This window comes from Rhizobium sp. Leaf384, from assembly GCF_001424065.1.
Classification (GTDB): Bacteria; Pseudomonadota; Alphaproteobacteria; order Rhizobiales; family Rhizobiaceae; genus Ferranicluibacter.
Window position 1 is genome coordinate 230365 of sequence record NZ_LMQE01000008.1, and the last position, 113451, is coordinate 343815.

At 62.8% G+C, this 113451-nt stretch carries 107 protein-coding genes, 1 tRNA gene and 2 riboswitches (1 of these 110 only partly in view); of the genes, 54 read left to right on the forward strand and 54 right to left on the reverse strand.

What is annotated here, in order from left to right:
• From ASG25_RS18835 to ASG25_RS18845, 3 genes are all read left to right on the forward strand, one after another.
• Positions 1 to 430, forward strand: partial view of an ABC transporter permease gene (locus ASG25_RS18835; protein WP_162242207.1) — the 3' portion only. It extends 2108 nt beyond the left edge of the window; the window shows 430 of its 2538 coding nt (coding positions 2109-2538); the start codon falls outside the window, past its left edge; the stop codon is at positions 428 to 430.
• Between the two features lie 178 nt (positions 431 to 608).
• Entirely contained in the window at positions 609 to 1346 is a 738-nt protein-coding gene (locus ASG25_RS18840) for a Bax inhibitor-1/YccA family protein (protein ID WP_062477699.1), read from the forward strand.
• Positions 1347 to 1525: 179 nt separating this feature from the next.
• Positions 1526 to 2083: a GNAT family N-acetyltransferase gene (locus ASG25_RS18845; protein ID WP_062477702.1), complete on the forward strand. Its 558-nt coding sequence runs from the start codon at positions 1526 to 1528 to the stop codon at positions 2081 to 2083.
• Positions 2084 to 2220: 137 nt separating this feature from the next.
• Here the strand turns inward: ASG25_RS18845 and ASG25_RS18850 are convergent, their stop codons facing one another.
• From ASG25_RS18850 to acnA, 3 genes are all read right to left on the reverse strand, one after another.
• Positions 2221 to 2616: a DUF2794 domain-containing protein gene (locus tag ASG25_RS18850; RefSeq protein WP_062478103.1), complete on the reverse strand. Its 396-nt coding sequence runs from the start codon at positions 2614 to 2616 to the stop codon at positions 2221 to 2223.
• Between the two features lie 425 nt (positions 2617 to 3041).
• A complete protein-coding gene (locus ASG25_RS18855; protein WP_062478106.1) occupies positions 3042 to 3755 on the reverse strand; it encodes a thioredoxin family protein in 714 nt (237 codons plus the stop codon).
• 289 nt (positions 3756 to 4044) lie between these two features.
• Complete coding sequence (gene acnA / locus ASG25_RS18860; RefSeq protein WP_062478109.1) at positions 4045 to 6735, reverse strand: aconitate hydratase AcnA; 2691 nt, start codon at positions 6733 to 6735, stop codon at positions 4045 to 4047.
• 261 nt (positions 6736 to 6996) lie between these two features.
• Here acnA and ccmA point away from each other — a divergent pair, with 261 nt between their 5' ends.
• The 5 genes from ccmA (at position 6997) to ASG25_RS18880 (ending at position 9942) form a co-directional block, all read left to right on the forward strand.
• A complete protein-coding gene (gene ccmA / locus ASG25_RS18865) occupies positions 6997 to 7647 on the forward strand; it encodes a heme ABC exporter ATP-binding protein CcmA (protein WP_062477705.1) in 651 nt (216 codons plus the stop codon).
• 49 nt (positions 7648 to 7696) lie between these two features.
• Positions 7697 to 8356: a heme exporter protein CcmB gene (gene ccmB, locus ASG25_RS18870; RefSeq protein WP_062477708.1), complete on the forward strand. Its 660-nt coding sequence runs from the start codon at positions 7697 to 7699 to the stop codon at positions 8354 to 8356.
• 70 nt (positions 8357 to 8426) lie between these two features.
• Positions 8427 to 9185 (forward strand): heme ABC transporter permease, encoded by a 759-nt coding sequence (locus ASG25_RS18875; protein ID WP_062477711.1) that lies wholly within the window; start codon positions 8427 to 8429, stop codon positions 9183 to 9185.
• Complete coding sequence (gene ccmD / locus ASG25_RS22360; RefSeq protein ID WP_082475469.1) at positions 9182 to 9349, forward strand: heme exporter protein CcmD; 168 nt, start codon at positions 9182 to 9184, stop codon at positions 9347 to 9349. Before ASG25_RS18875 ends, ccmD begins: the two co-directional genes overlap by 4 nt.
• Positions 9346 to 9942 (forward strand): DsbE family thiol:disulfide interchange protein, encoded by a 597-nt coding sequence (locus ASG25_RS18880; protein WP_062477714.1) that lies wholly within the window; start codon positions 9346 to 9348, stop codon positions 9940 to 9942. The genes ccmD and ASG25_RS18880 overlap by 4 nt, the downstream gene beginning before the upstream one ends.
• Positions 9943 to 10024: 82 nt before the next feature.
• On the opposite strand, the gene ASG25_RS18885 is transcribed toward ASG25_RS18880, so the two are convergent.
• The 6 genes from ASG25_RS18885 to ASG25_RS18910 all read right to left on the reverse strand — a co-directional run bounded on the left by ASG25_RS18885 (position 10025) and on the right by ASG25_RS18910 (position 16260).
• Positions 10025 to 10618 carry a DUF2585 domain-containing protein gene (locus ASG25_RS18885; RefSeq protein WP_062477717.1) on the reverse strand — a complete coding sequence of 198 codons (594 nt, stop codon included), beginning with the start codon at positions 10616 to 10618 and terminating at the stop codon, positions 10025 to 10027.
• On the reverse strand, positions 10615 to 11298 hold the full coding sequence (locus tag ASG25_RS18890) for a septation protein A (RefSeq protein WP_062477720.1): 684 nt from the start codon (positions 11296 to 11298) through the stop codon (positions 10615 to 10617). The genes ASG25_RS18885 and ASG25_RS18890 overlap by 4 nt, the downstream gene beginning before the upstream one ends.
• An 80-nt stretch (positions 11299 to 11378) precedes the next feature.
• Complete coding sequence (gene ftsY / locus ASG25_RS18895; RefSeq protein WP_062477723.1) at positions 11379 to 12758, reverse strand: signal recognition particle-docking protein FtsY; 1380 nt, start codon at positions 12756 to 12758, stop codon at positions 11379 to 11381.
• A gap of 32 nt (positions 12759 to 12790) precedes the next feature.
• Entirely contained in the window at positions 12791 to 14065 is a 1275-nt protein-coding gene (mtaB, locus tag ASG25_RS18900) for a tRNA (N(6)-L-threonylcarbamoyladenosine(37)-C(2))-methylthiotransferase MtaB (RefSeq protein ID WP_062477726.1), read from the reverse strand.
• Positions 14062 to 14973: a diaminopimelate epimerase gene (gene dapF, locus ASG25_RS18905; RefSeq protein ID WP_062477730.1), complete on the reverse strand. Its 912-nt coding sequence runs from the start codon at positions 14971 to 14973 to the stop codon at positions 14062 to 14064. The genes mtaB and dapF overlap by 4 nt, the downstream gene beginning before the upstream one ends.
• A gap of 198 nt (positions 14974 to 15171) precedes the next feature.
• Positions 15172 to 16260: an MBL fold metallo-hydrolase gene (locus ASG25_RS18910; RefSeq protein WP_082480361.1), complete on the reverse strand. Its 1089-nt coding sequence runs from the start codon at positions 16258 to 16260 to the stop codon at positions 15172 to 15174.
• A gap of 387 nt (positions 16261 to 16647) precedes the next feature.
• On the opposite strand from ASG25_RS18910, the gene ffh reads away from it, so the two are divergent.
• The 5 genes from ffh (at position 16648) to trmD (ending at position 20347) form a co-directional block, all read left to right on the forward strand.
• Positions 16648 to 18201: a signal recognition particle protein gene (gene ffh / locus ASG25_RS18915; protein WP_062478115.1), complete on the forward strand. Its 1554-nt coding sequence runs from the start codon at positions 16648 to 16650 to the stop codon at positions 18199 to 18201.
• Between the two features lie 13 nt (positions 18202 to 18214).
• Positions 18215 to 18514 (forward strand): chorismate mutase, encoded by a 300-nt coding sequence (locus ASG25_RS18920; protein ID WP_062478118.1) that lies wholly within the window; start codon positions 18215 to 18217, stop codon positions 18512 to 18514.
• Between the two features lie 63 nt (positions 18515 to 18577).
• Complete coding sequence (gene rpsP, locus ASG25_RS18925) at positions 18578 to 18940, forward strand: 30S ribosomal protein S16 (RefSeq protein WP_062477733.1); 363 nt, start codon at positions 18578 to 18580, stop codon at positions 18938 to 18940.
• Positions 18941 to 19052: 112 nt separating this feature from the next.
• Positions 19053 to 19619 carry a ribosome maturation factor RimM gene (gene rimM / locus ASG25_RS18930; RefSeq protein ID WP_062477736.1) on the forward strand — a complete coding sequence of 189 codons (567 nt, stop codon included), beginning with the start codon at positions 19053 to 19055 and terminating at the stop codon, positions 19617 to 19619.
• Positions 19620 to 19627: 8 nt separating this feature from the next.
• Complete coding sequence (trmD, locus tag ASG25_RS18935) at positions 19628 to 20347, forward strand: tRNA (guanosine(37)-N1)-methyltransferase TrmD (protein ID WP_062477738.1); 720 nt, start codon at positions 19628 to 19630, stop codon at positions 20345 to 20347.
• Here the strand turns inward: trmD and ASG25_RS18940 are convergent.
• Entirely contained in the window at positions 20329 to 21075 is a 747-nt protein-coding gene (locus tag ASG25_RS18940) for a sulfite exporter TauE/SafE family protein (RefSeq protein WP_062477741.1), read from the reverse strand. The two genes, trmD and ASG25_RS18940, sit on opposite strands and share 19 nt — an antisense overlap.
• A 172-nt stretch (positions 21076 to 21247) precedes the next feature.
• On the opposite strand from ASG25_RS18940, the gene ASG25_RS18945 reads away from it, so the two are divergent.
• From ASG25_RS18945 to ASG25_RS18960, 4 genes are all read left to right on the forward strand, one after another.
• Entirely contained in the window at positions 21248 to 21679 is a 432-nt protein-coding gene (locus ASG25_RS18945; protein WP_156466911.1) for an acetyltransferase, read from the forward strand.
• A 170-nt stretch (positions 21680 to 21849) separates the two neighbouring features.
• The gene (gene rplS / locus ASG25_RS18950) at positions 21850 to 22386 is read left to right on the forward strand and encodes a 50S ribosomal protein L19 (RefSeq protein WP_062477747.1); all 537 of its coding nucleotides are present in this window, start codon (positions 21850 to 21852) and stop codon (positions 22384 to 22386) included.
• A 395-nt stretch (positions 22387 to 22781) separates the two neighbouring features.
• The gene (locus ASG25_RS18955; protein WP_062477751.1) at positions 22782 to 23579 is read left to right on the forward strand and encodes a transporter substrate-binding domain-containing protein; all 798 of its coding nucleotides are present in this window, start codon (positions 22782 to 22784) and stop codon (positions 23577 to 23579) included.
• Positions 23580 to 23609: 30 nt separating this feature from the next.
• Positions 23610 to 24503: an amino acid ABC transporter permease gene (locus ASG25_RS18960; RefSeq protein WP_082480363.1), complete on the forward strand. Its 894-nt coding sequence runs from the start codon at positions 23610 to 23612 to the stop codon at positions 24501 to 24503.
• Between the two features lie 21 nt (positions 24504 to 24524).
• Here ASG25_RS18960 and ASG25_RS18965 read toward each other — a convergent pair whose 3' ends face one another.
• On the reverse strand, positions 24525 to 26426 hold the full coding sequence (locus ASG25_RS18965; RefSeq protein ID WP_062478124.1) for a hypothetical protein: 1902 nt from the start codon (positions 26424 to 26426) through the stop codon (positions 24525 to 24527).
• Positions 26427 to 26815: 389 nt separating this feature from the next.
• Here ASG25_RS18965 and leuC point away from each other — a divergent pair, with 389 nt between their 5' ends.
• On the forward strand, positions 26816 to 28225 hold the full coding sequence (gene leuC, locus ASG25_RS18970; protein ID WP_062477754.1) for a 3-isopropylmalate dehydratase large subunit: 1410 nt from the start codon (positions 26816 to 26818) through the stop codon (positions 28223 to 28225).
• 96 nt (positions 28226 to 28321) lie between these two features.
• Here leuC and ASG25_RS18975 read toward each other — a convergent pair whose 3' ends face one another.
• Both ASG25_RS18975 and ASG25_RS18980 read right to left on the reverse strand, forming a co-directional pair.
• Complete coding sequence (locus tag ASG25_RS18975; RefSeq protein WP_062477757.1) at positions 28322 to 29410, reverse strand: TraB/GumN family protein; 1089 nt, start codon at positions 29408 to 29410, stop codon at positions 28322 to 28324.
• A 205-nt stretch (positions 29411 to 29615) separates the two neighbouring features.
• Positions 29616 to 30551, reverse strand: a complete 936-nt coding sequence (locus ASG25_RS18980; protein WP_062477760.1) for a tyrosine recombinase XerC — start codon at positions 30549 to 30551, stop codon at positions 29616 to 29618.
• Positions 30552 to 30690: 139 nt separating this feature from the next.
• On the opposite strand from ASG25_RS18980, the gene ASG25_RS18985 reads away from it, so the two are divergent.
• The 9 genes from ASG25_RS18985 (at position 30691) to ASG25_RS19025 (ending at position 41372) form a co-directional block, all read left to right on the forward strand.
• The gene (locus ASG25_RS18985; protein WP_062477763.1) at positions 30691 to 31659 is read left to right on the forward strand and encodes a 1-acyl-sn-glycerol-3-phosphate acyltransferase; all 969 of its coding nucleotides are present in this window, start codon (positions 30691 to 30693) and stop codon (positions 31657 to 31659) included.
• 60 nt (positions 31660 to 31719) lie between these two features.
• A complete protein-coding gene (locus tag ASG25_RS18990; protein WP_062478128.1) occupies positions 31720 to 33936 on the forward strand; it encodes a primosomal protein N' in 2217 nt (738 codons plus the stop codon).
• A gap of 94 nt (positions 33937 to 34030) precedes the next feature.
• Positions 34031 to 34417 (forward strand): hypothetical protein, encoded by a 387-nt coding sequence (locus ASG25_RS18995; protein ID WP_062477766.1) that lies wholly within the window; start codon positions 34031 to 34033, stop codon positions 34415 to 34417.
• Positions 34418 to 34673: 256 nt separating this feature from the next.
• Positions 34674 to 35234, forward strand: a complete 561-nt coding sequence (locus ASG25_RS19000) for a F0F1 ATP synthase subunit delta (RefSeq protein WP_062477769.1) — start codon at positions 34674 to 34676, stop codon at positions 35232 to 35234.
• Positions 35234 to 36763 (forward strand): F0F1 ATP synthase subunit alpha, encoded by a 1530-nt coding sequence (gene atpA, locus ASG25_RS19005; RefSeq protein WP_062477774.1) that lies wholly within the window; start codon positions 35234 to 35236, stop codon positions 36761 to 36763. Before ASG25_RS19000 ends, atpA begins: the two co-directional genes overlap by 1 nt.
• A 48-nt stretch (positions 36764 to 36811) precedes the next feature.
• Positions 36812 to 37699: a F0F1 ATP synthase subunit gamma gene (locus ASG25_RS19010; protein WP_062477776.1), complete on the forward strand. Its 888-nt coding sequence runs from the start codon at positions 36812 to 36814 to the stop codon at positions 37697 to 37699.
• 23 nt (positions 37700 to 37722) lie between these two features.
• Positions 37723 to 39183, forward strand: a complete 1461-nt coding sequence (gene atpD / locus ASG25_RS19015; RefSeq protein WP_062477778.1) for a F0F1 ATP synthase subunit beta — start codon at positions 37723 to 37725, stop codon at positions 39181 to 39183.
• Positions 39184 to 39296: 113 nt separating this feature from the next.
• Positions 39297 to 39701, forward strand: a complete 405-nt coding sequence (locus ASG25_RS19020) for a F0F1 ATP synthase subunit epsilon (RefSeq protein ID WP_062478131.1) — start codon at positions 39297 to 39299, stop codon at positions 39699 to 39701.
• Positions 39702 to 39944: 243 nt separating this feature from the next.
• Positions 39945 to 41372: a mannose-1-phosphate guanylyltransferase/mannose-6-phosphate isomerase gene (locus tag ASG25_RS19025; protein WP_062477781.1), complete on the forward strand. Its 1428-nt coding sequence runs from the start codon at positions 39945 to 39947 to the stop codon at positions 41370 to 41372.
• Between the two features lie 15 nt (positions 41373 to 41387).
• On the opposite strand, the gene ASG25_RS19030 is transcribed toward ASG25_RS19025, so the two are convergent.
• Entirely contained in the window at positions 41388 to 42491 is a 1104-nt protein-coding gene (locus ASG25_RS19030) for a saccharopine dehydrogenase family protein (protein ID WP_062478134.1), read from the reverse strand.
• Positions 42492 to 42605: 114 nt separating this feature from the next.
• Between ASG25_RS19030 and ASG25_RS19035 the strand changes: the two genes are divergently transcribed.
• Positions 42606 to 43037 (forward strand): Lrp/AsnC family transcriptional regulator, encoded by a 432-nt coding sequence (locus tag ASG25_RS19035; protein WP_062477784.1) that lies wholly within the window; start codon positions 42606 to 42608, stop codon positions 43035 to 43037.
• A gap of 127 nt (positions 43038 to 43164) precedes the next feature.
• Here the strand turns inward: ASG25_RS19035 and ppa are convergent, their stop codons facing one another.
• Positions 43165 to 43698 (reverse strand): inorganic diphosphatase, encoded by a 534-nt coding sequence (gene ppa / locus ASG25_RS19040; RefSeq protein WP_062477787.1) that lies wholly within the window; start codon positions 43696 to 43698, stop codon positions 43165 to 43167.
• 151 nt (positions 43699 to 43849) lie between these two features.
• Positions 43850 to 44356, reverse strand: coding sequence for a GNAT family N-acetyltransferase (locus tag ASG25_RS19045; protein ID WP_062478137.1), 507 nt, complete (start codon positions 44354 to 44356; stop codon positions 43850 to 43852).
• Between the two features lie 449 nt (positions 44357 to 44805).
• Between ASG25_RS19045 and ASG25_RS19055 the strand changes: the two genes are divergently transcribed.
• The gene (locus tag ASG25_RS19055; protein WP_062477793.1) at positions 44806 to 45672 is read left to right on the forward strand and encodes an RNA polymerase factor sigma-32; all 867 of its coding nucleotides are present in this window, start codon (positions 44806 to 44808) and stop codon (positions 45670 to 45672) included.
• Positions 45673 to 45753: 81 nt separating this feature from the next.
• Here ASG25_RS19055 and ASG25_RS19060 read toward each other — a convergent pair whose 3' ends face one another.
• The 4 genes from ASG25_RS19060 to thiB all read right to left on the reverse strand — a co-directional run bounded on the left by ASG25_RS19060 (position 45754) and on the right by thiB (position 51049).
• Positions 45754 to 47274, reverse strand: a complete 1521-nt coding sequence (locus tag ASG25_RS19060; RefSeq protein ID WP_082475466.1) for a M48 family metalloprotease — start codon at positions 47272 to 47274, stop codon at positions 45754 to 45756.
• 281 nt (positions 47275 to 47555) lie between these two features.
• Complete coding sequence (locus ASG25_RS19065) at positions 47556 to 48260, reverse strand: ATP-binding cassette domain-containing protein (RefSeq protein ID WP_062477796.1); 705 nt, start codon at positions 48258 to 48260, stop codon at positions 47556 to 47558.
• Between the two features lie 46 nt (positions 48261 to 48306).
• Positions 48307 to 50004 (reverse strand): thiamine/thiamine pyrophosphate ABC transporter permease ThiP, encoded by a 1698-nt coding sequence (gene thiP / locus ASG25_RS19070; protein ID WP_082480386.1) that lies wholly within the window; start codon positions 50002 to 50004, stop codon positions 48307 to 48309.
• A 37-nt stretch (positions 50005 to 50041) separates the two neighbouring features.
• A complete protein-coding gene (gene thiB, locus ASG25_RS19075; protein WP_062478147.1) occupies positions 50042 to 51049 on the reverse strand; it encodes a thiamine ABC transporter substrate binding subunit in 1008 nt (335 codons plus the stop codon).
• Positions 51050 to 51108: 59 nt separating this feature from the next.
• A riboswitch (TPP riboswitch) is annotated at positions 51109 to 51237 on the reverse strand.
• Between the two features lie 141 nt (positions 51238 to 51378).
• Here thiB and ASG25_RS19080 point away from each other — a divergent pair.
• From ASG25_RS19080 to ASG25_RS19095, 4 genes are all read left to right on the forward strand, one after another.
• On the forward strand, positions 51379 to 52029 hold the full coding sequence (locus ASG25_RS19080; protein WP_062478150.1) for a thiamine diphosphokinase: 651 nt from the start codon (positions 51379 to 51381) through the stop codon (positions 52027 to 52029).
• A 2-nt stretch (positions 52030 to 52031) separates the two neighbouring features.
• Positions 52032 to 53885, forward strand: coding sequence for an ABC-F family ATP-binding cassette domain-containing protein (locus ASG25_RS19085; protein ID WP_062477799.1), 1854 nt, complete (start codon positions 52032 to 52034; stop codon positions 53883 to 53885).
• A gap of 101 nt (positions 53886 to 53986) precedes the next feature.
• A riboswitch (SAM riboswitch) is annotated at positions 53987 to 54064 on the forward strand.
• Positions 54065 to 54113: 49 nt separating this feature from the next.
• Positions 54114 to 55037, forward strand: coding sequence for a homoserine O-succinyltransferase (gene metA / locus ASG25_RS19090; protein ID WP_062477802.1), 924 nt, complete (start codon positions 54114 to 54116; stop codon positions 55035 to 55037).
• Positions 55038 to 55171: 134 nt separating this feature from the next.
• Positions 55172 to 56176, forward strand: coding sequence for an aldose epimerase family protein (locus tag ASG25_RS19095; RefSeq protein WP_156379822.1), 1005 nt, complete (start codon positions 55172 to 55174; stop codon positions 56174 to 56176).
• Between the two features lie 201 nt (positions 56177 to 56377).
• On the opposite strand, the gene ASG25_RS19100 is transcribed toward ASG25_RS19095, so the two are convergent.
• Positions 56378 to 56452, reverse strand: a tRNA-Gly gene (locus tag ASG25_RS19100).
• Positions 56453 to 56799: 347 nt separating this feature from the next.
• On the opposite strand from ASG25_RS19100, the gene ASG25_RS19105 reads away from it, so the two are divergent.
• From ASG25_RS19105 to ASG25_RS19120, 4 genes are all read left to right on the forward strand, one after another.
• Positions 56800 to 57309 (forward strand): prolyl-tRNA synthetase associated domain-containing protein, encoded by a 510-nt coding sequence (locus ASG25_RS19105; RefSeq protein WP_082480370.1) that lies wholly within the window; start codon positions 56800 to 56802, stop codon positions 57307 to 57309.
• Positions 57310 to 57391: 82 nt separating this feature from the next.
• The gene (gene trxA / locus ASG25_RS19110; RefSeq protein WP_062477805.1) at positions 57392 to 58399 is read left to right on the forward strand and encodes a thioredoxin; all 1008 of its coding nucleotides are present in this window, start codon (positions 57392 to 57394) and stop codon (positions 58397 to 58399) included.
• A gap of 163 nt (positions 58400 to 58562) precedes the next feature.
• Positions 58563 to 59228, forward strand: a complete 666-nt coding sequence (locus ASG25_RS19115; protein ID WP_062477808.1) for an LON peptidase substrate-binding domain-containing protein — start codon at positions 58563 to 58565, stop codon at positions 59226 to 59228.
• A gap of 8 nt (positions 59229 to 59236) precedes the next feature.
• On the forward strand, positions 59237 to 59425 hold the full coding sequence (locus ASG25_RS19120; RefSeq protein WP_062477811.1) for a Trm112 family protein: 189 nt from the start codon (positions 59237 to 59239) through the stop codon (positions 59423 to 59425).
• 58 nt (positions 59426 to 59483) lie between these two features.
• Here ASG25_RS19120 and ASG25_RS19125 read toward each other — a convergent pair whose 3' ends face one another.
• Entirely contained in the window at positions 59484 to 60782 is a 1299-nt protein-coding gene (locus ASG25_RS19125) for a ubiquinone biosynthesis hydroxylase (RefSeq protein ID WP_277996170.1), read from the reverse strand.
• Here ASG25_RS19125 and tesB point away from each other — a divergent pair.
• From tesB to ASG25_RS19160, 7 genes are all read left to right on the forward strand, one after another.
• Positions 60774 to 61679 (forward strand): acyl-CoA thioesterase II, encoded by a 906-nt coding sequence (tesB, locus tag ASG25_RS19130; protein ID WP_062477818.1) that lies wholly within the window; start codon positions 60774 to 60776, stop codon positions 61677 to 61679. The genes ASG25_RS19125 and tesB overlap by 9 nt on opposite strands.
• Positions 61680 to 61905: 226 nt before the next feature.
• A complete protein-coding gene (locus tag ASG25_RS19135) occupies positions 61906 to 62256 on the forward strand; it encodes a P-II family nitrogen regulator (protein ID WP_062477822.1) in 351 nt (116 codons plus the stop codon).
• A gap of 30 nt (positions 62257 to 62286) precedes the next feature.
• A complete protein-coding gene (locus ASG25_RS19140; RefSeq protein ID WP_062477825.1) occupies positions 62287 to 63723 on the forward strand; it encodes an ammonium transporter in 1437 nt (478 codons plus the stop codon).
• Positions 63724 to 63952: 229 nt separating this feature from the next.
• A complete protein-coding gene (locus ASG25_RS19145; protein ID WP_062477829.1) occupies positions 63953 to 64285 on the forward strand; it encodes a hypothetical protein in 333 nt (110 codons plus the stop codon).
• 156 nt (positions 64286 to 64441) lie between these two features.
• Complete coding sequence (locus tag ASG25_RS19150; protein ID WP_062477833.1) at positions 64442 to 67084, forward strand: DNA translocase FtsK; 2643 nt, start codon at positions 64442 to 64444, stop codon at positions 67082 to 67084.
• A gap of 176 nt (positions 67085 to 67260) precedes the next feature.
• Positions 67261 to 67923 carry an outer membrane lipoprotein carrier protein LolA gene (locus ASG25_RS19155; protein WP_062477836.1) on the forward strand — a complete coding sequence of 221 codons (663 nt, stop codon included), beginning with the start codon at positions 67261 to 67263 and terminating at the stop codon, positions 67921 to 67923.
• 80 nt (positions 67924 to 68003) lie between these two features.
• On the forward strand, positions 68004 to 68810 hold the full coding sequence (locus ASG25_RS19160) for an exodeoxyribonuclease III (protein WP_062477839.1): 807 nt from the start codon (positions 68004 to 68006) through the stop codon (positions 68808 to 68810).
• 3 nt (positions 68811 to 68813) lie between these two features.
• Here the strand turns inward: ASG25_RS19160 and ASG25_RS19165 are convergent, their stop codons facing one another.
• Both ASG25_RS19165 and ASG25_RS19170 read right to left on the reverse strand, forming a co-directional pair.
• Positions 68814 to 69269 (reverse strand): cyclic nucleotide-binding domain-containing protein, encoded by a 456-nt coding sequence (locus ASG25_RS19165; RefSeq protein WP_062477842.1) that lies wholly within the window; start codon positions 69267 to 69269, stop codon positions 68814 to 68816.
• A 54-nt stretch (positions 69270 to 69323) separates the two neighbouring features.
• Positions 69324 to 70007 (reverse strand): response regulator transcription factor, encoded by a 684-nt coding sequence (locus tag ASG25_RS19170; RefSeq protein ID WP_062477844.1) that lies wholly within the window; start codon positions 70005 to 70007, stop codon positions 69324 to 69326.
• A 273-nt stretch (positions 70008 to 70280) separates the two neighbouring features.
• On the opposite strand from ASG25_RS19170, the gene ASG25_RS19175 reads away from it, so the two are divergent.
• On the forward strand, positions 70281 to 70832 hold the full coding sequence (locus ASG25_RS19175; RefSeq protein ID WP_062478160.1) for a L,D-transpeptidase family protein: 552 nt from the start codon (positions 70281 to 70283) through the stop codon (positions 70830 to 70832).
• Between the two features lie 24 nt (positions 70833 to 70856).
• Here ASG25_RS19175 and ASG25_RS19180 read toward each other — a convergent pair whose 3' ends face one another.
• Entirely contained in the window at positions 70857 to 71684 is an 828-nt protein-coding gene (locus ASG25_RS19180; RefSeq protein WP_062477847.1) for a MerR family transcriptional regulator, read from the reverse strand.
• 137 nt (positions 71685 to 71821) lie between these two features.
• Between ASG25_RS19180 and ASG25_RS19185 the strand changes: the two genes are divergently transcribed.
• Together ASG25_RS19185 and ASG25_RS19190 are read left to right on the forward strand one after the other, a co-directional pair.
• Positions 71822 to 73102 carry a 4-aminobutyrate--2-oxoglutarate transaminase gene (locus tag ASG25_RS19185; RefSeq protein ID WP_062477849.1) on the forward strand — a complete coding sequence of 427 codons (1281 nt, stop codon included), beginning with the start codon at positions 71822 to 71824 and terminating at the stop codon, positions 73100 to 73102.
• Between the two features lie 2 nt (positions 73103 to 73104).
• Positions 73105 to 74586, forward strand: a complete 1482-nt coding sequence (locus ASG25_RS19190; RefSeq protein WP_062477852.1) for an NAD-dependent succinate-semialdehyde dehydrogenase — start codon at positions 73105 to 73107, stop codon at positions 74584 to 74586.
• 95 nt (positions 74587 to 74681) lie between these two features.
• Here ASG25_RS19190 and lpdA read toward each other — a convergent pair whose 3' ends face one another.
• From lpdA to sdhC, 15 genes are all read right to left on the reverse strand, one after another.
• A complete protein-coding gene (gene lpdA, locus ASG25_RS19195; protein WP_062477855.1) occupies positions 74682 to 76085 on the reverse strand; it encodes a dihydrolipoyl dehydrogenase in 1404 nt (467 codons plus the stop codon).
• A gap of 111 nt (positions 76086 to 76196) precedes the next feature.
• Entirely contained in the window at positions 76197 to 76847 is a 651-nt protein-coding gene (locus tag ASG25_RS19200) for a LysE family transporter (protein WP_062478163.1), read from the reverse strand.
• A 95-nt stretch (positions 76848 to 76942) separates the two neighbouring features.
• Positions 76943 to 77356: an MAPEG family protein gene (locus tag ASG25_RS19205; RefSeq protein ID WP_062477858.1), complete on the reverse strand. Its 414-nt coding sequence runs from the start codon at positions 77354 to 77356 to the stop codon at positions 76943 to 76945.
• Between the two features lie 60 nt (positions 77357 to 77416).
• Positions 77417 to 78694 (reverse strand): 2-oxoglutarate dehydrogenase complex dihydrolipoyllysine-residue succinyltransferase, encoded by a 1278-nt coding sequence (odhB, locus tag ASG25_RS19210; RefSeq protein ID WP_062477861.1) that lies wholly within the window; start codon positions 78692 to 78694, stop codon positions 77417 to 77419.
• Positions 78695 to 78942: 248 nt separating this feature from the next.
• The gene (locus tag ASG25_RS19215; protein ID WP_062477865.1) at positions 78943 to 81939 is read right to left on the reverse strand and encodes a 2-oxoglutarate dehydrogenase E1 component; all 2997 of its coding nucleotides are present in this window, start codon (positions 81937 to 81939) and stop codon (positions 78943 to 78945) included.
• Positions 81940 to 82158: 219 nt separating this feature from the next.
• Positions 82159 to 83061 carry a succinate--CoA ligase subunit alpha gene (gene sucD / locus ASG25_RS19220; RefSeq protein ID WP_062477869.1) on the reverse strand — a complete coding sequence of 301 codons (903 nt, stop codon included), beginning with the start codon at positions 83059 to 83061 and terminating at the stop codon, positions 82159 to 82161.
• A gap of 3 nt (positions 83062 to 83064) precedes the next feature.
• Positions 83065 to 83442 carry a hypothetical protein gene (locus tag ASG25_RS19225; RefSeq protein ID WP_062477871.1) on the reverse strand — a complete coding sequence of 126 codons (378 nt, stop codon included), beginning with the start codon at positions 83440 to 83442 and terminating at the stop codon, positions 83065 to 83067.
• A 4-nt stretch (positions 83443 to 83446) separates the two neighbouring features.
• On the reverse strand, positions 83447 to 84643 hold the full coding sequence (gene sucC, locus ASG25_RS19230; RefSeq protein ID WP_062477874.1) for an ADP-forming succinate--CoA ligase subunit beta: 1197 nt from the start codon (positions 84641 to 84643) through the stop codon (positions 83447 to 83449).
• Positions 84644 to 84688: 45 nt separating this feature from the next.
• Entirely contained in the window at positions 84689 to 85651 is a 963-nt protein-coding gene (gene mdh / locus ASG25_RS19235; RefSeq protein WP_062477877.1) for a malate dehydrogenase, read from the reverse strand.
• Between the two features lie 189 nt (positions 85652 to 85840).
• Positions 85841 to 86995 carry a cell division protein ZapE gene (gene zapE / locus ASG25_RS19240; RefSeq protein ID WP_062477881.1) on the reverse strand — a complete coding sequence of 385 codons (1155 nt, stop codon included), beginning with the start codon at positions 86993 to 86995 and terminating at the stop codon, positions 85841 to 85843.
• Positions 86996 to 87072: 77 nt separating this feature from the next.
• Positions 87073 to 87618, reverse strand: coding sequence for a protease inhibitor Inh/omp19 family protein (locus tag ASG25_RS19245; RefSeq protein WP_062478166.1), 546 nt, complete (start codon positions 87616 to 87618; stop codon positions 87073 to 87075).
• Between the two features lie 160 nt (positions 87619 to 87778).
• A complete protein-coding gene (locus tag ASG25_RS19250) occupies positions 87779 to 88558 on the reverse strand; it encodes a succinate dehydrogenase iron-sulfur subunit (RefSeq protein ID WP_062477884.1) in 780 nt (259 codons plus the stop codon).
• A 26-nt stretch (positions 88559 to 88584) separates the two neighbouring features.
• Positions 88585 to 90429 (reverse strand): succinate dehydrogenase flavoprotein subunit, encoded by a 1845-nt coding sequence (sdhA, locus tag ASG25_RS19255; RefSeq protein WP_062477887.1) that lies wholly within the window; start codon positions 90427 to 90429, stop codon positions 88585 to 88587.
• A gap of 4 nt (positions 90430 to 90433) precedes the next feature.
• The gene (gene sdhD, locus ASG25_RS19260; protein WP_062477890.1) at positions 90434 to 90814 is read right to left on the reverse strand and encodes a succinate dehydrogenase, hydrophobic membrane anchor protein; all 381 of its coding nucleotides are present in this window, start codon (positions 90812 to 90814) and stop codon (positions 90434 to 90436) included.
• Positions 90815 to 90824: 10 nt separating this feature from the next.
• On the reverse strand, positions 90825 to 91217 hold the full coding sequence (gene sdhC / locus ASG25_RS19265) for a succinate dehydrogenase, cytochrome b556 subunit (protein WP_062477893.1): 393 nt from the start codon (positions 91215 to 91217) through the stop codon (positions 90825 to 90827).
• Between the two features lie 302 nt (positions 91218 to 91519).
• Between sdhC and ASG25_RS19270 the strand changes: the two genes are divergently transcribed.
• Complete coding sequence (locus ASG25_RS19270; RefSeq protein WP_062477896.1) at positions 91520 to 92065, forward strand: hypothetical protein; 546 nt, start codon at positions 91520 to 91522, stop codon at positions 92063 to 92065.
• 30 nt (positions 92066 to 92095) lie between these two features.
• Here ASG25_RS19270 and ASG25_RS19275 read toward each other — a convergent pair whose 3' ends face one another.
• Genes ASG25_RS19275 through tsaD form a run of 5 tightly spaced genes read right to left on the reverse strand, consistent with a single transcriptional unit; the run spans position 92096 to position 95590 of the window.
• Positions 92096 to 92740, reverse strand: coding sequence for a methyltransferase (locus ASG25_RS19275; protein WP_062477899.1), 645 nt, complete (start codon positions 92738 to 92740; stop codon positions 92096 to 92098).
• Complete coding sequence (locus ASG25_RS19280) at positions 92737 to 93180, reverse strand: EVE domain-containing protein (RefSeq protein WP_062477902.1); 444 nt, start codon at positions 93178 to 93180, stop codon at positions 92737 to 92739. The genes ASG25_RS19275 and ASG25_RS19280 overlap by 4 nt, the downstream gene beginning before the upstream one ends.
• A 5-nt stretch (positions 93181 to 93185) precedes the next feature.
• Positions 93186 to 93476 (reverse strand): YciI-like protein, encoded by a 291-nt coding sequence (locus ASG25_RS19285; protein WP_062477905.1) that lies wholly within the window; start codon positions 93474 to 93476, stop codon positions 93186 to 93188.
• 18 nt (positions 93477 to 93494) lie between these two features.
• Complete coding sequence (locus ASG25_RS19290) at positions 93495 to 94499, reverse strand: NAD(P)H-dependent glycerol-3-phosphate dehydrogenase (RefSeq protein ID WP_062477908.1); 1005 nt, start codon at positions 94497 to 94499, stop codon at positions 93495 to 93497.
• Entirely contained in the window at positions 94496 to 95590 is a 1095-nt protein-coding gene (gene tsaD, locus ASG25_RS19295) for a tRNA (adenosine(37)-N6)-threonylcarbamoyltransferase complex transferase subunit TsaD (protein WP_062477911.1), read from the reverse strand. The genes ASG25_RS19290 and tsaD overlap by 4 nt, the downstream gene beginning before the upstream one ends.
• A gap of 77 nt (positions 95591 to 95667) precedes the next feature.
• On the opposite strand from tsaD, the gene hemC reads away from it, so the two are divergent.
• From hemC to ASG25_RS19320, 5 genes are all read left to right on the forward strand, one after another.
• Positions 95668 to 96597, forward strand: a complete 930-nt coding sequence (hemC, locus tag ASG25_RS19300) for a hydroxymethylbilane synthase (protein WP_062477914.1) — start codon at positions 95668 to 95670, stop codon at positions 96595 to 96597.
• A 4-nt stretch (positions 96598 to 96601) separates the two neighbouring features.
• Complete coding sequence (locus tag ASG25_RS19305; protein ID WP_062477917.1) at positions 96602 to 97303, forward strand: uroporphyrinogen-III synthase; 702 nt, start codon at positions 96602 to 96604, stop codon at positions 97301 to 97303.
• A gap of 87 nt (positions 97304 to 97390) precedes the next feature.
• Positions 97391 to 98764: a COG4223 family protein gene (locus tag ASG25_RS19310; protein WP_062477920.1), complete on the forward strand. Its 1374-nt coding sequence runs from the start codon at positions 97391 to 97393 to the stop codon at positions 98762 to 98764.
• Positions 98765 to 98775: 11 nt separating this feature from the next.
• On the forward strand, positions 98776 to 100548 hold the full coding sequence (locus ASG25_RS19315) for a heme biosynthesis protein HemY (RefSeq protein ID WP_062477923.1): 1773 nt from the start codon (positions 98776 to 98778) through the stop codon (positions 100546 to 100548).
• A gap of 124 nt (positions 100549 to 100672) precedes the next feature.
• Positions 100673 to 101149 (forward strand): TerB family tellurite resistance protein, encoded by a 477-nt coding sequence (locus tag ASG25_RS19320; RefSeq protein ID WP_062478169.1) that lies wholly within the window; start codon positions 100673 to 100675, stop codon positions 101147 to 101149.
• 40 nt (positions 101150 to 101189) lie between these two features.
• Here ASG25_RS19320 and ASG25_RS19325 read toward each other — a convergent pair whose 3' ends face one another.
• Positions 101190 to 102431, reverse strand: a complete 1242-nt coding sequence (locus ASG25_RS19325) for an MFS transporter (RefSeq protein WP_062477926.1) — start codon at positions 102429 to 102431, stop codon at positions 101190 to 101192.
• A gap of 264 nt (positions 102432 to 102695) precedes the next feature.
• Between ASG25_RS19325 and ASG25_RS19330 the strand changes: the two genes are divergently transcribed.
• Positions 102696 to 102998, forward strand: a complete 303-nt coding sequence (locus ASG25_RS19330; protein WP_062477929.1) for a YggT family protein — start codon at positions 102696 to 102698, stop codon at positions 102996 to 102998.
• A gap of 82 nt (positions 102999 to 103080) precedes the next feature.
• Here ASG25_RS19330 and ASG25_RS19335 read toward each other — a convergent pair whose 3' ends face one another.
• From ASG25_RS19335 to ASG25_RS19370, 8 genes are all read right to left on the reverse strand, one after another.
• Positions 103081 to 104733, reverse strand: a complete 1653-nt coding sequence (locus ASG25_RS19335) for an OFA family MFS transporter (RefSeq protein ID WP_062477932.1) — start codon at positions 104731 to 104733, stop codon at positions 103081 to 103083.
• A 111-nt stretch (positions 104734 to 104844) separates the two neighbouring features.
• Positions 104845 to 105222, reverse strand: a complete 378-nt coding sequence (locus ASG25_RS19340) for a formate dehydrogenase subunit delta (RefSeq protein ID WP_062477934.1) — start codon at positions 105220 to 105222, stop codon at positions 104845 to 104847.
• Positions 105212 to 106081 carry a formate dehydrogenase accessory sulfurtransferase FdhD gene (fdhD, locus tag ASG25_RS19345; protein ID WP_062478172.1) on the reverse strand — a complete coding sequence of 290 codons (870 nt, stop codon included), beginning with the start codon at positions 106079 to 106081 and terminating at the stop codon, positions 105212 to 105214. Before fdhD ends, ASG25_RS19340 begins: the two co-directional genes overlap by 11 nt.
• 79 nt (positions 106082 to 106160) lie before the next feature.
• The gene (gene fdhF / locus ASG25_RS19350) at positions 106161 to 109040 is read right to left on the reverse strand and encodes a formate dehydrogenase subunit alpha (protein WP_062477949.1); all 2880 of its coding nucleotides are present in this window, start codon (positions 109038 to 109040) and stop codon (positions 106161 to 106163) included.
• A 225-nt stretch (positions 109041 to 109265) separates the two neighbouring features.
• Positions 109266 to 110834 (reverse strand): NADH-quinone oxidoreductase subunit NuoF, encoded by a 1569-nt coding sequence (locus ASG25_RS19355; protein WP_062477952.1) that lies wholly within the window; start codon positions 110832 to 110834, stop codon positions 109266 to 109268.
• Entirely contained in the window at positions 110831 to 111310 is a 480-nt protein-coding gene (locus ASG25_RS19360) for a formate dehydrogenase subunit gamma (RefSeq protein WP_062477955.1), read from the reverse strand. Before ASG25_RS19360 ends, ASG25_RS19355 begins: the two co-directional genes overlap by 4 nt.
• A 159-nt stretch (positions 111311 to 111469) precedes the next feature.
• Positions 111470 to 112363, reverse strand: coding sequence for a LysR family transcriptional regulator (locus ASG25_RS19365; RefSeq protein ID WP_062477958.1), 894 nt, complete (start codon positions 112361 to 112363; stop codon positions 111470 to 111472).
• A gap of 101 nt (positions 112364 to 112464) precedes the next feature.
• A complete protein-coding gene (locus ASG25_RS19370) occupies positions 112465 to 113235 on the reverse strand; it encodes a sugar transferase (protein WP_082480374.1) in 771 nt (256 codons plus the stop codon).
• Between the last annotated feature and the right edge of the window lie 216 nt (positions 113236 to 113451).

Consider the following 113451-nt stretch of genomic DNA (forward strand, 5'->3'; position numbering starts at 1 on the left):
GGTGAAAGACGCGCTCGACATCGTCAACGGCCTGCTGGGTCAATTGGCGACCGCCATCCGGGCGGCTGCCGGCGTCGCGCTCGTCGCCTCGGTTCTCGTGCTGTCAGGTGCGCTTGCGGCGGGCAACCGTGCCCGTATTCATGACGCGGTGGTGCTGAAGACGCTGGGAGCGACCCGCGCGACACTGATCCGGGCGTTCTGCTACGAATACGCAATCCTCGGCCTGTCCACCGCTGTCTTTGCGCTTCTGGCCGGAGGTGTCGCGGCATGGTTCGTGGTGGCACGCATCATGACGCTGCCATCATCGTTCCTTCCGGACGTGGCGGTTCTGACAATCGTTGTGGCCCTCGTCATGACGGTCGGCATTGGCCTTTTGGGAACATGGCGCGTGCTCGGGCAGAAAGCCGCGCCGATCCTGCGCGACCTGTAGAGTGCTCGTCGGGCCCGGTAACCGTCCGAGCATTACAATCCTGTCATCCCCGTGTGCCGCTCTTGAGATATCTGTGGTTCGGCATCATATTGTCATCAGGCTAGCTGAAGCTCCACAGCGGTGCCTGGTCTGTTGAAAAGCGACCTCTCCGTCATCTGGAGCTCATATGAGGATAAGAATGTCTGATCCCAGAAACTTTCGCATGCAAACCGCTGGCGCGCGCGCTGACGCTGCTGTCGACCAGGGCCTGCGCGCTTATATGCTGCGGGTCTACAATCTCATGGCACTCGGCGTGGCCATCACCGGCGTCGCCGCGTTTCTTGCCTTCCAGTTTGCCTTTGCCGACGGTCAGCTGACCGCATTCGGCCAGGCGATCTATCTCAGCCCTCTGAAATACGTCATCATGCTGGCGCCGTTCGGCATGGTCCTGTTCCTGAGCTTCCGGATCAACTCGATGAGTATCTCGGCCGCGCAGACGACATTCTGGGTCTACGCCGCGCTCATGGGCCTGTCTCTGTCGTCGATCATGCTGATCTACACGGGACAGAGCATCGTACGCACGTTCTTCGTGACCGCGGCCTCCTTCGGGGCATTGTCGCTCTACGGTTACACGACGAAACGTAGCCTGTCGGCCATGGGTTCGTTCCTGGTCATGGGCCTGTTCGGCCTGATCATCGCCTCGATCGTCAACATCTTCTTCGTGTCGTCTGCCCTGCAGTTTGCTATTTCGGTCATCGGCGTGCTGATCTTCGCTGGTCTGACCGCTTACGATACGCAGCGCATCAAGGAAATGTACTTCGAAAGCGACGGCTTCGAGGCTGCTGGCCGCAAGGCGATCATGGGCGCACTCACGCTCTATCTCGACTTCGTGAACCTGTTCCTCTTCATGCTGCGGTTCCTCGGCAACCGCAACTGAGGATAAGCAGTCTCTCATCCGGACTTCAGAAAGGCGGCTTCGGCCGCCTTTTTTGTCTTGCGGGCTTTGCTTGAAGCACAAGCTGCGAACATTCTGTCTGCTCCCTTGATCGGGCCGGGGGAATATGGAAGGACGGTGGAACGTATAAGAACCCCTTTGCCGTTTTCGAGATTGCTCCCATGCCCTTCACGCTGCGCGATGCCACCCTTGCCGATATCCCTGCAATTATGGACATCTACAGTGAATCGGTGCGCAACGGAGTCGCCACCTACGAGATCGCCATTCCGGATCAGGCGGAGATGACAACGCGCTTTTCCACGATCACAGGCAACAGCTATCCCTATATCGTTACGGAAGACACGGACGGAACCGTCATCGGCTATGCCTACGCTTCCGCGTTCCGCACGCGCAGTGCCTATCGGTTCCTGGTCGAGGACTCGATCTATCTTGCGCCGCAAGCCCGTGGGCAAGGCGTTGGAAAAGCTCTCCTCACCGAACTGATTGCGCGCTGCACCGACCTCGGATTTCGTCAGATGGTGGCCGTCATCGGCGGTGCGCATCCAGCTTCCATCGCGGTCCACCGGTCCACCGGCTTTGTCGATTGCGGCACGATGAAGGGGAGCGGCTTCAAGTTTGGTCGCTGGCTCGACACCACATTCATGCAACTGGCGCTCGGCGATGGCCTCGAAACGGTCCCTGCCGACGGCGTCTATCCGGATACCCTCTACGCCGGCTGACTGCATCTCTAAAGTGCGTTGCGTGAAGAGGATTCACGCAACGCACTTTAAGGTCTTGTTTTGATGCATGTCGTTTCCCGAAACCGCTGCACTTTCGGACGACATGCATGAGGAGCAAATGCAGATCTGCTGAGGGTTCAGCTCTTCACAACCTTCAGCAGCTTGTCGAAGACCTTGAGAACTTGCGGCAGCTCATGCCCGCGTTTCAGGATCATACCGTGGGTATTGACCACGGCATAAGCTCCCTGCTTGGCGGCAAGCTTCGGCACTTTCTCTACCCGATAAAGCGGCATTTCGCCGGATCTCTTGAAGACGGAGAAGACCGCCTTGTCGCGCATATGGTCCAGCGCGTAGTCCCGCCACTCGCCTTCTCCGACCATGCGGCCATAGACCCAGAGAATCTGGTCGAGCTCTCTGCGATGAAACGTTACGGGAAGCGGGTCTTTGACGTGGCGGTACTCATTGAGATCGACGACCACGTTTTCCGATGGCGCAAGAGCTTGGCGACCTTGCAAATCCGTCTGATCGGTCATGCACATCCGGCCTTTTGTTATGACAGAACGGTAACAGTTTGCCCGAGTGCGGCTGAAAATCAAGCCGGAATGGCAGCGCGGCTCGCGGAACCATCTCTATCGTAGCGACAGCTTTATTGTGCATTGCCGCATTGCGGCCAAAGAGGCGCCCGAATTACACGGTTAAACTCGTCGGCCGCTGCTGCTTCGGTTTGCGAAGCGCGGCGTGTGTCCCGACCGGTCGAACGCGTATCTTGTTTCCCCGGTCCGGTCTCTGTGCTGCCGCGCCGACCTCCGGCAAGGGTAGCCACAGATGGTCACGTCGGGATCGGCCTTGGGCCGGTGCCGCCTGACACGCCCGGTCCGGTGCTATCGAAACCCTCAGCCCCCAGCCCTCGATATGCCGGACCGGGTACTTCACTGGCCGACGCTGCGGTCTCTGAAGACTATTGCGAGGCCATCAGGGTGGCCGCACCGACGATAGCGCCAGGCGTTTCCGCGTCTTTCATCCGCTGCAGAAGGACGGCGCAGCCACTGTCCTTTTCCTGGTCGAGCACGGAGGCAGGCAGGACGAAACGCGCGGACTTGCCGTCCCACATGCCGATCGTCTGAATGTCGCGCACCGCGTGCCAGTAGGACATCATCTTGCCGCCGTTCTCGCCCTTTTCCACGTTCACCACCTTCTGGCGGTTGAAATAGACGATGACAACGTTGGCCTTGCCGTCGCCTTCCCCGATCGAGATGTCGATCTCGTCGTTCTTGCGTTCCGCCGAAATCGGCACCTTCATGCCTTCATTGGCCCCGCTCAGCGCCATCAGTCGCCCCTTGATGCCGGCGAGGTTGGCACCATTGACCTGGTCGCGACCATTCAGAACGGCTTGGGGCGTGTAGACGCCGTTGCGGCCGAACATCTTGGCATAGGCATACTGGCGCGCTGTGTTTTCCTTTGATGCAAGCGTGTCCGCCCAGCCGAGATAGTTCCAGTAATCCACATGATAGGAGAGGGCGACGATCGACCCGTCGTCGATCAGATGCTTCAGAGCCGCGTCTGCCGGAGGACAGGAAGCGCAGCCCTGACTCGTGAAGAGTTCAACCACGCCCTCAGGCTGCTTGACATCCAACCCGCCGGTTGCCTGTCTCGCCTGCGTCGTTTCTACCATCGCGTGTTGTTGTGCGTCCTGCGCTGCCGCTGGAAAAGCCGCCAGCACAAACAGGCTGCCAATCAGGCTTCGACGAAACATCTGGGAGATGGGCATGCAGGTTCCACTTCGGGCAGAGTCCAATTCGGGCAGGATTGCGGCAGCCGGAAACCGGTTCTTCATACGCCGCGACGTCCTCAACACAAAGTCACGTTGGAGTGAAATTTCGGCAACGACCGGGTTGGGAGGCCAAACATGCAGAAGGCCGGAACGAGGTTCCGGCCTTCGCGATTTTTCAGCTCTCGCTGCCTCAGGCTGCGAGGTCGCGCAGAACCGTCTGGAGAATGCCGCCATTGTTCATGTAGGTGACTTCGTCCAGCGTATCGATACGGCAGATCAGCGGGATGTTCTTCACCGTGCCATCGGCATAGGTGATCACGGCCGTTCTCTTTTCGCGCGGCTGGACATTCGTCAGGCCCTCGATGGTGACGATCTCGTCGCCCTTCAGGTTGAGCGAAGCCCAGGTGGTCCCCGCCTCGAAGACGAAGGGGACGACGCCCATTCCGACGAGGTTGGAGCGATGGATGCGCTCGAAGCTCTCGGCGATGACCGCCTTGACGCCGAGCAGGTTGGTACCCTTGGCCGCCCAGTCGCGTGAGGAGCCGTTGCCATATTCGCCACCGGCGAAGATGACGAGCGGGACACCCTCTTCCTTGTACTGCATGGCCGCGTCGTAGATCGACATCTCTTCCTTCGACGGATAGTGGAACGTGTAGCCACCTTCCTTGCCGTTCGGGCCGAGCATGTGGTTGCGGATCCGGATGTTGGCGAAGGTGCCGCGCATCATCACTTCATGGTTACCGCGGCGCGTGCCGTACTGGTTGAAGTCGGCAACGCCGACGCCATGGCCCGTGAGGTAAGCACCAGCCGGCGACGCTGCCTTGATCGAACCAGCCGGAGAGATGTGGTCGGTCGTGATCTTGTCGCCGAAGAGGCCGAGAATGCGTGCGCCTTTGATGTCAGAGATGCCGGAGCCCGATTTGCCCATGCCCACAAAGTAAGGCGGGTTCTGCACATAGGTCGAATCATCGTCCCAGGCATAGGTCTGGCCGGCAGGAACCTGAACGCCCTGCCAGTTGACGTCGCCCTTGAACACGTCGGCATACTTGCTCTCGTAAAGCTCGCGCGTCACGTATTTCAGGATGAATTCCTGGATCTCGTGCGAGGTCGGCCAGATATCCTTGAGGAAGACCGGCTGACCGTCTGAACCCGTGCCGAGCGGCTCGGTCGTCAGGTCCTTCTGGACCGAACCGGCGAGCGCGTAGGCGACGACCAGCGGCGGCGAGGCCAGGTAGTTCGCCTGAACGTCCGGCGAGATCCGGCCTTCGAAGTTGCGGTTGCCCGAGAGGACGCCGGCCGTGATCAGGCCCTTGTCGTTGATGGTCTTGGAGATCGGTGCCGGCAGCGGGCCGGAATTGCCGATGCAGGTCGTGCAGCCGAAGCCGACGAGGTTGAAGCCGAGAGCATCGAGGTCCTTCTGGAGGCCCGACTTCTCAAGATATTCGCCGACGACCTGTGATCCCGGAGCAAGCGAGGTCTTGACCCAAGGCGCGCTTTTCAGGCCCTTGGCGACCGCGTTGCGGGCAAGAAGGCCGGCAGCGATCAGAACGGAGGGATTCGACGTGTTGGTGCAGGAGGTGATGGCGGCGATCGCCACGTCACCGTGCCCGAGGTCGTAATCCGTACCTTCTACCGGGTAGCGGTTTTCCAGCTGGCCGGGCTTCTTGTAGTCCGCTTCGAGCGACGTGGCAAAGCCGGGCGCGATGCCTTCGAGCGGAATGCGGCCTTCGGGGCGCTTCGGGCCGGCCATGGAGGGCACGACATCGCCGAGGTCGAGTTCCAGCGTGTCGGTGAAGACGAGCTCCGCACCGTCGCCGTTGCGCCACATGCCCTGCGCCTTGGAATAGGCTTCCACCAGGGCAATCCGGTCCGTGGTGCGGCCGGACATGGTCAGGTAGTTGATGGTTTCGCCATCGACCGGGAAGAAGCCGCACGTCGCGCCATATTCCGGACCCATGTTGCCGATGGTGGCACGGTCGGCAAGCGACATCGAGTCGAGGCCGGGGCCGAAGAACTCGACGAACTTCGACACCACGCCCTTTTTGCGCAGCATCTGGACGACGGTCAGCACGAGGTCGGTGGCGGTCACGCCTTCCTTGACCTTGCCGGTGAGCCTAAAGCCGATGACTTCCGGCAGGAGCATGGAGACCGGCTGGCCGAGCATGGCCGCTTCCGCTTCGATGCCGCCGACGCCCCAGCCGAGAACGCCGAGGCCGTTGATCATCGTGGTGTGGCTGTCCGTGCCGACGCAGGTGTCGGGATAGGCGACCGTTTCGCCGTCCTCTTCCTTGGTCCAGACCGTCTGGCCGAGATATTCCAGATTGACCTGATGACAGATGCCGGTGCCGGGGGGGACGACACGGAAGTTCTTGAAAGCCTGCTGCCCCCACTTGAGGAAGCGATAGCGCTCACCGTTGCGCTCGTACTCGAGCTCGACGTTGCGGGCGAAGGCGTTCGGCGTGCCGAATTCGTCAACGATGACGGAGTGATCGATGACCAGATCGACGGGCACCAACGGGTTGATCTTTTCGGGATCACCACCGAGTGCCACCATGGCGTCGCGCATGGCTGCGAGATCGACCACGGCGGGAACACCGGTGAAATCCTGCATCAGCACGCGGGCAGGGCGGTAGGCAATTTCGTTTTCAGCTGTGCCCTTGTCGTTAAGCCAGGCTGCGATGTTCTGGATGTCCTGCTTGGTGACGGACCGGCCGTCTTCGTTGCGCAGCAGGTTTTCCAGCAGCACCTTCATCGAATACGGCAGCCGGGAGATGCCGGCGAGACCATTCTCTTCCGCCTTCGGCAGGCTGAAATAGACGTAGTCTGTGCCGTTGACCGACAGGGTCGAACGACAATTGAAGCTGTCTAGGGACTTGGACACTTGGATACCCCGTTCCGTCTGATCGCCATAAACTGACGTGCGAACGCCCGAGCGCCTGAAGGCGCAGATTGGGATGCGGGTACGGTCATTTCCGCTGTCCGCACGTGGAAAATCTTCCATGTTCGGCGCTAGGATGAAATTCACGCCGACCGCTGGCGTGTTGGGCGGGTTATAGATAATTTCGCCAAAACGTGCCAGATCGAACGCTGTCAATTCGAGACAATTTTTTTCAATGCGACCAACGTCGTAAAAGGACGATGAATGCCATTTCGCCTGCGTGTGGACGGGCTGGGCGCGAGCCGCGGCGAAGACCCGATCTTCCGGGACATCTCGCTGATTCTGGACGCTGGTGGTGCGTTGCTGGTTACCGGTCGGAACGGCACCGGAAAATCCACCTTCCTGCGAACGCTTGCAGGTCTTCACCCGGCTGACAGCGGCACGATTGTCATCGAGGACGGGGGCGACGCGACCGCACCCCCGCGCGAATCACTGCATTATCTCGGCCACCGTAACGCCATGAAACGCGACCTGACCGTCGAGGAAAATCTCTTGTTCTGGTCGCGACTGACCAAGACGGCTGGTGACACGGTGGGGCGCATCGACGCCACGGACGGAACCGTCGAAGCTCTCGAGTCGGTCGGTCTTGGTGGTCTCGGCCATCTCCCGTTCGGCTATCTCTCCGCCGGACAGCAGCGTCGCGCCGCTCTTGCCCGCCTGCTCGTCGCGCATCGCCCGGTCTGGCTCATGGACGAACCGACCGCGGCACTCGATACGGCGAGCGAGCGCATGGTGGAGGCTCTGATCGCCGGACATCGGTCCATCGGCGGCATCGTCATCGCTGCCACGCACCAGGCTCTCGATCTGCCCGGCGCGCAAACATTGACCATGGCGGGTTTCGCGGTGACGGCATGAGGATCGCGCGTCGCCATCCAGGGACCACAGCTTTACCCGGATGCCACCGATGATGGCTCTCTACTTTCGCGATCTCAAGCTTGCGACGCGGGCTGGCGGTGGCGCGCTGACCGGCATTCTGTTCTTCATGGCCGTGGTTGCGGTCGTGCCGTTCGGACTGGGGCCGGATCTGAAGCTTCTGGCGCGGGTGGGCCCGGCGATGTTGTGGATCGGCGCGCTGCTGGCCTCGCTGCTCGGGCTCGAGCGCCTCTTTCAGGCCGAGCGTGAGGATGGGTCGCTCGATGTGATGCTGATGCAGGACACGCCGCTGGTGTTCACCGTCTTCATCAAGTGCCTGGCCCATTGGACTGCGTCCGGCCTACCCCTGGTTCTCGTCACGCCGCTGCTCGGCCTTTTCCTTAACATGGAACCGAGAGCGATCGGCGCGACGATGCTGACGCTGCTTGCGGGGACGCCGGCGATCACGCTGATTGGCGCGATGGGCGCCGCCGTTGCTGTCGCCCTGCCGCGTGGAGGACTTCTCGTGTCCATCCTGGTTCTGCCGCTCGTCGTCCCCGTGCTGATCTTCGGTGTCAGCGCTGCCTATGCCGCAGTCGAGGATCCTGCACCCTTCCTGCCGCCGTTTCTCATCCTCACCGCCATCACCCTGTTCTTCGCCGTCATCGGTCCAACGGCGGCCGCCGTCGCCCTGCGAGCCGCTTCGGAATGACGCAAAGATGACCAGTCCCGGCGCTGCGAGGTTCATTGAAGAGGCTTTGCGAACTTGGTAGAGAGAACGAATGCGTGACCGAAGCCTTGCTATTCGCAGCTTTACCGACCTTGCCAATCCGACGCGCTTCATCGCGCTGGCCGGACGGCTGCTGCCATGGCTTGCCGGCCTGACCGCGCTGCTGTTTGCCATAGGCCTGACTCTCTGCTTCACCACCGCGGCCGACTATCAGCAGGGCGAAACCGTGCGGATCATGTATATCCATGTTCCCGCGGCCTGGTTGTCGATGATGGGATATTCGGTCATGGCGGCATCGGCACTCGGCAGCCTCGTCTGGCGCCATCCGCTGGCCGACGTCGCGGCGAAATGTGCTGCGCCGATCGGCGCCGGCTTTACGGCGCTGGCCCTGGTCACCGGTTCGCTCTGGGGCAAGCCGATGTGGGGGACGTGGTGGGTCTGGGACGCGCGGCTGACCTCCGTCTTCATCCTGTTCCTGATGTATCTCGGCCTGATCGCGCTCAACCGCGCCATGGACGACGCTGGTCGGGCCGCAAAGGTCTCGGCCGTTCTGATCCTTGTCGGATTCGTCAACATTCCGATCATCAAATTCTCCGTCGACTGGTGGAACACGCTGCATCAGCCGGCCAGCGTGTTGCGCCTCGGCGGTTCAGCGATCGATCCTGAGTTTCTGCGTCCGCTTCTCGTGATGGCGCTCGCCTTTACCTGCCTGTTCTTCACGCTTCATCTTGCGGCCATGCGCACGGAGATCTGGCGGCGGCGGATCGCGGCCATGCGCCGGCAAGCGGCACGGAGCGCGGCCTCCGCATGAGCGCGCATCTAGCCTATGTCGCGGCAAGCTATGCAGCTGCTCTGCTTGTGATCGCAGGTCTCGTCGTCTGGGTCGTCCTCGACGCGCGTGCGCGTCACCGCGAACTCAAGGCCCTGGAAGAAGCGGGCATTCGCCGACGTTCCCAGGGTGGAGGTACGGTGTGAGCGCGGGGCCGGAACGCCGCGGCTTGGCAAAGGGACGGATCGCGCTTGCGCTCCTGCCGCTCACCGTTTTCGCCTGCTTGGCCGCGATCTTCTGGAGTCAGCTCGATTCCGGCCGGGATATCAGCGAGATCCCGTCGGCCTTGATCGGGACGAAGGCGCCGTCACTTGCGCTTCCGCCACTGGAAGGTGCAACGCTCAAGGATGCCCCCATGCCTGCGCTGACGGACGCGGCGATCAAGGGCAAGTTGACGCTCGTCAACGTCTGGGCGTCGTGGTGCGTCCCCTGCCGTGCGGAAAATCCGATCATTCTCGCTCTGGCGAAGGATCCGCGCCTTCAGGTTGTCGGCATCAACTACAAGGACCAGACGGACAATGCGCTCCGATTTCTCCAAGAGCTCGGCAACCCCTTCTCCGCAGTCGGCGTCGATCCGCGTGGCCGGGCCGCGATCGATTGGGGCGTCTACGGTATCCCCGAGTCCTATCTGGTCGCTCCCGACGGCACGATTCTCTACAAACGCGTCGGCCCGTTCGACGACCGCAGCCTGAGCGAAGGTCTGATGCCGGCAATCGAGAAGGCGTTGGCCGGCTCCTAGAGCTTTGCTGCCTGTGTCGTTCGTCTGTGTCGTCCGCCTGTGTCGTCTGACGCCAGGCGATCCCGTTACGATTGGAAATCGTCTAGAGTGCGCCCTGCCACGCCTTCACCGCATCGATCGGCCAGACGAGCATCAGGACGTTGAGCGTCAGGTTGTCGCGGATCAGCCAGCCTGTGAAGAGTTCGAAAACAATCGCGATGGCAATCGTCACGGTAACGGGCAGGCGCGCGGCAAGCAGGAAGCCGAGGCCCATGAAGACGGTGTCCATGGCCGAATTCAGCACGCTGTCGCCGATATAGTTGAGCGAGACGGTCGCGGAGCGATAGCGCTCGATGACAAGGGGCGAGTTTTCGAGCAGCTCCCAGCCGGCCTCGATCAGTGTCGCGACGAACAGCCGGGCCGTTCGCGGCTTTCTGGGAGACAGCCAGCGGGTCAGCGCATAGAACAGGAAGCCGTGGATGATGTGGGACGGCGTGTACCAGTCGGCCAGGTGCTGGGAGTTGCCGGGACTGTTGACGACCGGCTCGAACAGCTTCACGAAGCCGCAGGTGCAGATCGGCGTGCGGCCCATGACGAGCTCCACCGCCACCTGCAGTGCAAGCACGGCAAGGCAGGCGCCGATCCAGAGAAGGGTGCGGGGGCGTGGCGACGTCTCAACGGGGGGAACGACCGTCATGGCTTGCCGGACGCCGGGTCGACCGAGTGCCGCAGGATGAGCGGCATCTGCGCCATGGTGAAGAGGATGGTGATCGGCATGGTGCCCCAGACTTTGAACGCCACCCAGAAATCATCGGCCGCCTGGGCGTCGGGCGCATACCACACCGCCGCGCCGCGCCAGACACCTTCATTGAGCACGGCCAGAAACAGGAAAAAGATGCCCCAGCGCAAGGTCAGCTTGCGCCAGCCGTCGGCATCGAGCTGGAAGGCCGCATTGAAGACATGGCCAAGCAGCGATTTTCCAAACACCAGCCCGCCCAGCAGAACGGCTCCGAACAGCGTGTTGACGATGGTCGGCTTCATCTTGATGAAGGTGTCGTTCTGAAGCCAGATCGACAACGAACCGAACACCACGACGACGATGCCCGAGACAAAGGGCATGACAGGGAGATGGCCGAGCACAATCTTCGACACGAGCAAAGAAATGACCGTGGCCGCCATGAAGAGGCCGGTGGCGATGAACAGCGGCCCTCCGAGTTCGGTAAGGACAGGAAAGGTCGCAGCGAGCCAGGGTCCGCGCAGGTTGGCGAAGAAGAAGACCAGGAGGGGGCCGAGTTCCAGCGCGAGCTTGAGGCCCGGATGGTGACGCTCGGCCGGGGTCGGCGTGACGTCGGTGTCTACGGGCCGTTGGGTCTTCATCGTCTCTGCCTTGTGGTCTTTTGGTGAGGTGCGTGTGATGTGGCCGCAGACGGCGGCGGAATTTCGGCGGGGAAGGGTGTCTACTCCGCAATCCCGGCGATCGCCTCGGCGAAATCCTGGGCCTCGAAAGGCTCGAGATCGTCGATGCCTTCACCGACGCCGATGAAATAGACCGGCAGCTTGTGCTTGGCGGAAATGGCGACGAGGATGCCGCCGCGCGCGGTCCCGTCGAGCTTGGTCATGATGAGGCCATTGACCCCGGCGACGTTGCGGAAGATCTCGACCTGGTTGAGCGCATTCTGCCCGGTGGTGGCGTCCAGCGTCTGCAACACCGTGTGCGGCGCGTCCGGATCGAGCTTGCCGAGCACGCGGACGATTTTTTCGAGCTCGGCCATCAGTTCGGTGCGGTTCTGCAGGCGGCCGGCGGTGTCGATGATCAGCACGTCGCTCTTCTGGCGGCGTGCCTCTTCGAATGCCTCGTAGGCAAGGCCCGCTGCATCCGCGCCGAGCTTGGACGAGACGATGTGGCTGTTCGTCCGCTCCGCCCAGATCTTCAGCTGCTCGATGGCGGCGGCGCGGAAGGTGTCGCCGGCGGCGAGCATCACTTTCAGACCCGCCCCGGAAAGTTTTGCCGCAAGCTTGCCGATGGTCGTCGTCTTGCCGGTGCCGTTGACGCCGACGACGAGGATCACGTGCGGGCGGTGGTTGAGGTCGAGCTGGAGAGGCTTGGCGACGGGGGTCAGGACCTTGGTGATCTCGTTGGCCATGATGCGCGAGACATCTGCGCCGGACACATCGCGACCATAACGTTCGGACGCAAGCGTGTCGGTTATGCGAAGGGCGGTCTCGACGCCAAGGTCGGCCTGGATCAGGAGGTCTTCGAGCTCCTCGAGCGTTGCGTCGTCCAGCTTGCGCTTGGTGAACAGCGCGGTGATCTGGCCGGTCAGCTGCGAAGAGGTGCGCGACAGGCCGGCGCGCAGGCGTTGGAACCAGGTCAGACGCTCCGTCTCCAGTGCTGCTTCCGGTTCGGGTGCCGGACCCGTGGCAAAGCCTGCAGGCAGGACCGCGATGTCGCGCGGACGGTCGATGTCGGCGGTCGGGCTCTCACCCGGGGGGAGTTCTGCTTCCGCTTCGAGCAGCGAGAGCGGCACGACGCCGAGATCGCCGATATCCTCGACGGGCGGAAGCGGCAGGAGCGCCTCCTCGACAGGTTGTCCGTCGTCTTCCGGGGCGCCGTCATCGTCCGAAGGACCGCCGCCTGTAGCGAACTCCTCCGCCAGAACCGGATCTTCAGCAACAGGAAGAGCGTCGTCGATAGCCGGGTCGGTCGGTTGGAGCGCTTTGGCGTCCGCGGTGACCGGTGTTGCTGTTTCCGGAGGCTCGTCCGGGGATCGCGCGGCGGGCGCTTCCGGCGGCACCTGGTCGAATGTGAAGACCCTTTTGAGGAAGTCGAACGCCATCTTAAATCCTAAAACCTGCGGAGCCGCTCATATCACGCGGCCTGTCTTTCGGCGGTGTCGATGGAGAGGTTCTTGCCATCGTGGCCCGTGATCGTCGTTGCGACCAGCGTGCGGGGCTCGAGCCCTGGGGTCGCGACGCGGGTGAAGTTTTCCGTATGGCCAGTGCCATTGCTCTCGACCAGCACAGTCTGTTGGGTGCCGACCATGGACGCCAGATGGTTGCGTGCCAGCTTCTCGCCGATCGCCCGCAGGCGCGACGCGCGCTCGCGGATCACGGGAGCAGCGAGTTGCGGCATGCGGGCGGCGGGCGTGCCTTCGCGCGGACTGTAGGGGAAGACGTGCAGGCTCGCTATCCCCGCCTCTTCGGCCAGCGTTCCTGCGGCGTCGAACATGTCGTCCGTCTCCGTCGGAAAGCCGGCGATCATGTCGGCACCGAACGCGATGCCCGGTCGCAGGCGCCGTGCCTCGTGGATGAAGGCGAGCGCGTCGGCGCGCGAATGCCGCCGCTTCATCCGTTTGAGGATCATGTCGTCGCCATGCTGCAGCGACAGATGCAGATGCGGCATGAATCGCGGTTCGTCGGCGATGAGGTCGATCAGATGCCGGTCGGCCTCGATGCTGTCGATGGAAGAAAGGCGCAGGCGGACAAGCTCCGGCACCTGTTTCAGAAGCGTCTTGGCGAGCAGGCCGAGCGTCGGGGTGCCGGGCAGATCGCCGCCATAGCTGGTCGCATCGACGCCGGTGAGCACGATTTCACGGTAACCATTCTCGACCAGCATGCGGGCCTGGTCGACGACGGCGCCCATCGGCACCGAGCGGGAATTGCCGCGACCGTAGGGGATGATGCAGAAGGTGCAGCGATGGTCGCAGCCGTTCTGCACCTGCACGAAGGCACGCACATGGCCCTCGATCATCCGCACCATCTGCGGTGCGGTGGCCCGCACGCTCATGATGTCGTTGACGCGCAGCTTCTCTTCGCGCCCGACGCCGAAATCCGGCAAGGCACGATAGGCGCTGCTTTCCAGCTTTTCCGCGTTGCCGAGAACGGCATCCACTTCCGGCATCGCAGCAAAGGTGCCGGCCTCCGTCTGGGCGGCGCATCCTGTCACAATGATGCGGGCATCCGGATGTTCGCGCCGGGCGCGGCGGATCGCCTTGCGCGCCTGGCGGACGGCCTCGCCGGTGACCGCGCAGGTGTTCACCAGAACGGCGTTGTTCAAGCCCGCCTTTTCCGCTGCGCCGCGCATGACTTCGGACTCATACGTGTTCAGGCGACAGCCGAATGTGATGATCTCGACGCCGCTCACCGGGGCTGCGCTCCGGTGTCCGCAGCGGGGTCGCGCGTGAAGGTGCCGGTCAGAGGATCGACGCGGCCGGACCATTCCCAGGTGGCCGGCCCTGTCATCACGACGTGATCGTCGCGTTCGCGCCAATCAATGGTCAGCACGCCGGGCGGCACGGCACTGGCGACCGTCACCGACACCTTGCGCCCGGTGCGTCCCGTGCGGGCCCCGCTGACGGCTGCTGCGCAGGCGGCAGAGCCGCAGGCAAGCGTCAGTCCTGCGCCACGCTCCCACGTGCGCGTGGTCATGTCGGTCTTGGACCTCACCTGCGCCAGCGTAATGTTGGCGCGCTCGGGAAACATCGGGTGATTTTCCAGCAAAGGGCCGAAACGCGCGAGATCGTAGGACATGACGTCACGGTCCACCCAGAAGATTGCATGCGGGTTGCCCATCGACATGACGGAGGGCGAATGCAGCACCGGATCATCGATCGGGCCGATCTGCAGTTCGATACGGCTCGTGTCGTGAAAATCCTCCGCAAGGGGGATCCGGTCCCATTCGAACACCGGCTTGCCCATGTCGACGGAAATCGTGCCATCGGCATGTTCCTCGGCATTGAGAATGCCGGCGACGGTATGGAAGGTGAAGCTCTTGCGGCCGGTTTCCGCCGCCAGAGCCTGGACCACGCAGCGGGTTCCGTTGCCACAGGCCTGCGCCTTCGTGCCGTCGGAGTTCAGGATGTCGATCCAGGCATCGGTTCCCGACGCTTTCGGATCATGGATGGCCATGATCTGGTCGAACCGTGTCTGCGGGTCTGCATTGAGTGTGATCGCGGCTGCGGACGTGACGGTGTCGCTCCGGCCGCGCATGTCCACGACGAGGATGGCGTTGCCAAGCCCGTTCATCCTTGCGAATTCGACCGTCGTATCCATACTTGTCCATATCTTGCGCAACGCCATGCGAGAGGGCGTATATGGCGGAAATAACCCCGGATTACCAGAGGGCCGGCAGGGCCAGGAAGGCCGGCAGGGCCGAGGCAATGCCGCTTACGGCCTACGGCAAGACCCTCACCGATCTGGCAGCGGAGTTCGCACGGGGTGTCGTGCCGGCTGCTACCGGCATGCCGGTCGTCAGGCGGGGTTCCTTTGCAAGGGTACATCGAAGATCCCGCCGGCGTGGAGGGCGTGCACGCGGGCAGGATCGACGCCGTGTTTCGCAAGCGCTACGGCCAGCGCTTTCTCCGGCGCGTCCATCGGCTCGTCGGTCAGCTGGATGGTCGCGAAATGATGGCCGACGGCATAGGACGCATTTGCCAGCAGCATGCCCTCGATTGCCTCGTCCGGGTTTTGGTGCTGACCCTGCATGAACCATCGCGGCTCGTAAGCGCCGATCGGGAGGATGGCGAGACGGAAGCTGCCATATCGCTCTCCTGCCGCGCGATAGTTGATGCCATCGTGAAACCCAGTGTCGCCGATATGATAGATCCGACCGGCGGGCGTCGAAAGGACGAAAGCCGCCCAGAGCGCTTTTCGTCGATCGCCAATGCCGCGCGCCGACCAGTGATGGGCAGGCTCGCAGTGGATCGAGACGCCGTTCCGGACATCGAAGCCGTCGCCCCAGTCCATGAGGACGACGTGCGCATTCGGTGCGACCTTGCGGATGAACACGTCGTTGCCGAGAGGCGTGACGAATGTGGGGTTGTGGGCTTTCGCGAGGCTCGCGATCGTTGGCTGGTCGAGATGGTCGTAATGGTTGTGGCTGATCAGGACGATATCGATGCGCGGAAGATCCTCGAGCCGGATCCCGGGCGGCGAGACGCGACGCGGACCGGCAAAGGAAACGGGGCTTGCGCGCTCCGACCAGACGGGATCGGTGAGAATGTTGAGCCCGGCGACCTGGATGAGCATGGAGGCGTGGCCGACCATGGTGACGCGCAGGTTTTGCCCGGTGATTTCCGCGTCCGGCTTGACGATGGTTGCGCGCGGATCGGGCGCGTCCGGCCAGGTTGCCCGCTGCCCGTTGAACCGCCAGCGCAAAAGGTCGCCAAAACCGTTGGGCTCGACGCCGCCGGGATTGAAGAAGCGCGTCCCGTCGAAATGGTCGCTGACGGGGCCTTTGTAGTAGCGATTGGCGGCCATGCTGCTCCTTGCGGTGATGCTGCCGGACAAAGCGATGAAAGCGCCGGCGAGTGACCATTTGAAGAATGTGCGGCGTTTCATGCACGTCCCCGTGAGTGAGCGGTGGCTTGCGACGGCGGGTTTCACGCTCGTGCGTTGTGCACCGTGCTGACGAGGATGATGGCGGCTTTTTCTCCCCGGCGCCATCGGAAAGCGTCGACATGCGCGTCAGGGCATCGATCGGTCGTAGGGCGCGCACATGCGGCAAGCCTTGACTTTCCGGGGCGTTTGCTGTTTACCGCGCTTCATCTGCGACGAGATACGACTCCGAGCCGCCGACCGGGACCCTTTCAAAGGTATAAACGATCCCGGAGGTCAACACCCGACAGCGCGATGCGCCCTCGGGTGCCGTTCGGCTTTGCGTCTTGTTTCAAAACGACCCGGAACCCACGTTTGCGGCCCATGCTCGCAGACGAAAAGGAAGAGCCGATGTTTGAAAGCCTCCAGGACCGCCTTGGTTCAATCCTCAACGGATTGACGGGACGCGGTGCGCTGTCGGAAGCCGACGTTTCGGCTGCCCTGCGCGAGGTTCGCCGTGCACTGCTGGAAGCCGACGTCGCGCTGGAAGTCGTGCGGTCGTTTACTGATCGCGTGCGCGCGAAGGCCGTAGGCGCCGAAGTCTTGAAATCGATCAAGCCGGGACAGATGGTCGTCAAGATCGTCCACGACGAGCTGGTCGAGATGTTGGGCGCCACTGGCGTTTCCATCGATCTCAATGCGCCCGCGCCCGTCGTCATCATGATGGTTGGCCTGCAGGGCTCGGGCAAGACAACGACATCGGGCAAGATCGCCCACCGGCTGAACACGCGCGAGAAGAAGAAGGTCCTGATGGCCTCGCTCGACACGCGTCGTCCGGCCGCCCAGGAGCAGTTGCGCCAGCTCGGTGTACAGGCCGGCATCGACACGCTGCCGGTCATCGCCGGGCAGTCGCCGACCGATATCGCCGCCCGTGCCGTGCAGGCCGCCAAGCTCGGCGGCCATGACGTCGTGATTCTCGATACTGCGGGCCGCACGCATATCGACGAGCCGCTGATGATCGAGATGGCCGAGATCAAGCGGCGCTCGAACCCGCATGAGATCCTGCTGGTCGCGGACGCGCTGACCGGTCAGGACGCCGTCAACCTTGCGCGCAACTTCGACGAACGCGTCGGCATCACCGGCCTTGTGCTGACCCGCATGGACGGCGACGGCCGCGGCGGTGCGGCGCTGTCGATGCGTGCCGTGACCGGCAAGCCGATCAAGCTGATCGGCGTGGGCGAAAAGATGTCGGAGCTCGACGAGTTCCATCCGCGCCGGGTCGCCGACCGCATCCTCGGCATGGGCGACATCGTCAGCCTCGTCGAGAAGGCGGCCGAAAACATCGATGCCGAGAAGGCGGCGGCCATGGCCGCCAAGATGAAGTCGGGCAAGTTCGATCTCAACGATCTCGCCGACCAGCTGTCCCAGATGCAGAAGATGGGCGGCATGGGCGGCATCATGGGCATGATGCCCGGCATGTCCGGCATGAAGGACAAGATGGCGGCGGCGGGTCTCGACGACCGCATGTTCAAGCGACAGATGGCCATCATCTCGTCCATGACCAAGGCCGAGCGCGCCAACCCGGATCTCCTCAAGCATTCCCGCAAGAAGCGTATCGCGGCCGGTTCCGGCACCGATGCGTCCGACATCAACAAGCTGCTGAAGATGCACCGCCAGATGGCCGACATGATGAAGGCGATGGGCGGCAAGAAGGGTGGCGGCATGATGAAGCAGATGATGGGCGGCCTTGCTGGAAAGATGGGGCTTGGCGGAATGGGCGGCATGCCCGACCTCTCGAGTCTCGATCCGAAGCAGCTCGAAGCCCTTCAGAAGCAGGCGGAGGCGTCCGGCCTTGGCAAGGGCATGCCCGGCGGCATGGGCGGGCTTCCGGGTCTCGGCGGCGGCAAGCTGCCCGGTCTTGGTGGCGGCTTCCCGGGCCTTCCGGGCCTGCCGAAGAAGAAGTGAGGCTGCTGTGAGCATCGACCCTTCCATTCGCGAGGAACTGGCCGGCTATCGCCGGTCGATCGACAATATCGACGCAGCGCTGGTGCATATGCTTGCCGAGCGCTTCCGCTGCACGAAGGCCGTGGGCGTCCTGAAGGCCCATCACGATTTGCCGCCGGCCGACCCGGCGCGCGAGGAATACCAGATCGAACGCCTGCGCCGCCTGGCCAAGGACGCCCATCTGGATCCGGATTTCGCCGAGAAGTTCCTGAACTTCATCATCAAGGAAGTCATCCGGCATCACGAAGACATCGCCGCCGATCTCAAGGATTGACGGTTATCGCATTTCCCCATCAGGCCGCATCCGCGGCACGCCAACATTCAAGGAGTTATTGACATGGCACTGAAAATTCGTCTCGCCCGCGGCGGTTCCAAGAAGCGTCCGTTCTACCAGGTCGTCATTGCCGACGCCCGTTCGCCCCGCGACGGCCGCTTCCTCGAAAAGGTCGGTTCCTGGAACCCGATGCTTGCCAAGGACGATGCCAAGCGCGTCGAACTGAACAACGAGCGCATCCAGCATTGGCTTGATCACGGCGCCCTGCCGACGGACCGCGTCCTGCGCTTCCTCAGCGAAGCCGGTATCGTGACGCGCGAAGCCCGCAACAACCCGACCAAGGGCAAGCCCGGCAAGAAGGCGACCGAACGCGCCGCCGAAGCCAAGCAGAAGGCGGAAGACGCCGCTGCCGCTGCCGCCGAGTAATCGGACCTATCGCATCTTCGGAACCGGGCGGCATTTTCATGCCGCCCGTTTTCGTTTATGGGGTCGCGCGATCGACAGACATCCCGAACGCACTCACTGGAACGGTTCATCGATGAGCAAGCTGAAAAACCCCGTCCTGATGGGCGTAATCGGTGGCGCGCAAGGGTTGCGCGGCGAAGTCCGCGTCAAGAGCTTTGCCGAAGAGCCAACAGCCCTTGGCGACTACGGTCATCTGCACAGCGAGGACGGGCGGGTCTTCGAGGTGCTGGAGGTGCGCGAGAGCAAGAATGTCGTCGTCGTCCGTTTTCGCGGCATCAACGACCGGACGGCAGCCGAGGCTCTGAACGGCCTGGAGCTGTTCATCGAACGGGAAAACCTGCCGGACGACGATCTCGACGAGGACGAGTTCTTCTACGCGGATCTCGAGGGCCTCGAGGCGAAGGATGCCGAAGGCAAGAGCTACGGCGTGGTGACCGGCGTGTTCGATTTCGGTGCTGGCGATCTCCTTGAGCTGAAGGGTCTCGGACGCCGCCCGGTGCTCATCCCCTTTTCCGAATTCTCGGTGCTCGAGATCGACCTTGAAGGCGGCACGATGCTCGTGGATCCCGTTGCCGCCGGACTTGTCGACGACAAGGATGATCCGACCGGACCGTTCGACCCGAACGCGTCCGGCGAATGAGCGCCGCCATGGCGTTCCGGGCTACCGTCCTGACGCTCTACCCGGAGATGTTTCCCGGACATCTCGGTCATTCCCTGGCCGGGCGTGCGCTGGAACGCGGGCAATGGTCGCTCGAGCCGGTGCAGATCCGGGATTTTGCCGAAGACCGCCACCGCACGGTGGACGATACGCCGGCCGGGGGTGGCGCGGGTATGGTTCTTCGCGCGGATATTCTCAGTCGCGCCATCGACCAGATCTCGAAAAATGATGATCCCGCGATTGTCCGTCCGCGTCTCCTGATGAGCCCGCGTGGCCGCCCGCTGACCCAGGCGCGGGTCCGCGAGATCGCCGGGGGCCCGGGCGCCGTCATCGTCTGCGGGCGGTTCGAGGGCGTCGACCAGCGTGTCATCGACGCGCGTGCGCTTGAGGAGGTTTCGATCGGCGATTACATCCTTTCCGGTGGAGAGCCGGCGGCCCTGACCTTGCTGGACGCCGTGGTGCGGATCCTGCCGGGCGTCATGGGCAATGCGCTTTCCGGCGTGCATGAAAGTTTCGAGGGCGGGCTGCTGGAGCATCCGCACTACACGCGGCCACAGGTTTTCGAGGGCCAGGAAATTCCTGCCGTCCTCACATCCGGCAATCACGGGGCCATCGAGCGCTGGCGGCGGGCTGAGGCGGAGCGGTTGACGCGGGAGCGCCGTCCTGATCTTCTCTCGGACGCTTCTTCGTCTCAACCTGTGACGAAGTAGTAGAACGCCAGCAGCAGGCCGACGGCGACGACGAAAGCGCGGATGATCGCCTGCGGGATGCGGCGGGCAAGCCAGACGCCGCTATAGCCGCCCAGCGCTCCGCCCGGGATCATCACGGCCGCCTCCAGCCAGGAAACGACCCCGCCGAAGGTGAAGACCACGACGGCGATGGCGGCGATGACGACGGCAAGCAGGTTCTTCAGGGCATTGATCCGATGATAGCCGCCGCCGGCCGTCAGACCCAGAACGGCCAGCATCATGATGCCCATGCCGGCCCCGAAGAAGCCGCCATAGACCGAGGTCGCGAACTGTCCGAGAAGGCCGAGTACGCCGAGCGGCGCGCCCGCCTCGCGCGACTTCGGGCGGAGCAGGGGGCCGGCCGCAAAGATCGCGGTCGCCCCCAGCAGCAGCCATGGCACCAGCGCCCGAAACGAGGGATTGGAAAGGGCCAGCAGAATGCCGGCGCCGATGAGGCCGCCGACGGCTGACAGCAGCCCGAGCATGACCGCCATGCGCGTGTCGGCCAGGAGCTCGCGGCGATAGGCAAGCGCCGAGGTGATGTAGCCGGGGAACTGGACGATGGAGGAGGTCGCATTGGCGACGATGGGCGGCAGGCCTGCCAGCGTCATCGCGCCGAAGGTCAGGAACGTGCCGCCGCCAGCCACTGCATTGACGGCGCTGGACAGGAAGCCGGCGAGAAAGAGGAGAATGGCGGTGGTGACAGGCATCTGCGACTCATCGAAGAAAGGCGAGGTTTTCGTGGTATAGGGCGTACGTCGAAACGCAAGGACAGATGTCGTCCGGAGATCCCGAGACATGCCGCGACAAGACGATCTCTGGCGTATACGGCCGGCGGGGACACGAGACAGACAGCTCTTGCGGACGCTGCTCGATGATCATTTGCGTGACCTGTCCGCCTTCGGTCCCGTCGATGCCGCCTACCACTATTTCGACCTCTACTTCGAGGACGCGGACCGCTCAGCCTATGTGATCGACGTTCTGAGTACGGGAGCGTGGACAGCTGCGGGCTTCGCGCTCGTCAACCAGCACGCCTGTTCAGGCTTGCCGGTGGATCATGCAATGGCGGAATTCTTCATTCTTCCGGACATCCGCCGAAAGGGCGTTGGCGCCCGCGCCGCAAGCCTGCTTTTCACGCTGCATCCGGGCGTCTGGGAGGTCGGCGTGATCAGCCGGAACGTCGCGGCCTGGGCGTTCTGGTGCCACGTCACCGCGCCGTTTCGCGAGGTGGAGACGATCGCGAAGGGCGACATGCGCATCCTGCGTTTCAAAAGCCCCGAGGTGCTGCGCAGAAAGGCGCGCGGAGAGGGGTGACAAATCGGCGCTCCCGGTGTATAGGCCGCACCGGCTCGGGTTCCTGCCCGTGACCATCAACAAAGAATGGTGTACCCGCCGTCGCTCTTCATTGGAAGAGCCCTGCCCGGAGGCTTTGCCGAAGGACACCCTGGCGCTCTGACTGTTTGAGAAGAAAGCAAGGTTAACCGATGAACATCATCCAGCAGCTGGAAGCCGAACAGGCCGCCAAGATCGAAGCCAAGCGTACCCTTCCGGAATTTTCCGCAGGCGACACGCTCCGCGTCAACGTTCGCGTGACAGAAGGTGCGCGTACCCGCGTGCAGGCCTATGAAGGCGTCTGCATCGCCCGTTCGGGTGGTGGCATCAACGAAAGCTTCACCGTTCGCAAGATCTCCTACGGCGAAGGCGTCGAGCGCGTGTTCCCGGTCTACTCGCCGATGGTCGAAAGCGTCGAAATCGTTCGTCGCGGTAAGGTCCGTCGCGCCAAGCTCTATTACCTGCGCGATCGTCGCGGCAAGTCGGCTCGTATCGTCGAGAACACCGGCACGCGCGCCCGCAAGCTGAACGACACGGCGCGCCAGTCGGCAGCCGACGAGAAGGCGCGTCTGGAAGCTGAAAAGGTTGCAGCCGCTCAGGCGCTCGCCGCCGAAAAGGCAGCCGCAGATGCCGCCGCCGCGGAAGCCGCTGCTGCAAAGGCCGCCGAAGACGCGAAGTCTGCAGAATAAGATCTCCGGATCCTCTTTTTTTCGAGAAAGCCGCTGGAGCAATCCGGCGGCTTTTTTTGTGCCCGAGGTGGCCGCGTGGCTCGAGGTCAGGCCCCGTGGCCGGATCCCGACGCTCGTCCTTCCCTCATCTCGTGCAGACGCCGAACAGCGAGGGCAGGGACGGGGCCTTCAAGCCGCGTGCCAGCTTTGATTTGCGAGCGTTCCTTTCAAGAGATGTGGTGAAACGCTCGGCACAGCGGGCCGACAGGGAAAAAGGCAGGCCGTCCGGCCGGGGTGCGGAAGGCGGAGCCATGGCGCGTCCTTACGGAATTCACATGCGGGACCGGTCCGTCGGCTCTTGCCCTGCCGGGAAGTTTCGTGACAGTCTCGCGCGTCACATGCCAGGAGCCAGTCTCATGTTTTTTCGCCGCCACGTTCTCGCCGGTCTGACCCTTCTCGCCCTTTCGCCCCTGAGCGCCGGTGCGGCCGATCTTCCGGATCTCGGCGGGCGCGAGATCGTCGTGGTCACGGAGAACGCCTATCCGCCGTTGCAGTTCATCGACCCGAAGACGGGCGTCGCTGCCGGTTGGGAATATGATGCGGTGGGCGAGATCGCCAAGCGGCTGAACGCCAAGGTGACCTACCGCAACACGAGCTGGGACGCGATGATTCAGTCCGTTTCCGATGGCCAGTTCGACATGGGCATGACGGGGATCACCATCAAGGAAGACCGCAAGGAGAAGGTGGACTTTTCCGATCCCTATATGCGCTCCGAGCAGTTCATGCTCGTGCGCGGGGACGAAAACCGGTTTACGGACGGCAAGTCCTTCGCGGCCTTCTCCAAGGGCCTGATCGGTGCGCAACCGGGAACGACGCCGTTCTACACGGCGATCTACGAGGTGCTCGATGGCAACGAGCAGAACCCGCGCGTCAAGTTGTTCGAGACCTTCGGCGCCACCGTACAGGCCCTGAAGGCCGGTGACGTCGATGTGGTGCTGACCGACGGCACAGCGGGCAAGGGCTATGTCGATACGTCGGATGGAGGTCTGAAACTGATCGGCGGACCGCTCGGCTCCGAGGATTTCGGCTTCATCTTTCCCAAAGGCTCAAAACTCGTCGCACCCGTCAACGCCGCCATTGCCGCGCTGAAGGCCGATGGGACGCTGGACAGGCTGAACCGCAAATGGTTCGTCGACTTCAAGATGGGCGAATAGAGCGACGGCTGACAGGATACGCAGCCCATCATGCAGCCTCCTCCGCCGTATCCGCCACCACGCCTGCCGGAAAGCGCGATCTCCAACCCGCCCGACCGCTCCGGTGGCGATCCGCCGGAGCGTCGCGGCGTGGTCTCACGCGAGTTGCCTTGGTGGCTGATCGCGCTGGTCGCGATTGCGGTCGGCCTTGCCGTGCTGATCGCCATCAACGATCTCTATGCGCGGGTCTTCGCAGTGGTGGCTGCCGGCATTGGCGTTACCATCTTCGTCACGATCGTCGGTTTTGCGCTTGCGACCCTTGTGGGTCTGGGCGTGGCCCTGATGGCGCTGTCGCGCCGGCAGGTGCTGCGGCAGGTCGCCCGGTTCTACACCGAGGTGATCCGCGGCATCCCCGTGCTCGTTCTGCTCTTCTACATCGCCTTCGTCGGAACGCCGGCGCTGGTCTGGCTGATCAATCTCGTCCTGACCCCGCTGATCTCCGCCGGCGTGACGGAGCCCGTGCTCGTGCGCGACCTCTCCTTGATGTGGCGGGCGATCATTGCCCTGACCATCGGCTATTCCGCCTTCATCGCCGAGGTTTTTCGCGCGGGCATTCAATCCGTAGACCGGGGTCAGGTCGAGGCGGCGGAGGCGCTGGGGCTCAATCGATTCCAGCGTTTCCGGCTTGTCGTTTTCCCGCAGGCGATCCGCACCATCCTGCCACCTCTCGGCAATGACTTCATCGCGATGATCAAGGACAGCTCGCTCGTCTCGGTGCTCGGCGTGCAGGACATCACCCAGATGGGCAAGGTCTACGCCTCCGGCTCATTCCGGTTCTTCGAGACCTATTCCATCGTTGCCTATATCTATCTCCTTCTCACCATCGGCCTGTCTCTGTCGCTACGGGCATTGGAACAGCGACTGCGGCGCGGTCATCGCGGGTAGATATCCCGACCGTCAGATAAGTCAGTCGCGCGCGAGGATGATGAGCTTGTCTCCGGCTGCGTACTGCACCGCTTCTCCCTTCACGGGGTTGACCACGACACGACCCAGCTGTCTCTCGTCCTTTGCCGTTGTGCCCGCCTTGCTGTAACCAAGGGCCACTTCTCCGCGCGTCAGCGCGGCCAGCGTGATCGTGTAGAAATTCACGGGATGGTCGATCGAGATGTAGTCGGTGACGGCACGCATGTAGATTTCGGAGCCATCCTCGTCGAGAAGTTCATCGAAGATGTCGGCCATCAGCTCGTTTTCCGAAGCCTGCGCCAGCATCAGGCTGACGAGCTTGTTGCTGACGACGAAATCGTCCGCGCGCGTCACGGCTGCGAGATCCCGGTTGCGCACGTCGATCATCTCGCTGACGATGCTGATATGCGTGTTGGCGGCTTCCGCGATCTTGCGCAGCTGCAGAAGCGTCACGAGGGTCGCCGTATCGGCGGGCTGTGGAGCTAAATGGTCGCTGTAGCCGAGAACCAGTACATGATCATATTCCGGGATCATCAGCGCATCGAGCGCCGCACGGCTGCTGGTGTCGATAACGCGACATTCCACGGACAGGTTTTCTCTCAGATACGGCATGGCCGCGACGTCGGCGAGCAGCTCCGGTGTATCGGCCGCGATCATCAGACGGGAACCGGGCGAAACATAGCGTGAAAGTTCCTGCGTGATGATCGGGCCGCGGCGGTTCCAGCCGAGCAGAAGCGTCGTCTCCGCCCGGCGCTCGGCCGGTGGACGCGGGCGAATGACCTCGCGGTCGACCGTGACGTCGCCTGCGCGCAGGCGGATCGTGTCGTCGTCTTCGGCGATGAGAATGGCGCGTTCGCCGGCCTCCATGACGCGGCTCGTCGGCGGGTTCAAAAGAACCTTGCCATCGGCGGTTCCCACGCCGATCAGGACGGATGTGTCATAGGCCATGACCGCCGCACCGAAGGACTTGCCGACAAGGCCGGGCTGTTCGACCGCGTAGATTTCAGAACCGTCGAAATCGAGCAGCTCGGTGTAGACGCCGCTCAGGCCGGATTGACGGCTGGAGCTGACGACGATGCGGGAGATGAGTTCGTCGGCAAGGACCAGCTGCAACTCGCCGCCACCGACGATGCGGGCGACCTCGGCATTGGCTGCGTCGCGAATCTCCGCTGCGATCCGGTATCGCTCCGGACGACGTCCAGGATCGTTCACGACGGCGAGGATGGTCTTGATGACCTGCGAATCGGCATAGTCGCCTTCCGGCGACAGAACAACGATTGCACGGGACGCCTGGGGATTGACGATGTTAATGTCATGGAGGTCGGTCGGGTCCCCGCTGCGGCAGACGATGCGGGTGTTGCCGAGGTCTGCGATCTTGTCGGCGATCTCGTCTTCCATCTCCACCTTGTCCTTCGCCGCCATAATCACGATGCGCGGGCGTCGGCGGCTGCGATTGGCGATGACGAGTTCGGAGATCACGTCGAAGATCGAAGGCGACCAGTTGAAGATGATCGTGTGGTCCTTTTCGAGGACATGCGACCGACCTTTGCGAAGTTCGTCGAGCTTTTCGTCAAGTCCGGAGGAGAGGACGCCGATCAGTGCGGAGAACACGAAGATGCCGGCAACGGTGACGGCGAGCGAGATGCCCCGGAAACTCCAGCCGGCATCCCCGCCCATGGCGCCCGCATCCATGGTGCGCATCAGGGATTCCCATGCGCCCTCGACGAAGGACACGGGCTCGCCTCCCTCCTGGGCTATGCCGGTCACCGCAAGAAGCAGCCCGGCAAGCACGATGACGATCAGCGAAATGACCGCGAGCCAACCGATCAGCGCGATCGGGCCGGCCGCCATGCTCTTGTCGAATTGATAGCGCGCGCGGTCCCGCCACGTGATCGGTCGTGTCATGATGCTTCCCCCCAGATCCACCCTCCAGGCGGACCTTTCCGGCGTCTCAAACTTTCGGTCCGTTGGCAAGCAGGTCAGGAGAGAAACCTTCGCTTCCCTCACGATCGCGTCGTCGTCAGGCTGGTGGCGAGGGGCGGGAAACTTGCAGTCGCGCTTGGAAACTGCTATTTCGGCGGTCATGGAATCCAAGTTCGGATGTCGTGCGCAGAATGTCGTCGTGCTGCAGGATCACAAGCGCCTGCCGGCACGTTTTTATGCGCGCGTCTCCGGGGCGCTCAACAGCCGACTTCGATAGATCCTTCAGGAGCGATGCTCCGGCTTTTGAAGCCTGATCCGACCGGCCATCGAGCCGGACTTTCCAATTTTTTCTTTCCAATGGATGACACGCCATGAGCGCACCACGGACTCTCTACGACAAGATCTGGGACGACCACGTCGTCGATCAGCAGGACGACGGCACCTGTCTTCTCTATATCGATCGCCATCTCGTTCACGAAGTGACGAGCCCGCAGGCGTTCGAAGGCCTGCGCATGACCAACCGTCAGGTGCGCGCACCGCAGAAGACCCTCGCTGTCGTCGATCACAACGTTCCGACCTCGCCGGATCGCCATCTCGGCATCAAGAATGAGGAAAGCCGCATCCAGGTGGAAGCGCTGGCCCAGAACGCAGCCGACTTCGGCGTCGAATACTATTCGGCGTCCGACAAGCGTCAGGGCATCGTGCACATCGTCGGGCCGGAACAGGGTTTTACCCTGCCGGGCATGACGATCGTCTGTGGGGATAGCCACACCTCGACGCACGGCGCCTTCGGGGCACTGGCGCACGGCATCGGCACATCCGAGGTCGAGCATGTGCTCGCCACGCAGACACTGATCCAGAAGAAGGCCAAGAACATGCTGGTGCGTGTCGATGGCCAGTTGCCCGAGGGTGTGACGGCGAAGGACATCATCCTCGCGATCATCGGTGAGATCGGTACGGCCGGCGGCACGGGGCATGTCATCGAATTTGCGGGCGAAGCCATCCGTGCGCTTTCCATGGAAGGCCGGATGACCATCTGCAACATGACGATCGAAGGCGGCGCCCGCGCCGGCCTCATCGCGCCGGACGAAAAGACGTTCGAATACATCAAGGGCAAGCCGCGCGCGCCGCAGGGCGAAGCGCTTGAACAGGCGATCGCCTACTGGAAGACGCTGAACACGGACGAAGGCGCACATTTCGATCGCGTCGTCGTGCTCAACGCCGCGGAGTTGCCGCCGATCGTGTCCTGGGGCTCGTCCCCGGAAGACGTCATTTCGGTGCAGGGCGTCGTTCCCAATCCGGATGATATCCAGGACGAAAACAAGCGCGCCTCCAAGTGGCGGGCGCTCGACTACATGGGTCTGAAGCCGGGTACGAAAATCACCGACATCGCGGTCGACCGTGTGTTCATCGGCTCCTGCACCAACGGCCGGATCGAAGACCTGCGCGAAGTTGCCAAGGTCGTCGAGGGCAAGACGGTTGCACCGACCGTATCCGCGATGATCGTGCCCGGTTCGGGCCTCGTCAAGGAACAGGCGGAAGCCGAAGGCCTCGACGTTATCTTCAAGGCTGCGGGCTTCGATTGGCGTGAGCCGGGCTGCTCGATGTGCCTTGCCATGAACGACGATCGGCTGAAGCCGGGCGAGCGCTGCGCCTCGACCTCCAACCGCAACTTCGAGGGACGTCAGGGGTTCAAGGGCCGGACACATCTGGTATCGCCCGCAATGGCGGCGGCCGCTGCCGTGGAAGGACACTTCGTCGACATCCGCAGCTGGCAGTAATCTGGTTCCACGAACCTGAAAACCTATAAAAAGGCGCCGCTTTCGGGACCGGAAGCGGCGCTTTTTTTGCTCCTACGAGGCTTCAGCGGCAGACCGTCACGGCATGGCGGTCAGGGTGAAGCCATCCTTGCGCAAGAGTTCGACCAGACCTTCCGGGCCCGGCAGATGCAAAGCGCCGACGGCCATGAAGACATTGCCTGCATCAAGGCTCGGACGGGCGCGCGTGGCCATGACATGGTTGCGGTCGGTGATGATGCGTTGTTCGATAGCGACCGATTCCTGCTCGGAGTCAGCGGTCTCGATGCTTTCCGAAGCGGCCTTCAGCATGGGCATGATGGCGGAAATCCGGCCTTCCAGATAAAGCGCGGTCGTTGTTTCCATGGCGTCTTCGACGATGTTGCCCAGTTTCAGCGTGTCCACCAGCGCCGAGACGTGAAACTTCATCGGAAGATCGTTCAATGCGTGGATCTGCTCGACCATCGTTTCCAGTCCCTTGAGCGTCTTGCCGTGCGACACCGCATCCTGTGCCAGCCTCTGATCGAGGAAGACGGCGCCACCGGCCTTCCGGCTCAGTTCGCAAGGCGGCAGGGACACGAGGCTTGCAATCATCCAGGGCTTCATGCGCGCAACGGTCGCGAGCGGAAGGCCGCGAGATTTCAGTCCTTCGCTGAGGATGACCTTCTGATCGGCATCGAGATAGCTCTCGATCGTGCTGCCGTCGGTGAACATGGTGAGGCTCGGATCTGAAAAGAGCGCGACCTGCGCCTTTTTCTCGTCCAGGATCTCGTCCGACTCCACGATCACGGTGGCGGCGCCAGCGAAGCCCTCGGGCGCTCCTTTCGGCATGGCGAGCACACGCGGATCGGTGACGTGCATGGTGCCGAGAAGATAGGAGGTGGGAACGTCCGGTTTCTCGATCTTCCAGAACGTGCCTCTGCCGTTGACGACGAGACCTGCGTCTCGCTCGACCTGCCGTGCCCGATCCGGATCCGTCTTTTCCCACGTTTCCAGAAGGTTCGTGCCGTGGCAGGCAATGTCGTCGGCATGAGCGCGTCCGATGGAAAGGAACGCGACGACGAGGAGCGCAAGCAGCAGGGTGGGCAGGAGAGCCGCAAGCGAGACGAGCATGTCGAGACGGGAGCGCCCCGGAAGCGAGGGGAGAGGGGGGATGGTCGGCGCGGGCACGGATCGTCCTTTCTTGGCGGTCGCGCGCCACCCTAGCGGCGCAATCTCACGCGCCGCTTAACATGCGTGGTTAACGCGACCCCGCATTCCGGCGCTTTTAAAGCATGTCGCCCGAAAGTGTGCCGCGGGTTCGGGAAACGACATGCATCAAAACAAGACCTTAAAGCGTGTCGCGTGAATCCTTTTTCACGCAACACGCTTTAGCTCAGGCGCGGGGATGGGCGCGGTCGTAGATGTCGAGCAGGCGCGCGGAATCGACGCCTGTATAGATCTGCGTCGTGGAAAGGCTTGCATGGCCGAGCAACTCCTGGATGGTGCGCAGATCGCCACCGCCAGCAAGCAGATGCGTTGCAAAGGAGTGGCGCAGGGCATGCGGCGTTGCGGTATCCGGAAGCCCGAGCGCGCCGCGCAGGCGCTGCATCTCGCGCTGGATGATCGCCGGCTGGAGAACGCCACCCTTTGCGCCGCGGAAGATCAGGTCGTGTCCCTCGGCTGCATAGGGGCAGAGCGCGAGATAGCGGTTCACGGCATCGAGCGCCGGTGCGATCAGCGGCACGATGCGGGTCTTGCCGCCCTTGCCGGTGACGCGAAGCGCGCGGGGAGTGCCTGCAACATCATCGACCGTAATGCCGAGCGCTTCGGAGATGCGCAGGCCACATCCATAGAGCAGTGTCAGAACCGCTTCGTTGCGGGCCGCGATCCAGGGCTCTTCGCTCAACTGCGCGTCGCTGGCGACAACGGCCAGCGCGTCGGTATCGGTCAGCGGCTTCGGAAGGGATTTCGGCTGTTTCGGCGAACGAACCGCGCCTGCGCCAGCGGCATTGACCAGACCTTTGCGTTCCAGATGGCGCAGGAAGGAGCGCAGGCCGGCAAGGCCGCGACCAAGCGTACGCGCACCCGCACCGTCCCGGCGCCGCGTGGCGAGGAAACCGCGCAGGTCGCCCGGCCTTAGTGCCTTGATGTCCGACAGTTTCGGGGGGCCGGCAAGATGTCCTGTGAGAAACTTGAGAAATTGTCGCGTGTCGCGCTCATAGGCCTCGACCGTATTGTCCGACAGCCGGCGCTCGTTGGCCAGAGACTTCAGCCAGGCTTCCCGCTCGGCCATCAGCACGGCATCGCCGATTACCAGAAACTCGTTCATGTGAAACCTGTCGCCTGCTTTGTCAGTGTAAAGTCTGGGCGCAGAGACCTTGCCGAATTGCTAACATCCCCTTGGAATCCGTCATCGCTCAATCATATTCTTTTGCGATAGCTATGCGGGATGCGGCGGCGGGACGATCATGACAAGACGAGGCTCTGCAGGAGGGTTATCCGGATTCGCCGAAGCGGTGTCGCTCGTCTCGCACGGCCAGCCCGGCCATATCGTCGACACGCTGATTGCGGAGCGCGGGCAGCGGATCGTGCATCATCCGCTCTGGCCGGTCATGCGTCCGGCGCTCTACACGCTCCTCAATTACCGCAAGGCGCTCGAATTTGCGAATGGCGTTGCCAACCTGCCCGGGTTCCAGGCATTCCAGTATCTGAGCGATACGCTGTCGCTCGACATTCGCGTGACGCATGAGGAGCGGATTCCGCGATCCGGCGGCTTTCTCCTCGTGAGCAACCACCCGACCGGCATTGCAGACGGCGTGGCGGTGTTCGACCTGCTGAAAGCGCGACGACCCGACATGATGTTCTTTGCCAATCGGGATGCGATCCGGGTCAATCCCCGCTTCGTCGAGATGGTCATTCCCGTGGAATGGCGCGAGGAGCACAAGAGCAAGCTCAAGGCCCGCGAAACGCTCCAGGTGACCAACCGGGCGATTGCAGAAGGGAAGGTCACCGTGCTGTTTCCTTCCGGGCGTATCGCGTACTGGGCGGACGGGCGGCTGAACGAGCGGCCCTGGAAGACCTCTGTCGTCGGCTTTGCCCGCAAGCACAACCTCGCCATCCTTCCTGTACATATGCACGCCCGCAATTCGGGCCTGTTCTACTGGCTGGCGAAATGGTCGACCGAATTGCGCGACATGACCGTGTTCCACGAGCTCCTCAACAAGAAGGGCAATGTCTTCGACATGACCATCGGTCATCTCATCCCGCCGCACGCGCTGGATGGCGATGCAGCCGAGGTCACGCAAGCGCTGGAGCGGCATACCGTGACGGATCTCGCGCGGAACGGCGATGCGACCTTCAAGGCGGTACAGCCAGGAGCAGCTGCGGGCGAAGCTACTTTCGCCGAGCACCGGCTCCCGGCGCAGACACAGCTTTGACGAGACCGGCAGACGGCGGCCTCTTTTCTTTCCGAGTCGATAAGAGCAATGTCCGCCGCGATGACGGGCGATTCGATTGATCTGTTCGGGGACGAGGCTCGCCCGCACATGCCGGGCAGGGTCGTGCCGGTTCTGGTGCCCATGCCCGCCGACAAGGCCTACTCCTATCTGGTGCCCGACGGCATGGCGGTTCAGCCGGGCTCGATCGTGCAGGTGCCGCTCGGACCGCGGCAGGTCGCGGGCGTTGTCTGGGACGCGATCGACGAGCCGGCCGTCGATCCGAAGAAGCTGAAATCCATCACGCAGGTCTTCGACTGTCCGCCGCTTTCCAAGGACATGCGCGCCTTTCTCGACTGGGTTGCCGCCTACACGCTGTCGCCGCCCGGGCTTGTCGCACGCATGGCGCTGCGCGTCCCCGCCGCCTTCGATCCCGAACCGATGGTCGAGGGGCTGCGGCTGACCGACCGGCGCCCGGACCGGATGACGCCGGCGCGCACCCGTGTCGTTGACACAGCGGCTGACGGTCTGTTCTGGACGCGCTCGGGCCTTGCCCATGCTGCAGGTGTCTCGACCAGCGTCGTGGAGGGGCTGCGATCCCAAGGCGTGTTCGAGACCGCGTTCATGCCCCCGCCGCCGGTGGTGGCCGCGCCCGATGCGGATTACGCCGTGACCGACCTCGAAGACATCCAGCGCGAGGCCGCGGAGACACTGATCGCCTCGGCCGCGCAGAAGATGTTCTCCGTCTCGCTCGTCGATGGGGTGACCGGATCCGGCAAGACGGAGGTCTATTTCGAGGCGATTGCCGAAACCCTCCGGCAGGGACGGCAGGTGCTGATCCTCTTGCCGGAAATTGCTTTGACGGCCGCATTCCTCGATCGTTTCGAGAGGCGGTTCGGGGCGAAGCCAGCCGAATGGCATTCGGACCTCGCTCCACGCACCCGCGAAAAGGTGTGGCGGCAGGTGTGCGAAGGCAGCGTCCGCGTCGTGGCCGGTGCCCGCTCCGCGCTGTTCCTGCCGTTCGAGGATCTCGGGCTGATCGTCGTCGACGAAGAGCACGACCCGGCCTACAAGCAGGAAGACCGGGTGTTCTACAATGCACGCGACATGGCCGTCGTGCGGGCCAGGCTCGGCAACTTCCCGGTCGTGCTCGTTTCGGCGACGCCATCCGTCGAGAGCCGCGTCAATGGCGAGGTCGGGCGCTATCGGCCGATCCATCTGCCGACGCGCTTCGGGGCCGCAGCCATGCCGGATCTCGGCCTTATCGACATGCGCCGGCATCCCCCGGAGCGCGGCGGCTTCTTGTCGCCGGTCCTTCTTTCGGCCATCGGCAAGGCGGTGGAAAAGGGTGAGCAGGCGCTGCTCTTCCTCAATCGGCGGGGCTACGCTCCGCTGACGCTCTGCCGGGTCTGCGGTCACCGCTTTCAGTGCCCCAACTGTTCGAGCTGGCTTGTGGAGCATCGCTTCCGCAGCCAGATCCAGTGCCATCATTGCGGCTATGCCGAGCGGACGCCCGAAGCCTGCCCGGATTGCGGCACGCTCGATCACCTTGTCGCCTGCGGGCCGGGCGTGGAGCGGATCGCCGAGGAGGTGGACCGGCATTTTCCCGACGCGCGCACCATTGTGCTCTCTTCCGACCTGATGGGCGTGAAGCGCCTGCGGCTCGAACTCGACGCTATCGCTAAGGGCGAGGCGGATATCGTGGTGGGCACGCAACTTGTCGCCAAGGGCCACAATTTCCCGATGATGACCTGTGTCGGGATCGTCGATGCCGATATCGGGCTGGCCAATGGCGATCCCCGTGCGGCCGAACGAACCTTCCAGCTCCTGAGCCAGGTTACCGGCCGGGCTGGGCGGACCGGCCTGAAAAGCCGCGGCCTGCTGCAGACCTACCAGCCGCAGCATCCCGTGATGCAGGCGATCGTTTCGGGTGATGCCGAAGCCTTCTACGAGCGCGAGATCGGCGAACGCGAACGGGCCGTGTTGCCGCCGTTCGGACGGCTCGCCTCCGTCATCGTGTCTGCCGATACGCGGGCCGATGCCGAGACGCATGCGCGCGGCTTGCGTCAGGCGGCACCCCAGGTTTCCGGTATCACCGTGCTCGGGCCCGCTGAAGCGGCTCTGGCGCTCGTCCGCGGCCGGCATCGCTTCCGTCTTCTCGTGCATGGTCGGCGCAACAGCGACATGCAGGCCTTCATGCGGGCGATGATCGCGGCCGGACCCAAGGTTCGGGGTTCCGTGGCTGTCCAGCTCGACATCGATCCGCAAAGTTTCCTCTGAGGTCCGGCTTGCGCGATTCCCTTTCGCGCGCACATGTTCTAGACCTTCGACACCCCGGTATCGGCCGGCAACGACGTGGGACGGGATTGCGGCGATGGATCTGTACATACCGACGGAGACCGGCGAACTCCTCGCCTTCCTCAGCGCCGTGGCCACCTGTGTCATGGGCCTCTTCTTCCTGTTCGCGCCGGGCCTCTCGTTCCGGGCGATGGGCCTTTCTCTCCGGGACGGCCGGCGCGGCGGCTATGCAGAGGCACGGTCGACCCTCGGCGGCTTCCCGCTCGGTCTCGGCCTTGCCGCCATCGTGCTCGCCCAGCCCATGGTTTACCTGGCGCTCGGTTCTGCCTTCGCCTTGGCAGCCTTCGGGCGCATCCTGTCCATGCTGTCGGACCAAGGTAACACGGTCGTGAACTGGCTTCTCGTTCTCGTGCAGGCCGTGCTGGCCATCCTGCCGCTCGCCTATGTTTTCGGCTTCTTCTAGAGCGCCGCCCGAAAATTACACCTCGCCGAGGGCATCACACTCCTGATTTTGGGCAGAATTTGGCCCGAGGATCGCGCAATCGCTCTCCTCGCGTGTTGCGAGTCCACTTTTCCTATGCTAGACGAACCCCGACTTCGTGGGGGAGCCGGGCCTTTCAGGCCAGGATGTCCTTGAGGATATAGCAACAAATTCAAAGTGTTCGGTTTTCGGTTCCTCCGAAGATCGCTCTTGGATCGCAAGCAAGAGAAGCGCGCCCGTGGCAAATACGTCCGACCTGATTTCCGGTGTTGCAGAAAGATACGCGTCGTCGCTTTTCGATCTCGCGCAGGAAGCCGGCTCGGTGGATGGCGTGCAGAGCGATCTCGATCGTTTCCAGTCCATGATCGATGACAGCGCCGATCTCAAGCGTCTCATTCTCAGCCCCGTCTTCTCGGCCGACGACCAGTTCAAGGCAATTTCCGCCATCGTGGAAAAAGCCGGATTGACCGGCCTTGTCGGCAACTTTCTCAAGGTTGTCGCGCGCAACCGCCGCCTCTTCGCCGTCCCGGGCATCGTCCGGTCGTATCGCGAGACGGCAGCCCGCCATCGCGGCGAAGTTTCTGCCGAGGTCACCTCGGCCCATGCGCTGAGTGACCAGCAGCAGTCTGAATTGAAGGCGGCGCTCAAGGGCGTCACCGGCAAAGAGGTGGCGATCAACGTCACCGTCGATCCGTCTATTCTCGGTGGTTTGATCGTCAAGGTCGGGTCCCGCCAAATTGACACTTCCCTTCGCACAAAGCTCTCGAGCCTTAAGCTTGCACTGAAAGAGGTCGGCTGATGGATATCCGCGCCGCGGAAATTTCCGCAATTCTCAAAGATCAGATCAAAAACTTCGGCCAGGAGGCTGAGGTCTCCGAAGTCGGCCAGGTTCTGTCCGTCGGTGACGGCATTGCCCGCGTCTACGGTCTCGACAACGTCCAGGCGGGCGAAATGGTCGAGTTTCCGGGCGGCGTGCGCGGCATGGCGCTCAACCTCGAGGCCGACAATGTCGGCGTCGTCATCTTCGGCTCGGACCGGGCCATCAAGGAAGGCGACACCGTCAAGCGTACAGGCGCGATCGTGGACGTTCCGGTCGGTCCGGAGCTCCTCGGCCGCGTGGTCGATGCGCTCGGCAACCCGATCGATGGCAAGGGCCCGATCAATGCGTCGCGCCGTTCGCGCGTCGACGTGAAGGCTCCCGGCATCATTCCGCGCAAGTCGGTGCATGAGCCGATGTCGACCGGCCTCAAGGCCATCGACGCGCTGATCCCGGTCGGCCGCGGCCAGCGTGAGCTCGTCATCGGCGACCGCCAGACCGGCAAGACCGCGATCATTCTCGATGCGATCCTGAACCAGAAGGCAATCCACGACAACGGCCCGGAAAGCGAAAAGCTTTACTGTGTTTACGTCGCTATCGGCCAGAAGCGTTCGACGGTCGCCCAGTTCGTCAAGGTTCTCGAAGAGCGTGGCGCCCTGCAGTACTCGATCATCGTTGCCGCAACGGCATCTGATCCGGCTCCGATGCAGTATCTCGCACCGTTTGCCGGTTGCGCGATGGGTGAGTATTTCCGTGACAATGGCCAGCACGCGCTGATCGGCTATGACGACCTGTCCAAGCAGGCCGTATCCTACCGCCAGATGTCGCTGCTCCTGCGCCGTCCGCCGGGCCGCGAAGCCTATCCGGGCGACGTCTTCTACCTGCATTCGCGCCTTCTCGAGCGCGCTGCCAAGCTCTCCGACGAAAAGGGCGCCGGTTCGCTGACCGCTCTGCCGGTCATCGAGACGCAGGGCAACGACGTTTCCGCATTCATTCCGACCAACGTGATCTCGATCACCGACGGCCAGATCTTCCTTGAAACCGATCTGTTCTACCAGGGCATCCGTCCCGCCGTGAACGTCGGCCTCTCGGTCTCGCGCGTCGGTTCGGCTGCGCAGGTCAAGGCGATGAAGCAGGTTGCCGGCTCGATCAAGGGCGAGCTCGCGCAGTATCGCGAAATGGCTGCCTTCGCGCAGTTCGGCTCGGACCTGGACGCCTCTACCCAGCGCCTTCTCAACCGCGGCGCACGCCTGACCGAACTCCTGAAGCAGCCGCAGTTCTCGCCGCTGAAGACGGAAGAACAGGTTGCGGTGATCTTTGCCGGCGTCAACGGCTACCTCGACAAGATCCCCGTCAACAAGGTCGGTCCGTTCGAACAGGGTCTCCTGTCCTACATGCGCTCCGAAGGGAAGGGCGTGCTTGACACGATCCGCACCGAAAAGGCCATTTCGGACGACACCAAGGGCAAGCTCAAGGCGTCCATCGACGCTTTCGCAAAGACCTTCTCCTGATCGCCTGCTCACGGCAAGACCGCAGACGCTACCTAGGACGGATACTGGATGCCTTCTCTTAAGGATCTGAAGAACCGGATCGCCTCCGTCAAGGCGACGCAGAAGATCACCAAGGCGATGAAAATGGTCGCCGCGGCGAAGCTTCGGCGTGCGCAGGAGGCGGCCGAGGCCGCCCGCCCGTACTCGCAGCGCATGAGCATCGTTCTGTCGAACATCGCGCAAGCGGTCGGTACGGATGACACTGCACCGTTGCTGATGACGGGTACGGGGCGGGACAAGACGCATCTTCTCGTCGTCTGCACGGCGGAACGCGGTCTCTGCGGCGGCTTCAACAGCCAGATCGCGCGTTTTGCGCGCGATCATATCCGCAAGCTCCTGGCCGAAGGCAAGACGGTCAAGATCATCTGCGTCGGCAAGAAGGGCTATGATATCCTTCGCCGTGAATTTGCTTCGCTGATCATCGACCGGGTGGATCTGCGCGAGGTCAAGAAGATCGGCTTCGACAATGCGGACCAGATCGGCAAGAAGATCATCGGCCTGTTCGACAAGGGCGAGTTTGACGTCTGCACGCTGTTCTACTCCGAATTCAAGTCGGTGATCAGCCAGGTGCCGACGGCGCTGCAGCTCATCCCAGCCGCTGTTCCCGCAGCAACATCGACATCGACCGACGCTGGCTCTGCTGCCATCTACGAATACGAGCCGGACGCAGGCGAGATCCTGAGCGACCTCATTCCGCGCAATATTTCGGTCCAAGTGTTCCGGGCACTGCTCGAGAATGTGGCCGGCGAAATGGGTGCGAAGATGAGCGCGATGGACAATGCCACGCGCAATGCCGGCGAGATGATCAACAAGCTGACGTTGAGCTATAACCGCCAGCGCCAGGCTCAGATCACCAAGGAACTCATCGAGATCATTTCGGGCGCGGAAGCGCTCTAAGGTTAGGACAAGAGGGTAAGAACATGGCTGATACAGCGACCCCGAACTACACCGCAGCGACGGCCGCCGCCGTTGGCCGCGTCACGCAGGTTATCGGCGCTGTCGTCGACGTGGCTTTCGAAGAAGGTCAGCTGCCGCAGATCCTGAACGCGCTCGAAACCGACAACAACGGTTCGCGCCTGGTTCTTGAAGTGGCGCAGCACCTTGGTGAGAACGCTGTTCGCACCATCGCCATGGACTCGACCGAAGGTCTGGTTCGCGGCCAGAAGGTCACGGACACCGGTGCGCCGATCACCGTTCCCGTTGGCCTGGAAACCCTCGGCCGCATCATGAACGTCATCGGCGAGCCGGTGGACGAAGCCGGACCGCTCATCACCTCGGGCAAGCGCGCCATCCACCAGGAAGCGCCGTCCTACGTCGAACAGTCGACCGAAGCCCAGATCCTGGTCACCGGCATCAAGGTCGTTGACCTGCTTGCGCCGTATGCACGTGGCGGCAAGATCGGCCTGTTCGGCGGCGCCGGCGTCGGCAAGACCGTTCTGATCATGGAACTGATCAACAACGTCGCCAAGGCGCACGGCGGCTACTCGGTGTTTGCCGGCGTGGGTGAGCGTACGCGCGAAGGCAACGACCTTTACCACGAAATGATCGAATCCGGCGTGAACAAGCACGGCGGCGGCGAAGGCTCCAAGGCAGCTCTCGTCTATGGTCAGATGAACGAGCCGCCGGGCGCGCGCGCACGCGTCGCGCTCACCGGTCTGACGATCGCCGAGCAGTTCCGTGACGAAGGTCAGGACGTCCTGTTCTTCGTCGATAACATCTTCCGCTTCACGCAGGCTGGCTCCGAAGTGTCGGCTCTGCTCGGCCGCATTCCCTCAGCCGTCGGCTATCAGCCGACGCTTGCCACGGATATGGGCCAGATGCAGGAACGCATCACGACCACGACGAAGGGTTCGATCACCTCGGTCCAGGCAATCTACGTTCCTGCCGACGACTTGACCGACCCGGCTCCCGCCACTTCGTTTGCCCACCTCGATGCGACGACGGTTCTGTCGCGTTCGATCGCCGAAAAGGGCATCTATCCGGCTGTGGATCCGCTGGACTCGACCTCGCGCATGCTCGACCCGATGGTTGTCGGCGAAGAACACTACGAGGTTGCCCGTAAGGTCCAGACGACACTGCAGCGTTACAAGTCGCTTCAGGACATCATCGCGATCCTGGGCATGGACGAACTGTCGGAAGACGACAAGCTTTCGGTCGCACGCGCCCGCAAGATTGAGCGCTTCCTGTCGCAGCCCTTCTTCGTAGCCGAAGTGTTCACCGGTTCGCCGGGCAAGCTGGTCGCTCTCGAAGACACGATCAAGGGCTTCAAGGGTCTCGTCAACGGCGAGTACGACCACCTCCCGGAAGCTGCCTTCTACATGGTCGGCTCGATGGAAGAAGCGGTCGAAAAGGCCAAGCGTCTGGCTGCTGAAGCCGCTTAATCGTACGGACGGCGCGTCATGGGCGCGCCGTCGTTCCTTCCGGTCGGAAGGGGCGAGAGGTCAGGGACCCGCAGAGCCGCTTGCCGGCGTCCGCGACACAAGAAGTGAAGATCATGGCTGATTTCAAACTCGAGCTCGTTTCCCCGGAGCGTCTTCTGCTGTCCGAACAGGTCAGCGAAGTCGTCATTCCGGCAACGGATGGCGAAATGACCGTCATGGCCAACCACGCACCGACCATGACGACGATCAAGCCGGGCGTCATCACCGTCAAGACCGCTGGTGGCCAGACGAACCGTTACGTCGTGTTCGGTGGCTTTGCCGATATCCTTCCGACGGGCTGCACGGTGCTTGCAGAGTCTGCCATGCCAGTCAGCGAATTCGATGCCACGCTGGTCGAGCGACGGATCGAGGCGGCTCGCGCGGAACTTGATCAGCCGCATCACGGCGACGAACATCGCACCAAGATCGAGAATTTCCTCTCGGAGCTGACGCAGCTCAACGAGAATGTCTCGGGCTGATCGAGCGCGATAAGAACCGGCCTAGGCCGGTTTTTTTATGTCTGTGCCGAACTTCCATGTCCGCCGCGGCTAGCCACTTGTCGGTTCGCAGAGCGACGTCGATACAACGGTTAACCGCATTTTACCGAGCCTGTGATATCTCGTGCATCGTCGCCGTCGGGGCGCGGCAGGGCACGTGCAGCACCCACGCCAGCCCCGTGCAGTCCGAAGGCTGGTGAGCCCAAACCGCAGAAAGGGAGTGGCATGTCGGAAAAGATCGTCCCGATCATCATGGCGGGGGGCAAGGGAACCCGACTGTGGCCTCTTTCTCGTTCGACGGCGCCGAAACAGTTTCTCCAGTTCCTCAGCAATCACTCGCTGTTTCAAAAGACGCTCCTGCGCGTTTCAGACCCGGCGCTCTACGCACCGGCCATCATCGTGACGAATGCGGAATTCCGCTTTATCGTCGCCGAGCAGGCACAGGTCGTGGGCATGCCCCTGGCGTCTATTCTCCTGGAACCCGTTGCGCGCAACACGGCGCCTGCCTTGGCGGCGGCGGCGTTCGTCGTTGTCCGGGATCATGGCGAAGATGCCATCGTTCAGGTTCTCGCATCCGATCATGAGATCGAGGCCGACGAGGTCTATCGGGACTGCATTCGCCTTGCTCGAGACACGGCCGCAGCCGGCTGGCTGGTCACTTTCGGCATTACGCCGACGGAACCGGCAACCGGCTATGGCTATATCGAGACAGGAGAGGCGCTTCCGGGCGGTGCGCGGACGGTTGCGCGCTTCGTCGAGAAGCCGAACCGGGAAACCGCCGAGGCGCTCCTGGAAACGGGGAACTACCTCTGGAACTCCGGCATGTTCATGCTGCCGGTCCGCCCGTTTCTCGCCGATCTTGCCCGGTTCGAGCCGGACGTGCATGCCTCTGCGCTGGCAGCCGTCAAGACGGCGCGACGCGACCTCGATTTCGAGCGCCTGGACGAGGCTGCCTTCTCGAAGGCGCCCGACATTTCGGTGGACTATGCGGTCTTCGAGCGCACGGCGCTTGCGGCGGTCGTCCCGTCGTCCTTTCCCTGGTCGGATCTGGGGAGCTGGGATTCTGTCTGGGCCGTCGGGCGGAAGGATGAGGCGGGAAACGTCGTCGGTCAGAAGGTCAGCGTTTCGGACACGCGAAACTCGCTCGTTCTGTCGCGCGACATCCATCTGGCGGTGCACGGGCTCGATGATATCGCCGTCATCGCCAGTGAGGATGCGGTCTATGTCGGTCGCCTCGCCGACAGCCAGAATGTCGGACAGATCGTCAAGGCGCTGGCGCGCTCCGAGACGACCCGGAAGCTGACGGAGGTTCATCCCACATCCTACAAACCGTGGGGCTCCGTCGCCTCGGTGCTGAGCGGCGACCGCTTCGAGGTCAAGCGCCTTTCCATTGCGCCCGGCCGAAAGATTTCGTTGCAAAAGCACTTCCATCGCGCGGAGCATTGGGTGGTGGTGAAGGGGACGGCCGAGGTAACCCTGGGTGATGAAACGCGTCTTCTGAACGAGAACGAGTCCATCTATGTCCCACAAGGCGTCACCCACCGCCTTACCAATCCGGGCAAGATCCCGCTGGAGTTGATCGAGGTCCAGACGGGATCCTATCTGTCGGATGACGATACGGTGCGTCTGGACGACGAGTTCGGCCGGCTCTGAGGCCGGCCCGATCGTTCAGCTCGCAAGCTTTTCGGTAACGCGGCTGTCGGCGTAGTGGCGGCCGAAGCGGTTCGCAAGAAACGCATCAAGGGCGATGTCTTCCTGGCGAACGAAGCCTCGAGCGGGAAGATCGCCGGCTGCGAGCATGTCCAAGACGGCACAGATGCTGGCAGCCGTGGTAATCTGGATGGCACTCATCATCCGGCCGGACACCACGCCACTATAGATCTTGTTGGCATAGGTTTCCTGGACCAGCCGCCCGTCTCGATGACCGGAGACGGTGACGAAAACGATGACCACGTCCTGCGTCGTGGCGGGCAGCGCATTTTCGAGGATATCCTTCAACACGTCGCGGCGATGACGCAGGCCGAGGTCGTTCAGCAGCGCCTTCATGATGGCGGCGTGTCCGGGATAGCGGATCGTGCGGTAGTTCAGGGTCCGCACGCGGCCAGCCAGGCTCTCGCACAGCGTGCCGAGGCCGCCAGAGGTATTGAAGGCTTCATAGGTCACGCCGTCGAGCGAGAACTCTTCGCGCTCCTCAAGGGCCGGAACGGCGGTCAAGCGCCCTTCAACGATGGCTTCGCAGGGTTCGATATATTCGTTGATGACCCCATCCGTGCTCCAGGTGAGGTTGTAGTTGAGCGCGTTCGAGGGATATTGCGGCAGGGCCCCGACACGCATGCGGACGCTGTCCAGGCTGTCGAAGCGGGCTGCAAGATTCTGTGCGACAATGGAAATGAAGCCGGGTGCAAGTCCACATTGCGGGATGAAGGTACTGCTGGCGTTTTCTGCGAGCTTCTTCACCTGACGTGTGGACTCCACATCCTCGGTGAGATCGAGGTAATGGACGCCGCTGCGGGCGGCAGAGGCAGCGATCTCGACCGTGAGATGGAAAGGTGCGGCACTGAGCACGGCAAAGGCACCGGCCAGCAATGCATCCATTGCCGCAGCGTCCGCGATATCGACGGTCTTTGTGGAGATGGCGGCGTGGGTGCCCAGGCGTGACAGCTGCTCCGCACTCCGGTCCGCAACGATGACCGCATAGTCACCCGAGGTTGCAAGCAAGTGTGCAATCGTTGCGCCGATCTTCCCGGCGCCGATAACGACGATGTTTTTCATGATCTTCCCCTTCTGATTTGCGGGGAGCATGCATCGGGACAGTGTTGCCCAGAAGCGCCGATTTGTGCAAAAGGAAGGACCATATTCGGCATTTCGCCGACAGGACTGATCGCTATGACGATTTCTGACAGTGATCGTGCGCTCTTGGCATTGCTCGGTGAAAACGCGCGCATGCCAACGGCGATGCTTGCGCGCAAGCTCGGCCTGTCGCGTACCACCGTTCAGGCACGACTCGAACGGCTCGAGCGCGAAGGCGTGATCACCGGCTATGGCGTTCGTCTCTCCAGCGACTACGAGCGCGGCCTCGTGCGGGCCCATATCCTCATCACGCTCGCGGCCAGAGCTCTGCCGCGGGTGACACGCGATCTCGAGGCGATGCAGGCCGTTCGTATCGTGCATTCCGTCAGCGGCAGCTTCGACCTGATCGCCATTGTCGAAGCCGCCTCGATCAGTGCGCTCGATCTGGTCATCGACCAGATCGGGACGATCGAAGGCGTCGAAAAGACATTGTCATCGATCGTGCTCTCGACGCGGATCAGCCGCTGATCGGGAGGGTGTGTGCCGTGATCCTCAGTATCGCCCCGTCAAGCTGTGCCCGAAATCCCTTTCGGCGACACGCAAAAAGACCGCGCCTCTTGCGGGACGCGGTCTTGGTCGTGACGATCGAATGGACTTACTTGGCGGTCTTTGCGCGTTCGATCGATTCGATGATCAGCTGACGCGCAACGGCTGCGTCCTTCCAGCCGAAGATCTTGACCCATTTGCCGGGTTCGAGATCCTTGTAGTGCTCGAAGAAATGCTCGATCTGCTGAAGCGTGATTTCCGGCAGGTCCGTGTATTCCTTGACCTTGTCGTATCGCTTGGTGAGGTGCGCGCTCGGCACCGCGATGATCTTCTCATCCTTGCCGGAATTGTCTTCCATCATCATCACGCCGATCGGGCGGACGTTGATGACGCAGCCGGGCACGAGCGGCCGCGTGCTGGCAATCAGGACATCGATCGGATCTCCGTCATCCGACAGCGTATGCGGCACGAAGCCGTAATTGCCCGGATAGGTCATGGGTGTGTAAAGAAAACGATCGACAACGAGCGTGCCGGCTTCCTTGTCCATCTCGTACTTGATCGGATGGCCACCAACGGGAACCTCCACGATGACGTTGATGTCTTCCGGCGGGTTCTTTCCGATCGAGATTGCGTCAATACGCATGAAGCCTCCATGCTCCTGAGGTGGGACTGACGTCCGATAAAGCCAAACCTGCCGTTGTGCAATATCAGCGGTGGCTGGAAGCGGTCATTTGTCAGCAAAGAGTTAAGGAGCGTCCGTTTCCGTCGTCCGCCGGCCGCTGCAAAAAGGCGCTTCAGTTCCAGACATGGCCGATCTTCTTCAGGCTCTTGCCGCCGAAGTCCTCCATCCCTTCGCAGATATCGCGGCCTCCGGCGTTGCGGAAGAAGCGGTCGGCTTGGGTGCAGTCTTCCAGACACCAGACGACGAGGCCGCGGCAGCCGAGCGACTTCAGCAGGCTGCTGGCCTCCCCGAAGAGGATGCGCCCCAGGCCGATGCCCTGATACTCCGGCCGGAAATAGATTTCATAGATTTCGCCTTCCTGCGGCAGCGCGCGGGCGCGGGACAGGCCGAGTGTTGCATAGCCTGCGATCACGCCGGCGACATCGATGACGAGAAGCGTGGAGGGGCCGCCGGTCGCCTTGCGCCACCAGCTCGCATTGCGCCGATCGATCATCTTGTTCAGGGGAAGATGCGGAATGAGGCCGGAATAGGTGTGAAGCCAGGAAACACGATGGACCTGCGAGATCTCGGCGGCGTCTCTTGCCATGCCGGGACGGACTTCGATGGACAGTGTCTTCATGGTGCGCGCGCTGATCCTGGCCGGCTCGTCTTCGTCTTGCCGCGGCATCATGCCGAGGTTCGCTAAAATTAACGGCATTTTAACGAACGCGGCAAGCGCGAATTTTCATCGCACGCAGAACCTCACCTGCTCTCTCCGTTCGCGATGTCCTTTCCAGTGGCCGACGAGCGCTTCGAGAGCGTGCTGGATGTGGGAGTGATCAAAAGAGATCGCGAGGCGCCACATCGTGGTGCTCCTGCGGAACTTTTCGAAAAGACAGGCGTTATGAAACGTCCGATCGAATGGCCATGCGCCGGATCGGACCCAGATCACACCGGTGTCCATCTACGTGGCGTCGTCTCATACAACGGATTTAGGGCGTCTCGATTGCAGGTCAAGTGTTCACCTCTGCAATGCCGTCACCCGAACCAGCCCGGAGGCACGGTCACGTGCCCGTCATGGAGTAGCCTATGAAAAATCTCTCTGCAGACAGGCGCATGATCAAGATTGCCATGGCGGCCCCATACCTGGAGCGCGGCGAAGAACAGCTGTTGGCGCAGGCTTGGAAGGATAACCAGGATCAGGACGCGCGCAACAAGATCGCCATGGCGCATATGCGCCTCGTGATCTCGATGGCCGCCAAGTTCCGCCATTTCGGCTTGCCGATGGGGGATCTCGTTCAGGAAGGTCACATCGGTCTTCTGGAAGCAGCGGCCCGTTTCGAGCCCAGTCGGGACGTTCGTTTCTCCACCTACGCAACCTGGTGGATCCGCGCTTCGATGCAGGATTACGTGTTGCGCAACTGGTCGATCGTTCGCGGTGGTACGTCTTCTGCGCAGAAGGCTCTTTTCTTCAATTTGCGGCGGCTGCGGGCAAAGCTTGCCCAAGGCAACAGCCAGTTGACGGCCCGGGCCGTCCATGAAGAAATCGCCTCTGCTCTCGGCGTCAGCCTCGCCGATGTCCAGACGATGGATGCGCGCCTTTCCGGCAGCGACTCGTCTCTCCAGGCCCCGATTTCGTCGGGTGATTCCGATAGCGGCGAGCGCCTTGATCTCCTCGCCTGTGCGGCGCCTCTGCCGGACGAGCAGGTCACCGACATGATCGACCAGGAACGCCGGAAGAACTGGCTCGGACATGCGCTGGAACAGTTGAACGATCGCGAGATGAAGATCATCCGCGCCCGCCGGCTGTCGGAAGACAGTGCAACCCTTGAAGAGCTAGGCGCGGATCTCGGCATTTCCAAGGAACGCGTTCGCCAGATCGAGACGCGTGCGCTCGAAAAGCTCAAGGTCGCCCTCGTTGCGCAGGCACCGGAGCTCGCGCTGACGGCGCACTGACCGCTCTATTTTCCTCACACGAAAAGGCCCGCCAACATGGTGGGCCTTTTCGTGTGTCTCGGATGGCTTGGCTGCGCGTGATTATTCCGAAATGATCTTCATGCGGTCGCCCGGCTTGATCGTCGAGGTGATCTGCAGGGCATTGATCAGCCGGAAGAGATCGAGCTTGCGGTCGGTGCCCATCATTCGGGCTGAAAGGGTCGCAAGCGTATCGCCCGGCGCGACGGTGATGACGCGGATGCGCAGCGGCTTCAGCGCGGCGGCCTCCTGCGGGTTCATGCGGCGGAAGGAGGTGCGCAGCACATCCGCCGTCGGCTCCAGCGATGGCGTCCCCTTTGGCACCGCGGTCAGGAAACGATAGATCTGGGTGTCGATGCGCAGCACCGTCACATCGAAATCCCAGCGATCGGCCGAAGCCCGCGCCGTCGCGGCTTCCAGCCCGTTGATCGTGATGGCGTGGATCGTGTCGGGCTGCAGACCGGTCACCCAGCCGCTTGCGATATAATCCGTCAGACTGCGATGCTGGGTATCGGCCACGCCGTCGAAGCGGATGGCCGTTTCGCCAGGACCTGTCGCGAGGACGGCCTCGGCCTTGTTGTCGATCTGGAACCCCGCGGGAACATCAAAGCGAATGCCGAGCTTGCCATGCAGGAACGTCTGTCCGCGGACGTAGCCCTCCTGTGGGCTATCGCCATAGAGCAAGCCATCGATGCCATCGAGGAAATAGTCGCGACCGCGGTCGCCTGTCGTTCCCTCAGGGCCGAAGGCGCGGGCGTGGCGTCGCGCAAGCTCCACGCGCTGCGGCGCGTTCGGATGGCTCGAGAGGAAGTCCATGCTCTGGTCATTTTCCGGATCGACGGAGGAGAACCGGCTATAGGCGGCCATCGCATCGAGAAAGCGGGCTGCCGCATAGGGATCGTAGCCGGCTTCTCCCAGCATGCGCACGCCGATGACATCGGCCTGCAGTTCCTGGTTTCGCGAGAATGCAGCGAGCCGAAGCTTGCCGCGGGCAAGCGCCTGCTTGCCGGCGAGATCGCTCGAGAGAACCTCCGAAACCACGCGGCTGGCGATAACTTCGGCCTCCTCGCGCTGCTGGCGCTGGATGCCGTGATTGGCGGTGACGTGCGCCATCTCGTGCGACAGAACGGCGGCGACCTCCGAGGCATCGTCGGCGAGCGCAAGAAGGCCGCGGGTGACGTAGAGATAGCCGCCAGGCAAGGCAAACGCATTGATGGCAGGGGAGTTGAGGAGCGTGATGCGATAGGACTGGTTTGGGTTCTCCGAAACAGCCGTCAGTGCGCCGGTGATCCGGGCAACCAGGCGCTCGGTCTTCTCGTCCTTGTATTCGCCGCCGTAGCTTGCAACGATACGGGGGTGCTCGCGAGCGCCCATTGCCGCACGGGGGTCGTTCTTCTGGACTTCATCGACGATCTGGGGCGTGGCGGACGGGGAGACGCTCGGCTCATAGCTCTGTTCGATCGCACTCTGGCAACCGGCAAGCGACAGCAAAGCGAGACCGGCGACGGACGCGCGCAGGGTGCCTGCAATGCCGCGGGTCGACAGGGATCCGCCGTTCCGCTTGTTCCGCTCTTTCACCGTCATGCCTCAGCCCATGTTCGCGTCCGGCAGCGTGCCGACCACACTTGCGGCAGTTCGGCAGAGCCGCCCTACATCCTGAGATACGCGCAATCGCTCCGTTTCCCAGAGCCCGATCTAGCCTATTCGTGCGCCATATGCCTACTGCATAATTCCGCGGCCCTATCGGTTTTGCGGAAAAAGACGCAGACGGCCGTCCTGTCCATCTTCGATGCGGGCCTGATGATATCGTCCCTTCCGGTGCCATAGGGCCGCGGTCAAATTGTGGCATGTGTCGCCCACGCGGCTCAGGACGCAGGTGGACGCGCTCCGAGAAAGCGTGCGACGACGTCGGGTTCCGTGCGTTGGAGGAATGTGCCGGCTTCCTCGTGCAGAGCAACCTTGCCGTCATGCAGGAACAATACGCGATCGGCAAGGCGGCGGACGTCGTCCGCGTGGTGGGTGACGAGAAGGATGGTGCTTGCATGCTTCTCCTGAAGTGCTGCCAGCAGTTCGCCCATGTCCAGCCGCAGCGCCGGGTCGAGAGCTGCAAAAGGCTCATCCAGCAGAAGGAGCGGGCGGTTGCGCACCAGCGCCCGGGCGAAAGCTGCGCGCTGGCGCTCTCCTCCCGACAACGTCGGCGGAAGGCGTCCGGCAAACCCGGCAAGGCTGACGTCGTCGAGCGCGCTTTCGATCCGAGCACGATCGGCGGTCGTCAGCTTCAGCGCCGGACTGATGCCGAGGCCGACATTTGTCGCGATATCCAGATGCGCAAAAAGATTGTGCTCCTGAAAGATGACCGAGACCGGACGCAGAGCGGGCGGAGTATCGGTCACATCCTCTCCGAAAATGCGCAGACGACCGGAATCCGGCGTCTCGAAACCGGCGATGAGATTGAGCAGTGTCGATTTTCCGGAGCCGGAGGCGCCCGTAATTGCCGTGATCTTTCCGCTTTCGATAGCGGCATCGAAGACCAGCGTCTGCGGGACAGGATGGCCTGGGAAGCGGACCATCACCTGTTCCAAACGGACGGCGATCGGGGTTGGCGCGCCTGCTGGCCTATCCGGCTTCATGATGTCCCCTCCCGATTCTCCCGCGCGGTTCCAAGGCCCGCGGTGTTCCAAGGAATGTCAGGACGACGCAGACGAGACCGAGGAGAAGCGCAAGGCCGGCCGCATCCGTTGTGCGGTAGCTTCCCATGCGGCTGAAGAGCAGGAACGGCAGCGTGATCATGTCCTGCGCCCCGAACAAGGCAACCGCCCCGAGATCTCCGAGCGAGAGCGCGGCTGCAAACGACAGTGCCATCAACAGCGGGCGCCTCAGACCCGGTCCGTCGATCAGCCGAAGACGCGACCAGCCGCGGATGCCGAGGCTTGTGGTGAGGCGGTCGGTGCGGGCAGCGTGCGTTGCGATGGCCGGAGCCAGCACGCGAGCCACGAAGGGCAGCGCCATCAGCGTGTTCACGGCCGTGATGACAGCGGGCGCAAAGCGTGCGACATCGCCGAGCGGGCGCAGCACCAGGAACCATCCCGCCCCGATGACGACCGGCGGCACCAGAAGGATGAGCGACGTGCCGGCAGCCACGCCCCCGGAGAAGACCTGTGCGAAGCCACCCGGCCGACGTGGCGAAAGCAGGATCTGGCGGGTGGTGAGCATGGCGGTCGCAAGTGCGACGGACAGGACCGCGGAAACCGCGGCAATCGCGAGACTCGTCGCCGTAGCCCGGTGGACCTGCGGATCTGTGGCAAGCTTGAAAAGATCGGAGACGAGACCGGAAACAAGCACGGAGGCAAGCGGCGCCGCAACGAACAGGGCCGCCAGAGCCACGACGAAGGCGTCGAAGAGGAGCAAGACGGATGATCCGCTGTCGAAGCGACGCACCGGCCGGCCGGTCGTCGGTGCCTCGGTGGCCGGGGGGGTCAACCAGCGGAGAAGAATGAGGAGGATGGCAGTGACGGCGATCTGCAGGGCTGACAGGGCGATCGCCCGAGGCGGATCGAAGTCGAAGCGCAATGCCTGATAGATCGCCACCTCCAGCGTGCTCGCCGCAGGGCCGCCGCCGAGCGTCAGCACCAGCGTGAAGCTGGTGGCGCAGAGCATGAAGACCAGGCCGGCAACGCCGGAAAGAAGGCCTCGAATGACAGGCCACTCGATGAACCGGAAGAGCTGGACGGGCGACAATCCGAGATTGGCGGAAACCAGCCAGTATTCCCCGGGAATGCGCTCCAGTCCCGACAGGAGAAGCCTGACGGCGAGCGGCATGTTGAAGAAGACGTGCGCGACGAGGATGCCCGTCAGACCATAGATCGCGATGGGCCGGCCGAGATCGAGCGAAGCCAGGAGGTCGTTCGCAATGCCTTGCCGCCCCCAGATGCCGACGATACCGAGGGCTGCCACCAGCGCCGGCAGGCCGAGCGGCAGCGCCATCAGCCTTACGATCCATATCCGGCCCGGAAAATGGCGTCGACGGGCCAGCGCCAAAGCAACGGGAATGGCGAAGGCGATGGACAGGAGCGTGGAAAGGCCCGCCTGGACCAGCGTGAAGCGCGCAACCCGCCAGAGATAGGCATCGAACATGTCGCTCGTTGCGCCGGCTCCGGCGGAGATGCCTTCGCGAGACGCGGCGAGCGACAGAGCGACGATGGCGGTGCCGACGAACAGCACGATGCCGGCGAGGCTCGCAACGCCCAGTCCGGATGTCAGGCGGCGCGTGTGACCGCCGCCTTGGAGGACGACGCGCGGAGGATCGGCGCGCATGGCCCGAGCGCGCTTTGTATTGGCGCGCATCGGCAGCTCAGTTCCGGCTCATGGCGGACAGCCATTCGTCGATCCAGGCCTTGCGGTTTGCAGCGACCTCGTCCGAACGCATGAGGAAGGTCGTCTTCGGCTGCACGAGTTTGCCGAAGGCGTCCGGCAACGGCTCCCCGGGTTTGGCCACCGGCATCATCCAGTTCGTGGTCGGCAGGATCGCCTGTGCCTGCGGGCCGGTCAGGAAGGCGAGAAAGGCCTTGGCGAGTTCAGGATCGCGCGCGGCCTTCGTCATGCCGGCCACCTCGATCTGGATGTAGTGACCTTCGGCAAAATCCGCCGCCTGGTAGCGGTCGCTGTTTTCGGACACCATGTGGTAGGCCGGCGAAGTCGTGTAGGAGAGCACCATCGGCGCTTCGCCCTTGGTGAACAGGCCGTAGGCCTCCGACCAGCCGGGCGTGACGGTCAGGATGCGATCCTTGAGCTTCTTCCAGGCTTCCGCGGACTGGTCGCCATAGACGGATTTCACCCAGAGGAGCAGGCCGAGACCCGGCGTGGATGTTCGCGGGTCTTCGATGATGATCTTGTCCTGCCCGCCACCTTCGACGAGCTCCTTCAGGCTCTTCGGCGGGCTCTTCAGCATCTGGGTGTCGTAGACGAAGGCAAAGTGGCCGTAATCATAGGGCACGAAACTATCATCCGAAAAGCCGCCGGGGACAGTCAACGCCGATGTGTCGAGACCATGCGGAGCGAAGAAGCCCGTGGCCTTGCCTTCGGCAACGAGATTGGTGTCGAGACCGACGACGACGTCCGCCTTGGCGGCGGGGCCTTCCAGCTTCAGCCGCGTCAGGAGTTCCACGCCGTCGGCGACGCTGACATAGGTGATCTTGCAGTCGCAGGTCTTCTCGAACGCTTCCGCGATCTTCGCGCCAGGTCCCCATTCGCTGGTGAAGCTTTCATAGGTGTAGACCGTCAGCGTCTTTGGCTCGGCGGCCTCGGCATCGACGATGCCGATCAGGGTGCCGCCGGCGAGAAGCAGCGTTGTCGCGGTCATCGAAAGCCATGTAAAGCGCATGCGCGTCTCCTTCAAAAAACGTGTTCAAGGGGGATAGCGCTTGCGAGCCGTCTAATCCCTCCGCCGGTGCAAACCGGATCAGGTTCCGCGGGTTGGCGTGTCGCCTCTCAGCCGGTCTTTCGAAACGACGGGTCGTCGCGCAAAGAAGGGCACCCCGTTAGAGCATGGAAAGATCTAGCCGTGGTCCCGCAGATTGGCAAGGTGACGCAAGCGCGACAGACAAGCAGATGAGCGCGCGTCCCATATCTTTCGGGCTTTCACAGCCTTTCACCTTTGCCTCTGTGGCAGCTTCGCGCTATGGCAGCGCGATGACCGCAACTGCATTCACCATCCTGCTCGGCGGGCCGCTGACGATGACCGACCGGCTCGCCGCGCAGCTTGCCGGAACCCGCGTGATCGCCGCCGATGGCGGCATGCGACACGCGGCGGCCATCGGCCTCGCGCCAGAGCTCTGGGTCGGTGATTTCGACTCGACGCCGCAGGCGTTGATGGCCGCCTGGCCCGACGTGCGGCGCGAGCCCTATCCGCCCGCCAAAAACGAGACTGATGGCGAAATCGCCGTGGCGGCGGCATTGGAACGTGGCGCGCGGAAGCTGGTTCTCGCCGGCGCGCTTGGGGGCGAGCGCAGCGATCACGCCTTCCAGCACCTTCTCTACAGCCTGCATCTTGCCGAAACCGGGCTCGACGTTCTTCTTACCTCGGGCGAGGAGGAGGCGGTGCCGCTGCGGCCTGGCATCACGGAGGTCGCCTTGCCGAGGGGTTGCCTGTTCTCCATCTTGGGTCTTGATACCCTGACCGACCTCTCCATTGCCGGCGCGCGCTATCCCTTGACCCGTTTCGCGATGCCCTTCGGCTCATCGCGCACCATTTCCAACGTGGCGGAAGGACCCGTACAGCTGACGCTTGGCACGGGCCGCGCGATGCTTGTCGCCCGCCCCCTCGACATGACAGGAGCCTGACCATGGCGCCGCCCATTCTCAAACTCGACGATATCGTCCTGACCTTCGGCGGTACGCCGCTGCTCAACGGTGCGGCGCTGCAGGTCGAGCCAGGCGATCGCATCTGCCTTGTCGGCCGCAATGGCTCGGGCAAGTCGACGTTGCTCAAGATTGCCGCGGGCCTGATCGAGCCACAGTCGGGCGAGGTGTTTCGCCATCCGTCGTCCACGGTGCGCTATCTGGAACAGGCGCCGGACTTCGGCGCCTATACCACGGTCCAGGCCTATGCCGAGGCAGGGCTAGGGCCGGGCGACGATCCCTATCGTGTGACCTATCTGCTCTCGCATCTGGGGTTGAGTGGCCAGGAGAATCCGAACGATCTCTCCGGCGGCGAGGCGCGACGTGCGGCGCTGGCGCGGGTGCTTGCGCCCGAACCCGATATCCTGATGCTCGACGAGCCGACCAACCATCTCGACCTGCCGACTATCGAATGGCTGGAAGGCGAGCTGCAGAAGACCCGGAGTGCCCTCATCCTCATCTCCCACGACCGTCGCTTCCTGGAGAAGGTTTCGACCGCCACCGTCTGGCTCGATCGCGGCACGTCGCGCCGGCTTGACCGGGGGTTTGGTCAGTTCGAGGCCTGGCGGGACCAGGTACTGGAACAGGAGGAACTGGAGCAGCACAAGCTCGGCAAGCAGATCGAACGGGAAGAGCACTGGCTGCGCTATGGCGTGACCGCCCGGCGCAAGCGCAACATGCGCCGCCTCGGCGCTCTGCAGGATCTGCGCTCCAACTATCGCGGCCACAAGGGACCTCAGGGCTCGGTACAGGCGAGCGTTTCTGACGCGCAGGAATCCGGCAAGCTGGTGATCGAGGCCGAGAAGATCGCCAAGGCTTATGGCGCGCGCACCATTGTCGCGCCGTTCTCCATCCGGGTGCATCGCGGCGACTGCATCGGTCTCGTCGGTCCGAACGGTGCCGGCAAGACCACGCTTCTGAAAATGCTCACCGGACAGTTGAAGCCGGACGAGGGCAAGGTGAAGCTTGGGACCAACCTCGAGATCGCGACGCTCGACCAGAAACGCGAAGACCTCAATCTCGAGGATACGCTGGCGAATTACCTGACCGACGGGCGCGGCGAAACACTACTGGTCAACGGCGAGCAACGGCATGTGACCGGCTACATGAAGGAGTTCCTGTTTCAGCCCGAGCAGGCGCGCACGCCGATCAAGAATCTGTCCGGCGGCGAGCGGGCGCGGTTGATGCTGGCGCGTATTCTCTCGCGCCCGACGAATCTTCTGATTCTCGACGAGCCGACGAACGATCTCGACATCGAGACGCTGGACCTCCTGCAGGAGATCGTCGCGGGCTTCGCCGGCACGGTGATCGTCGTCAGCCATGATCGCGACTTTCTTGACCGCACGGTTACCTCGACCATCGCGCCGGCCGCCTCGGAAGCGCCGGACGGGCGATGGATCGAATATGCGGGCGGCTATTCGGATATGATGGCGCAGCGCAAGGGCCTGGCCGACGAGCGCAAACGCGCGGAAAAGGCCGAAAAGGCCCGCCAGGCGGGTAGCACGCAGACGGGTAGCCCGCAGACGGCGGGGCAGGGTTCGGCGGCCGCTAAGCCGGCCAAGGGAAAGTTGTCCTTCAAGCAGAAGTTCGCGCTCGAGAACCTGCCGAAGGAGATGGAAAAGGCGCAAGGCGAAATCGCGAAGCGCGAGGCGGAAATGGCCGATCCGAAACTCTTTGCAAAGAACCCTGCGCGCTTTGCCGCCCTGGCGGCAGAACTCGAAAAGCTGCGGGCGTCGATCGAGACGATGGAAAGCGCGTGGCTGGAGCTGGAAATGCTGCGTGAGGCGTTGGAGGGGTAGGTAGACGACAAGCGGGGGCGGTCGTTCGCCGTGACGTCCGTCCCGTGCTGTCGCTTGACGGCGCGCCGGCTGTCCTTGATTCGCACCCGTATCGGGTCTATGACTGGCGCCGTGGTGATTTGGCCGGCCGGCTTGCAGCCACGTTAAACAAGTCGCTAAAGGGCCGTGGGACGATGTTTCGCCCGCTACCCTCCATTTCGGCCGGTGTCGTTATTCCGAGTGAAGCCGATGCCCATCAAGATACCCGATACGCTGCCCGCTTTCGAAACCCTCGTCTCCGAGGGCGTGCGGGTCATGACCGAAACGGCCGCCATCCGTCAGGATATCCGGCCGCTGCAGATCGGGCTTCTCAACCTCATGCCGAACAAGATCAAGACCGAGGTGCAGATGGCGCGTCTTGTCGGTGCGTCGCCATTGCAGGTCGAGTTCACGCTGATCCGGCTTGGCAGCCATAAGGCAAAAAACACCTCCGAAGATCACCTGCTCGCCTTCTACGAGACGTTCGAAGACGTTCGTGAACGGCATTTCGACGGTCTCATCATCACCGGCGCACCGGTCGAGCTTCTGCCGTTCGAAGAGGTCACCTATTGGGAGGAGATGTGCGAGGTCTTTGCCTGGACGCATACGCACGTTCATTCCACGCTCAACATCTGCTGGGGCGCGATGGCGGCGATCTATCATTTCCATGGGGTGCCCAAGCATCCGCTGCGGGAAAAGGCCTTCGGGGTCTATCGCCACCATATTCTTGATCCGTCTTCCGTCTATCTCAACGGCTTCTCTGACGATTTCCAGATCCCGGTATCGCGATGGACCGAAGTTCGGCGGGAAGACATCGAGAAGGTGCCAGGGCTAAGGATTCTCATGGAGTCCGACGAGATGGGCGTCTGCTTCGTGCACGAGAAGGCCGGCAATCGTCTCTACGTCTTCAACCACGTGGAATATGATTCGACCTCCCTGTCGGACGAGTATTTCCGCGATGTTCACGCCGGCGTGCCCATCAAGATGCCGTACAACTATTTTCCGCACAACGACCCGGAGCTTCCGCCGCAGAACCGGTGGCGCAGTCATGCGCATCTGCTTTTCGGAAACTGGATCAACGATATCTATCAGACGACGCCCTACGAACTGAGCGAGATCGGCAAGGGGCGCTGATGCGATCATGCGTGCCCGCGCCAGCGCAGGGCAACAAGGTAGATCCGCGGAAGCGCGGGGAGAGAACGAGGTTGGCGGTGCCCATGGCGCTGCGAACGAACACATGCGAGGAGCGCAATTTGACCAGCACTGCAATGGAGATTTTCGGCCATCTGACAACAGGCGAGCCCGTACACCGCGTGACGATCCGTGGTGGCGGGCTGACGGCCCACGTCATCACCTGGGGCGCCGTGATCCAGGATCTGCGGCTTGACGGCCACGCGCCGCCGCTGGTGCTGGGTTTCGAATCGTTCGCAGATTATCCGGCCCATTCGTCCTACTTTGGCGCAACACCGGGTCGTTCGGCAAACCGCATCGGTGACGGCCGCTTCTCGATCGACGGCGAGGCGTTTCAGCTCGAGCTGAACGAGAAAGGCGTGACCCATCTTCACGGCGGCAGCGACGGCATCGCCAAGCGCCTCTGGACCATTTTCGACGTCACCGAGGATTCTGTGTCCCTGAAGATCACCGATCCCGCGGGCCGCGCCGGCTATCCGGGAAACTGCGAGATCGCGGCGACCTATAGGCTTTCCGGTCATGGATGCCTGAGCGTCTCCTATACGGCGACGACGGATGCGCCCACGATCGCCAATCTCTGCCAGCACACCTACTTCAACCTCGATGGTCGCCCGGACACGCTCGGCCACGACATCATGATCGCGGCCGATCACTATCTGCCGACCGACGAGCGGCAGATCCCGACGGGTGAGATTGCAACGGTCAAAGGCACCGCGTTCGATCTGCGGGAAATGACATCCATGCGCCGGCAGACGGAAGGCGCGAAGGTGCTCTACGATCATAACTTCTGCCTGTCGGGCGACCGTGGTCCAAAGCGGTCCGCCGTCCTTGCGCGAAGCATCGATTCAGGTGTTTCGCTGGAAGTGCGCACGACGGAGCCCGGCGTCCAGTTCTATTCCGGCTTTAAGCTGCACACGCCGGTTCCCGGTCTTGAAGGCCGGACCTATGGTCCGTTTGCAGGCTTCTGCCTGGAAACCCAGATCTGGCCCGACGCGGTCAATCACGAAGGATTCCCGAACGCGATCCTGCGTCCCGGCGAGACGCTGCGGCAGGAAACGGATTACATCTTCACCAAGAGCTGACCATCAGCGGGCGGGCGTCCGCTGTGGATGCCCGCCTATCGAACACGTGGACGATCATCTCCTGGGCCTGCCGGCCCGGGCAATCCCGTCGTGTGGGGACATCGCCTCCGTCAGGTCAAGCGTATCGCGCACAAACGCAAGCGGCTCCCCCTTACGGGCAGACTTGCTGATCATCTTTGATGTCTTCGTCGTGAGAAAAGATGGAGCGGGTGAAGCGATTCGAACGCTCGACCCCAACCTTGGCAAGGTTGTGCTCTACCCCTGAGCTACACCCGCTCATTAACCAAGGTCCGGGGGTAGTCGGTGGACCGTGGCGTCGCGGTTTTCGTTGGCGACGGGCGCTATATCGCTCAGCCGATTTGGAAATGCAACAGGGAAATGACGGTGACGGCGGAAAATTCCCAAAATTTCTTCTAAACCATTGTTACGATGGGGTTTTGAAATGATACCGGTGCACGGAAGCTATGCCGTGAATTGGTATTCTCCCCAAGATCCCGATGTAGAGGGCGCGGCGCAGGCAGGATCCTCAGGATTGCGCTCGAGAGATGGTCGCTGTCGCCTCTGCGATTGCGCTGCGGTCTGTCGCTTCGTAAGCATGTGAGGCGCAGGCATAGGAGCAGGACATGACGGACATGCAGCCGAAAACGGCAGACGATCTTTTCCGCTTTCTCGATGATCTCGGGATTGCTCACCGCACGAAGCAGCATGCTCCGGTGTTCACGGTCGCCGAATCGGTAGCGCTGCGCGACGAGATTCCCGGTGGACATACGAAGAACCTGTTCGTGAAGGACAAGAAGGACAATTACTTCCTTCTGACCGTCGAGGAGCATGCGACCGTCGATCTGAAGACGGTGCACACGCTGATCGGGGCGGCCAGCAAGGTTTCTTTCGGCAAGCCGGAAAAGCTGATGGAATATCTGGGCGTCATTCCCGGTGCCGTCACCGCGCTTGGCGTGATCAACGATCACGGCAAGGCCGTGACGCTGGTTCTGGATGCGGACCTGATGGCCGAGGAGATCGTCAACTGTCATCCCCTGACGAACGACGCAACCACGTCCCTTTCGTCGAAAGATCTGATCCGCTTTGCGGAGGCGACAGGGCACGTGCCGCTTGTCTTGAAAGTCGCGGCCTGACATACGATCTTGAGGGCGATTGCCGGATGACATTCGGCGTTGGCAGGATCGGGGCTGCGCATGGTCCCGCAAGGAGCATTCGATGAGCGGCAACAATCCCTATTCCGGTTCCTACGGCAGTCAGATGAGCGCAACGGCCACCTATGGCGGCGCGCCGACCGGCGCTTCTGCGTCGCCGGTGCCGTCGTCGCCCGCCGCGCCTGCTGCGGGTCACGCGCTGATCTCCGACACGACGACGGCCACTTTCGCTCGCGACGTTCTGGAGGCCTCACGGGATCTCCCAGTCCTCGTGGATTTCTGGGCCCCCTGGTGCGGTCCATGCAAGCAGCTGACGCCGATCATCGAGAAGGTGGTGACCGAAGCCGGCGGACGGGTGAAGCTCGTCAAGATGAACATCGACGATCACCCCTCGATCGCGGGGCAGCTTGGCATTCAGTCCATTCCCGCCGTGGTTGCCTTTATAGGTGGTCGTCCGGCCGACGGCTTTATGGGGGCGGTCCCCGAAAGCCAGATCCGGGCCTTCATCGAGAAGATCGCCGGTCCGATGGTCGACGATCAGGCGGCGGAGATCGAGGCCGCGCTGGCCGAAGCCCGGCAGCTGCTCGAGGCAGGCGACCTCCAGAACGCCGGCGGCATCTTTGCGTCGGTGCTTCAGGTCGATCCGGAACATCTCCTGGCTCGAGCCGGACTTGCCGAGGTGATGATGGCCTCGGACGCCATCGATCAAGCGCGAGAGATCCTGTCCGAGCTTTCGGACGAACAGAAGGCGGATCCCTCGGTTTCCCCCCTGCTGAAGCGGCTCGACCAGATCGACGAAGCCCGCAAGCTCGGCGATCCCAAGGCACTGGAAGCCGCCCTCGTCGCCGATCCCGACGATCATGCCGCTCGTTTGAACCTTGCCAAGATCCGCAACGTCGAGGGCGACCGCCAGGCGGCTGCCGATCACCTGCTGGCGATCATGCGGCGGGATCGCACCTTCGACGATGACGGTGCCCGACGCGCGCTGGTTGCCTTCTTCGAGGTCTGGGGACCTGCGGACCCGGCGACGCTGTCGGCACGCCGCAAGATGTCGGCCATCCTGTTCTCGTGAACTTTTCGGGGCCGGAGCCGTTTCCTCCGGTTCGACATACGGCATTTGAGCAAGCGCGTTTCCCGCTTGAGATTTCCGGCAAGCGCACCATGTGATCCCTTAATGCGAGGCGGACGGGTCGATGATCGACCCGTTGCCCCAGATATGGCGGAGTTTGCCTGAGATGCAGGTCGGAAATGCACGATATCTGAAGCCGAGGGATATTCCGGACGTCATTCCGGTGTTTCCACTGACCGGTGTTCTGTTGCTGCCAGGCTCGCAGTTGCCGCTCAATATCTTCGAGCCGCGCTATCTCGCAATGTTCGATGATGCGCTCTGCGGGAATCGCCTGATCGGCATGGTACAGCCCTCGCTGACGGACCACAGCGAAGACAGCCAGGCACTGTGCCAAGTCGGCTGCGTCGGCCGGATCACGTCCTTTGCCGAAATGGAAGACGGACGCTACATCACCTCGCTGACTGGCATCTGCCGCTTTCGCCTGTTCGACGAGGTGCATCCGGTCAAGGGGTATCGCAATTTCAAGATAGCGCCCTTCGCGGGCGATCTCACGGAGTCCGAAGACGAGGCGCAGGTGGATCGCGAGGCGCTTCTGGCTGCCTTCAAGGCCTATCTCGACACCAACAAGCTGGAAGCCGATTGGGAGAGCGTGGAGCGCGCCGGCAATACCACTTTGGTCAACTCCATGGCGATGATGCTGCCCTACGGGCCGGCTGAAAAGCAGGCGCTTCTCGAAGCGCCGGACCTGAAGACCCGCGCCGATACGCTGATCGCAATCACAGAGATCGTTCTCGCCAAGACATTCGGCGACATTGAAACCATGCTGCAATAGGCATCGCGATGGACGAAAAAACCCGTCGGGTCGATCCGAAACTGCTCGAGCTTCTCGTCTGCCCCTTGACGAAGGGTCGGCTCAGCTACAGCGCGGCGGAAAACGAGCTTGTTTCGGAGAAGGCGAAACTCGCCTATCCGATCCGCGACGGTATCCCGATCATGCTTATGTCCGAGGCGCGCAAGATCGAGGACTGATGGCCCCGCTTGGTCGCCGTGTCCCGCAGCGAAAGCGCGGACGGTGTTGCTTCAGCGCCTAGATCGGCTTGCCGGACAGGAGTTTTGGATCGCCGCCAGCGGCGGCCCCGGCCTGGCGGATGAAAAAGGATTTGAGCGGGGTCAGTCGATCCACCAAGCCCAGACCAACATCGCGCAGCATCCGCACCGGCATGATGTCGTTGGAGAAAAGTCGGTTCAGCACATCCGTCGTTACGCCCATGCGAACGGTATCGAAGCGCCGCCACGTCTGGTAGCGCTCGAGAACGCCCAGAGACCCGATGTCGAGACCGAGGCGATCGGCATCGACGATGGTTTCCGCTAGCGCTGCCACATCCTTGAAGCCGAGATTGAGGCCCTGCCCTGAGATGGGGTGAATGCCGTGTGCCGAATCGCCGGCCAGGGCGAAGCGGTTGGCCACGAAGGCGCGGGCCAGTGTGAGGCCGAGAGGAAAGGCGCGGCGACCGCCGACAACCTTCAGGGCGCCGAGCTTGTACCCGAACCGGCGTTCGAGTTCCGCCTCGAACACGAGGTCGTCACTCTCGATCAGGCGGTTGGCGTCTTCCGTCCTTTCGGTCCAGACGAGCGACGAACGGTTGCCGCGCAGCGGCAACGTGGCGAAGGGGCCTGCCGGCAAGAAGTGCTCTTCCGCCGTTCCATCGTGGGGGCGCTCGTGCTCGACCGTGGTGACAATGCCGGATTGGCCATAGTCGAAGTTCACCGTCTTGATGCCCGCTGCATCGCGAAGCCTGGAGCGCGCACCATCGCAGGCAACAAGCAGGCGCGCCTCGATCTCGCCGCCGTCGATCAGGTTGAGCCGGACGGCGTGATCGTCTGCGGTAAAGCCGCTGGCGGTCGTCGATGGCCTGATCTCGATGCCGAGGCTTGCCGCCCTGTCCCGCAGAGCGCCGACCAGTGCAACGTTCGGAACCATGTGCGCGAACGGACGGTCCGCCTCCGCGTCGCCCTCGAACGTGAGGAAGACGGGACGGACAGGGTCCGACGTCTTGGAGTCCGTGATGACCATGCGGCGGATCGGCTCGGCGTTCGGCGCGATCGTCTGCCAGACCCCGATGACGTCGAGCATGGACGATGCAGCGGCAGCGATGGCGGAAGCACGCTCGTCTCCGCGCCAGGCTCCGTCCGGCGCGCCGTCGATCAGGGTCACCGAGAGATGCGGCGCCGCCGTCTTGACCGCGACCGCCAGCGAGAGTCCGACATATCCGCCGCCTGCCACCAATAGATCGATCATCCGTCCCGTCCTTCGTTCTTGTCCTTTTGCGCTATATAGAACATCGACGTCATGCTTCCTACCGCCGGAGACCGCGCAATGTCCAATGATCCCCTCCACGACGCCGCCGGGGCCGGAACTGCCACCGCCATGGACGGTCTCCTGCAGACGCTGGACCTGGAAACGCTGGAAGAAAACCTGTTCCGCGGCGTGTCGCCGCAGGTCGGCTGGCAGCGCGTGTTTGGCGGGCAGGTGATCGGGCAGGCGCTGGTCGCGGCCCAGCGGACGGTCATGGCGGATCGCTTCGTGCATTCGCTCCATGCCTATTTCATGCGACCGGGCGATCCGGCCGTGCCCATCATCTACGAGGTTGATCGTATTCGTGACGGAAGCAGCTTCACGACGCGCCGCGTGGTGGCAATCCAGCATGGAGCGGCCATCTTCTCCCTCTCGGCCTCGTTTCAGGTCGAGGAAGAAGGACTGGAGCACCACATTGCCCCGCCTCTGGTGCCCCAGCCCGAAGAGCTGATGGGTGAAGCCGAGATGAAGGCGATGTTTCTCGCCAATGCGCCTGGGGCGATCCGCCGCTACTGGGAGCAGCCGCGCCCGATCGAAATCCGGCCCGTGTCGTTGAAGCACTATGTTTCGCGCGAGCCGCAGGAGCCGGTGCAGCATGTCTGGGTCAAGGCGACGGGCGCAGTGCCTGATGAACGTCCGTTGCAGGCGGCGGTCCTTGCCTACATCTCCGACATGACGCTGCTCGACACGTCGCTGCGTGCCCATGGAACGTCGATCTTCGATCGTCACTTGCAGGTGGCGAGCCTCGACCACGCCATGTGGTTTCACCGTCCCAGCAAGCTCGATGACTGGCTGCTCTACACGCAGGACAGCCCCAGCACGGGAGGTGCCCGCGGCATGAACCGGGGCAGCCTGTTTGACCGTTCGGGAAACCTGATCGCATCCGTCGCCCAAGAGGGTCTGATTCGGAAAAAGGCAGATGCGTAATCTCTGAGCAAATTTTTCCAAATGCATATTTTATAGCCAAAAATTCTGGCCAATATTTAGCGTTTCTCTCCGCCACCTCTCGGTGAATGCGGCGATTCCCTGTCGTTTCCTTTATTTTTGGATGTCGTGCCGAACTGGCACGCGCCTTGAATAGCACGTCGTGGTCGTTGGGGAACAAAGGCTCATCGGCATGCACAGACGGCATGTGAGCCGCAGATGAACAAGGATGGGAAACCAGATGAAAATTGTGATGGCCATAATCAAGCCGTTCAAGCTCGATGAGGTTCGTGAAGCGCTCACCACCGTCGGAATCCAGGGCCTGACCGTAACCGAAGTCAAAGGTTACGGGCGCCAGAAGGGGCATACCGAAATCTACCGCGGTACCGAATATGCCGTCAGCTTCCTGCCGAAACTGAAGATCGAGATCGCGGTCGCGTCCGAGATCGTCGACAAGGCGGTCGAGGCGATCGCATCCTCCGCCAAGACCGGCCAGATCGGCGACGGCAAGATCTTCGTCTACTCCATTGACCATGCGGTGCGCATTCGTACCGGCGAAACCGATTCAGAAGCGCTGTAAGCAACGGCTGTTAGAGGGAGCTTTCTTCACATGACATCTCACACATTCTCGACAACCCTCGGCCGCTTCGGCGCCGCAACGGTCGCCTTCCTGGCGCCGGTTGTCGCCTTCGCCCAGGACACTGCTGCCCCGGCCGTTGCCGAAGCAGCCGCCGCGGCTGCACCGGCCATGACGGTCGACAAGGGCGACACGACCTGGATGCTACTGTCCACCATTCTCGTGCTTCTGATGACGGTGCCCGGCCTCGCGCTGTTTTACGGCGGCCTGATGCGCACCAAGAACATGCTGTCGGTCCTGATGCAGGTGCTGATGGTGGCTGCCGTTGCCATGATCATCTGGGTAACCTACGGCTACTCGCTCGCCTTTACCGATGGCGGTTCGATGAACAGCTTCGTCGGCGGCTTCTCCAAGATGTTCCTCTCGGGCGTTGACGTCACCACCTTGTCGGAAAGCTTCTCCAAGGGCGTGGCTATTCCGGAACTGGTGTTCGTCTGCTTCCAGATGACGTTTGCGGCCATCACGCCCGCGCTGATCGTCGGAGCCTTCGCAGAGCGCATCAAGTTCTCCGCTGTCATTCTCTTCACCATCCTGTGGCTCACCTTCGTCTACTTCCCGATGGCGCACATGGTTTGGTTCTGGGGCGGCCCGAGCGCCTATGACGGCCCGACCGGCCTCATCTTCGGCTTCGGCGCGATCGATTTCGCCGGCGGCACCGTGGTTCACATCAATGCCGGCATCGCCGGTCTCGTCGGCGCGCTCATGGTCGGCAAGCGCACCGGCTTCGGCAAGGACATGATGGCACCGCACTCCATGACCATGACCATGATCGGCGCCTCGCTGCTCTGGGTCGGCTGGTTCGGCTTCAATGCGGGCTCCAACCTCGAAGCCAATGCCTATGCCGTTCTCGCCATGATCAACACCTTCGTCGCAACCGCCGCCGCCATCATCTCCTGGTCGATCGTGGAAACCTTCACGCGCGGCAAGGCCTCCATGCTGGGCGCCGCCTCGGGTGCCGTTGCCGGCCTCGTGGTCATCACGCCGGCTGCCGGCTTCGTCGGCCCCATGGGCGCGATCGTCATGGGTCTCATCGTCTCGCCGCTCTGCTACTTCTTCGTTTCCACGGTGAAGAACAAGTTTGGCTATGACGACACGGCAGACGTGTTCGGCGTCCATTGCATCGGCGGCATCGTCGGGGCACTTCTGACAGGCGTGTTTGTCAACCCGGCCCTTGGCGGCGCCGGCATCGTCGATTACTCGACGGCCGATTTCGCAGCCTCCTACGCCGGCACGGCAACGCAGGTCATGGCCCAGCTGAAGGGTGTCCTCGTGACGATCCTGTGGTCGGGTATCGGCTCGGCGATCCTCTACAAGATCGTCGATGTCGTCGTCGGCCTGCGTGTCCCGGTCGAAGCCGAACGCGAAGGTCTCGACCTTGCGAGCCACGGCGAAGCGGCCTACCACTCGTAGGCATCGTTCGGGCGATCGGCTTCGGTGCGGTCGCCGGACATCTCACAGGCTTCTCTTCAGACCCGGCAGTCCATCTGCCGGGTTTTTCGTTTGCCGGCAGCCTCTGGCCGCCTGACCGTTTCAGCCGTGCACCCCTGCCAGCTTGCTCATTCCCACAGGGAACGTCGACTTGCCGATTGACTTCATGTTCAAATCTTTTCAATCTTCTGGTTTTCTAAATGAGGATATTATGGCCACTGCGATCCGCCTGCAAAACCCCGCGACCGGCATTACCAAGATCGGCTATTACGGTTTCAGCTGGACCAGCCTGTTCTTCGGCGGCATTCCGGCTCTGCTGCGGGGTGATGTCGGCATCGGTCTCGGGATGATCGCCGTCGGCATGATCGCCGCCTTTGTCGGCGTCGGCCTCGGCTGGTTCATCGTCGGCATCATCTGGGCGTTCATCTACAACAAGATCCATACGACGCGGCTCGTGGAGGCCGGTTACAAGCTGGCGGACACGCCCGAGCGGATGCGCGAAGCGCAGGCGGCGCTCGGCATCGGCGATCAGGCCGTTCTGTAGCGCGAGGCCACGGGATCCATATCGATTTCTCTCGGTTTATGCCCTCTGAACGGGCATGGTTAATGGAGCTTTAACCTCCTCTGCCTACCCTGCGGCTGGGGCGCATTGCGCCTTGGACGATCAGGGCGCTCCGGCGAGCAAGACAGGCAGATTTCCATGGCTAGAAGCAATCAGGCGGTATTCGACACCCGGTCCGACAGGTTCGTGCTGTCGGCTTTCGTGTGGCGCCAATCGGTAGCGCTCGCCGGTTACGTGCTTTTTGCGTTGTTGATGGCGGCGGTCGCGGCGCTTTCGACCTGGAACGTGGCCGATCCCAGCTTTTCCTACGCCACATCAAATCCGCCGACGAACATTCTCGGCACGGGCGGCGCGGCGTTTGCCGACGCGATGATGCAGTTTTTCGGAATTGGCAGTGTCGTGGCCCTGCTGCCGATTCTGGCCTGGGCGCTGGTTCTCATTGGAAACAAGCCTTTCGACAAGATCGTCAAGCGTGCCGCCTCTTGGTTTGTCGGCTCGGTCCTGGCTGCGGCGGCGCTCTCCTGCGTCCCGGCGCCGGTCACCTGGCCGTTGCCGAACGGTCTTGGCGGTGTCTTCGGCGACATGATCCTGCGTCTGCCCGCACTCATCACGGGAGAGTACCCGACCGGCACCCTCGCCACCATTCTCGGCTCGATCATCGCCGTCCCTGCAACTGTCTTTCTTGTTTACGCCGCCGGCCTCTTCGGTGTGGCCGATCCGGACGAGGAAGAGGTTCCCGTGGTGACGCCGAGCAAGGCGAAGACCGTTCGCGAGGAGATCGAGGACGACGAGACGGAAGGCGGGTTCGTGCTGTTCCTTGCCGGGGCCTTCACACATATGCGCTATACGACGCAGGCCCGCTTCCGTCGCCTCTTCGGTCTTGCGCGCCGCCGACCTGCAGCGGAGCAGGATTTTGACGAGCCGTATGATTTCAACGATGACGAATTCGGGACGCTGAACGAGCCGGTCCGCCGCAAGTCCACCGTCCGGGTCGAGCCTTCGCTCGATGGTCCGGTGACCCCGCGCCGCAGCGTGACGGCGATCGATCCTGGCTTCGATGCAGATTTCACCGACGAGGACGATGCAGACGATGCCGGCGATGTGTTGCCGTCCGGGCTTCTGTCCGGCGATGACGACATGGCCTTTGCACCAGCCTCGCGTCGCGCACCGGTCCCGGGACGTGTGGTGGCGGCACAGCCGCGGCCGCGTGCGCCCGAGCCTGCCTATGAGCGGCACGGCCATGGCAACGGAACCTTCACGCTGCCGCCGCTCGAATTCCTGGCCGAGCCGAAGAACGTGGTACGCGACGCAACGCTTTCGGCCGACGCGCTGGAACAGAATGCGCGCATGCTCGAAGGCGTGCTCGAGGATTTCGGCGTCAAGGGCGAGATCATTCACGTCCGCCCCGGTCCCGTCGTCACGCTTTATGAGCTCGAACCGGCACCGGGCATCAAGTCGTCCCGCGTCATCGGGCTTGCCGACGATATTGCGCGTTCGATGAGCGCGATCGCCGCGCGTGTTGCCGTCGTGCCCGGCCGCAATGCCATCGGTATCGAACTGCCCAACCAGCGCCGCGAGACCGTCTATCTGCGGGAGCTGATCGGCAGCCGCGACTTCGAGGGAAGCAAGGCGAAGCTCGCCATGGCGCTTGGCAAGACGATCGGTGGCGAACCCGTCATCACCGATATCGCCAAGATGCCGCATCTGCTCGTGGCCGGCACCACCGGTTCCGGAAAGTCGGTCGCAATCAACACGATGATCCTGTCGATCCTCTATCGCATGACGCCGGAGCAGTGCCGGCTGATCATGATCGACCCGAAGATGCTCGAGCTCTCCGTCTATGACGGCATTCCGCATCTGCTTTCGCCCGTCGTCACCGATCCCAAGAAGGCCGTCGTGGCGCTGAAATGGACCGTGCGCGAGATGGAAGAGCGCTACAAGAAGATGTCGAAGATCGGCGTGCGCAACATCGACGGTTTCAATTCCCGCGTCGAGCAAGCGTTGGAAAAGGGCGAGGCGATCAGCCGCACGGTGCAGACGGGCTTTGACCGCCAGACCGGCGAGGCGACCTACGAGACGGAAGAGTTCGACCTGCAGCCGATGCCCTATATCGTCGTGATCATCGACGAGATGGCCGATCTCATGATGGTGGCCGGGAAGGACATTGAAGGGGCCGTGCAGCGGCTTGCCCAGATGGCCCGTGCCGCCGGCATCCATGTCATCATGGCAACGCAGCGTCCCTCGGTCGATGTCATCACCGGAACGATCAAGGCCAACTTCCCGACGCGGATCTCCTTCCAGGTCACGTCGAAGATCGACAGCCGGACCATTCTCGGCGAGCAGGGTGCCGAACAGCTTCTCGGCCAGGGCGACATGCTCTACATGGCGGGCGGCGGGCGTATCCAGCGCGTCCATGGCCCGTTCGTTTCGGACAACGAGGTCGAGCAGATCGTGTCGTATCTGAAGACGCAGGGCGCACCGGATTATCTGGACGCGATCACCGAGGATGACGGCGAAGAGGACGAGGGTGGCAATGGCGGCGGTCCGGCCGGCACGGGCAATCTCGCAGACTCCGACGACCCCTACGATCAGGCCGTTGCGATCGTCCTTCGGGACGGCAAGGCCTCGACCTCCTATGTCCAGCGACGTCTCGGGATCGGCTACAACCGGGCCGCCTCCTTGATCGAGCGGATGGAGAAGGAAGGGATCATCGGTGCCGCCAATCATGCCGGAAAGCGCGAGATCCTCGTGCCGACGGAAGACGAGATCACGGGGCGGTAACAAAGCTGGGCTTTGGCATCCGGCCCTGCTTGCCCGCTCGGCGAGAGCGGCTTGGCCGGGCCGGAGCTCGCGCCAGCGCGCTTAAAGCACCACGTCTTGTCAAAGGCCTTGCCGGCCGGTCTTGAAGGTGCCGCAGTTGCGCGCCACATCTCGCACAGATTGAACAGGAGTTTCCCATGACAGAGACACGGACGACCGACATTTTTGGACAGGCGGATCGGTCGCTCCTGTCGCGGCGCAGCTTCGTGGCAGGCGTGGCGGTCTTTGGCGTGATGGCGACCCTCGGCCTTCCGGTCGAGCCTGCCGCTGCGCAGTCCACAGGCGTCGCGCAGAAGATCGCGGATCACTTCGCATCGGTGAAGACGATGACCGGCGAGTTCGTCCAGTTCGGCCCGCGGGGCGAGCAGACGGGGGGAAAGTTCTTCATCAGCCGTCCGGGCCGCATCCGCTTCAACTATGAGGCGCCGTCTCCGATGCGCGTCATCGCCGATGGCAAATCGGTCGTGATCGGCAACCAGAAGCTCAAGACCTGGGATCTCTATCCTCTGTCGAAGACGCCACTCAACCTGCTCCTCTCCAACTCCATCGATCTCTCCGGCAAGACCGTGCGCGACGTGAAGGAGGAGACGGACCTGATCACCATCGTGCTCGGCGACCGCTCGATCTTCGGCGACAGCACGATTACGATGATGTTCGATCCGAAAACCTATGACCTTCGCCAGTGGACGATCACCGATCCGCAGAAGAAGGACACATCCGTGATGATCTTCAACGTGAAGACCGGCATGCCGATGGACGATGCCGTTTTCCGGATCCCCTATGACGAGATCCGCAAGTAGGCTCTCCCGTGCTTGTCCCGCGTCCGTAACTTGCTTAAAGGTCCCCCGGCGGGACCTTTTTGCATTCCGGAAGGCACATCATGACATTGTCGATCGCAACCTGGAACATCAATTCCGTTCGCCTGCGCCTGCCGCTCGTGTCGGATTTCCTCGTGCGGTTTCAGCCGGACATCCTGTGTCTGCAGGAAACGAAATGCCCGAACGAACTTTTCCCGGTGAAGGCCTTCGAAGCGCTTGGCTATGGGCACATGGCGATGCACGGGCAGAAAGGCTATCACGGCGTTGCCACGCTTTCGCGCTTGCCTCTGACCGAACTCGTGGACCGCCGCGACTATTGCGGCGTGGGCGATGCACGGCATCTTTCCGTGGTTTTCGCGCATGGATCCAAGCGCATCCGCCTTCACAATTTCTATGTGCCGGCCGGGGGTGACGAGCCGGACCGGACCATCAACAAGAAGTTCGGCCACAAGCTCGATTTCCTGGAAGAAATGAAGCTCCTGCATGCAGAGGCCGAAGCCGGCATATCCTCCATTCTCGTCGGCGACCTCAACGTGGCGCCGCTCGAACACGACGTCTGGTCGCACAAGCAGCTTTTGAAGATTGTCAGTCATACGCCGGTAGAGACCGAAGGTCTGAACACGGTGATGACCGGCGGAGCCTGGGTCGACCTGATGCGTCAGCACACGCCTTCGCCGGAAAAGCTTTATACGTGGTGGAGCTACCGGGCCAAGGACTGGGAGGCGGCCGACCGCGGACGACGCCTTGATCATATCTGGTCATCCGCCGATCTTGCCGCCGGCCTCCGGCAGGTGGAGATCGTCAAGGAAGCCCGCGGATGGGAGCGCCCCTCCGACCATGTGCCGGTGATTGCCACCTTCGACCTCTGACAATCAGAGAAAACGCGGGGCGAGCTTGCCGACGCGATGGATCATCGCATTGAGATTGTCGCGAATGCGCTTGTCCACCAGGGCGGCGACATCCGGGTATTCTTCCAGCATCCGATGAAACAGCGGCCGGGTGATGCGGATCACCTCGGTTTCGACCTCTGCCGTTGCCGTGAATTTCCGTTCCACCAGTGAAATCATTGCGAGCTCGGACAGGAGCGTACCGCGGCCGACCGTGGCGATCGTTTCGGAGCCGCCGCTCGCCGTGGTGCGCGTCAACGCCAGTCGGCCGGCAGCCACCGCAAAGGCGCAGTCGGCCGGCGCCCCTTCGCGGAACAGCTGCTGGCCTCGCACCAGTCTGCGACGTTCGGCCCCGAAAGCGATGAGGCGGAGCTTGTCGTCATCGATTTCCGCAAAGAGCGGGACGATCGAGAGAAGGGCTATATCGTCGTTCAGCGCCAAGGAGCTCTCCGATCCAATGCCGTCCAGGATCGGACGGCCGATCGTCAGCCTCTGTTACGGGACGATCTTGTAGCCGCCATTTTCTGTCACCAAAATCTCGGCATTGGAAGGGTCGCGCTCGATTTTCTGGCGCAGACGATAAACGTGCGTTTCCAGCGTGTGGGTGGTGACACCGGAGTTGTAGCCCCAGACTTCCTCAAGGAGAACGTCGCGTGTCACGACCTTCTGGTCGGCGCGATAGAGATAACGGATAATGGCCGCTTCCTTCTCCGTTAGGCGGATCTTTTGCCCGTTTTCGAGCGTCAGCAGCTTCTGGCTGGGCTTGAAGGTATAGGGGCCGACGGTGAAGGTGGCGTCCTCACTCTGCTCGTGCTGGCGCAACTGCGCCCGGATACGGGCCAAAAGCACGGCGAAGCGGAATGGCTTCGTAACGTAGTCGTTGGCGCCGGCTTCCAGTCCGAGAATCGTGTCGGAATCCGTGTCGTGTCCGGTGAGCATGATAATCGGCGCCTTGAAGCCGCCCTTGCGCAGGAGCTTGACCGCCTCACGACCATCCATATCCGGCAGGCCGACATCCATGATCAGCAGCGACACCGTGCTGGTGCGTGCTGTTTGCACGCCCTTGCTGGCCGTCGCCTCCTGGAGGATCACAAATTCCTCGTAAAGCGAGAGTTGCTCGACCAGTGTCTGGCGCAAGACGTCATCGTCGTCGACAAGCAAAATGGTACGGGATGACATGGTCGGTTTTCTCCTGGGCGTCTTACGTAAATTAGCTCTCGCGGCGGACTTGGCAAGCACCGGGTCCCTTGGAGACGTGTCTCACGATACCTCGTCCATCCGGGATGGCCACCGTGCCGGCGAGGGGCGATCTCGGCACGTGCCTGCTGCCTTCGCTGTCACCTCAAGGCGCGAATTCCACCGCGAAGATGACACGCTTCCGCTGACGGACCCTAGCTAACATGTCATGATAGGCCCGCACCATCACGACCCATGCACATTCCTGTGAGCCTCATGCGCAAGATCCCGGCAAAGCCCTTCTCTTCTTCCGGCACGATCGCGGTCCGCCGCGCTCCGGGGAGCCGCACCCGCGCGCTGGTTTCTTTCGCGGGGCGAACCGAGCAGGCGGCAATCGGTCGCGGTGGCATGACCGCGCGCAAGCGCGAGGGGGACGGCGCCACGCCGATCGCAGCCATGCCTCTGCTCGGTGGCTATGTCAGGGCTGACAGGATGGTCCCGCCTGCGACCCGTCTTTCCCTGACGCACATGCGGCGCGATATGCTCTGGTGCGATGCGCCCGATCATGCGTGCTACAACCGGCCTGTCACAGCGCCTTTCGCGGGGCGGCACGAAACCCTGATGCGCGCAGACGGCCTTTATGACGTCTGCCTCGTGATGGACTGGAACATCCGCGTCCGCCGTCGCAACGGAGGTTCGGCCATCTTCTTCCATCTCGTTCGGCCGGGCTACCAACCGACAGAGGGCTGCATCGCCGTCACCCTGCCGGCCATGCGACGGATCCTTGCGTTCGCGCGCAAGGGCACGCGCGTGAAGGTGCTCGGATAGCGGCCGCCGCTAAGGACAGGATCTTCAGAATGTCGCCGGCGTGTTGATCCAGATCAGCACGGTCTCGGCCTCGGAGAGGTTGCGCCAGGCGTGGAAGCGGGTGCTTTCGAAGTAGAAACTGTCACCGGCTGAAAGGTCGAAGAACTGGTCGCCGTCGAGCACGATCTGCATCCTTCCCTGCAGGACATGCAGGAATTCCTCGCCGTCATGCCGATAGGCGCCTTCACTGGAGGCGCCGGGTGCAAGAACGAACCGGTGGCATTCCATCTGGTGCCGCCCTTCCGCCAGGGGCTGGATGGTGACGCCGGAGGCGGTCGCGGGCCAGGCGTTCCATTGGCCGGCACGCACGAGCGACTGCCGATGTTCGCCACCTTCCTGACCCGACAGGGCGGACAGGGTCGTGCCGAAGCAGGCGGCAAGCGCGTGCAGCGCCGGCAGGGACAATCCCTGGGAAATCCGTTCGAAAGACGAGAGCAGGGACAGCGCGATGCCGGTTTCGTCCGCCACGCTCTGCAGCGTTCGACCCGCCTCTCGGCGCAGATGGCGGATCTTCGGGCCGATGGAAGATACGGTTATCGCGTCGATCTGCGGCGCAGTGGTCGCTTCCCCCGCAATCGACGTTTCTGCCTCGTCCTTGAGAACCTCGCGGATGGCAGCAGGATTGAGACCTTTTTCCGTGCGCAGCCAGCCGATCGTTTTCAGCCGATCCATCAGCGCCTGATCGAAGAGCCGCTGACCCGTCGCCGATCGCAGGGGCTCGATCAGCCCCTGGCTTTCCCACAGACGCAGCGTCGATGCGGACACACCGATCATGCGCGCGGCTTCCGTGATCTTGAAGCGAATGTCGTCCATGGCGAGCGGCCTGCGTCTGCAAAAGATCTCTCATAGCCGGACGGACCGGGATTGCAAACTCTACAGAAAAAATATAGGTATTTTGAGAAACGAACCGTTGGGGTGCGAGGGCGCCTCGTGCCAGAGGGGATGATGCCATGTTGAACGTCGAAGTTGCCGACCGCCGTAGCGCTGCCATATCGCGCGGCGTCGGCGTGACCACGCAGGTTTACGCCGAGCGCGCCGAGAATGCCGAGATCTGGGACATCGAGGGAAAGCGCTTCATTGACTTTGCCGCCGGCATCGCCGTCGTCAACACGGGGCACCGGCACCCGCGCGTGATCGCCGCTGTGAAGGATCAGCTCGATCGCTTTACGCATACCTGCCATCAGGTCGTCCCTTACGAAAACTATGTGCGCCTTGCCGAGCGGCTGAACGCGCTGGTTCCCGGCGATTTCGAGAAGAAGACGGTGTTCGTCACCACGGGCGCCGAAGCGGTGGAGAACGCCGTGAAGATCGCCCGGGCTGCGACCAAGCGGTCCGCCGTGATCGCGTTTTCGGGCGGCTTCCATGGACGGACGTTCATGGGCATGGCCCTGACCGGCAAGGTGGCGCCCTATAAAGCCGGATTCGGCGCCATGATGCCGGATGTGTTTCATGTCCCCTTTCCCGCCGAACTGCACGGCATGACAGTCGAGGCGTCGCTGGCCGTGCTCGACCGGTTGTTCAAGGCGGATGTCGACCCGGCGCGGGTCGCAGCTTTCATCGTCGAGCCGGTGCAGGGGGAAGGCGGCTTCTACGAAGTGCCCAAGGCGCTGATGATCGCTCTGCGCGAGCTCGCCGACCGGCATGGCATTCTTCTCATTGCCGATGAGGTGCAGACCGGCTTTGCCCGTACGGGCCGGATGTTTGCCATGGAGCATTATCCCGTCGTTGCCGATCTCACGACGATGGCGAAAGGGCTGGGCGGCGGGTTTCCGATCGCGGCCGTCACCGGGCGTGCCGATATCATGGATGCGCCTGGCCCCGGCGGCCTCGGCGGCACCTATGGCGGCAGCCCAATCGGCATCGCGGCCGGTCTCGCCGTGCTTGATGTCATCGACGACGAGGCACTTTGCGAACGTGCCGAGCAGCTGGGCGCGCGGTTGAAACAGCGCCTGCAGTCGTTCAAGGACTTCGTGCCCCAGATTGTCGATATCCGGGGCCCTGGCTTCATGAATGCGGTGGAGTTTAATGTGCCGGGGACCCATACGCCGGATGCCGACTTTACGAACAGGGTCCGTGCACGGGCTCTGGAGAAGGGGTTGATCCTGCTGACGTGCGGCGTCTACGGAAATGTCATCCGCTTCCTCTCGCCGATCACAATCCAGGATCATATCTTCACGGAAGCGCTGGATATCCTCGAGGACACGCTGCGCGACTGCGTCAAGGGAGCCTGAACATGAGCCTTTCACCCGATCTTCTCGCCAAGCTGAAAGATCCGAGTCTTGCAACCGACAAGGCGCTGATCGGCGCCGACTGGGTCGCTGCCTCTGCCGACGGCAAGACATTCGACGTGCTCGATCCGGCAACCGGTGCCCATGTCGCTACGCTTCCGGATATGGGGCGCACCGAAACGGCGCACGCGATCGACGTCGCCCACAAGGCGCAGAAAGCCTGGGCACGCAAGACGGCCAAAGAGCGGGCTCAGATCCTTCGCCGGCTATACGATCTCCTTGTTGCCAATGCAGACGACCTCGCCGTCATTCTGACGACCGAGATGGGCAAGCCGCTGGCCGAGGCGAAGGGCGAGGTGCTTTACGGCGCCTCCTATGTCGAGTGGTTCGGGGAGGAGGCCAAGCGCGTCTATGGCGACACGATCCCCGGGCACCAGCCCGACAAGCGGATCATCGTCGTCAAGCAGCCGATCGGCGTGGTCGCCGCCATCACACCCTGGAATTTTCCGAACGCGATGCTCGCCCGCAAGGTTGCGCCGGCGCTGGCCGCCGGTTGCGCGATCGTGTCGAAGCCGGCCGCCGAGACGCCGCTCTCGGCTCTGGCGTTGGCAATCCTTGCCGAGCGGGCGGGCCTTCCGGCCGGGCTCTTCAGCGTCGTCCTGTCGACCGATTCGGCCGCGGTCGGGCTTGAAATGTGTGAGAGCGACAAGGTGCGCAAGCTGACCTTCACCGGCTCTACCAATGTCGGCAAGATCCTGTTCCGGCAGTCGGCAGGGCAGGTGATGAAGCTCGGACTGGAGCTTGGCGGCAATGCGCCCTTCATCGTGTTCGATGATGCCGATCTCGATGCGGCGGTCGAAGGCGCGATGATCTCGAAATATCGCAACAACGGGCAGACCTGCGTCTGCGCCAATCGTCTCTATGTGCAGTCGAGAATCTATGACGCCTTCGCCGAAAAGCTGGCCGCCAAGGTGCGGGCCATCAAGGTCGGCGGCGGCTTCGAGCCGAACGTCAGTGCCGGGCCGCTGATCTCGGACAAGGCGCTGGCCAAGGTCGAGGATCACATCGCCGATGCCGTCGCCAAGGGCGCGTCGATTGCCGTTGGTGGCGCGCGCGATACGGACAAGGGTGATCTGTTCTTCCAGCCGACGATCCTGACCGGCGTGACGCCGGAGATGAAGCTCGCACGCGAGGAAACCTTCGGTCCCGTCGCGCCGCTGTTCCGCTTCGAAACGGAAGAGGAGGTGATCGCCATGGCCAACGACACGGAATTCGGCCTGGCAGCCTATTTCTACGCGCGGGACATCTCCAAGATCTTCCGCGTGGCGGAAGAGCTCGAATACGGCATGGTCGGCATCAATACCGGCCTGATTTCCACCGAAGTCGCACCCTTCGGCGGCATCAAGCAGTCCGGCCAAGGCCGCGAGGGCTCGAAGTACGGGATCGAAGACTACATCGAGGTCAAGTATCTCTGCCTCAGCGTGTGACGTCGCCGGGTCATCGATAACAAAAAGCGGGCGCCTCTCGACGCCCGCTTTTTCTTTTCAGGATAGATGCTCGGACAGGTCCATCCGGCTTTCCCCTACATATGGATCGGCTTGAAGAAGGTCGCGAGCGCGGCTTCCTTGACGGCTTCGGACATGGTGGGATGGGCGTGGCAGGTGCGGCCGAGATCCTCCGAGGAGCCGCCGAATTCCATGAGGACGGCGATTTCGTGGATCATCTCGCCGGCGCCGAAGCCGATGATGTGGCCGCCCAGAACGCGGTCGGTTTCCTTGTCGGCCAGAATCTTCACGAAGCCGTCGACGGCCTGCATGGCGCGGGCGCGACCATTGGCGGTGAAGGGGAACTTGCCGACCTTGTAGGCGACACCGGCACTCTTCAGCTCTTCCTCTGTCTTGCCAACGGAGGCGACTTCCGGCTGGGTGTAGACGACGCCAGGAATGACGTCATAGTTCACATGGCCGGCCTGGCCGGCCAGGATCTCGGCCAGCGCGACGCCTTCGTCTTCTGCCTTGTGGGCAAGCATCGGCCCGCGTACGACGTCGCCGATGGCGTAGATGCCATCGACATTCGTCTTGAAGTGACCGTCGATCTCCACGCGGCCGCGATTGTCGAGCGCTACGCCCGCTTCCTCGAGACCAAGGCCTGCCGTGTAGGGTTTGCGGCCTGTCGCCACCAGAACCACGTCGGCCGAAATCGTCTGCGCCTCGCCGCCCTTTACAGGCTCGAACGTGACCGTTGCGCCGTCGCCTTCGCGCGCCACGCCGGTGACCTTGGCGCCAAGGTTGAAGGTGATGCCCTGCTTGGCGAGAATCCTCTGGAACTGCTTGGAGACTTCGCCATCCATGCCGCCGAGGATGTTGTCGAGATATTCGACAACGGTGACCTGCGCGCCCAGGCGGGCCCAGACAGAGCCGAGTTCGAGGCCGATAACCCCGCCGCCAACCACGACCATGGTGCCGGGAACCTTCTCCAGCGCGATGCCGCCGGTGGAGGAGACGATCACCGTCTCGTCGATCTCGACGGGAACGCCCGGGATGCCGGCGACGTCGGAGCCGGTGGCGATGACGATGTTCCTGGTTTCGACGGTCTGCTCTTCGCCGGCCTCGTTGGTGACGACGACCTTTCCGGCACCGGCGATGCGACCCGTGCCTTGGATGGCGTCGATCTTGTTCTTCTTGAACAGGAACGCCACGCCTTCGACGTTCGATTTCACCGTCGCGTCCTTGTGCTCCATCATCTTCGGCAGGTTGAGGCGCGGGGCCTCGACCTCGATGCCGAGACTGTCCATGTGTCTGGCGGCGTGGAACATCTCGGATGCATGCAGCAGCGCCTTGGAGGGAATGCAGCCGATGTTGAGGCAGGTGCCGCCATAGGTCGCGCGCTTTTCGACAACGGCGACCTTGAGGCCGAGCTGGGCTGCCTTGATGGCGGCGACATAGCCGCCGGGGCCGGTTCCGATGATGACGACGTCATAAGCCATGATTTGTCCTTCCGTGTGCAGCCGTGTCGGGCCGCCGATGTTGATGCTGGCGGCCGCTGAAGCGGCTGCCGGATGTGACTGTCGAGCAGGGCGCGCCGTGAGACCGTCGGCTCAGGCGGCCTTCTCGGTTGCGAGTTTCAGGCCGAGCGCAATGAAGACCATGCCGCTCGCACGGTCGATCCAATGGCTGATACGGGCAAAACGCGCCCGCATGGCAGGAGTCGTCATGAACAGGCTGACGGCAACGAACCACAGGATGAGGCAGCTCGCCATGACGAGGCCATAGCCAAACTTGACGGTAACCGGCGTGTGCGCGCTGACCACGGTCGAAAAGATCGAGAGGAAAAAGAAGACCGGTTTCGGGTTGAGCGCATTGGCGGCAAAGCCGAGGCCGAACGCCTTGAAAGCGGACTGTGTGCTGCGGGTGGCTGGCGCGGTCTGGGCCGGCGCCGATGCGTCGACGTCTTGTACCGGCTTTGACCGCAGCGCCTTCGCACCAATGTAAAGCAGGTAGGCGACGCCGCACCATTTGACGATGTTGAACAGGGCGATCGACTGCGAAATGACGAGCCCGAGTCCGAGGATCGTATAGGTGACGTGAAACATCAACGATGTCCCCACACCGAAAGAGGTAAGTATCGCCGCGCGGCGTCCGTGCAGGATCGACTGACGCATGACCATGGCAAAATCCGCGCCGGGCGAGATGATGCCGAAGACGAAGATAGCCATCAGCGATGTGAGTTCGAAGAGATAAGGATGCAGGGACAGTTCCATCATGCGTCTCCGGCAATGGCGGCGCCCGGCTATCAGAACCGTCGCACTTAAGGATCGGGCAACCCGGCGCGAAGCTTGGAGCCTCAGAACACCAGGACAAGCCCCATCATGCCAAGGCCGACGAGAGAGCCGAGCCAGGCGAGCGAGCGGATATAGGGGATGCCTGCAAGATAGAGCGGGATGTAGACGATGCGGCAGGCAAACCAGATCCACGCGCCAACAAGTCCCCAGCCGGACGGGTCGCCGGTGATTGCAAGACCAAGGGCCAGGCCGACGAAGGCCGGATAGGTCTCCTGGAGGTTTTTGGACGCGCGCCCCGCTCGGCCGGCCAGAACGCCTTTCGCCTGCTTGTCGCCGTCGCGCGGGCCAGCATTCCAACCAGAGCCCAGTTCGCGCGTGACCAGCATGGCATGCAGGCAAATCTGGATGACGAGCAGCACAACGCTCCAGGCAACGAGCGCTGGAAACGGCGAGGGGGCAATGACGGTAGGTTCCATGACAGTCTCTTTCAGTCAGGCAAAGGCCCACCCGTAGCGGGCGGGCCTTGCGATGGGCTCCTAGAGATCGAGAACGAGGCGTTCCGGATCTTCAAGGCTTTCCTTGACGCGCACGAGGAAGGTAACGGCCTCCTTGCCGTCCACGATGCGGTGATCGTAAGAGAGGGCGAGATACATCATCGGACGGATGACGATCTGGCCACCGACGACCACGGGACGATCCTGGATCTTGTGCATGCCGAGGATGCCGGACTGCGGGGCGTTGAGGATCGGAGAGGACATCAACGAGCCGTAAACGCCGCCATTGGTGATCGTGAAGGTACCGCCCTGCATGTCGGCCATCGACAGCGAGCCGTCACGTGCAGCCTTGGCAAGGCGGCCGAGTTCCTTTTCGATCTGGGCGATCGACATCTGGTCCGCGTCGCGAATCACGGGAACCACGAGACCCTTGTCGGTGCCGACAGCCATGCCGACGTGGCAGAAATTCTTGTAGACCAGATCCGTGCCGTCGATCTCGGCGTTGACGGCCGGCAGTTCCTTCAGCGCGTGGGTGACGGCCTTGGTGAAGAAGCCCATGAAACCGAGCTTGACGCCGTGCTTCTTCTCGAAGACGTCCTTGTACTTGGTCCGCAGGTCCATCACGGCCTTCATGTCCACCTCGTTATAGGTGGTCAGCATGGCGGCCGTGTTCTGGGCGTCCTTGAGGCGCTTGGCGATGGTCTGGCGCAGGCGCGTCATCTTCACGCGCTCTTCGCGCGGCGCGTCCGCAGCATTCGAAGGGCCGCGGGCCGGGGCTTTGGCCGGTTCGGCAGGTGCAGCCGGTGCCTGAAGGCCGCGATTGACGGCCGCAATGACATCGCCCTTGAGAACCTGGCCGCGCTTGCCGGAACCATCGATATCGTCTGCCGAGGCGTTGTTCTCCGCGAGCATCTTGGCGGCAGCAGGGGCTGGCGGCATGGAAGACGAGGAGGAGGAAGACGGCGAGGAGGAAGACGGGGAAGAGGCGGAAGCGCCAGCCGCTTCGGCTGTAGGCTTCTCCGCGGTCTGGGCAGGGGCCGAGGTTTCGGCAGGCTTTGCGGCCGGGGCGGCGCCAGCGCCTGCACCTTCAGCGATCTGGCCGAGAAGCGCGCCGAGACCGACCGTATCGCCCTCATTGGCCACGATTTCCGAAAGCGTGCCGGAGGACGGCGCGGGAACCTCGATCGTGACCTTGTCGGTTTCGAGCTCCAGCAACGGCTCGTCGGCGTTCACGGTGTCGCCTACCTTCTTGAACCAGGTGCCGATCGTGGCTTCGCTGACGGATTCACCCAGGGTGGGCACGCGGATTTCGGTTGCCATTGTTAAAACGTCCTGATGTTGCAGGCGTTGCTGCCGGACCGGTCAGTCGCGCCTGGAAAGGGAAGATGTGAGGAAGCGGAGCGGGGCGAAACGGCGTTCCGCCCTTGGAACCGGCCCTGCGCAGGGCCGGTGGTGGGTCGACGCCCCCACCACCCCGCCAGATCGGGTAGATCCGCTGCGGGAGCAGCGGTCCAACCGTTCCGGGTAGGGATGATGGGGATGATGGAAGGGAAACCCATATCGACGCGTCAGCCTCCGAGCGCGTCTTCGAGGAAGGCGGCAAGCTGGGCAAGATGCTTTGACATCAGGCCGGTTGCCGGCGAGGCTGCGGCCGGGCGGCCGGTGTAGCGTACCCGCTGGTACTTCGCATCGATATGGGCCAGGACCCATTCGAGATAGGGATCGATGAACGACCAGGACCCCATGTTCTTCGGCTCTTCCTGGCACCAGACCATTTCCGCATTGCGGAAACGGCTGAGCTCGTTGATCAGCGCCTTGGCCGGGAACGGATAAAGCTGTTCCAGACGCAGCAGGTAGATATCGTCGATGCCCCGCTTTTCACGCTCTTCGAGAAGGTCGTAATAGACCTTGCCGGAGCAGAGCACGACACGACGGATCTTTGCATCCTTCTGGAGCTTGATCGGGCCATCCTTGATGACCTCCGCGTCATCCCACAAGAGACGGTGGAACGACGTCTCGCCGGCCATTTCCGACAGGTTGGAAATGGCCCGCTTGTGCCGCAGAAGCGACTTTGGCGTCATGATGATCAGCGGCTTGCGGAAGTCGCGCTTCATCTGCCGGCGCAGAACGTGGAAGTAGTTTGCCGGCGTCGTGACGTTGACGACCTGCATGTTGTCTTCCGCGCACATCTGGAGCCAGCGCTCGAGGCGGGCGGAGGAGTGTTCCGGGCCCTGGCCTTCGTAGCCGTGCGGCAGCAGGCAGACGAGACCGGACATCCGCAGCCATTTGCGTTCGCCCGACGAGATGAACTGGTCGAAGACAACCTGCGCACCGTTGGCGAAGTCGCCGAACTGGGCTTCCCAGAGCGTCAATGCGTTCGGGCGGGCGAGCGAGTAGCCGTATTCGAAGCCGAGAACGGCTTCTTCCGACAGCATCGAGTTGATCACTTCGTAGCGCGCCTGGGTGGGCGAGAGGTTGGCGAGCGGAATGTAACGCTCTTCCGTCTGCTGATCGTAGAGGACGGTATGGCGCTGGGAGAAGGTGCCGCGCTCGCAATCCTGGCCGGACAGGCGGATCTTCGTGCCTTCGACGGCGAGCGAACCGAAGGCGAGCGCCTCCGCCATCGCCCAGTCGATGCCTTCGCCCGTCTGGATCATGTTGGCGCGGTTGTCCATGAAGCGCTGGATCGTCTTGTGAACGTTGAAGCCTTCGGGAACCTCCGAAAGCTTGCGCCCGATCTCCTTCAGCGATTTCATCGGCACCGAGGTCTTGCCACGGCGCTGTTCGTCCTGATTGTCGGCGGTGCGCAGGCCCGACCAGGCACCATCCAGCCAGTCGGCCTTATTAGGCTTGTAGGACTGGCCGGCCTCGAATTCCTGCTCGAGGCGGGCACGCCAGTCGGCCTTCATCTTTTCCAGTTCGCCGTCGGTGATCAGGCCTTCGGCGATCAGGCGTTCGCCATAGAGCTGGACAACCGTCTTATGGCCACGGATGACCTTGTACATCTTCGGCTGCGTGAAGGACGGCTCGTCCCCCTCGTTATGGCCGAAGCGACGGTAGCAGAACATGTCGACCACAACCGGCTTGTGGAACCTCATGCGGAATTCGATTGCGATCTTTGCGGCATAGACCACCGCTTCCGGATCGTCACCGTTGACGTGGAAGATCGGCGCCTCGATCATCTTCGCGACGTCGGAAGGGTAGGGCGACGAGCGCGAGAAGGCCGGATTGGTGGTGAAGCCGATCTGGTTGTTGATGATGAAGTGCAGCGTTCCGCCAACGCGGTGGCCACGCAGACCGGAAAGGCCGAGGATTTCGGCCGTCACACCCTGGCCGGCGAAGGCCGCATCTCCGTGCAGCAGCAGCGGCAGGACCTTCGAGCGTTCCTTGAGCGGAATCACGTCGCCTTCAAAGACCGTCGCCATCTGGTCCTGCTTGGCGCGCGCCTTGCCCATGACCACGGGATTGACGATTTCCAGGTGCGACGGGTTCGCCGTCAGCGACAGGTGCACCTTGTTGCCGTCGAATTCACGGTCCGAGGAGGCGCCGAGGTGGTACTTCACGTCGCCGGAGCCTTCAACGTCGTCAGGCGCGGCGGAGCCGCCCTTGAACTCGTGGAAGACAGCGCGATGCGGCTTGCCCATGACGTTGGTGAGAACGTTGAGGCGGCCCCGGTGCGCCATGCCCAGAATGATTTCCTTCATCCCTTCCTGGCCGCCGCGCTTGATGATCTGCTCAAGCGCTGGGATCAGGGACTCGCCCCCGTCGAGACCGAAGCGCTTGGTGCCCTTGTACTTGACGTCGATGAACTGCTCGAAGCCTTCGGCCTCGATCAGCTTGGAGAGAATTGCCTTCTTCCCCTCCGGCGTGAACTCGACGCCCTTGGCGGGACCCTCGATGCGTTCCTGAATCCAGGCTTTGATTTCCGGATCGGAGATGTGCATGAACTCGACGCCAAGCGTCGAGCAATAGGTCCGCTCGAGGATATCGACGATCTCGCGCATCGTAGCGTATTCGAGCCCGAGCACGTTATCGAGGAAGATCTTGCGATCCATGTCGCCGGCTTCAAAGCCGTAATTGGACGGGGACAGCTCATGGTAATCATCGACCGGGGCTGCGATCTGCAGCGGGTCGAGCTTGGCGTGCAGATGGCCGCGCATGCGGTAGGCGCGGATCAGCATGATCGCGCGGATGCTGTCGCGGGTCGACTGATGCACGTCGGCAGGCGAGGCAGGGACCCCGGTCGCTTCCGCCTTGGCCTCGGCTTTCGCCTGGACCTTCTTCTCGATGACCTTCTCGACCGTGCCCCAATCGCCGTCGAGCGCCGACGTGAGGTCGTCGCGGGGCGTCAGAGGCCAGTTCGGCTTCTTCCACGAAGCGCCCTTGGCGGCCTTCGCGACGTCTTCGGGATTGTCGGCCAACGCCTTGAAGAAAGACTGCCACTCGCCCGAAACCGACAATGGGTCGGCCTCGTAGCGCGCATGGAGCTGCTCGATGTAGCTCGCATTGGCGCCGTCCAGAAAGGACGTCAGTTGAAATTGCTCGTTGGCCTCTTGCCTTGCCATGGTTTTATCGCGGACCTGTCCGTCCGCCTCCTGACTTGTTGGATGCGGCCCTGGACTCTGCAACGTGCCGTCCTGGGCCGACTGTGCGACGGCCATCCAATACGGCCGAGCGCGTGTCATTTCTTTGGCAGAACCACAGGGCGGGGCCTTGACTGCCGTGTACCTTAGATGGGTTGAGGGACGCCCGACGCCAATGGCCGGCCGTCCCTCGAGATTGCATCAGCCCTTCAGGACTTCCACCAGGGTCTTGCCGAGGCGGGCCGGGGAGGGCGAAACGCGGATGCCGGCCCGTTCCATGGCGGCGATCTTGTCTTCTGCACCACCCTTGCCGCCGGAGATCACGGCGCCGGCGTGGCCCATGGTGCGGCCGGGAGGTGCGGTGCGGCCGGCGATGAACCCGACCATCGGCTTTTTCCGGCCACGCTTGGCCTCGTCCATGAGGAACTGCGCGGCTTCCTCCTCGGCGGAGCCGCCGATTTCGCCGATCATGATGATCGACTTCGTCTCGTCGTCGGCCAGGAACATCTCAAGCACGTCGATGAACTCCGTGCCCTTGACCGGATCGCCGCCGATACCGACAGCAGTCGTCTGGCCGAGGCCTTCGTTCGTCGTCTGGAACACCGCTTCATAGGTAAGCGTGCCCGAGCGCGAGAGAACGCCGACAGAGCCCTTCTTGAAGATGTTGCCCGGCATGATGCCGATCTTGCATTCGTTCGGCGTCATGACGCCAGGGCAATTCGGGCCGATCAGGCGGGACTTCGACGCGTCCAGGCGCGCCTTGACCTTGACCATGTCGGCCACCGGAATGCCTTCGGTGATGCAGACGATCAGCGGAATTTCCGCGTCGATCGCTTCGATGATGGCGGCGGCAGCGCCCGCCGGGGGAACATAGATGACCGAAGCGTCGGCACCGGTCTGTTCCTTGCCCTCGGCAACGGTCGCGAAGATCGGCAGCGTCTCGCCCTTGGACCCTTCCCAGGTTTCGCCGCCCTTCTTCGGGTTGATCCCGCCGACCATCTTCGTGCCGTGATAGGCAAGCGCCTGTTCGGTATGGAAGGTGCCTGTCTTGCCCGTCAGACCCTGAACGAGGATCTTGGTGTCTTTATTGATGAGAATGGACATGGATCAGTTTTCCTCTTCCTCGAATTCGAGGGAATCAAATTCTTCGAAGGCGCCGTTGGACCAGCGGTAACCCTTGCCGGATGTCGATTTTTCGTCGTGATGGCTGTTGAGGTTCTTCGACCAATGGGTCTGGAACCAGTCGAATTGCTTGTCGGCCTTCGAGATGCCGAGCTCACCCTTCCAGACATACAGCGTGTCGTCCTTCGACTTCAGCTTGAAGAACTCGACGGCGTCGTCGTCATGCGTGAAATGCGCCCATCGATCGGCAGCCTCGTCGTCGAGGTCCGGCGTGGTGTCCCAGCAGACGAAGTAGCAAAGATTGATATCGGTTTCGTTCGGGCCGAAGGATTGGCGATTGACCGTCTTTTTTGCACCGCTCATGAGATCAGGCTTCCTTCACGGCAGCGACGATCTTCTGCGCGGCGTCATCGAGATCATCGGCGGAGATGACGTTGAGGCCGCTCTCGTTGATGATCTTCTTGCCGAGATCGACGTTCGTGCCTTCGAGACGCACGACGAGCGGTACGGTGAGACCGACATCCTTCACGGCCGCGATCACGCCTTCGGCAATCACGTCGCACTTCATGATGCCGCCGAAGATGTTGACGAGGATGCCTTTCACGGCCGGATCGGCGGTGATGATCTTGAAGGCTGCAGTCACCTTTTCCTTCGTGGCACCGCCGCCGACGTCGAGGAAGTTTGCGGGCTCGGCGCCGTAGAGCTTGATGATGTCCATGGTTGCCATGGCAAGGCCGGCACCGTTGACCATGCAACCGATGTTGCCGTCGAGGGCGACATAGGCGAGGTCATATTTGGACGCCTCGATTTCCTTCTCGTCTTCCTCGGTCTTGTCGCGAAGCGCGACGACGTCTTCGTGGCGGAAGAGGGCGTTGCCATCGAACGACATCTTGGCGTCGAGAACGCGCAGGCGACCGTTGGTCATGACGATCAGCGGGTTGACCTCGAGCAGGCTCATGTCCTTCTCGATGAAAGCCTTGTAGAGGATCGGGAACAGACGCTCGCCGTCAGCCTTGGCTTCGCCTTCGAGCTTCAGCGCCGTGGTGAGGGTATCGAGGTTCTCAGCGGTGACGCCGGCAACCGGATCGATCGCGACGTTGATGATCTTTTCCGGCGTGTCATGGGCAACGGTCTCGATGTCCATGCCGCCTTCCGTGGAGACCACGAAGGAAACCTGTCCGACGGCGCGGTCCACGAGAATGGAGAGGTAGAGCTCGCGGTCGATGTCGGCACCGTCCTCGATATAGAGGCGGTTCACCTGCTTTCCGGCATCGCCGGTCTGCTTGGTGACGAGGGTGTTGCCGAGCATTTCCTTCGCGTGGGAAACGGCTTCCTCGATTGTCTTTGCCAGCCGCACGCCGCCCTTGGCGTCGGGGCCGAGTTCCTTGAACTTGCCCTTGCCCCGACCGCCGGCATGGATCTGGCTTTTCACGACGTAGAGCGGGCCGGGAAGAGACTTCGCTGCGGCCTCTGCCTCGTCGGCCGAGAAGATCGCGACACCTTCGGCCACTGGAGCGCCAAAGCTCTTTAGAAGAGCCTTGGCCTGATATTCATGAATGTTCATGGGAAATTTTCCTGTCTGATGTCGGGCTGTCTGATGCCGGAAAGATTACTTCAGGCTCGGAGCGATACCGACGCAAGCTTCGCAAAGACCGGCAACCGCAGCCACGGACTTGTCGAAGGCTTCCTGTTCGGCCTTTGTGAATTCGACTTCGATGATGCGCTCGATACCGCCGGCACCGATGATGGTGGGAACGCCGACATACATGTCGTTCACGCCGTACTGGCCCGAGAGGTGGGCCGCACAAGGAAGGACGCGCTTCTTGTCCTTGAGGAAGGATTCGGCCATCTCGATCGCAGAGGCAGCCGGCGCGTAATAGGCCGATCCGGTCTTCAGCAGACCAACGATTTCGGCACCGCCATCCCGTGTGCGCTGGATGATCTCTTCCAGACGCTCCTTGGTGACCCAGCCCATCTTGACGAGGTCCGTCAGCGGAATGCCGCCGATCGTGGAGTAGCGGGCAAGCGGAACCATCGTGTCGCCGTGGCCGCCGAGGACGAAGGCCGTGACGTCCTGGACGGAGACGTTGAATTCCTGGCTAAGGAAGAGGCGGAAGCGGGCGCTGTCGAGCACGCCGGCCATCCCGACGACCATGTTCTTGGGAAGGCCCGAGAACTTCTGCAGAGCCCAGACCATCGCGTCGAGCGGGTTGGTGATGCAGATAACGAAGGCGTTCGGAGCGTATTTCTTGATGCCGGCGCCGACCTGTTCCATGACCTTGAGGTTGATGCCGAGCAGATCATCGCGGCTCATGCCGGGCTTGCGGGCAACACCAGCGGTGACGATGCACACGTCGGCGCCTTCGATCGCAGCATAGTCGCTCGCACCGGTCAGGTTGGCGTTGAAGCCTTCCACGGGCGAGGACTGCGCGATGTCGAGGCCCTTGCCCTGAGGCACGCCGTCGGCAATGTCGAAGAGAACGATGTCGCCCAGTTCCTTCAGTCCGGCCAGATGGGCCAGCGTGCCGCCAATCATTCCGGAACCGATAAGTGCGATCTTGTTGCGCGCCATGAAAGTGCTTCCTTTGAGATCAAATCTGGCAAGGTCTGCAGCGACACGACTCCCGCGTTTCCGGGCGGCACCCAACCTTACAGGCGAAAGCACTAGTCGCCTCGTCCGAAAATATCAACTGCTACTTTTGGAGCGTGTCTTTTCAATCGTTTAGATCAATATTTTCTTACGTAAACGTCATAAAATCGGTCATGATTTCTTCGCATTCGCAGCATGAGCACCCGCGTATTCGCTGCTTTGCAGTTCGATCAACCGCGAGACCGTCCGATCGAACTCGAAGCCCTCCGTCCCCCGCCGAACGATCAGAAGCTCTTCCGGCCGCGCGTCTGCCGTTGCGAACAACCGCGCACCGCGGTCGTAGATCGTATCCACCAGCATGATGAACCGCTTCGTCTCGTTTCGCCGGTCCGCGCTGAGCAGCGGGATATCATCGATGAAGATGACGCGGTAATGCGACAGGATGGTGAGGTAATCGTTTGCACCGAGCGGACGCGCGCAGAGGTCAGCGAAGGAAAAACGCGCGCAATCGCCCGCGGCCGCGGGAATATGGATTGTTCGGCCTTTCAAGGTCAGGTCGACCGGTCCTGGATGCAGGCCTAATGTCGCTTTTGTCCACGATGCATCGAGCGCCTTGCGCGAGGCCTCGTTGAGGGGCGACGACCATACAGGCAGGCCGCTGGTCTTCTCCAGGCGATAGTCTGTTTCCGTATCGAGAGGGACGACATCGGCATGGGCGCGCAGGAGATCCACGAAGGGCAGGAACAGGGCGCGATTGAGACCGTCGCGGTAGAGATCGCCGGGTTCGACGTTTGACGTGGCCACGAGAACGCAGCCCCTCTTGAAGAGTTCACCGAACAGGCGCGACAAGATCATTGCATCGGCGATGTCGGTGACCGAAAACTCGTCGAAGCACAGGAGGCGCGCTTCTGCGTAGATATCGGCAGCAACAGGAGGCATTGGATCAGCATCCTTTGTCTCGCCGCTCTTGAGCTTCTGGCGATGTTTGAAAATGCGGTCCTGAACCTCCGCCATGAATTCGTGGAAATGCGCGCGACGCTTTCGCGCGATCGGCACGGTGTCGAAGAAGAGATCCATCAGCATGGTCTTGCCACGCCCGACGCCACCGTAGAGGTAGACCCCCTTGATGGGCGGTCGCTGATCGCGCTTCGATGCGAAAAGCCAGCCGAGCGCATTCGATTTCCGGCTCGCGCGGCTCGCGGCCAGATCGGTGGACAGCCGATCGAGGCGCGCGGCGATTGCCAGTTGCGCCGGATCGCGCTGCATCTCGCCCTGGTTGATCAAGGCCTCAAGCCGTCTGGAAATGGTATTTTCGGCGTTTGGCACGCGCAGCCTTCCTGGCCGTCAGACCCCGTTTATCTATGACGCTGGCCGGTCGGGACGACCGAAGCGATCATCAGGGATCAGCGGCTCAGGCTGACAGGTTGGCCGCCATTGGTCTGGCCGTCGAAGCGGGCGTCGGCGGTCTTGTAGAGGCGCGCCAAGGCATTGCCGTTGCGATCCTTCAGGACGACCTGCTTGCCTGCCACTTCCCAGGACCCCATCTGCGTCAGCTCGCCGGCGCAGCCGCGGGTGCCGCCGCGCGAACCCGAGCCGAGATTGGTCAGCGTCAGGAACATGTCACAGGAACTGCCGCCATTGGCGACGCGCCAGTTACCGACCATGGATTCCTTGGTGACGTCGAGAGAAGCGGCCGGCGCGGCGGGCGCGCCGCCGGGAACCTGCGGACTGCCGAGTGCGGCCGTCTGGTTGACGGGTGCTGCCGGGAACTGGGATGCGTCGCCACTTGTCGGGGGCGGCAAGGCGCCGCCGGAGACCGAGGGTACGGGTTGTGCTTGCAGGGGTGCAGGGCCCACATCGCGCTGGTCGAAGGCGCCCACTGAGGTGCGCTGGCATCCTGAAAGCGCCAGCACCGCCGCTAGACCCGCCGCAACATGATATGCCCGCATTTCGAACTCCCGGTCGTCTCGCATGAAAATTGAACGTTCGGGACAGATATAGGCCGGATTAAGGTTAATCGACCTTTAAAGCTGCCAAAAAACGTTCTTTCCTACAGCCCTGTGGCGTAGACGAAGCGCCAGACGGCGTATTCGCCGTTCGAACCCTCGGTCAGACGCGGCGCTCGACCATCATCTTCTTGATCTCACCGATGGCCTTGGCCGGGTTGAGGCCCTTGGGACAGGTCTGGGCGCAGTTCATGATCGTGTGGCAGCGGTAAAGGCGGAACGGATCTTCCAGATTGTCCAGACGCTCCCCCTTGGCCTCGTCACGGCTGTCGATCAGCCAGCGATATGCCTGGAGAAGGACGGCCGGACCGAGATAACGATCGCCGTTCCACCAGTAGCTGGGGCAGGACGCCGAACAGCAGGCGCAGAGAATGCACTCGTAGAGACCGTCCAGCTTGGCACGATCATCGTGGCTCTGCTTCCATTCCTTGGCCGGTGCCGGCGACACGGTCTTGAGCCAAGGTTCGATCGAGCGATGCTGGGCATAGAAGTTGGTGAGGTCCGGCACGAGATCCTTGACGACCGGCATGTGGGGAAGGGGATAGACCTTCACCGCCCCCTTCACGTCGTCCATGCCTTTGGTACATGCCAGCGTGTTGGTGCCGTCGATGTTCATGGCGCAGGATCCGCAGATCCCCTCGCGGCAGGAACGCCGCAGGGTCAGCGTCGGATCGATCTTGTTCTTGATGTAGAGCAGGGCATCGAGAACCATCGGGCCGCAATCGTCGACGTCGATGAAGAACGTGTCGATCGACGGGTTCTTGCCGTCGTCGGGGCTCCACCGATAGACGCGGAATTCGCGGGTGTTCGTGGCGCCGGCAGGCTTCGGCCACACCTTGCCTTCGGTCATCTGCGAGTTCTTGGGAAGTGCAAGTTCAACCATATTCGTTTTCCTTGACCGGGCTTCCGTTAATAGACGCGCGCTTTTGGCTCGATCTTGTAGGGATCGATGCCTTCGGCGAGCAGTTCGGTGTGAACGGGGCGGTAGTCGAGCTTGACGTCGCCGGCGTCGTTGACCCAGGCCAGCGTGTGCTTGCGCCAGTTGACGTCGTCGCGACCGCCGAACGGGCCGGAGGTGTAATCTTCGCGTGCATGGCTGCCGCGGCTTTCCTTGCGGGCTTCCGCGCCGACAACCGTGGTAATCGCGTTGGCCATCAGATTTTCAAGTTCCAGCGTCTCCACAAGATCCGAGTTCCAGATCATCGAGCGGTCGGTGACCTTGATGTCGGACATGTCGGACCAGATAGCGCTCATGCGCTTGCAGCCGTTTTCAAGCGATTCCTGTGTGCGGAACACGGCGGCGTCTTCCTGCATCGTGCGCTGCATCTTCTCGCGCAGGACGGATGTCGGCGTTCCGCCGCTGGCGTAGCGCAGCCTGTCCAGGCGGCCGACGATCTTGTCGCAGGCGGCCTTGTTCAGCGCGGGGATCGGGCTTGCTCGGTCGATCACCTCTCCGGCGCGGATGGCGGCGGCACGGCCGAAGACGACCAGGTCGATCAACGAGTTCGAGCCGAGGCGGTTGGCGCCGTGCACGGAGGCACAGCCCGCTTCGCCGACGGCCATCAGGCCCGGAATGATGCGTTCCGGGTTTTCGCCATCGGCATTTAGGACTTCACCCCAGTAATTGGTGGGGATGCCGCCCATGTTGTAGTGCACCGTTGGAAGAACCGGGATCGGCTCCCGCGTCACGTCGACGCCGGCAAAGATCTTGGCGCTCTCGGAAATGCCCGGCAGACGTTCGTTCAGAACGGCGGGATCGAGATGGTCGAGATGCAGGAAGATATGGTCCTTTGCCTTGCCGACGCCGCGACCTTCGCGAATTTCGAGCGTCATGCAGCGCGAGACGACATCGCGCGACGCAAGGTCCTTGGCGGACGGTGCATAGCGCTCCATGAAGCGCTCGCCTTCGGAATTGACGAGGTAACCGCCTTCGCCGCGGGCACCTTCGGTGATCAGGCAACCGGCGCCGTAAATGCCGGTCGGATGGAACTGGACGAACTCCATGTCCTGCAGCGGCAGGCCGGCGCGGGCAATCATGCCACCGCCGTCGCCTGTGCAGGTATGGGCTGACGTCGCCGAGAAGTAGGCGCGGCCGTATCCGCCGGTCGCAAGCACGACCATCTTGGCGGAGAAACGGTGGATGGTGCCGTCATCGAGGCACCAGGCGACAACGCCGGTGCAGCGGCTGCCGTCGTCGGACATGATGAGATCGAGCGCGAAATACTCGATGAAGAATTCTGCATTGTGCTTCAGCGACTGACCATAGAGCGTGTGCAGAATGGCGTGGCCGGTGCGGTCGGCGGCGGCGCAGGTGCGCTGCACCGGCGGACCTTCGCCGTAGTTCTGCATGTGGCCGCCAAAGGGACGCTGGTAGATCTTGCCTTCGGCATTGCGCGAAAAAGGCACGCCGTAATGCTCGAGCTCATAGACCGCCTTCGGCGCTTCCATGGCGAGATACTGCATGGCGTCGACATCGCCCAGCCAGTCGGAGCCCTTGACGGTGTCGTAAAGGTGCCACTGCCAGCTGTCAGGGGTCATGTTCTGCAGCGACGCGGCAATGCCGCCCTGGGCTGCGACCGTGTGGGAGCGCGTCGGGAAGACTTTTGTAATGCAGGCCGTCTTGAAACCCTGTTCGGCCATGCCGAGCGTGGCGCGCAGTCCCGCGCCGCCGGCGCCGACGACGATCACGTCGTAGGAATGGTCGACATACTGGTAGGCCTTGCCGTTGACGGACGGTGCTTCGGTCGATGCCATGGTCTTATCCTGCAAAGGCGAGCTTCAGGATGGCGAAAAGACAGAGCCCGCCAACCGCGATCGCGAAGAATGTATTGAGCATGAGAAGGACGATCTTGATGCCTTCGGCGTGAACGTAGTCCTCGATGATCACCTGCATGCCGATCCGCATGTGGGTCAGTGCGGAGATGACGACAAGGGCCATGACGACCGCGACGAACGGATTGCCGAGCGCTGCGACCACGTCGGCATACGGCGCGCCTGCATGTGTCATCATGAAGATGACGAAGAAGGTAAGAAGAGGCACGTTTGCCACGGCCGTCAGGCGCTGGCGCCAGAAATGCTCCGTGCCTTCCTTGGCTGAACCGAGACCGCGGACCTTACCGAGGGGTGTGCGCATATCCATGGTCAAACCCTCAGCGAACGATGTAGCCGACGATCCACAACAGGAGCGTCACGGTAATGGAGCCGACGGCATTGGCGATGGCGAGTTTCGTCGAGAATTCCTTCTCGTAACCATAGCCCAGATCCCACATGAAGTGGCGCAGACCGCCGAACATGTGATGGATCAGCGCCCATGTGTATCCGAACAGGATGACCTGGCCGATGATCGTGCCGAAGAACCAGCTGGCCCAATCGTAGTAGGCCGGGCCGCTGGCAGCTGCGATCAACCACCAGGCGACGAGAACAGTGCCGAAATAAAGTGCAGCGCCGGTAATGCGATGCACGATCGACATGAGCATGGTCGGAATGAGCTTGTAGATCTGAAGATGCGGCGAAAGCGGCCGGCTTTTGGTGACATTCGTCATCTGAACCTCACAGAACGACCGGTCAATCGTCCAAAAACTAGACTCTTTATATCCGGTTTGCGCAGGGATTGCGCAGCATTCAGTTGTGGCGAGCTTTAATCTTCGGCAGGGGTCTTAACAAGCCTGTTTGCAGCGCGAAAAGAAATTAATCGATTAGAGACGGAGGTTTACCGGACAAGCGTTTGCATCGCATTTGACCCGTTAAACATATCCAGCGAAACAGGCGGCAACGGCCTGACTTTTGGGCCGTCCTGCGCCAGATTGGTCTTTAACGGTTTGTTAAGATCTGTCGGAGGTTCATCATGTATCGTGACATCGCCCTGCGACCCCTGGCCGTCGCTGCAGCCCTTGTGGTAACGGCCGTTGGGGGTGCCGAAGCCCGGGACGAGGGCTATCGCGGACAGTATTTCCGCACGTATTCCGCGCAGGCCGAGCAGCTGGAACAGCGATCCGGCGTCCGGCTTCAGGGTCGGCGTCAGGCGGTTCCCGATTACCGGGTCGTTCGTGGGTTTTTCGACGGCCAGAGCCGGTACCGGGTGCGAGAGGATGCGACAACATGGCGCGGGGACGAGCGCATGCGCCGCGACGGGCGTGCACCTGCGGCGGTCATCGTCGGATCGGGCCGGTTTTCCGGGAATGCGAATGCCTGGTATCGCAGCGGCGCCGGCAGCTATTTCACGATCACGAGCTATGACGAGAATACCAGCTATGGCGATTTCGAGCGCTATACGCAGCCCGACAACAGCGTTGCGCGAAGCGGCGTCATGACGGTGAATCGCGGCGCTATCCGTCGGAACGACAGTGCCTGCAGCTTCGAGGCCGGGGTTTGTGTCATTCGCGGGCGTTGAGCCCGGACACGAAGGCCGTCGGCGGCGCCGTCATCGAAACCGCCAAACCGTCGTCTTTTTCACCTCGCTGTCTTCCAGCGCACGGGTCACCGGGACCGCATAGGAGGCCAGCGGCACCATCCGGTCGCGCGGGCAATAGGCACGGCCGGGATCTCCGACGATCACGTCGATGCCCGCGGCAACCAGATCGTCGAACCAGGGTACCAGCCTGTCGGCGAATGCCTTGTCGTAGAAGACGTCGCCTGCAAGAAACACGTCACAGGCGACCGGTTGGCCAATCCTGTCGGCATTCTCGTGGGCAATGACCACGTCGTTGAGCTGTGCATTGAGCCGGATCGCAGTGCCGGTCCAAGGATCCGTGTCCAGCGCCAGAGTGGATGCCGCGCCGGCCTTCATGGCGGCGATCGCAACCAGACCCGAGCCGGACGCAAAGTCGACGACGGTTCTGCCAGCCACCAGATCGGAATGATCAAGCACATAGCGGGCAAGTCCCTGGCCGCCAGCCCAGGCGAAGGCCCAGAACGGCGGCGGCAGGCCGATGGCCTCCAGCTCGTCCTCTGTCTTCAGCCACAGATCATGCGCCTCGCTCGCCAGGCGAAGCTTCACCTCGGGGACGTGCGGCGGCGAGAAGATGCTGGTGTTCTCGCGGATGAAGCGCTCCGGATCGGTCTTCACGCTGTGGGCGAGAGCGGAGGATTGTCGAGGCCGCCCATGCGGCAGATTTCTTGCCATTCCGCTTCCGTCACGGCCTGAACCGAGAGCCGCATGGACGTGACCAGTTGCATGTCCTTCAGCTTCTCGCTCGCCTTGATCTCCTTCAGGGTCACGGGCGTCGGCATGTCGCAAACGGCCCGAATATCGACGCAGTCCCAGCGCGGATCGCCCTCTGCGGTCGAATCAGGGTGCGAGAGCGCGCAGACCTCGGCGATGCCGACGATCTCCAGTCCTTCGTTCGAGTGATAGAAGAAACCTTTGTCGCCGATCTTCATGGCCCGCATGTTGTTGCGGGCAAGGTAGTTGCGCACGCCTGTCCATTCGGTTCCCGCGTCGCCGGCGTCCTTCTGCATGGTCCAGGACCACTTGAAGGGTTCGGATTTCCAGAGCCAATAGCCCATGTCCGTCACTCCGGCTTGTTGAACACCCAATTCCAGGCGCGGACCTCGACGGAGGCAAACAAACCGGCCTTTGCATAGGGGTCTTCGGCAAAGAGCGCCGTAGCCGCCGCCTTGTCCTCCGCCTCGATGATGACCAGACTGCCGTTCGGCTTGCCGTCGGACCCGAGGAACGGGCCGGCGATCTTCAAGATGCCGCGGGCATTCAGATCGTCGAGATAGGCGACATGGGTGGGCCGCGTCTCGATGCGGATCTGGAGTGCACCTTCTTTGTCGGTGCAAAGGGCTGCAAAGAGCATGATCGTGCCTTTCCGAAGCTATTCTTGTGTGATGGGGCGGGACATGAGCTGTTCCAGTGCGGTTCCCACGTCGATTGCGCCATCGATCATGGCCGCGACGGCGAAGGTCAACGGCATGTCGAGGCCGAGGCGCCGGGCCTCCGTTGCCGCAACCGAGGCTGCAAGCGCACCCTCCACGAGATCGGCGGTTGTTGTGACCGCGCGGCCTTCGCGTCCGAGGGCGATGCCATATCGCAGGTTTCGCGATTGGTGACTTGTCGCGGTGAGAACGAGATCACCGAGTCCGGACAGGCCGCGGACCGTTTCTCCCTGGCCGCCACAGGCCGCGACATAGCGGGAGAGTTCGGCAAGCCCGCGCGCGATCATGGCAGCACGGGCGGATTCGCCGAGCCCCGCCCCTTCGACAATGCCGCAGGCAATGGCGAGCACGTTCTTGAGCGCGCCGCCGAGTTGCACGCCCGTGCGGTCGATTGACGGATAGAGGCGGAATGTCGGGCCGGAAAGAGCGTTTGCAAGCCGCGCGGCCTGCTCTGCCGAGGCCGCGGCGATGACCATCGCGGTTGGCAGGCCGATGGCGATATCGGCGGCAAAACCGGGGCCGGAGAGAACGGAGACTGCATGGTGTCCGAGTTCATCCGCCACGACCCCTGTCAGGAGGCGGCCGGTGCCGCGTTCCAGCCCCTTGGCACAGACAACGATATCGGCTCCCGGGTCGAGGTATGGCTTCAGCGTCTGCGCAGCCTCGCGCTGTGCCTGTGACGGCATGGCGAAGAGCACTATCCCTGCTCCCGAGAGAGCGGCCGGGTCCGTCGTCGCAAATAGCGTTTGCGGCAGGTCGATGCCGGGAAGCGCGTCTTCATGCCGGCGCCGGGCCAGAATCGCGTCCGCTACATCCCTTCGCCGGGCTATGAGCAGGACCTCGGCGCGGCCTGCACGCGCGATTGTCGCTGCGAGCGCCGTCCCGAAGGCGCCGGCGCCGACGACCGCCACCTTCCCGGCAGAAGAGATCGCCGCGTCGCTCATGCCTTCGCGCCTCGCTTGCCGAAGCCGAGCAGGGTCTGTGCATGCGCGTCCAGAGGCCAGCGGGCACGGGGCGACACGGAAAGATCGTCGGCGGGCAGACCGGCCGCCATGCGCTCCGCACCCGCCCAGGCGATCATCGCCGCATTGTCGGTGCACAGATGGAGCGGTGGCGCGACGAATGCAAAGCCGTTCGCGCCACAAAGGCTGTCGAGCGTTGTGCGCAAAGCCTGATTGGCCGCAACACCGCCGGCAACAACGAGAGAGGGCCTGTCGACATCCGGATAGGCGGTTCGGAAGCGCTTGAGGCCGCGGCCGATCCTGTCCTTCAGTGTTCGCGAGACCGCATCCTGGAAAGAGGCGCAGATATCGGCGATATCCTGTTCCGCCACCGGGGCGATCGACTGTGCGGCCTGCCGCACGGCGGTCTTCAAGCCTGAAAAGGAAAAGTCCAAACGGGCCTCGCCGACCAAGGGCCGGGGAAAGGTGAAGCGTTCCGGGTTGCCGTCGCGCGCGGCGCGTTCGACGGCCGGACCCCCGGGATACGGGAGACCCAGGAGCTTTGCCGTCTTGTCGAAGGCCTCGCCCAAAGCATCGTCGATGGTCGTCCCCCAGCGCTCGTAGTCACCGGTATCGCGCACCAGTATCAGTTGGGTGTGACCGCCCGACACCAGCAGCATCAGGTAGGGAAAGGCGAGCCCGTGGGTCAGTCGCGCGGTCAGAGCGTGGCCTTCGAGATGGTTGATCGCATAGAGCGGCTTGCCTGCCGCGCGCGCCATGGCCTTGCCGGTCATGAGGCCGACGATCAGGCCCCCGATCAGGCCCGGGCCGCTGGTCGCCGCGATGGCGTCGACGTCCGACAGCGACATTTGCGCGCGCTCGAGCGCTTCAGCAATGAGGGTATCCAGTGCCTCGACATGCGCGCGGGCTGCAATTTCCGGTACCACGCCGCCGTAGAGGCTGTGTTCCTCGAGCTGGCTCAGCACCACGTCGCCCAGGATTTCGCCGCGCCCATCCTCGGCGCGCAGCACGACGGAAGCGGCGGTTTCGTCGCAGCTCGTCTCGATGCCGAGAATACGCAAGGGCCGGTTCATTGGGGTGGATGACTCGAAGATTGCAGACGGGAACAAAGGGAGATACACGGACCTCCGGTAACAATGGATCGTAGCGGATGCAAACGAAACCTTTCCGGATCGGCACGCGCGGCAGTCGGCTCGCGCTGGCTCAGGCCCATGAAACGCGCGATCGGCTGATGCTGGCGCATGGCTTGCCGGAGGAGATGTTCGAGATCGTGCCGCTGTCGACGGCGGGCGATCGCATCACCGATCGAGCGCTCTCCGAAATCGGCGGCAAGGGACTTTTTACGCAGGAGCTGGAGGATCAGCTGCTGGCGGGAACACTCGATTTTGCGGTCCATTCGGCCAAGGACATGGCAACGCGCCTGCCCGACGGCCTGTTTCTGTCGGCCTTTCTGCCGCGAGAGGACGCCCGCGACGCCTTCATCGGCGGCACGGCGCCCACGCTTCTCGCCCTGCCGGAAGGGGCGACGGTCGGTTCGGCCTCGTTGCGCCGACAAGCGCTGATCCGGAGACTGCGGCCCGACATCAACGTCATCGTCTATCGCGGTCTTGTCGAGACCCGCCTGCGCAAGCTGGCCGAGGGCCAGGTGGATGGCACGCTGCTGGCGCTCGCCGGACTGAAGCGGCTCAACCTCGAAGGGGTCGCAACAGAAATTCTCGATCCCACCTATTTTCCGCCAGCCCCTGCCCAGGGTGCGATTGCCGTCGAGAGCCGGATCGGCGATACCCGGATCGACACGCTTCTTTCGGCCATCAACGACCGGACGACAGAAGAGGCGGTGACCTGCGAACGCGCATTTCTCGACACGCTGGATGGCTCCTGCCGGACGCCCATCGCCGGCTACGCCGTTTCGGACGGCGAGCAGATTTCGTTCTCAGGGATGATTCTGACACCGGACGGAACGCAGCATCACCGGGTCTATGCCGAAGGTCGGGCTACGGATGCCCGGAAGATCGGCGCACAGGCAGGCGAGGATATTCGCGCCGATGCGGCTCCCGGCTTCTTTTCCAGCTGGACGTGAGCGGATGCGCGTCCTCGTCACGCGCCCGGAAACCACCGCGGACAAAACGCTCCGGAGGCTTGCGCTTGCCGGCCACAAGACACTGCTCTTGCCCCTGAGCGAAGCCGAGCACTTGCCGATCCGGGCGACAGCGTTGGCCGCCTCGGCGGTTGTCGCAACGAGTGCCGAAGCGTTCCGTGCGCTGCGGCAGTCCCCCCAGGCATTGTCGTCGCTTGCCTCTTTGCCGGTCTACTGCGTCGGCGACGCGACGGCGGAGGCGGCGCTCGATCTCGGCTTTTCCCGCGTTCGAGTCGGTCCTGGAGATGCTGCAGGCCTCGCGGAATTGATCGTTCGTGATCGGGCTTCGGCAACGGGCATTCTGCTCTATCTCGCGGGCACACCCCGCCTGCCGGAACTGGAAACGCGCATGACCGTTGCCGGTGTCCCGCTTCAGGTTCGGCTGGTCTACCGCATGCGGCCCGTCGTCCGCCCGCCCGGTGCGTTTTCGGCGCAGGTTCACGCATTCAGCCCGGAAGCGGTGCTCTTTTACTCGCGGGAAGCAGCCAGGCAGTTCTTTTCCGACATCGCTCCCGCAATGCTTTCCGCGACGGTGCGGATCCTCTGTCTCGGTCCCCGCATTGCCGACGCCGTGCCACCCGGATGTCGTCACGTGGAGATCGCTTCCTCTCCGGATGAAGATACCCTGCTTGCTCTTCTCGACGCCTGAATGAAGCAAATCGACCGGTGGGGCCTTTCCCTCGCCCAGGTCGGTGTCTAGGTTTATGCTGTTGACCTCACGCATAGAGAAGAGAGCATGGATCCGGAGAAACCGCCGCGCCGCACCAAGCCCGACCGGCAGCCGCTGACGATCGATCTGCCTGCCACGCCCGCTGCATCCGATGCAGCGAGACCGGAAGACCGGGACGCTCGCCGAAAAGCACCGGAAACGGTCTTGCCCGCTGACGCAGTCGTGGCGGCTTCCGATATGGGCCCTCCGGCCAAGGATAAGATCGACGGGTTGCCGACCGATCAGGGGACGCCGGCCGATCCGGCCGTGGAGAGGAGCCTCAAAGCCGAGGCCGCCAAGGATGCGCGCGTCGAAGCCGCTGCCGCAGCCTCTGCTGCGAAGCCTGCAGCGTCGGCCCGGTCCGAGAAGACCTCCTCCGTCCCGCCGACGCCGCCCATCGGGGGTTCGGGGCCTGCGGGTTCTTCGACATCTGCCAATCGTGCGGCCCCTGCGCGTCCTTCACGCTCGGGTGCGCTGGCCGCGGGGATTGTCGGCGGCCTGATCGCTCTTGCCGGCGCCGGTGTCCTTCAATATGCCGGTGTCCTCCCATCGATCGGTCCGGCATCGTCGAACAATGGCTCATCGGAGCGCGATCTCGCTGCGGAAATCGATGCCTTGAAGGCGCAGGCACCCGCGGCGGGCTCGCCTGCCAGCGAAGGCCTGGAACAAAGGCTTGCAGCTCTCGAGCAGGCGATCGGCGTGGATGGTCGTTCCTCCGATACGAACGATCTGAAGGCACAGGTCGAGAGCCTGACCCAGGAACTCGCCACCGTGAAGTCCGGTCTTGCCGACCAGAGCCGTGCGGCACAAGCGACGACATCCGAGCTTTCGACGCGCATCGAGGAAGCCGAGAAGAAACTGGACGAGCCGGCCAGCGACGTGCAGCTTGCACGCGCCATCGCGGTCACCGCCCTGAAGACGGCTATCGACCGGGGCGGCCCATTCCTCGCCGAACTTGATGCCTTGAAGACCGTTTCGCCCGATGACCCGGCCGTCGCCGGTCTGGCCGACATCGCCCCCCGTGGCGTCTCCGCGCGCGCGGATCTGACACGATCGTTCCCCGACACGGCCGACGCAATGCTGGCCGCCATTCAGGGCGCCGACCCGAACCAGGGCATCTTCTCGCGGCTGATCGGAAGCGCGGCCTCGGCTGTTCGCGTGCGTCCCGTCGGCAGCGTCGAGGGCACAGGTCCGGAAGCCGTCGTGGCGCGGATCGAGGAGCGCCTGACCAATGGTGACCTCAAAGGCGCAAGCCTCGAATGGGACGGCCTGCCGCAGCCTGCCAAAGACGCCGGCGCGGCATTCCGCACGAAGCTCGACGAGCGCATCAAGGTCGAAGGTTTGATCGATGCCGCCGTCGCCGGAGCCGCAACCGGCCCCACACCTGTCAAGCAGGGCTGAGGAGAGCCGATTTGATCCGTATTCTCATCTTCGTCCTGATCGTCCTCGCACTCGGTGCAGGGTTCTCCTGGCTTGCCGACCGGCCGGGCGAGCTATCGCTGGTCTGGATGGGCCAGCGTATCGAGACCAGCCTGATGGTCGGCGCCACTCTGCTTGTCGCGCTCATCGCAGCCATTCTGCTTGTCGTCTGGCTTGTCCGCGTCATCTGGTTTTCGCCGCATTCGATCGCCCGCTACTTCCGGGTCCGCAAACGCGACCGTGGCTATCAGGCGCTGTCGACCGGACTGATTGCCGCCGGTGCCGGCGATGCTATCCTCGCGCGCAAGATGACCGCGCGCACGCGCGGTCTCCTGTCCGCCGATCAGGAGCCGCTGATCCATCTCCTCGAGGCGCAGACCGCGCTGATCGAGGGCAAGCATGATGATGCCCGTCGCAAGTTCGAGCGAATGGCCGAGGATCCCGAAACACGCGAGCTCGGCCTGCGCGGTCTTTACCTCGAAGCCAAGCGTCTGGGTGCCAACGAGGCAGCCCGGCAGTATGCCGAACAAGCGGCCGACAAGGCGCCGCATCTCGCCTGGGCGACGCTCGCCACGCTCGACGAGCGCAGCCAGGCAGGACGCTGGGACGAGGCTGTGCATCTTCTGGACCAGAGCCGCACCAGTCATGTCATCGACCGCAAGGAGGCCGACCGCAAGAAGGCGGTGCTGCTTACGGCACGGGCACGGGAACGGCTGGATGCCGATCCGAAGGCCGCGCGCGACGACGCGCTGGCCGCACTGAAGCTCGACCCTACGCTGGTGCCGGCCGGCCTCATAGCGGCCAAGGCCCTGTTTCGGGAGGACAATCTGCGCAAGGCGGCGTCCGTGCTCGAAAAGCTTTGGAAACACGCGCCGCATCCCGAAATCGCCAAAGCCTACGTCCGCGCAAGAAGCGGCGATTCCGCGGTCGACCGGTTAAAGCGCGCCCGCAAGCTGGAAGCCTGGAAGCCGAACAATGCGGTGTCGCTGATGGTCGTTGCCGAGAGTGCTCTGGAGGCCCGAGAGCTGGGACTGGCGCGCTCCATGGCGGAAGCTGCCGCCCGCATTGCGCCGACAGAAAGCGTCTTCCTGCTGCTTGCCGATATTGAGGAAGCGGATACGGGCGATGAAGGGCGCATCCGCCACTGGATGAACCAGGCATTGAAGAGCCCGCGCGATGCGGCCTGGATCGCCGATGGCGTGGTCTCGCAGGAATGGCTGCCCGTGTCTCCCGTCAGCGGTCGCCTGGATGCGTTCGAGTGGAAAATGCCCGTCAGCACGATCGACGGTCCTCTCGAAGAGGGTGGCGTCAGCCGCGGCGAAGCGGCGATCCGCAGCCTGCCACCGGTTGCGACACCCGTTGCCGTGCCACGCCGGGCCGAACAGGATGCAGAGGTCGCGACGCAGCCGACAAAGCCCACCGAAACGGTGGAACGGACGATCGCGATTGCCGTACCGGTGCCGACCGAATCGGTCATCGTCCACGAGCACGCCGAGCCGGCCCGTCCGAACGTTGCAGCGGACACGGACGGCACGCCCGGAAAGGAGCTCGTCACGAAGGACGAGACCCCGCTTGCTGTCCGGACACCGGTCTTGCCGTCGTCCTCACCCTTGTCCCCATCCCCGGCGCAGCCCTCCTCATCGGGTGGTCGTTCTGCGACCAAACCCGCCGAAGCGCCGGTCGAGCCGTTCTTCGGGCGCCCGCCGGATGATCCCGGCGTTCGCACCGATAAAGTTGCAGAAAAGACGACATTCAAACTTTTCTGACGGTTCAGGGGCCCTGCGGGGCCCCTTTTCGCACGTGCGAAGCCAAGGGGGGCTAGACCGGGCTTTGCGGCTCGTCTTTCCTGTCAGCATCAACGACCCTCCTGCCGTGAGCGCCGCGCCATCCATGTTCGACCGTATCCGCACTTTCATCGACAGTCTCACCGGTGCCGAGCACCCGAATCCGATCGAGGCCGGCGATCCGCGCATCGCGATCGTCGCGCTCTGCATTCAGGTCATGGAGGCCGACGGCCATGCCGACGACGTCGAGCGCCGTAAGGTGCGTTCGATGATCAAGGAGCACTACACGCTCGACGACGCTGCGCTGAATGCGCTGATCGCTGCTGGCGAAGATGCCGAGAGCGAGGCGATCGACTTCTTCCGTTTCACCTCCGACATCAAGCGGCACTTCAGCGAGGAGCAGCGGATCGATCTCGTCGGGATGCTCTGGGAGATCGTCTACGTGGACGGCGAACGCAGCGAGATGGAAGATCACGTCATCTGGCGGATCGCAGACCTTCTCGGCGTATCCAGCCGAGACCGCATTATGAAGCGGCAGGAGGCTGCGGCGAAATCCGACGTCGTCGAGACGGCGGAGCGCTGAGACGCTTTTCCGCCTCTGTAACGTACGCGGCCCTCGGCCTCTATCGTTTCGTCTCGGGCGCATCGAGCGTGTCGATGCGGCGGAGCTGCGAGAAGCCGAGCGACCAGAGTACGGCCACAAGCAAGGTGCCGGCTCCGCCGATGACCACGGCGGGAACCGCGCCGATGGCGGAAGCCATCATTCCGGCCCGGAACTCACCAAGCTCGTTCGATGCGCCGACGAACACCATGTTCACCGCGTTCACACGTCCGCGCAGCTCGTCCGGCGTCCACAGCGTGATCAGGGTTTCCCGAACATAGACCGAGATCATGTCGGAAGCGCCCATGATGACGAGCGCGATGATGGAGATCCAGGGCGTCGCGGATAGGCCGAACACGACCGTACCGAGCCCGAACAGCGCCACGCCGACGAACATCAGCACGCCGGCGCGATGCCGGATCGGATGGGCCGCAAGCCACATGGCCATGCCGACCGCGCCGACCCCGGGCGCCGCGCGCAGGAGACCCAGGCCCCACGGGCCGAGCGCGAGAATATCGCGCGCGAAGACCGGCATGAGTGCAATGGCCCCGCCAAGCAGCACGGCGAAGAGGTCGAGGGAGATGGCGCCAAGGACGACCTTCTCCGCGCGGATGTAGCGAAAGCCGGCCGTGATGGCCTGCCAGCTTTGCGCCGTCTGGCTGCTCTTCTGGGCCGGCTTGGGGATGGCATAGACCATGATGACGCTGGCGGCGAAGAACAGGACGGCGACGCTGTAGGGAACGGCCGGTCCGAGCGCATAGATGAGGCCGCCGATGACAGGACCGACGATCATTGCCGTCTGCCAGGAGGTGGAGTTCCACGCGATGGCGTTGGCCAGATCGCGCTCGGGTACGAGATTGGGGGCTAGCGATTGGGAGGCCGGCGCGAGGAAGGCCCGCTCGATGCCGAACACGACCAGGATTGTATAGACCGGCCAGAGGGAGAAGGTGCCCGTCAGGGTAAGAGCGAGCAGGGCCGCCGCGCAGAGCGTGCTAACGCCCATGCAGACGCCCATGATCATGCGCCGGTTGTAGCGGTCGGCGACCGATCCTGTGACGAGAATGAGAACCAGCGACGGCAGGAACTGGAACAAGCCGATCAGGCCGAGGTCGAAGGGATTTCGCGTCAGGTCGTAGATCTGCCATCCGACGGAGACACTGACGATCTGGATGGCGAAGTAGGCGAGGAAGCGGGCGAAGAAGTAGCGGCGGTACCCGACATGCCGGAAGGCGGCGTAGCGGTCTCCGGTTTCGACGATGGACATGAATGGTCTTTCCCGGCCTCTGGTGCATCGGCCCGTTCATATGGACGCCGGCTGGTGCGGCACAGCGTCGTCTTAAACATGTTTCACACCGCGCAGACCGCAGGGTTGCCGCCTTGCCTGCCAGTGGCTACATGTCTTCCAACTATTGCATAATGCTCCGCTCCGGAATCGGTTCGAGGAGAAAATTATGCGACGCCATAAATGTTGGACCGACGGTTGCCCATCGCCGATGGCACACGGTGGTCCCGGAACCGGAGGCCCGGCATGCTCGCCGTCATCGCAACGCTGAACTTCATCATCAACATCGCCTGGTTTCTGATCATTGCCTCGGCGATCTTTTCCTGGCTGTACGCGTTTAACATCATCAATACCAACAACCAGGCCATCAGCATGATCGGCCGGTCGCTCTATCAGCTGACGGAGCCGCTCTACCGCCCGATCCGCCGCATTCTGCCGAATATGGGCGGCGTCGATCTGTCGCCCTTGGTGGTTCTGGTTATCCTGTTTTTCCTGCAGCAGTTCCTGAACACGACGATCGCTCCGGCCCTGCTCGCACCGACCTACTGATCCGATTTTTGTCGCTTTGAAAAACAAAGGCCCTTCGCGCGATCTCTCGTGCGAAGGGCCTTTTTGTTGATCCAAAGAGTGTTCACCCGAAGAGCGCAAGGCTGGCTTTCACGGTGACGAACACGCCCCAGGCCAGCGGCAAGCCGACACAGGCCCAGGCGAGCATCGCCTTCGCATCAAGCCCACCTCGGCCGATGCCGAAGGAACCGGACGGACCGGCATTGACGGCCGCCGTCTTTGCCTGGAGCGCTGCGACCTCCGCATCCTTCATGAACCACTTGTCGGCCAGCGGCCGCACGAAGGCGTTGGCAACAAGGCCGAGCGCCAGCATGCCGGCAAGGATGTACATGGTGGTGTTGTAGACCTGATCACGCGGCAGCCCGGCGGCAATCTGCGCTTCCCGGATGTAATTGACGACGACCGGCCCGATGATGCCGGCCGTTGCCCAGGCCGTCAGCAGGCGTCCGTGGATGGCGCCAACGAACTGGGTGCCGAAGATGTCGGCCAGATAGGCGGGGATCGTGGCAAACCCGCCGCCATACATCGACAGGACGATGCACAGCATCCCGACGAAGAGAAGCTTGCTCTGAATGCCCGCCGCCCAAGGTATCAGTGCATAGAGCACGATTCCGATGACGAAGAAGCAGAAGTAGGTGTTCTTGCGGCCGATCCGATCGGACAGCGAGGCCCAGAAGAAGCGCCCACCGATGTTGAACAGCGAAAGAAGGCCGGTGAAGCCGGCGGCGATGGCGGCCACGCCTGCCAGCTGCTCCTTCGACATATCGGTAAAGGCGACACCGGGCGCACCGATCAGCGAGCCGGCGAAGATCTCCTGCAGCATGGGCGAAGCCATGCCGATGACGCCGATGCCGGCGGACACGTTCAGGCAGAGCACGGCCCAGATCAGCCAGAACTGCTTCGTCTTGTGCGCATCGCGCAGGTGAACGTGACGGGTCGTGATCATCGTGCTTTTTGCAGCCGGCGGGACCCATCCCTCCGGACGCCAGCCCGCAGGCGGAATGCGGTAGCCAAAGGCGCCCGCCAGCATGAAGACAAGATAGCCGAGCGCCATGACGACGAAGGTCTGCCAGACGCCGACCGAGGTGTCCGAGCGAAAATGCGTCATCAGGATATTGGCAAGCGGCGCGCCGATCATGGCGCCGCCGCCAAAACCCATGATCGCCATGCCTGTCGCCATGCCGCGGCGGTCGGGAAACCATTTGATGAGGGTGGAAACAGGCGAGATATAGCCAAGGCCGAGCCCGATGCCGCCAATGACGCCGGCACCCAGCCACATCATCCAGAGTTGGTGCGTCGCAACACCAAGGGCGGCAATGAGGATACCGCCGCACCAGCAGAAGGCCGAAACGGTCGCTGCCTTGCGCGGACCGACCTTCTCGAGCCAGCCGCCCCACATTGCGGCAGACGAGCCGAGCAGCACGAAGAACAGCGTGTAGATCCAGCCGAGATCGCTGACCCTCCAGTCACAGGTCGTGGTAAAAAGCGCCGACCCCAGCGTCAGATCGGCGCACGCCGCCGGCGCCGTGATGCCGATCGCCTTTGACAGAGGCAACCAGAACACGCTGAAACCATAGGCCATGCCGATGCAGAGATGAATGGCGAGCGCCGCCGGAGGAACGAGCCAGCGGTTGAAACCGGGCTTGGCAATGATCCGCTCCCGGTCGAGCAGCCCCGCCGATCCGGGAATGCCAAAGTGTTCTGCCGTTGTCGACATCGTTGTCCTCCTCCTCTGAGCCCCTCCTCGGGCGGTTGGTCTTTGTTCTCAAGCGCGGGATCGATGACCTGCCGTCTCCTCACTGCAAGGACGATCGACGCCGCGTATGGTTTACCTTTCGGGCATGTTGGGTTCCGACAGCGATTCGCCCGCAGCCGTGCCCTTGCCGCCGGGTGCGCCACGGGCCGCATCCGCACCGGTGCCGATCGCATCCTCTTTCGCGTGTGGCCGCTTGATGAGCGGAGCAGTTGAAAGCACGAGCGGATCGAATCCAGCATGGCCGTTCTCGATCAGCGCAAGAAACGCGCCGCGCATCCGGGGCTCCCAGAACTTGTTGATATGGATCGCGACGCCCGCCGGCCCGTCCTCCTGCGGCTGCGAGCGGAAGAACGTGGCAATCTGGTTTGCCATGCGCACGAGCTTTGCGTCCGTGCCATGCGGAGGGCCGTCTTCTCCCGAATGAACGTCCGATACGGGATCAGGCGACATGGCTGGTCCTTTCGGTTGGCCGGACGGCTCGGGGTTGGTTGCCTTCGGCACAGATACGGTCCGCATGGGTAAAGACCTCGAAATCCTCGCCGCGAACCAGCGCTACGAGTGTCATGCCCGCCTTCTCTGCCGTCCGGATGGCAAGCGCCGTCGGCGCCGAGATGGCGATGATGAAAGGGCTTCCGAGAATGGCCGTCTTCTGAACCATCTCGACTGAGACCCGGCTCGTGACGACGACGGCGCCGGTAGCCCCCTTGTAGCCTTGGCGGGCGGCGGCGCCTGCCAGCTTGTCGAGCGCATTGTGCCGCCCGACATCCTCGCGCACGGCGACCAGGCCCTCATCGGGCGCGAAGAAACCGGCGCCGTGGACCGCCCGGGTCTCCGCATGCAGCGGTTGCCGAGTGTTCAGCAAGGCGACGGCCTGCGTGATGTCGTCAGGCGTCAGGCTGAGCCGGGCGGCGGCGACCGATGGCGTCTGGCGGACTGCCTGTTCCAAGGATTCGATGCCGCACAGACCGCAGCCGACGGGACCGGCCATGTGCCGGCGTCGGGTTACCAGCGCGTCGTGTGATTCATCGCGCAGGATAATCTGCAGATCATATCCTTCGGGGGTTTCAACGGTTTCGATGTTCTCGATCTCGGCAGGATCGGTGATGATTCCTTCCGTCAGGCTGAAGCCTGTGGCGAAATCGTCGAAATCCGCCGGCGTCGCCATCATGACGGCGTGTGTGGAACCGCCATAGCTGAAGGCGACGGGGGTCTCTTCGGGCACCTGCCGGCTCGCCGGACGAATGTGGCCCTTCCGGCGGGCAAGTTCGGCGACGGTGCGGGCGAGGGGAGGATTGGTGGATTGGGTCATGGACATGATCTATGTGCGGCGGTGTCCTTGTCCACCGCCCGACGGCATCCCGGCGCATCGTGTTGGTGCGCGGCATGTCTCATTCCGCAGCCTCCAGCTTGCCGATGATGCGGCGCGACTGACGAGCCTGGTCCTCGTATTCCGTCTGCCATTCCGACGGTCCGTTCGAGGGCGAAATCTGCACCGCCGTGACCTTGTATTCCGGACAGTTGGTGGCCCAGTCGGAAAAGTCTGTGGTGATGACGTTGGCCTGGGTCGTCGGGTGGTGGAAGGTGGTATAGACGACGCCGGTCGCGACACGGTCGGTGATCAGCGCCCGGAGCGTTGTATCACCCGAGCGGCTGGCCAGCCGCACCCAGTCGCCATCGCGGATGCCGCGCAGTTCGGCATCGTGCGGATGTATTTCCAGTCGGTCCTCCTCATGCCAGACGACATTCTCGGTGCGCCGCGTCTGCGCGCCGACATTGTACTGGCTGAGAATACGGCCGGTGGTCAGGAGAAGCGGGAAGCGCGGACCGGTCTTCTCGTCGGTCGCGACATACTCCGTGCGGATGAACTTGCCTTTGCCGCGCACAAAGCCATCGACATGCATGATCGGGGAGCCCTCGGGCGCCTTTTCGTTGCATGGCCACTGAACGGAGCCTTTCTCTTCGAGATAGGCGTAGGAGACCTTGGCGAAGCTCGGAGTTGTTGCTGCGATCTCGTCCATGATCTCAGACGGATGCGTGTAGCTCCAGGCAAGGCCCATGGCACGGGCGAGGTTCTGCGTCACTTCCCAATCGGCATAGCCGTTGCGCGGTGTCATGACCCGGCGCACGCGATTGATGCGGCGTTCGGCATTTGTGAATGTTCCGTCCTTTTCGAGGAAGGTGGAGCCAGGCAGGAAGACATGCGCGTAGTTCGCCGTTTCGTTGAGGAACAGGTCCTGCACGACGACGCATTCCATGGCGGCCAGACCTGCCGCAACATGCTTGGTGTCGGGATCGGACTGGAGAATGTCTTCGCCCTGGATGTAGAGGCCCTTGAAGGATCCGTCGACGGCTGCGTCCAGCATGTTGGGAATGCGCAGGCCCGGCTCGTCGGAGAGCGTGACGCCCCAAAGCTTTTCGAAGATATCGCGCGTTGCGTCGTCCGAGACGTGCCGGTAACCGGGGAGCTCATGGGGGAACGAACCCATGTCGCAGGAGCCCTGAACATTGTTCTGACCGCGCAAGGGGTTCACGCCGACGCCCGGGCGGCCGATATTTCCGGTCGCCATGGCCAGATTGGCAATCGCCATGACGGTGGTCGAGCCCTGGCTGTGCTCGGTCACCCCGAGGCCGTAATAGATCGAGCCGTTTCCGCCCGTGGCAAACAGACGGGCAGCGCCCCGCAGGTCATCGGCCGGAACCCCTGTCAGGGCTTCGGTTGCCTCCGGGCTGTGACGCTCTTCCGCAACGAAGCCAGCCCAGTCCTCGAACTCCGACCAGTCGCATCGGGTCCGAATGAATTCCTCGTCGCAGAGGCCTTCGGTAACGATCACGTGGGCCAGCGCCGTCGCGACGGCGACATTGGTGCCGGGGCGCAGCGGCAGGTGATAAGCGGCCTCGATATGGGGCGAGCGGACGAGATCGATCCGGCGAGGGTCGATGACGATCAGTCTGGCACCCTGCCGCAGCCGCTTCTTCAGCCGCGAACCGAAAACGGGATGACCATCGGTCGGGTTCGCGCCGATGATGATGACGACATCGGTCTCCTCAACCGAGTCGAAGTTCTGCGTGCCGGCCGATGTCCCGAAGGCTTGGCCGAGGCCGTAGCCCGTCGGCGAATGGCAGACGCGGGCGCAGGTGTCGACATTGTTGTTGCCGAAACCGGCGCGGATCAGCTTCTGGACAAGATAGGTTTCCTCGTTGGTGCAGCGCGACGAGGTGATGCCGCCGATCGACTCGCGCCCGTACTGGTACTGGATGCGTCGAAATTCTGCTGCCGTATGGGCAAGCGCTTCCTCCCAGCTGACCTCCCGCCAGGGGTCGGTCACCTTCTCGCGGATCATCGGGTTGAGGATGCGCTCCTTGTGGGTCGAGTAGCCATAGGCGAAGCGGCCCTTGACGCAGGAGTGGCCGCGATTGGCCTGACCATCCTTCCACGGCACCATGCGCACCAGTTCCTCGCCGCGCATTTCCGCCTTGAACGAGCAGCCGACGCCGCAATAGGCGCAGGTGGTAACGACCGAATGCTCCGGCTGGCCAATGGCGATGACGGACTTTTCCGTCAGCGTCGCGGTCGGGCAGGCCTGGACACAGGCGCCACAGGAAACGCATTCCGAAGACAGGAAATCTTCGTGCTGACCGGGCGACACGCGGCTGTCGAAGCCACGGCCCTCGATCGTGAGCGCGAACGTGCCCTGCACCTCCTCGCATGCCCGCACGCAGCGTGAACAGACAATGCATTTGGAGGGATCATAGGTGAAATAGGGGTTGGATTCGTCCTTCGGCATCCAGCGCGCATTCAGGCCTTCGCCCGCGCGCGTCTTTACATGATTGTCACCGTCATAGCCGTAGCGAACATCGCGCAGGCCCACTGCGCCGGCCATGTCCTGCAGCTCGCAGTCACCATTGGCGGCGCAGGTGAGACAGTCGAGCGGATGATCGGAAATGTAGAGTTCCATCACCCCCTTGCGGATATCCTTCAGTCGGGCGGTCTGTGTGTGAACGACAAGGCCGGGAGCGACGGGCGTCGTGCAGGACGCAGGCGTGCCGTTGCGGCCCTCGATTTCGATCAGACAGAGCCGGCAGGAGCCGAAGGCATCGACCATGTCGGTGGCGCAGAGTTTCGGCACCTGGATGCCTGCCTCCATCGACGCGCGCATGATGGATGTGCCCTCGGGCACCGTGATCTCGCGACCGTCGATGGTGAGGGTGACCTGCGTTTTCGCGCGGGAGGCCGGAGTGCCGAAATCGGTTTCAGGAACGAGCAGCATGGGGGTCTCCTGAACGATGAGGATCTTGTGTGGTCCTGGCGTGGGGTTGCTCCCGATCCGGCTGTCGACGCTGGCTCTCCGTTTCGACCGGAAGAGGGGATGTAAGGCGACAGTCTGCCGTCGGCGCAAAGAACGCGCGGACCACGTGCTCTCTCCCGACAACCAGATAGACGGGCACGGCGAAGGGCCGCCCGGGGTATGCAATCATCGTGGAAGCGTTCATCGTCATTCCGCAGCCTCCGCAACCGGTGCCGGGACGAAGTCATCCGGGAAATGGGTGACGGCGCTCATGACCGGATAAGGTGTGAACCCGCCCAGCGCGCAGAGGGAGCCGAACTTCATCGTGTTGCAGAGGTCCGAAAGCAGCGCGAGGTTCTTTTCCGGCTCGATGCCCTGACCGATGCGGTCGACGACCTCGACGCCGCGAGTCGAGCCGATACGGCATGGCGTACACTTGCCGCAGCTTTCCACGGCGCAGAACTCCATGGCGAAGCGGGCCTGTTTCAGCATGTCGGCGGTGTCGTCGAAGATGGTGATGCCGGCGTGACCGATGAGGCCACCGGCCGCGGCGAAGGCCTCATACTCGAACGGCGTATCGAACAGCGCGCGCGGGAAATAGGCGCCGAGCGGGCCGCCGACCTGCACCGCCTTGACGGGACGCCCCGTCGCAGTGCCGCCGGCAACGCGATCGACGATCTCGCCGAGGGTAAGCCCGAAACCGACCTCGTAGAGCCCCCCATGCCGGGCGTTGCCGGCGATCTGGATGGGAATCGTCCCGCGGGAACGGCCCATGCCGAAGTCGCGGTAGTGCTCCGGGCCCTTGTCGAGGATGACCGGCACCGAGGCCAGCGAGATGACGTTGTTGACGACGGTGGGTTGGCCAAACAGGCCCTTGTGCGCCGGCAGAGGTGGTTTGGCCCGCACCACGCCACGCTTGCCCTCGAGCGAATTGAGAAGCGCAGTTTCCTCTCCGCAGACATAGGCCCCGGCACCGGTCCGGATTTCGATATCGAAGCTGGGCCCCCGGCGGAGCACCGACGGGCCGAGAATGCCCGCCTGCCGGGCCAGATCGACAGCTTTCGTCATCGTATCGATGGCATGAGGATATTCCGAGCGGATATAAACGAACCCCTTGGTGGCGCGGGTTGCAAGACCTGCGATCGCCATGCCCTCGATGACGACGAAGGGGTCGCCTTCCATGATCATGCGGTCGGCAAATGTGCCGCTGTCGCCTTCATCGGCGTTGCAGACGATGTATTTGCGCGTGTCAGGACAATCGAGAACGGTCTTCCACTTGATCCCCGTCGGGAATCCTGCACCACCGCGGCCGCGCAGGCCGGAGCGCGTGACGGCCTCGACGACGGCCTCCGGCTGCAACGCCACGGCCTTGGCGAGACCCGACAGCCCACCATGCGCGCGATAATCGTCCAGCGACAAAGGGTCGATGATGCCGCAACGCGCAAAGGTCAGCCGAGTCTGGTCCTTGAGGAAGGGGATATCCTCTGTCGGGCCAAGGAAGAGCGGATGATCGATCCCCTCCTTCGCGTCGGGATGAAGAAAACCGGCGTCGAGCAGTGCACCGACATCGTTTGCGTTTACGGGGCCGAAGGCATAGCGGCCCTTCGCGGTTTCGACCTCCACAAGCGGTTCCAGCCAATGCAGGCCGCGCGATCCTGTTCGCACGATGGCAAGGTCGAGGCCGCGGGACGTCGCCTCCTGCGCCAGGCGGGTCGCGACGCGGTCGGCTCCGACGGCAAGGGCTGCGGCATCGCGGGGGATGAAGATCCGGATCATGCGACCACCTCGGCAAGGAGGCTGTCGAGGGCCGACGCGTCGAGGCGCCCATGCACGCCGCCGTCCAGCATAGCGGCGGGCGCGGTGGAACAGAGCCCCAGACAGAAGACGGGCTCCAAAGTGACCGCGCCGTCTGCCGATGTTTCGTGAAAATCGATGCCGAGATGGATCTTGACCTGCTCGGCAAGGCGGTCGGCCCCCATGGCTTGGCATGCCTCGGCCCGACAGAGCTTCAACACGTGCCGGCCGGCCGGTTGGTGGCGGTAGTCATGGTAAAAGGTCACCACGCCGTGCACTTCCGCGCGCGACAGGTTCAGGTCGGCGGCGATGATGGGGACGGCTTCCTCCGGGACGTAGCCGAACACTTCCTGCACGGCATGCAGGATCGGCAGAAGCGGCCCCTCCAGATGCTTCAAATCGGCAACGATCGCCGCCACGCTCGTTGCGAGATCGCTTTTCCCAGGGTGTCGATCCACCAGGCTCCTCCATGCAGGTCTGCGACGTACCGGCGTGTGCTCCGGTCTCCTCCAAGCGGCCCATGTCGTGATAACCGGAGCCTGACGTCAGGTATGAGGATTCCAGAGGTGCGCCCCGGCAGCAATAGCGGAGAATCGTGGAGCGATAGAAGATTTCTATCAAAGCCCGTGATGTTCGGCCAGCTTGCGGGCTTCATGCAGCAGTGCGGAAACGAGCGGCGTGTAGGGTTCACGATGGGTCGCGACCAGTCCGACGAGATGGCCGGCGTCCGGTTCCTCGATCGGAATGACATGGATGTCGTCGTGAAAGCCAAAGGATTTCGCGACGTTGTACGGCATGATGCTGGCCCACTGTCCGGTGCGGATATGGGAGAACAAGACGATCATCGAATTGGATTCCAGTGTCGGACGCGCCAGCACGCCCGCCGCACTGAAGTGCTGATTGATGATGCGGCGGTTCTGCATGTCGTTGGTCAATAGACAAAGTCGAATGGCGCTGACGTCCGCCCACGTCACGGTGGTCCGGTCTGCAAGAGGTGTTCCGGCGGCCGCCACGAGGTGGTAGCGCTCCATCAGGAGAGGCACGCTCGTGACCCTGCCCACCGGTTCATTGTCGAGATAGGTGAGGCCCGCATCTATCTCGAGGTTCTCCAGCAGGCCCAGCATTTTCGAGGACGTGGTCGAGAGTACCGAGAAGGTGACGTCGGGATGCTTCTCCTGGAAAGGCGCGGTCAGGCGGGGCACCATGGCAAGCGTGGTCGGGACGGCCGCGAGACGAATATGTCCGACGAGGCCCTTTTTTGCGGCCCGCATTTCCTGTCGCATCGTTCGGGCATCACCGACGATGCGACGCGCCCATTCCAGCACGCGCTGGCCTTCCGGTGTCAAACCCTGATAGCGGGCGCCGCGATTGACAAGCATGACGCCGAGTGTGTCTTCCAGCTGGCGGATGGCAGCAGACAGGGTCGGTTGCGTAATGCCGCATTGTTCGGCAGCGCGGCCAAAATGCCGTTCCTGTGCAAGGGCGATGAAAAATTCGAGCTTGTCGATCATGCAGGCGAGATCATGCGCTTTCCCGGCTCTCTCGGCAACAGAGGAGCCGACGCTTCAGCCGGCACACGCGGTTCCCCATAAGGGCGACCGGGAGCAGGCAATCAGGAACCGGTGCCGCCACGCAGTTCGTTCACGATGGTGCGCACGAGTATCCGCGCGTCGAGAAGGATGGAAAAGGTCTCGATGTACTCGACGTCGCTCAGGATCCGGCTCACGGCCGTGTCTGCATTCGTCGTGGAGCCTCGCAGGCCACGGCATTGGGCAAGCCCCGTCAGTCCGGGCCGAACCAGGTGGCGATCTTCATAACCACTCACGAGGTCCGCATAGGTCATCCCGCCAGCGATCATGTCGGGGACATGCGGCCTGGGGCCGACGAGGGACATATGCCCGACGACGATGTTCCAGAGCTGCGGGATTTCGTCGAGACTGGTCCGGCGCAGGAACCGACCCACCCGTGTCACGCGAGGATCGCCGTCGGTCGTCAATCGTATGCCGGCAGGGTCGCACTGCTCCACGTACATCGACCGAAATTTCAGGATTTCGAACGGCACTTCGTGTCGTCCCGTCCGCAACTGGCGGAAGAAGATGGGGCCTTTGCTCTCGAGCCTGATGAGCAGGGCAATCAGGAGAAGAATCGGTGCAAGTCCGATCAGTCCGGCAACCGCACCGCACATGTCGAACATCCGTTTCACCGCAAAACTGATCGGTTTGCAGGCCGGCGTGCAGCGCGGGAGCGTACGCCTGTTGTCATTTGCCAGCGTCGCTCTCGTCCACCCGTCTGCCCGCACCTGTGGCTGGGCGCCATGGAGATTGCCCGAGACGCCGAATGCCTGCAAACGACCGGTTGTCTGCAACAAGGAACGAGGGCTCATGAGCTGTTTCCTGGGGTCGGGCTTGTTAACATAGGAGAAGGGTGAGGCTCAATGCATGTATGCTTATGATCAATATGAAACATGTTTGATCCGTATTGATACATACGTGCGTTTATCTCGACGGATACTCTGCTTTATTGCCGTCCGAAATGGATTACTCTTAACGATCTAGTGAACATACGGATCCGTGGCAAGCTTTGCCGCGCGAGAGATGTG

Excerpts from the sequence above, each read along its gene's own strand:
- ASG25_RS18840 (WP_062477699.1), top strand. The coding sequence starts at position 609 with ATGTCTGATCCCAGAAACTTTCGCATGCAAACCGCTGGCGCGCGCGCT.
- ASG25_RS18845 (WP_062477702.1), top strand. The coding sequence starts at position 1,526 with ATGCCCTTCACGCTGCGCGATGCCACCCTTGCCGATATCCCTGCAATT.
- ASG25_RS18850 (WP_062478103.1), bottom strand. The coding sequence starts at position 2,616 with ATGACCGATCAGACGGATTTGCAAGGTCGCCAAGCTCTTGCGCCATCG.
- ASG25_RS18855 (WP_062478106.1), bottom strand. The coding sequence starts at position 3,755 with ATGGTAGAAACGACGCAGGCGAGACAGGCAACCGGCGGGTTGGATGTC.
- ccmA (WP_062477705.1), top strand. The coding sequence starts at position 6,997 with ATGCCATTTCGCCTGCGTGTGGACGGGCTGGGCGCGAGCCGCGGCGAA.
- ccmB (WP_062477708.1), top strand. The coding sequence starts at position 7,697 with ATGATGGCTCTCTACTTTCGCGATCTCAAGCTTGCGACGCGGGCTGGC.
- ASG25_RS18875 (WP_062477711.1), top strand. The coding sequence starts at position 8,427 with ATGCGTGACCGAAGCCTTGCTATTCGCAGCTTTACCGACCTTGCCAAT.
- ccmD (WP_082475469.1), top strand. The coding sequence starts at position 9,182 with ATGAGCGCGCATCTAGCCTATGTCGCGGCAAGCTATGCAGCTGCTCTG.
- ASG25_RS18885 (WP_062477717.1), bottom strand. The coding sequence starts at position 10,618 with ATGACGGTCGTTCCCCCCGTTGAGACGTCGCCACGCCCCCGCACCCTT.
- ASG25_RS18890 (WP_062477720.1), bottom strand. The coding sequence starts at position 11,298 with ATGAAGACCCAACGGCCCGTAGACACCGACGTCACGCCGACCCCGGCC.
- ftsY (WP_062477723.1), bottom strand. The coding sequence starts at position 12,758 with ATGGCGTTCGACTTCCTCAAAAGGGTCTTCACATTCGACCAGGTGCCG.
- dapF (WP_062477730.1), bottom strand. The coding sequence starts at position 14,973 with ATGGATACGACGGTCGAATTCGCAAGGATGAACGGGCTTGGCAACGCC.
- ASG25_RS18910 (WP_082480361.1), bottom strand. The coding sequence starts at position 16,260 with ATGAAACGCCGCACATTCTTCAAATGGTCACTCGCCGGCGCTTTCATC.
- ffh (WP_062478115.1), top strand. The coding sequence starts at position 16,648 with ATGTTTGAAAGCCTCCAGGACCGCCTTGGTTCAATCCTCAACGGATTG.
- rpsP (WP_062477733.1), top strand. The coding sequence starts at position 18,578 with ATGGCACTGAAAATTCGTCTCGCCCGCGGCGGTTCCAAGAAGCGTCCG.
- rimM (WP_062477736.1), top strand. The coding sequence starts at position 19,053 with ATGAGCAAGCTGAAAAACCCCGTCCTGATGGGCGTAATCGGTGGCGCG.
- trmD (WP_062477738.1), top strand. The coding sequence starts at position 19,628 with ATGGCGTTCCGGGCTACCGTCCTGACGCTCTACCCGGAGATGTTTCCC.
- ASG25_RS18940 (WP_062477741.1), bottom strand. The coding sequence starts at position 21,075 with ATGCCTGTCACCACCGCCATTCTCCTCTTTCTCGCCGGCTTCCTGTCC.
- rplS (WP_062477747.1), top strand. The coding sequence starts at position 21,850 with ATGAACATCATCCAGCAGCTGGAAGCCGAACAGGCCGCCAAGATCGAA.
- ASG25_RS18955 (WP_062477751.1), top strand. The coding sequence starts at position 22,782 with ATGTTTTTTCGCCGCCACGTTCTCGCCGGTCTGACCCTTCTCGCCCTT.
- ASG25_RS18960 (WP_082480363.1), top strand. The coding sequence starts at position 23,610 with ATGCAGCCTCCTCCGCCGTATCCGCCACCACGCCTGCCGGAAAGCGCG.
- ASG25_RS18965 (WP_062478124.1), bottom strand. The coding sequence starts at position 26,426 with ATGACACGACCGATCACGTGGCGGGACCGCGCGCGCTATCAATTCGAC.
- leuC (WP_062477754.1), top strand. The coding sequence starts at position 26,816 with ATGAGCGCACCACGGACTCTCTACGACAAGATCTGGGACGACCACGTC.
- ASG25_RS18980 (WP_062477760.1), bottom strand. The coding sequence starts at position 30,551 with ATGAACGAGTTTCTGGTAATCGGCGATGCCGTGCTGATGGCCGAGCGG.
- ASG25_RS18985 (WP_062477763.1), top strand. The coding sequence starts at position 30,691 with ATGACAAGACGAGGCTCTGCAGGAGGGTTATCCGGATTCGCCGAAGCG.
- ASG25_RS18990 (WP_062478128.1), top strand. The coding sequence starts at position 31,720 with ATGACGGGCGATTCGATTGATCTGTTCGGGGACGAGGCTCGCCCGCAC.
- ASG25_RS18995 (WP_062477766.1), top strand. The coding sequence starts at position 34,031 with ATGGATCTGTACATACCGACGGAGACCGGCGAACTCCTCGCCTTCCTC.
- atpA (WP_062477774.1), top strand. The coding sequence starts at position 35,234 with ATGGATATCCGCGCCGCGGAAATTTCCGCAATTCTCAAAGATCAGATC.
- ASG25_RS19010 (WP_062477776.1), top strand. The coding sequence starts at position 36,812 with ATGCCTTCTCTTAAGGATCTGAAGAACCGGATCGCCTCCGTCAAGGCG.
- atpD (WP_062477778.1), top strand. The coding sequence starts at position 37,723 with ATGGCTGATACAGCGACCCCGAACTACACCGCAGCGACGGCCGCCGCC.
- ASG25_RS19020 (WP_062478131.1), top strand. The coding sequence starts at position 39,297 with ATGGCTGATTTCAAACTCGAGCTCGTTTCCCCGGAGCGTCTTCTGCTG.
- ASG25_RS19025 (WP_062477781.1), top strand. The coding sequence starts at position 39,945 with ATGTCGGAAAAGATCGTCCCGATCATCATGGCGGGGGGCAAGGGAACC.
- ASG25_RS19030 (WP_062478134.1), bottom strand. The coding sequence starts at position 42,491 with ATGAAAAACATCGTCGTTATCGGCGCCGGGAAGATCGGCGCAACGATT.
- ASG25_RS19035 (WP_062477784.1), top strand. The coding sequence starts at position 42,606 with ATGACGATTTCTGACAGTGATCGTGCGCTCTTGGCATTGCTCGGTGAA.
- ppa (WP_062477787.1), bottom strand. The coding sequence starts at position 43,698 with ATGCGTATTGACGCAATCTCGATCGGAAAGAACCCGCCGGAAGACATC.
- ASG25_RS19045 (WP_062478137.1), bottom strand. The coding sequence starts at position 44,356 with ATGAAGACACTGTCCATCGAAGTCCGTCCCGGCATGGCAAGAGACGCC.
- ASG25_RS19055 (WP_062477793.1), top strand. The coding sequence starts at position 44,806 with ATGAAAAATCTCTCTGCAGACAGGCGCATGATCAAGATTGCCATGGCG.
- ASG25_RS19060 (WP_082475466.1), bottom strand. The coding sequence starts at position 47,274 with ATGACGGTGAAAGAGCGGAACAAGCGGAACGGCGGATCCCTGTCGACC.
- ASG25_RS19065 (WP_062477796.1), bottom strand. The coding sequence starts at position 48,260 with ATGGTCCGCTTCCCAGGCCATCCTGTCCCGCAGACGCTGGTCTTCGAT.
- thiP (WP_082480386.1), bottom strand. The coding sequence starts at position 50,004 with ATGCGCGCCGATCCTCCGCGCGTCGTCCTCCAAGGCGGCGGTCACACG.
- thiB (WP_062478147.1), bottom strand. The coding sequence starts at position 51,049 with ATGACCGCGACAACGCTGCTTCTCGCCGGCGGCACCCTGATCGGCATC.
- ASG25_RS19080 (WP_062478150.1), top strand. The coding sequence starts at position 51,379 with ATGACCGCAACTGCATTCACCATCCTGCTCGGCGGGCCGCTGACGATG.
- ASG25_RS19085 (WP_062477799.1), top strand. The coding sequence starts at position 52,032 with ATGGCGCCGCCCATTCTCAAACTCGACGATATCGTCCTGACCTTCGGC.
- metA (WP_062477802.1), top strand. The coding sequence starts at position 54,114 with ATGCCCATCAAGATACCCGATACGCTGCCCGCTTTCGAAACCCTCGTC.
- ASG25_RS19095 (WP_156379822.1), top strand. The coding sequence starts at position 55,172 with ATGGAGATTTTCGGCCATCTGACAACAGGCGAGCCCGTACACCGCGTG.
- ASG25_RS19105 (WP_082480370.1), top strand. The coding sequence starts at position 56,800 with ATGACGGACATGCAGCCGAAAACGGCAGACGATCTTTTCCGCTTTCTC.
- trxA (WP_062477805.1), top strand. The coding sequence starts at position 57,392 with ATGAGCGGCAACAATCCCTATTCCGGTTCCTACGGCAGTCAGATGAGC.
- ASG25_RS19115 (WP_062477808.1), top strand. The coding sequence starts at position 58,563 with ATGCAGGTCGGAAATGCACGATATCTGAAGCCGAGGGATATTCCGGAC.
- ASG25_RS19120 (WP_062477811.1), top strand. The coding sequence starts at position 59,237 with ATGGACGAAAAAACCCGTCGGGTCGATCCGAAACTGCTCGAGCTTCTC.
- tesB (WP_062477818.1), top strand. The coding sequence starts at position 60,774 with ATGTCCAATGATCCCCTCCACGACGCCGCCGGGGCCGGAACTGCCACC.
- ASG25_RS19135 (WP_062477822.1), top strand. The coding sequence starts at position 61,906 with ATGGGAAACCAGATGAAAATTGTGATGGCCATAATCAAGCCGTTCAAG.
- ASG25_RS19140 (WP_062477825.1), top strand. The coding sequence starts at position 62,287 with ATGACATCTCACACATTCTCGACAACCCTCGGCCGCTTCGGCGCCGCA.
- ASG25_RS19145 (WP_062477829.1), top strand. The coding sequence starts at position 63,953 with ATGGCCACTGCGATCCGCCTGCAAAACCCCGCGACCGGCATTACCAAG.
- ASG25_RS19150 (WP_062477833.1), top strand. The coding sequence starts at position 64,442 with ATGGCTAGAAGCAATCAGGCGGTATTCGACACCCGGTCCGACAGGTTC.
- ASG25_RS19155 (WP_062477836.1), top strand. The coding sequence starts at position 67,261 with ATGACAGAGACACGGACGACCGACATTTTTGGACAGGCGGATCGGTCG.
- ASG25_RS19160 (WP_062477839.1), top strand. The coding sequence starts at position 68,004 with ATGACATTGTCGATCGCAACCTGGAACATCAATTCCGTTCGCCTGCGC.
- ASG25_RS19170 (WP_062477844.1), bottom strand. The coding sequence starts at position 70,007 with ATGTCATCCCGTACCATTTTGCTTGTCGACGACGATGACGTCTTGCGC.
- ASG25_RS19175 (WP_062478160.1), top strand. The coding sequence starts at position 70,281 with ATGCGCAAGATCCCGGCAAAGCCCTTCTCTTCTTCCGGCACGATCGCG.
- ASG25_RS19180 (WP_062477847.1), bottom strand. The coding sequence starts at position 71,684 with ATGGACGACATTCGCTTCAAGATCACGGAAGCCGCGCGCATGATCGGT.
- ASG25_RS19185 (WP_062477849.1), top strand. The coding sequence starts at position 71,822 with ATGTTGAACGTCGAAGTTGCCGACCGCCGTAGCGCTGCCATATCGCGC.
- ASG25_RS19190 (WP_062477852.1), top strand. The coding sequence starts at position 73,105 with ATGAGCCTTTCACCCGATCTTCTCGCCAAGCTGAAAGATCCGAGTCTT.
- lpdA (WP_062477855.1), bottom strand. The coding sequence starts at position 76,085 with ATGGCTTATGACGTCGTCATCATCGGAACCGGCCCCGGCGGCTATGTC.
- ASG25_RS19205 (WP_062477858.1), bottom strand. The coding sequence starts at position 77,356 with ATGGAACCTACCGTCATTGCCCCCTCGCCGTTTCCAGCGCTCGTTGCC.
- odhB (WP_062477861.1), bottom strand. The coding sequence starts at position 78,694 with ATGGCAACCGAAATCCGCGTGCCCACCCTGGGTGAATCCGTCAGCGAA.
- ASG25_RS19215 (WP_062477865.1), bottom strand. The coding sequence starts at position 81,939 with ATGGCAAGGCAAGAGGCCAACGAGCAATTTCAACTGACGTCCTTTCTG.
- sucD (WP_062477869.1), bottom strand. The coding sequence starts at position 83,061 with ATGTCCATTCTCATCAATAAAGACACCAAGATCCTCGTTCAGGGTCTG.
- ASG25_RS19225 (WP_062477871.1), bottom strand. The coding sequence starts at position 83,442 with ATGAGCGGTGCAAAAAAGACGGTCAATCGCCAATCCTTCGGCCCGAAC.
- sucC (WP_062477874.1), bottom strand. The coding sequence starts at position 84,643 with ATGAACATTCATGAATATCAGGCCAAGGCTCTTCTAAAGAGCTTTGGC.
- mdh (WP_062477877.1), bottom strand. The coding sequence starts at position 85,651 with ATGGCGCGCAACAAGATCGCACTTATCGGTTCCGGAATGATTGGCGGC.
- ASG25_RS19245 (WP_062478166.1), bottom strand. The coding sequence starts at position 87,618 with ATGCGGGCATATCATGTTGCGGCGGGTCTAGCGGCGGTGCTGGCGCTT.
- ASG25_RS19250 (WP_062477884.1), bottom strand. The coding sequence starts at position 88,558 with ATGGTTGAACTTGCACTTCCCAAGAACTCGCAGATGACCGAAGGCAAG.
- sdhA (WP_062477887.1), bottom strand. The coding sequence starts at position 90,429 with ATGGCATCGACCGAAGCACCGTCCGTCAACGGCAAGGCCTACCAGTAT.
- sdhD (WP_062477890.1), bottom strand. The coding sequence starts at position 90,814 with ATGGATATGCGCACACCCCTCGGTAAGGTCCGCGGTCTCGGTTCAGCC.
- sdhC (WP_062477893.1), bottom strand. The coding sequence starts at position 91,217 with ATGACGAATGTCACCAAAAGCCGGCCGCTTTCGCCGCATCTTCAGATC.
- ASG25_RS19270 (WP_062477896.1), top strand. The coding sequence starts at position 91,520 with ATGTATCGTGACATCGCCCTGCGACCCCTGGCCGTCGCTGCAGCCCTT.
- ASG25_RS19280 (WP_062477902.1), bottom strand. The coding sequence starts at position 93,180 with ATGGGCTATTGGCTCTGGAAATCCGAACCCTTCAAGTGGTCCTGGACC.
- ASG25_RS19285 (WP_062477905.1), bottom strand. The coding sequence starts at position 93,476 with ATGCTCTTTGCAGCCCTTTGCACCGACAAAGAAGGTGCACTCCAGATC.
- ASG25_RS19290 (WP_062477908.1), bottom strand. The coding sequence starts at position 94,499 with ATGAGCGACGCGGCGATCTCTTCTGCCGGGAAGGTGGCGGTCGTCGGC.
- tsaD (WP_062477911.1), bottom strand. The coding sequence starts at position 95,590 with ATGAACCGGCCCTTGCGTATTCTCGGCATCGAGACGAGCTGCGACGAA.
- hemC (WP_062477914.1), top strand. The coding sequence starts at position 95,668 with ATGCAAACGAAACCTTTCCGGATCGGCACGCGCGGCAGTCGGCTCGCG.
- ASG25_RS19305 (WP_062477917.1), top strand. The coding sequence starts at position 96,602 with ATGCGCGTCCTCGTCACGCGCCCGGAAACCACCGCGGACAAAACGCTC.
- ASG25_RS19310 (WP_062477920.1), top strand. The coding sequence starts at position 97,391 with ATGGATCCGGAGAAACCGCCGCGCCGCACCAAGCCCGACCGGCAGCCG.
- ASG25_RS19320 (WP_062478169.1), top strand. The coding sequence starts at position 100,673 with ATGTTCGACCGTATCCGCACTTTCATCGACAGTCTCACCGGTGCCGAG.
- ASG25_RS19325 (WP_062477926.1), bottom strand. The coding sequence starts at position 102,431 with ATGTCCATCGTCGAAACCGGAGACCGCTACGCCGCCTTCCGGCATGTC.
- ASG25_RS19330 (WP_062477929.1), top strand. The coding sequence starts at position 102,696 with ATGCTCGCCGTCATCGCAACGCTGAACTTCATCATCAACATCGCCTGG.
- ASG25_RS19335 (WP_062477932.1), bottom strand. The coding sequence starts at position 104,733 with ATGTCGACAACGGCAGAACACTTTGGCATTCCCGGATCGGCGGGGCTG.
- ASG25_RS19340 (WP_062477934.1), bottom strand. The coding sequence starts at position 105,222 with ATGTCGCCTGATCCCGTATCGGACGTTCATTCGGGAGAAGACGGCCCT.
- fdhD (WP_062478172.1), bottom strand. The coding sequence starts at position 106,081 with ATGACCCAATCCACCAATCCTCCCCTCGCCCGCACCGTCGCCGAACTT.
- fdhF (WP_062477949.1), bottom strand. The coding sequence starts at position 109,040 with ATGCTGCTCGTTCCTGAAACCGATTTCGGCACTCCGGCCTCCCGCGCG.
- ASG25_RS19355 (WP_062477952.1), bottom strand. The coding sequence starts at position 110,834 with ATGATCCGGATCTTCATCCCCCGCGATGCCGCAGCCCTTGCCGTCGGA.
- ASG25_RS19365 (WP_062477958.1), bottom strand. The coding sequence starts at position 112,363 with ATGATCGACAAGCTCGAATTTTTCATCGCCCTTGCACAGGAACGGCAT.
- ASG25_RS19370 (WP_082480374.1), bottom strand. The coding sequence starts at position 113,235 with ATGAGCCCTCGTTCCTTGTTGCAGACAACCGGTCGTTTGCAGGCATTC.